At 58.7% G+C, this 111,733-nt stretch carries 108 protein-coding genes, 1 tRNA gene and 1 riboswitch (2 of these 110 only partly in view); of the genes, 51 read left to right on the plus strand and 58 right to left on the minus strand.

Annotated elements, in window-relative coordinates; genetic code table 11:
* Positions 1–546: the 5' portion of a peptidase C15 gene (locus tag FIV03_RS17400; RefSeq protein ID WP_152510436.1), read on the minus strand. Its footprint begins 66 nt before the window's first position; 546 of the gene's 612 nt are visible here — the first part of the coding sequence; the start codon lies at positions 544–546; its stop codon lies beyond the left edge, outside the window.
* Positions 543–1,541, minus strand: coding sequence for a methylmalonyl Co-A mutase-associated GTPase MeaB (gene meaB, locus FIV03_RS17405; RefSeq protein ID WP_152510437.1), 999 nt, complete (start codon positions 1,539–1,541; stop codon positions 543–545). Before meaB ends, FIV03_RS17400 begins: the two co-directional genes overlap by 4 nt.
* 176 nt (positions 1,542–1,717) lie before the next feature.
* Between meaB and FIV03_RS17410 the strand changes: the two genes are divergently transcribed.
* On the plus strand, positions 1,718–2,755 hold the full coding sequence (locus FIV03_RS17410) for a phytanoyl-CoA dioxygenase family protein (protein ID WP_152510438.1): 1,038 nt from the start codon (positions 1,718–1,720) through the stop codon (positions 2,753–2,755).
* Between the two features lie 220 nt (positions 2,756–2,975).
* On the opposite strand, the gene FIV03_RS17415 is transcribed toward FIV03_RS17410, so the two are convergent.
* From FIV03_RS17415 to FIV03_RS17440, 6 genes are all read right to left on the minus strand, one after another.
* On the minus strand, positions 2,976–3,566 hold the full coding sequence (locus FIV03_RS17415) for a DUF1131 family protein (RefSeq protein ID WP_023000961.1): 591 nt from the start codon (positions 3,564–3,566) through the stop codon (positions 2,976–2,978).
* Between the two features lie 164 nt (positions 3,567–3,730).
* Positions 3,731–4,312, minus strand: coding sequence for a TIGR00730 family Rossman fold protein (locus FIV03_RS17420; protein WP_152510439.1), 582 nt, complete (start codon positions 4,310–4,312; stop codon positions 3,731–3,733).
* A 103-nt stretch (positions 4,313–4,415) separates the two neighbouring features.
* Positions 4,416–5,804: a dipeptidase gene (locus tag FIV03_RS17425; RefSeq protein ID WP_152510440.1), complete on the minus strand. Its 1,389-nt coding sequence runs from the start codon at positions 5,802–5,804 to the stop codon at positions 4,416–4,418.
* A gap of 149 nt (positions 5,805–5,953) precedes the next feature.
* The gene (locus FIV03_RS17430) at positions 5,954–7,846 is read right to left on the minus strand and encodes a mechanosensitive ion channel family protein (protein WP_209009692.1); all 1,893 of its coding nucleotides are present in this window, start codon (positions 7,844–7,846) and stop codon (positions 5,954–5,956) included.
* Between the two features lie 135 nt (positions 7,847–7,981).
* On the minus strand, positions 7,982–8,929 hold the full coding sequence (locus FIV03_RS17435; RefSeq protein ID WP_152510442.1) for a cation transporter: 948 nt from the start codon (positions 8,927–8,929) through the stop codon (positions 7,982–7,984).
* 8 nt (positions 8,930–8,937) lie between these two features.
* A complete protein-coding gene (locus FIV03_RS17440; RefSeq protein WP_152510443.1) occupies positions 8,938–10,497 on the minus strand; it encodes a helicase HerA-like domain-containing protein in 1,560 nt (519 codons plus the stop codon).
* Positions 10,498–10,717: 220 nt separating this feature from the next.
* Between FIV03_RS17440 and FIV03_RS17445 the strand changes: the two genes are divergently transcribed.
* Both FIV03_RS17445 and FIV03_RS17450 read left to right on the plus strand, forming a co-directional pair.
* Positions 10,718–11,110 (plus strand): DUF2780 domain-containing protein, encoded by a 393-nt coding sequence (locus FIV03_RS17445; protein WP_055656631.1) that lies wholly within the window; start codon positions 10,718–10,720, stop codon positions 11,108–11,110.
* Positions 11,111–11,154: 44 nt separating this feature from the next.
* Positions 11,155–11,562: a DUF4332 domain-containing protein gene (locus FIV03_RS17450; protein WP_023000968.1), complete on the plus strand. Its 408-nt coding sequence runs from the start codon at positions 11,155–11,157 to the stop codon at positions 11,560–11,562.
* A 213-nt stretch (positions 11,563–11,775) separates the two neighbouring features.
* Here FIV03_RS17450 and FIV03_RS31900 read toward each other — a convergent pair whose 3' ends face one another.
* Positions 11,776–12,477, minus strand: coding sequence for a helix-turn-helix domain-containing protein (locus tag FIV03_RS31900; RefSeq protein ID WP_006939443.1), 702 nt, complete (start codon positions 12,475–12,477; stop codon positions 11,776–11,778).
* Positions 12,478–12,986: 509 nt separating this feature from the next.
* On the opposite strand from FIV03_RS31900, the gene FIV03_RS17460 reads away from it, so the two are divergent.
* Positions 12,987–14,999, plus strand: a complete 2,013-nt coding sequence (locus tag FIV03_RS17460; RefSeq protein ID WP_152510444.1) for a methylmalonyl-CoA mutase subunit beta — start codon at positions 12,987–12,989, stop codon at positions 14,997–14,999.
* Entirely contained in the window at positions 14,996–17,161 is a 2,166-nt protein-coding gene (scpA, locus tag FIV03_RS17465; RefSeq protein ID WP_152510445.1) for a methylmalonyl-CoA mutase, read from the plus strand. The genes FIV03_RS17460 and scpA overlap by 4 nt, the downstream gene beginning before the upstream one ends.
* 18 nt (positions 17,162–17,179) lie before the next feature.
* Here the strand turns inward: scpA and FIV03_RS17470 are convergent, their stop codons facing one another.
* Positions 17,180–17,449, minus strand: coding sequence for a hypothetical protein (locus FIV03_RS17470; RefSeq protein WP_077292599.1), 270 nt, complete (start codon positions 17,447–17,449; stop codon positions 17,180–17,182).
* Positions 17,450–17,651: 202 nt separating this feature from the next.
* Here FIV03_RS17470 and FIV03_RS17475 point away from each other — a divergent pair, with 202 nt between their 5' ends.
* Positions 17,652–18,038, plus strand: a complete 387-nt coding sequence (locus FIV03_RS17475; RefSeq protein WP_152510446.1) for a YkvA family protein — start codon at positions 17,652–17,654, stop codon at positions 18,036–18,038.
* Here the strand turns inward: FIV03_RS17475 and FIV03_RS17480 are convergent.
* Together FIV03_RS17480 and FIV03_RS17485 are read right to left on the minus strand one after the other, a co-directional pair.
* Positions 18,035–18,256, minus strand: coding sequence for a helix-turn-helix transcriptional regulator (locus FIV03_RS17480; protein ID WP_023000973.1), 222 nt, complete (start codon positions 18,254–18,256; stop codon positions 18,035–18,037). The two genes, FIV03_RS17475 and FIV03_RS17480, sit on opposite strands and share 4 nt — an antisense overlap.
* Before the next feature lie 346 nt (positions 18,257–18,602).
* Positions 18,603–19,184: a hypothetical protein gene (locus FIV03_RS17485; RefSeq protein ID WP_023000974.1), complete on the minus strand. Its 582-nt coding sequence runs from the start codon at positions 19,182–19,184 to the stop codon at positions 18,603–18,605.
* A gap of 180 nt (positions 19,185–19,364) precedes the next feature.
* On the opposite strand from FIV03_RS17485, the gene FIV03_RS17490 reads away from it, so the two are divergent.
* Positions 19,365–20,120 carry an outer membrane beta-barrel protein gene (locus FIV03_RS17490; RefSeq protein WP_152510447.1) on the plus strand — a complete coding sequence of 252 codons (756 nt, stop codon included), beginning with the start codon at positions 19,365–19,367 and terminating at the stop codon, positions 20,118–20,120.
* 108 nt (positions 20,121–20,228) lie between these two features.
* On the opposite strand, the gene FIV03_RS17495 is transcribed toward FIV03_RS17490, so the two are convergent.
* The 5 genes from FIV03_RS17495 to FIV03_RS17515 form a co-directional block, all read right to left on the minus strand.
* Positions 20,229–21,584 carry a TRAP transporter large permease subunit gene (locus FIV03_RS17495; protein WP_152510448.1) on the minus strand — a complete coding sequence of 452 codons (1,356 nt, stop codon included), beginning with the start codon at positions 21,582–21,584 and terminating at the stop codon, positions 20,229–20,231.
* A gap of 3 nt (positions 21,585–21,587) precedes the next feature.
* Positions 21,588–22,922: a TRAP transporter small permease subunit gene (locus tag FIV03_RS17500; protein ID WP_152510449.1), complete on the minus strand. Its 1,335-nt coding sequence runs from the start codon at positions 22,920–22,922 to the stop codon at positions 21,588–21,590.
* A gap of 96 nt (positions 22,923–23,018) precedes the next feature.
* Entirely contained in the window at positions 23,019–24,125 is a 1,107-nt protein-coding gene (gene dctP, locus FIV03_RS17505; RefSeq protein WP_023000978.1) for a TRAP transporter substrate-binding protein DctP, read from the minus strand.
* A 322-nt stretch (positions 24,126–24,447) separates the two neighbouring features.
* Positions 24,448–25,110, minus strand: coding sequence for a haloacid dehalogenase type II (locus tag FIV03_RS17510; protein WP_023000980.1), 663 nt, complete (start codon positions 25,108–25,110; stop codon positions 24,448–24,450).
* A 121-nt stretch (positions 25,111–25,231) separates the two neighbouring features.
* Complete coding sequence (locus tag FIV03_RS17515) at positions 25,232–25,666, minus strand: VOC family protein (protein ID WP_152510450.1); 435 nt, start codon at positions 25,664–25,666, stop codon at positions 25,232–25,234.
* A gap of 313 nt (positions 25,667–25,979) precedes the next feature.
* Between FIV03_RS17515 and FIV03_RS17520 the strand changes: the two genes are divergently transcribed.
* Positions 25,980–26,837 (plus strand): branched-chain amino acid aminotransferase, encoded by an 858-nt coding sequence (locus FIV03_RS17520; protein WP_055656627.1) that lies wholly within the window; start codon positions 25,980–25,982, stop codon positions 26,835–26,837.
* A 10-nt stretch (positions 26,838–26,847) separates the two neighbouring features.
* Here FIV03_RS17520 and FIV03_RS17525 read toward each other — a convergent pair whose 3' ends face one another.
* The gene (locus FIV03_RS17525; RefSeq protein ID WP_152510451.1) at positions 26,848–28,026 is read right to left on the minus strand and encodes a YbfB/YjiJ family MFS transporter; all 1,179 of its coding nucleotides are present in this window, start codon (positions 28,024–28,026) and stop codon (positions 26,848–26,850) included.
* A 797-nt stretch (positions 28,027–28,823) separates the two neighbouring features.
* Between FIV03_RS17525 and FIV03_RS17530 the strand changes: the two genes are divergently transcribed.
* The 4 genes from FIV03_RS17530 to FIV03_RS17545 all read left to right on the plus strand — a co-directional run bounded on the left by FIV03_RS17530 (position 28,824) and on the right by FIV03_RS17545 (position 31,684).
* Entirely contained in the window at positions 28,824–29,426 is a 603-nt protein-coding gene (locus FIV03_RS17530; protein WP_023000984.1) for a superoxide dismutase, read from the plus strand.
* A gap of 206 nt (positions 29,427–29,632) precedes the next feature.
* Positions 29,633–30,088 (plus strand): cytochrome c, encoded by a 456-nt coding sequence (locus tag FIV03_RS17535; RefSeq protein WP_152507621.1) that lies wholly within the window; start codon positions 29,633–29,635, stop codon positions 30,086–30,088.
* A 143-nt stretch (positions 30,089–30,231) separates the two neighbouring features.
* Entirely contained in the window at positions 30,232–31,164 is a 933-nt protein-coding gene (locus FIV03_RS17540; protein WP_152510452.1) for a cytochrome c, read from the plus strand.
* A gap of 28 nt (positions 31,165–31,192) precedes the next feature.
* Complete coding sequence (locus tag FIV03_RS17545; RefSeq protein WP_152510453.1) at positions 31,193–31,684, plus strand: GNAT family N-acetyltransferase; 492 nt, start codon at positions 31,193–31,195, stop codon at positions 31,682–31,684.
* 195 nt (positions 31,685–31,879) lie between these two features.
* Here FIV03_RS17545 and FIV03_RS17550 read toward each other — a convergent pair whose 3' ends face one another.
* From FIV03_RS17550 to FIV03_RS17560, 3 genes are read right to left on the minus strand one after another with little or no spacing between them, the layout of a single operon-like run.
* Entirely contained in the window at positions 31,880–32,254 is a 375-nt protein-coding gene (locus FIV03_RS17550; protein WP_152510454.1) for a RidA family protein, read from the minus strand.
* A 17-nt stretch (positions 32,255–32,271) separates the two neighbouring features.
* On the minus strand, positions 32,272–32,490 hold the full coding sequence (locus FIV03_RS17555; protein WP_023000989.1) for a DUF2798 domain-containing protein: 219 nt from the start codon (positions 32,488–32,490) through the stop codon (positions 32,272–32,274).
* A gap of 6 nt (positions 32,491–32,496) precedes the next feature.
* A complete protein-coding gene (locus FIV03_RS17560; RefSeq protein WP_023000990.1) occupies positions 32,497–32,805 on the minus strand; it encodes a putative quinol monooxygenase in 309 nt (102 codons plus the stop codon).
* Positions 32,806–32,904: 99 nt separating this feature from the next.
* Here FIV03_RS17560 and FIV03_RS17565 point away from each other — a divergent pair, with 99 nt between their 5' ends.
* On the plus strand, positions 32,905–33,831 hold the full coding sequence (locus FIV03_RS17565; RefSeq protein WP_152510455.1) for a LysR family transcriptional regulator: 927 nt from the start codon (positions 32,905–32,907) through the stop codon (positions 33,829–33,831).
* A 4-nt stretch (positions 33,832–33,835) separates the two neighbouring features.
* Here FIV03_RS17565 and FIV03_RS17570 read toward each other — a convergent pair whose 3' ends face one another.
* Both FIV03_RS17570 and FIV03_RS17575 read right to left on the minus strand, forming a co-directional pair.
* The gene (locus FIV03_RS17570) at positions 33,836–34,234 is read right to left on the minus strand and encodes a hypothetical protein (protein WP_023000992.1); all 399 of its coding nucleotides are present in this window, start codon (positions 34,232–34,234) and stop codon (positions 33,836–33,838) included.
* 204 nt (positions 34,235–34,438) lie between these two features.
* Positions 34,439–36,523, minus strand: coding sequence for a S9 family peptidase (locus tag FIV03_RS17575; protein ID WP_152510456.1), 2,085 nt, complete (start codon positions 36,521–36,523; stop codon positions 34,439–34,441).
* A 143-nt stretch (positions 36,524–36,666) separates the two neighbouring features.
* A riboswitch (cobalamin riboswitch) is annotated at positions 36,667–36,880 on the plus strand.
* Between the two features lie 106 nt (positions 36,881–36,986).
* On the opposite strand from FIV03_RS17575, the gene FIV03_RS17580 reads away from it, so the two are divergent.
* From FIV03_RS17580 to FIV03_RS17605, 6 genes are all read left to right on the plus strand, one after another.
* Positions 36,987–37,265, plus strand: coding sequence for a hypothetical protein (locus FIV03_RS17580; protein WP_152510457.1), 279 nt, complete (start codon positions 36,987–36,989; stop codon positions 37,263–37,265).
* Positions 37,255–37,659: a DUF1636 family protein gene (locus FIV03_RS17585; RefSeq protein WP_152510458.1), complete on the plus strand. Its 405-nt coding sequence runs from the start codon at positions 37,255–37,257 to the stop codon at positions 37,657–37,659. Before FIV03_RS17580 ends, FIV03_RS17585 begins: the two co-directional genes overlap by 11 nt.
* Positions 37,656–38,429 (plus strand): ABC transporter ATP-binding protein, encoded by a 774-nt coding sequence (locus FIV03_RS17590; RefSeq protein ID WP_152510459.1) that lies wholly within the window; start codon positions 37,656–37,658, stop codon positions 38,427–38,429. The genes FIV03_RS17585 and FIV03_RS17590 overlap by 4 nt, the downstream gene beginning before the upstream one ends.
* Positions 38,430–38,446: 17 nt before the next feature.
* Complete coding sequence (locus tag FIV03_RS17595) at positions 38,447–39,382, plus strand: ABC transporter substrate-binding protein (protein ID WP_152510460.1); 936 nt, start codon at positions 38,447–38,449, stop codon at positions 39,380–39,382.
* 53 nt (positions 39,383–39,435) lie between these two features.
* Positions 39,436–40,497 (plus strand): iron ABC transporter permease, encoded by a 1,062-nt coding sequence (locus FIV03_RS17600; protein ID WP_152510461.1) that lies wholly within the window; start codon positions 39,436–39,438, stop codon positions 40,495–40,497.
* 153 nt (positions 40,498–40,650) lie between these two features.
* Positions 40,651–41,241, plus strand: a complete 591-nt coding sequence (locus tag FIV03_RS17605) for a hypothetical protein (protein ID WP_023000998.1) — start codon at positions 40,651–40,653, stop codon at positions 41,239–41,241.
* A 35-nt stretch (positions 41,242–41,276) separates the two neighbouring features.
* Here the strand turns inward: FIV03_RS17605 and FIV03_RS17610 are convergent, their stop codons facing one another.
* Positions 41,277–42,512, minus strand: coding sequence for an MFS transporter (locus tag FIV03_RS17610; protein WP_023000999.1), 1,236 nt, complete (start codon positions 42,510–42,512; stop codon positions 41,277–41,279).
* A 151-nt stretch (positions 42,513–42,663) separates the two neighbouring features.
* A complete protein-coding gene (locus FIV03_RS17615; protein WP_152510462.1) occupies positions 42,664–43,521 on the minus strand; it encodes an SDR family oxidoreductase in 858 nt (285 codons plus the stop codon).
* Positions 43,522–43,661: 140 nt separating this feature from the next.
* Between FIV03_RS17615 and FIV03_RS17620 the strand changes: the two genes are divergently transcribed.
* Positions 43,662–44,096: a helix-turn-helix domain-containing protein gene (locus tag FIV03_RS17620; protein ID WP_152510463.1), complete on the plus strand. Its 435-nt coding sequence runs from the start codon at positions 43,662–43,664 to the stop codon at positions 44,094–44,096.
* 44 nt (positions 44,097–44,140) lie between these two features.
* On the opposite strand, the gene FIV03_RS17625 is transcribed toward FIV03_RS17620, so the two are convergent.
* The 3 genes from FIV03_RS17625 to FIV03_RS17635 form a co-directional block, all read right to left on the minus strand.
* Positions 44,141–44,899, minus strand: coding sequence for a transporter substrate-binding domain-containing protein (locus FIV03_RS17625; RefSeq protein WP_209009693.1), 759 nt, complete (start codon positions 44,897–44,899; stop codon positions 44,141–44,143).
* Positions 44,900–45,054: 155 nt separating this feature from the next.
* A complete protein-coding gene (gene msrB, locus FIV03_RS17630) occupies positions 45,055–45,504 on the minus strand; it encodes a peptide-methionine (R)-S-oxide reductase MsrB (RefSeq protein WP_152510464.1) in 450 nt (149 codons plus the stop codon).
* Between the two features lie 166 nt (positions 45,505–45,670).
* Positions 45,671–46,648, minus strand: a complete 978-nt coding sequence (locus tag FIV03_RS17635; protein ID WP_152510465.1) for a diguanylate cyclase — start codon at positions 46,646–46,648, stop codon at positions 45,671–45,673.
* 417 nt (positions 46,649–47,065) lie between these two features.
* On the opposite strand from FIV03_RS17635, the gene FIV03_RS17640 reads away from it, so the two are divergent.
* The 8 genes from FIV03_RS17640 (at position 47,066) to FIV03_RS17675 (ending at position 53,747) form a co-directional block, all read left to right on the plus strand.
* Positions 47,066–49,456, plus strand: a complete 2,391-nt coding sequence (locus FIV03_RS17640; RefSeq protein WP_152510466.1) for a putative monovalent cation/H+ antiporter subunit A — start codon at positions 47,066–47,068, stop codon at positions 49,454–49,456.
* A complete protein-coding gene (locus tag FIV03_RS17645; protein WP_152510467.1) occupies positions 49,456–49,875 on the plus strand; it encodes a Na(+)/H(+) antiporter subunit B in 420 nt (139 codons plus the stop codon). The genes FIV03_RS17640 and FIV03_RS17645 overlap by 1 nt, the downstream gene beginning before the upstream one ends.
* Positions 49,875–50,252 carry a Na+/H+ antiporter subunit C gene (locus FIV03_RS17650; RefSeq protein ID WP_023001007.1) on the plus strand — a complete coding sequence of 126 codons (378 nt, stop codon included), beginning with the start codon at positions 49,875–49,877 and terminating at the stop codon, positions 50,250–50,252. The genes FIV03_RS17645 and FIV03_RS17650 overlap by 1 nt, the downstream gene beginning before the upstream one ends.
* Before the next feature lie 5 nt (positions 50,253–50,257).
* A complete protein-coding gene (locus FIV03_RS17655; RefSeq protein ID WP_152510468.1) occupies positions 50,258–51,847 on the plus strand; it encodes a Na+/H+ antiporter subunit D in 1,590 nt (529 codons plus the stop codon).
* The gene (locus tag FIV03_RS17660; RefSeq protein WP_152510469.1) at positions 51,844–52,320 is read left to right on the plus strand and encodes a Na+/H+ antiporter subunit E; all 477 of its coding nucleotides are present in this window, start codon (positions 51,844–51,846) and stop codon (positions 52,318–52,320) included. The genes FIV03_RS17655 and FIV03_RS17660 overlap by 4 nt, the downstream gene beginning before the upstream one ends.
* Positions 52,317–52,673, plus strand: coding sequence for a cation:proton antiporter (locus FIV03_RS17665; RefSeq protein ID WP_152510470.1), 357 nt, complete (start codon positions 52,317–52,319; stop codon positions 52,671–52,673). Before FIV03_RS17660 ends, FIV03_RS17665 begins: the two co-directional genes overlap by 4 nt.
* A complete protein-coding gene (gene mnhG / locus FIV03_RS17670) occupies positions 52,670–53,014 on the plus strand; it encodes a monovalent cation/H(+) antiporter subunit G (RefSeq protein ID WP_152510471.1) in 345 nt (114 codons plus the stop codon). The genes FIV03_RS17665 and mnhG overlap by 4 nt, the downstream gene beginning before the upstream one ends.
* Before the next feature lie 316 nt (positions 53,015–53,330).
* Complete coding sequence (locus FIV03_RS17675) at positions 53,331–53,747, plus strand: MucR family transcriptional regulator (protein ID WP_006939826.1); 417 nt, start codon at positions 53,331–53,333, stop codon at positions 53,745–53,747.
* A 153-nt stretch (positions 53,748–53,900) separates the two neighbouring features.
* Here FIV03_RS17675 and FIV03_RS17680 read toward each other — a convergent pair whose 3' ends face one another.
* Together FIV03_RS17680 and FIV03_RS17685 are read right to left on the minus strand one after the other, a co-directional pair.
* Positions 53,901–54,332 carry a SufE family protein gene (locus tag FIV03_RS17680; RefSeq protein ID WP_023001012.1) on the minus strand — a complete coding sequence of 144 codons (432 nt, stop codon included), beginning with the start codon at positions 54,330–54,332 and terminating at the stop codon, positions 53,901–53,903.
* 255 nt (positions 54,333–54,587) lie between these two features.
* Positions 54,588–55,139, minus strand: coding sequence for a DUF5330 domain-containing protein (locus FIV03_RS17685; RefSeq protein ID WP_152510472.1), 552 nt, complete (start codon positions 55,137–55,139; stop codon positions 54,588–54,590).
* A 297-nt stretch (positions 55,140–55,436) separates the two neighbouring features.
* On the opposite strand from FIV03_RS17685, the gene FIV03_RS17690 reads away from it, so the two are divergent.
* From FIV03_RS17690 to FIV03_RS17700, 3 genes are all read left to right on the plus strand, one after another.
* Positions 55,437–57,137 (plus strand): HAMP domain-containing histidine kinase, encoded by a 1,701-nt coding sequence (locus tag FIV03_RS17690; RefSeq protein WP_152510473.1) that lies wholly within the window; start codon positions 55,437–55,439, stop codon positions 57,135–57,137.
* Between the two features lie 71 nt (positions 57,138–57,208).
* Positions 57,209–57,934: a peptidoglycan-binding domain-containing protein gene (locus tag FIV03_RS17695; protein ID WP_209009694.1), complete on the plus strand. Its 726-nt coding sequence runs from the start codon at positions 57,209–57,211 to the stop codon at positions 57,932–57,934.
* A gap of 101 nt (positions 57,935–58,035) precedes the next feature.
* Positions 58,036–58,407, plus strand: a complete 372-nt coding sequence (locus FIV03_RS17700; RefSeq protein ID WP_152510475.1) for a DUF1491 family protein — start codon at positions 58,036–58,038, stop codon at positions 58,405–58,407.
* A gap of 67 nt (positions 58,408–58,474) precedes the next feature.
* On the opposite strand, the gene FIV03_RS17705 is transcribed toward FIV03_RS17700, so the two are convergent.
* Positions 58,475–59,632, minus strand: coding sequence for a DUF2336 domain-containing protein (locus tag FIV03_RS17705; RefSeq protein WP_152510476.1), 1,158 nt, complete (start codon positions 59,630–59,632; stop codon positions 58,475–58,477).
* A gap of 192 nt (positions 59,633–59,824) precedes the next feature.
* On the opposite strand from FIV03_RS17705, the gene FIV03_RS17710 reads away from it, so the two are divergent.
* The 3 genes from FIV03_RS17710 (at position 59,825) to FIV03_RS17720 (ending at position 63,192) form a co-directional block, all read left to right on the plus strand.
* Positions 59,825–60,034: a hypothetical protein gene (locus FIV03_RS17710; protein WP_031269292.1), complete on the plus strand. Its 210-nt coding sequence runs from the start codon at positions 59,825–59,827 to the stop codon at positions 60,032–60,034.
* A gap of 62 nt (positions 60,035–60,096) precedes the next feature.
* Positions 60,097–60,960: a hypothetical protein gene (locus tag FIV03_RS17715; RefSeq protein ID WP_152510477.1), complete on the plus strand. Its 864-nt coding sequence runs from the start codon at positions 60,097–60,099 to the stop codon at positions 60,958–60,960.
* 549 nt (positions 60,961–61,509) lie between these two features.
* On the plus strand, positions 61,510–63,192 hold the full coding sequence (locus tag FIV03_RS17720) for a tetratricopeptide repeat-containing sulfotransferase family protein (RefSeq protein WP_173013878.1): 1,683 nt from the start codon (positions 61,510–61,512) through the stop codon (positions 63,190–63,192).
* Positions 63,193–63,256: 64 nt separating this feature from the next.
* Here the strand turns inward: FIV03_RS17720 and FIV03_RS17725 are convergent, their stop codons facing one another.
* From FIV03_RS17725 to FIV03_RS17735, 3 genes are read right to left on the minus strand one after another with little or no spacing between them, the layout of a single operon-like run.
* On the minus strand, positions 63,257–63,820 hold the full coding sequence (locus FIV03_RS17725; RefSeq protein WP_023001021.1) for an N- anchored protein: 564 nt from the start codon (positions 63,818–63,820) through the stop codon (positions 63,257–63,259).
* A complete protein-coding gene (locus FIV03_RS17730) occupies positions 63,817–64,497 on the minus strand; it encodes a DUF1214 domain-containing protein (protein WP_152510479.1) in 681 nt (226 codons plus the stop codon). Before FIV03_RS17730 ends, FIV03_RS17725 begins: the two co-directional genes overlap by 4 nt.
* Positions 64,494–66,665 (minus strand): PBP1A family penicillin-binding protein, encoded by a 2,172-nt coding sequence (locus FIV03_RS17735; RefSeq protein WP_209010076.1) that lies wholly within the window; start codon positions 66,663–66,665, stop codon positions 64,494–64,496. Before FIV03_RS17735 ends, FIV03_RS17730 begins: the two co-directional genes overlap by 4 nt.
* Positions 66,666–66,927: 262 nt before the next feature.
* Here FIV03_RS17735 and FIV03_RS17740 point away from each other — a divergent pair, with 262 nt between their 5' ends.
* Entirely contained in the window at positions 66,928–67,413 is a 486-nt protein-coding gene (locus FIV03_RS17740) for a YcgN family cysteine cluster protein (RefSeq protein ID WP_152510481.1), read from the plus strand.
* 49 nt (positions 67,414–67,462) lie between these two features.
* On the opposite strand, the gene FIV03_RS17745 is transcribed toward FIV03_RS17740, so the two are convergent.
* Positions 67,463–68,086, minus strand: a complete 624-nt coding sequence (locus FIV03_RS17745; protein ID WP_152510482.1) for a TetR/AcrR family transcriptional regulator — start codon at positions 68,084–68,086, stop codon at positions 67,463–67,465.
* Positions 68,087–68,203: 117 nt separating this feature from the next.
* Between FIV03_RS17745 and FIV03_RS17750 the strand changes: the two genes are divergently transcribed.
* Complete coding sequence (locus FIV03_RS17750) at positions 68,204–68,785, plus strand: NAD(P)H-dependent oxidoreductase (protein ID WP_152510483.1); 582 nt, start codon at positions 68,204–68,206, stop codon at positions 68,783–68,785.
* A gap of 72 nt (positions 68,786–68,857) precedes the next feature.
* Here the strand turns inward: FIV03_RS17750 and FIV03_RS17755 are convergent, their stop codons facing one another.
* From FIV03_RS17755 to FIV03_RS17770, 4 genes are all read right to left on the minus strand, one after another.
* A complete protein-coding gene (locus FIV03_RS17755) occupies positions 68,858–70,345 on the minus strand; it encodes a transporter substrate-binding domain-containing protein (RefSeq protein WP_152510484.1) in 1,488 nt (495 codons plus the stop codon).
* Between the two features lie 88 nt (positions 70,346–70,433).
* A complete protein-coding gene (locus FIV03_RS17760; RefSeq protein WP_152510485.1) occupies positions 70,434–70,952 on the minus strand; it encodes a DUF3833 family protein in 519 nt (172 codons plus the stop codon).
* Positions 70,953–71,020: 68 nt separating this feature from the next.
* Positions 71,021–72,031, minus strand: a complete 1,011-nt coding sequence (locus FIV03_RS17765; RefSeq protein WP_189640135.1) for a P1 family peptidase — start codon at positions 72,029–72,031, stop codon at positions 71,021–71,023.
* Between the two features lie 48 nt (positions 72,032–72,079).
* A complete protein-coding gene (locus FIV03_RS17770; protein ID WP_023001030.1) occupies positions 72,080–72,607 on the minus strand; it encodes a flavin reductase in 528 nt (175 codons plus the stop codon).
* A gap of 323 nt (positions 72,608–72,930) precedes the next feature.
* Here FIV03_RS17770 and FIV03_RS17775 point away from each other — a divergent pair, with 323 nt between their 5' ends.
* Entirely contained in the window at positions 72,931–74,034 is a 1,104-nt protein-coding gene (locus FIV03_RS17775) for a branched-chain amino acid ABC transporter substrate-binding protein (protein ID WP_152510486.1), read from the plus strand.
* 77 nt (positions 74,035–74,111) lie between these two features.
* Here the strand turns inward: FIV03_RS17775 and FIV03_RS17780 are convergent, their stop codons facing one another.
* On the minus strand, positions 74,112–74,726 hold the full coding sequence (locus tag FIV03_RS17780; RefSeq protein WP_152506291.1) for a YceI family protein: 615 nt from the start codon (positions 74,724–74,726) through the stop codon (positions 74,112–74,114).
* A gap of 352 nt (positions 74,727–75,078) precedes the next feature.
* Here FIV03_RS17780 and FIV03_RS17785 point away from each other — a divergent pair, with 352 nt between their 5' ends.
* The gene (locus tag FIV03_RS17785; protein WP_209010077.1) at positions 75,079–75,558 is read left to right on the plus strand and encodes a L,D-transpeptidase; all 480 of its coding nucleotides are present in this window, start codon (positions 75,079–75,081) and stop codon (positions 75,556–75,558) included.
* Positions 75,559–75,609: 51 nt separating this feature from the next.
* Here FIV03_RS17785 and FIV03_RS17790 read toward each other — a convergent pair whose 3' ends face one another.
* The 3 genes from FIV03_RS17790 to FIV03_RS17800 all read right to left on the minus strand — a co-directional run bounded on the left by FIV03_RS17790 (position 75,610) and on the right by FIV03_RS17800 (position 79,043).
* Positions 75,610–76,485 carry a hypothetical protein gene (locus FIV03_RS17790; protein WP_152510487.1) on the minus strand — a complete coding sequence of 292 codons (876 nt, stop codon included), beginning with the start codon at positions 76,483–76,485 and terminating at the stop codon, positions 75,610–75,612.
* Positions 76,486–76,845: 360 nt separating this feature from the next.
* Positions 76,846–78,060 carry a VWA domain-containing protein gene (locus tag FIV03_RS17795; RefSeq protein ID WP_152510488.1) on the minus strand — a complete coding sequence of 405 codons (1,215 nt, stop codon included), beginning with the start codon at positions 78,058–78,060 and terminating at the stop codon, positions 76,846–76,848.
* Positions 78,061–78,110: 50 nt separating this feature from the next.
* Entirely contained in the window at positions 78,111–79,043 is a 933-nt protein-coding gene (locus FIV03_RS17800; protein ID WP_023001036.1) for a MoxR family ATPase, read from the minus strand.
* 163 nt (positions 79,044–79,206) lie between these two features.
* On the opposite strand from FIV03_RS17800, the gene FIV03_RS17805 reads away from it, so the two are divergent.
* Together FIV03_RS17805 and FIV03_RS17810 are read left to right on the plus strand one after the other, a co-directional pair.
* Positions 79,207–79,554, plus strand: coding sequence for a cytochrome c (locus tag FIV03_RS17805; protein WP_152506295.1), 348 nt, complete (start codon positions 79,207–79,209; stop codon positions 79,552–79,554).
* A gap of 147 nt (positions 79,555–79,701) precedes the next feature.
* Positions 79,702–79,974, plus strand: a complete 273-nt coding sequence (locus tag FIV03_RS17810; RefSeq protein WP_031269297.1) for a Usg family protein — start codon at positions 79,702–79,704, stop codon at positions 79,972–79,974.
* Between the two features lie 17 nt (positions 79,975–79,991).
* Here FIV03_RS17810 and FIV03_RS17815 read toward each other — a convergent pair whose 3' ends face one another.
* Both FIV03_RS17815 and FIV03_RS17820 read right to left on the minus strand, forming a co-directional pair.
* The gene (locus tag FIV03_RS17815; RefSeq protein WP_152510489.1) at positions 79,992–80,801 is read right to left on the minus strand and encodes a methyltransferase; all 810 of its coding nucleotides are present in this window, start codon (positions 80,799–80,801) and stop codon (positions 79,992–79,994) included.
* A gap of 1 nt (position 80,802) precedes the next feature.
* Complete coding sequence (locus tag FIV03_RS17820; protein ID WP_055654874.1) at positions 80,803–81,039, minus strand: DUF2007 domain-containing protein; 237 nt, start codon at positions 81,037–81,039, stop codon at positions 80,803–80,805.
* 255 nt (positions 81,040–81,294) lie between these two features.
* On the opposite strand from FIV03_RS17820, the gene FIV03_RS17825 reads away from it, so the two are divergent.
* Positions 81,295–82,230, plus strand: coding sequence for a polyprenyl synthetase family protein (locus FIV03_RS17825; protein WP_205838387.1), 936 nt, complete (start codon positions 81,295–81,297; stop codon positions 82,228–82,230).
* 97 nt (positions 82,231–82,327) lie between these two features.
* Here FIV03_RS17825 and FIV03_RS17830 read toward each other — a convergent pair whose 3' ends face one another.
* Together FIV03_RS17830 and FIV03_RS17835 are read right to left on the minus strand one after the other, a co-directional pair.
* Positions 82,328–83,209 (minus strand): 4-(cytidine 5'-diphospho)-2-C-methyl-D-erythritol kinase, encoded by an 882-nt coding sequence (locus tag FIV03_RS17830; protein ID WP_209009695.1) that lies wholly within the window; start codon positions 83,207–83,209, stop codon positions 82,328–82,330.
* Positions 83,210–83,221: 12 nt separating this feature from the next.
* A complete protein-coding gene (locus FIV03_RS17835; RefSeq protein ID WP_077292633.1) occupies positions 83,222–85,009 on the minus strand; it encodes a tetratricopeptide repeat protein in 1,788 nt (595 codons plus the stop codon).
* A 326-nt stretch (positions 85,010–85,335) separates the two neighbouring features.
* Here FIV03_RS17835 and ppdK point away from each other — a divergent pair, with 326 nt between their 5' ends.
* Together ppdK and FIV03_RS17845 are read left to right on the plus strand one after the other, a co-directional pair.
* Positions 85,336–88,008: a pyruvate, phosphate dikinase gene (gene ppdK / locus FIV03_RS17840; protein ID WP_152510491.1), complete on the plus strand. Its 2,673-nt coding sequence runs from the start codon at positions 85,336–85,338 to the stop codon at positions 88,006–88,008.
* A 41-nt stretch (positions 88,009–88,049) separates the two neighbouring features.
* Positions 88,050–89,006 carry a methylmalonyl Co-A mutase-associated GTPase MeaB gene (locus FIV03_RS17845; protein ID WP_152510492.1) on the plus strand — a complete coding sequence of 319 codons (957 nt, stop codon included), beginning with the start codon at positions 88,050–88,052 and terminating at the stop codon, positions 89,004–89,006.
* Positions 89,007–89,082: 76 nt separating this feature from the next.
* Here the strand turns inward: FIV03_RS17845 and FIV03_RS17850 are convergent, their stop codons facing one another.
* The 3 genes from FIV03_RS17850 to map form a co-directional block, all read right to left on the minus strand.
* A complete protein-coding gene (locus FIV03_RS17850) occupies positions 89,083–91,362 on the minus strand; it encodes a bifunctional diguanylate cyclase/phosphodiesterase (RefSeq protein WP_152510493.1) in 2,280 nt (759 codons plus the stop codon).
* A 172-nt stretch (positions 91,363–91,534) separates the two neighbouring features.
* Entirely contained in the window at positions 91,535–92,248 is a 714-nt protein-coding gene (radC, locus tag FIV03_RS17855) for a DNA repair protein RadC (protein ID WP_152510494.1), read from the minus strand.
* Positions 92,249–92,314: 66 nt separating this feature from the next.
* On the minus strand, positions 92,315–93,145 hold the full coding sequence (map, locus tag FIV03_RS17860; RefSeq protein ID WP_152510495.1) for a type I methionyl aminopeptidase: 831 nt from the start codon (positions 93,143–93,145) through the stop codon (positions 92,315–92,317).
* A 220-nt stretch (positions 93,146–93,365) separates the two neighbouring features.
* Between map and FIV03_RS17865 the strand changes: the two genes are divergently transcribed.
* Positions 93,366–93,451: transfer RNA gene (locus FIV03_RS17865), tRNA-Leu, on the plus strand.
* Positions 93,452–93,813: 362 nt separating this feature from the next.
* On the plus strand, positions 93,814–94,989 hold the full coding sequence (locus FIV03_RS17870) for an alpha-D-ribose 1-methylphosphonate 5-triphosphate diphosphatase (protein ID WP_152510496.1): 1,176 nt from the start codon (positions 93,814–93,816) through the stop codon (positions 94,987–94,989).
* A 218-nt stretch (positions 94,990–95,207) separates the two neighbouring features.
* Here FIV03_RS17870 and phnE (FIV03_RS17875) read toward each other — a convergent pair whose 3' ends face one another.
* From phnE (FIV03_RS17875) to phnC (FIV03_RS17890), 4 genes are all read right to left on the minus strand, one after another.
* Positions 95,208–96,065, minus strand: coding sequence for a phosphonate ABC transporter, permease protein PhnE (gene phnE / locus FIV03_RS17875; RefSeq protein WP_152510497.1), 858 nt, complete (start codon positions 96,063–96,065; stop codon positions 95,208–95,210).
* 2 nt (positions 96,066–96,067) lie between these two features.
* Entirely contained in the window at positions 96,068–96,982 is a 915-nt protein-coding gene (phnE, locus tag FIV03_RS17880; protein WP_152510498.1) for a phosphonate ABC transporter, permease protein PhnE, read from the minus strand.
* A gap of 168 nt (positions 96,983–97,150) precedes the next feature.
* Positions 97,151–98,062 (minus strand): phosphonate ABC transporter substrate-binding protein, encoded by a 912-nt coding sequence (gene phnD / locus FIV03_RS17885; RefSeq protein ID WP_152510499.1) that lies wholly within the window; start codon positions 98,060–98,062, stop codon positions 97,151–97,153.
* Positions 98,063–98,151: 89 nt separating this feature from the next.
* A complete protein-coding gene (phnC, locus tag FIV03_RS17890) occupies positions 98,152–98,973 on the minus strand; it encodes a phosphonate ABC transporter ATP-binding protein (RefSeq protein ID WP_152510500.1) in 822 nt (273 codons plus the stop codon).
* Between the two features lie 298 nt (positions 98,974–99,271).
* Between phnC (FIV03_RS17890) and FIV03_RS17895 the strand changes: the two genes are divergently transcribed.
* From FIV03_RS17895 to FIV03_RS17910, 4 genes are all read left to right on the plus strand, one after another.
* The gene (locus FIV03_RS17895; RefSeq protein WP_152506341.1) at positions 99,272–100,144 is read left to right on the plus strand and encodes a PhnD/SsuA/transferrin family substrate-binding protein; all 873 of its coding nucleotides are present in this window, start codon (positions 99,272–99,274) and stop codon (positions 100,142–100,144) included.
* Positions 100,145–100,206: 62 nt separating this feature from the next.
* On the plus strand, positions 100,207–100,959 hold the full coding sequence (gene phnC, locus FIV03_RS17900; protein WP_209009696.1) for a phosphonate ABC transporter ATP-binding protein: 753 nt from the start codon (positions 100,207–100,209) through the stop codon (positions 100,957–100,959).
* A complete protein-coding gene (gene phnE / locus FIV03_RS17905; RefSeq protein ID WP_152510502.1) occupies positions 100,952–101,785 on the plus strand; it encodes a phosphonate ABC transporter, permease protein PhnE in 834 nt (277 codons plus the stop codon). Before phnC (FIV03_RS17900) ends, phnE (FIV03_RS17905) begins: the two co-directional genes overlap by 8 nt.
* Complete coding sequence (locus FIV03_RS17910) at positions 101,782–102,456, plus strand: class I SAM-dependent methyltransferase (protein WP_152510503.1); 675 nt, start codon at positions 101,782–101,784, stop codon at positions 102,454–102,456. The genes phnE (FIV03_RS17905) and FIV03_RS17910 overlap by 4 nt, the downstream gene beginning before the upstream one ends.
* Before the next feature lie 24 nt (positions 102,457–102,480).
* Here the strand turns inward: FIV03_RS17910 and FIV03_RS17915 are convergent, their stop codons facing one another.
* Genes FIV03_RS17915 through FIV03_RS17925 form a run of 3 tightly spaced genes read right to left on the minus strand, consistent with a single transcriptional unit; the run spans position 102,481 to position 107,188 of the window.
* Positions 102,481–103,653 carry an osmoprotectant NAGGN system M42 family peptidase gene (locus FIV03_RS17915; RefSeq protein WP_152510504.1) on the minus strand — a complete coding sequence of 391 codons (1,173 nt, stop codon included), beginning with the start codon at positions 103,651–103,653 and terminating at the stop codon, positions 102,481–102,483.
* Positions 103,650–105,431 (minus strand): N-acetylglutaminylglutamine synthetase, encoded by a 1,782-nt coding sequence (gene ngg / locus FIV03_RS17920; RefSeq protein ID WP_152510505.1) that lies wholly within the window; start codon positions 105,429–105,431, stop codon positions 103,650–103,652. The genes FIV03_RS17915 and ngg overlap by 4 nt, the downstream gene beginning before the upstream one ends.
* Positions 105,432–105,433: 2 nt before the next feature.
* The gene (locus FIV03_RS17925; protein ID WP_353622174.1) at positions 105,434–107,188 is read right to left on the minus strand and encodes an N-acetylglutaminylglutamine amidotransferase; all 1,755 of its coding nucleotides are present in this window, start codon (positions 107,186–107,188) and stop codon (positions 105,434–105,436) included.
* Here FIV03_RS17925 and FIV03_RS17930 point away from each other — a divergent pair.
* Positions 107,069–107,770 (plus strand): MarR family transcriptional regulator, encoded by a 702-nt coding sequence (locus FIV03_RS17930; protein ID WP_353622175.1) that lies wholly within the window; start codon positions 107,069–107,071, stop codon positions 107,768–107,770. The genes FIV03_RS17925 and FIV03_RS17930 overlap by 120 nt on opposite strands.
* A 15-nt stretch (positions 107,771–107,785) precedes the next feature.
* Here FIV03_RS17930 and FIV03_RS17935 read toward each other — a convergent pair whose 3' ends face one another.
* The gene (locus FIV03_RS17935) at positions 107,786–109,927 is read right to left on the minus strand and encodes an EAL domain-containing protein (RefSeq protein WP_152511971.1); all 2,142 of its coding nucleotides are present in this window, start codon (positions 109,925–109,927) and stop codon (positions 107,786–107,788) included.
* Positions 109,928–110,380: 453 nt separating this feature from the next.
* On the opposite strand from FIV03_RS17935, the gene FIV03_RS17940 reads away from it, so the two are divergent.
* Positions 110,381–111,733: the 5' portion of a TrkH family potassium uptake protein gene (locus tag FIV03_RS17940; protein ID WP_023001064.1), read on the plus strand. 72 nt of this gene lie beyond the right edge of the window; the window shows 1,353 of its 1,425 coding nt (coding positions 1–1,353); its start codon is at positions 110,381–110,383; its stop codon lies beyond the right edge, outside the window.

Consider the following 111,733-nt stretch of genomic DNA (forward strand, 5'->3'; position numbering starts at 1 on the left):
CGGTCTCGTGTCGCGCGGACCTTTCGGCAAAGCCGGAACGTGAACGAAGATGCTGGCAATGCCCGAGCCGATGGAATCCCACAAGGTGGCATTGCAGAGATAGGTTCCGGCGTTGGTGGAAAGCTGTGCGGGCGCACCTGCGGCAAGCGCAGCATCGCGCAGGGCCCTGGCAGGCAGGGTTGAGCTTCGCGCGCGCTCTTGAGAGATTGCCAGTTCCGGCTTGACCGGTGCTTTGCCCAATGCATCCGGACGCACGCGTACGGCCTTGTTGACGGCTCTTGTTTCAATATTGATCGTTCGCCGGGTCCCGTCGACGCCGAAGTGCACGATGGCGTCCGGCGAAAGGGTGGTGCGGAGCCGGTCTGTGACATCTTCACGCCCTGCCCAGGTTGTCGGCAGGACATGGAAGACGAAGTCGACACCTGACTGATGCGCGCCCATGCGTTTGGCGAGCCGTCTCATGAGGCGCTCCGTCGGATTGACGGGTGCCCCCGGGAACGGTGAAAAACCGGTCACCAGAACGGTCTTGCGTCCTGAAGTGTTCATTCGCCAAGCCCCATCAAGGTCGCTAATTCGTCTACCGCGAGCGAGACAGCGGTCTTGCCGCCGCGCACTTCCTCTTCCAGGGATTTGAGGCGGTCGGCGGTTCGCGTGTTCGATGTCAGGGCTTCCATCATGCGCTGCTGAAGCATGTCCCACATCCAGGCGACTTGTTGTCCGCTGCGTTTTTGATGCCATTCACCGCTGGCCTGCATGCGCTCGCGAAACACCGTGATCTGCTCCCACAGGTGATCCAGCCCTTCGTTGGCGAGGCCAGACACCGTGATGACAGGCGGTGTCCATGTGGGCGACTTGGGAGCAAGAATATGCAGCGCTGCGCGATAGTCCGAGGCAGCGGTACGGGCACGGGTAGCGCCGTCGCCGTCGGCCTTGTTGACGGCGATCATGTCGGCGATCTCAAGAACGCCCTTCTTGATGCCCTGAAGCTCGTCACCGGCGCCAGGCAGCATCAGGACCAGGAAGAAGTCGACCATGTCGGCAACCGTGGTTTCCGATTGCCCGATGCCGACGGTTTCAACCAGGATCACGTCGTACCCGGCGGCCTCGCACAACAGCATGGTCTCGCGCGTCTTCGCGGCAACCCCGCCAAGCGTGCCGGCGGAAGGCGAAGGGCGGATGAAGGCCTTCGGATCCACCGCAAGCTGGGCCATTCGTGTCTTGTCACCCAGGATCGACCCACCGGTACGGGTGGATGACGGATCGACCGCCAGAACGGCGACCTTGTGCCCGGCGGCAGTCAGGTTGGATCCCAGCGTGTCGATAGTCGTGGACTTGCCGACACCTGGCACGCCGGTGATGCCGACCCTGAGGGCCTTGCCTGTGAGAGGCAGCAGTTCCTGGATCAGATGCTGGGCAAGGCGGCGATGCTCGTGCTTGCGCGATTCCACGAGCGTGATGGCGCGGGCAAGCGCAGCGCGCTGTCCGGCTTTCAGACCGTCCGCCAGCTTCGCGGGGTCGAGATTTCGTGCCGTTGTCATCATGCCTCAAGGTGTTAGCGCAGGATTCGGCAAAGGTCACTGCCGCCAAAGGGTGAAGACGCTTTCGCGATGGGTTCTGACGGCGCAAAACAGCGCCGAAATGGATGGAAACATTGAAACCCGCAGGCAAAAACGTGTTAGATACACGCCACTTCGATGAAATTCATTTTTGGTGCTGCATGACACCCTTGTCCTATCTGAAAGCCCCGTTCTGGGTTCTGGGTCTCGCCGGAACCGACAAGTCTCCGCGCAAGAATCCGCTTCTGGGAAGCGAGAGGCTGAATACCTGGGGCCTGCACAAGAAAAGAGTGCAGCTTGCTGCCGATCTTGCAGCCCGCAGACGCGCGAAGCTGGCCCATCTGGTTGAACGGGACCAGCAGGCTTTCTTCGATGAGAACGGCTATTTCCTGGTCAAGAACTTCCTGCCGGAAGAAACTTTCCGCCAGCTCAAGGAAGAAGTGTTCAACCAGCCGTTCGAATCGCGGGAGATGCGCCAGGGGCAGGCGGTGACGCGGATGACATTGCTGCCGCCGGAGGTGTTGCGCAAAAACGCTGCGTTGGCTCAGGCGGTGCGTGATCCGCGTGCGATCAACATGATCCGCTATGCCGCCTCGCAGGGTGGACAGCCTCTCAATTTCATTCAGACGGTCCTGGTAGAACCGTTGAAGGTGAAGAAAAAAGATCCGCAGTCCGATGCTCACGCCGATACGTTCCACGCGACGTCCAAGGCCTGGCTGTTCCTGCAGGACGTCGGTGAGGACGACGGGCCCTTCTTCTTCGTGCCGGGTTCACACAAACTCACGAAGGAGCGGCTGGAATGGGAGTATGAATGCTCCCTGAGCGCAGCCAAGGACCTGAGGTCCCACCATGCCAGCGGGTCTTTCCGGATCAAGGCGGATGAGCTTGCCTCCCTTGGCCTGCCGCAACCCAAGAAGATGGCGGTGCCGGAAAACACGTTGATCGTGGCCGATACCTTTGCCTTTCACGGCCGTACGCCGTCCGACAAACCGACAGTCCGTTCGGAAATCCACTGGCACATGCGCCGCAATCCGTTCCTGCCGTGGACCGGCGGCGACCTCAAATCCATGCCGGGTTTGAAGGATCGCGGCATGCCGGTTTTGATGGATCTTGCGGATGTGGCTGAAAAGACGCTGAAGCAGCGCAACGTGTGGCGCAAGGTGGGCGAAGTCATGGTGCGCTCGCAGCCGCACGTGTGAGGGCTGAGGTGTCTTCTGATTTCTTCGTTTCAAAGATCCGATAGTCAATTGTTCCCATCAAACCTCATCCTGAGGAGGACCATCAGGTCCGTCTCGAAGGATGCGACACTTGCTCAAGAGTGTGCCGCCCATCCTTCGAGACAGCGCTTTCGCGCTTCCTCAGGATGAGGGGGAAATTGGGGGTGTTCTGTCGGAATGAACCTGGCCGGCCGCGTAACCGTCAGCTCTTCGGTGTCCAGAGAATCCGCTGGAGCTGTGCATCGAACAGGTCGTTTTCGGCCGGAAGGCGGTCGAACGGGCCGTCGTAGCCCGGGATCGCGTAGACCAGTTCCACATTCGGATGACCATCGGAATGGCAGATCGCCATGCCACGCCACAGGTTCTGGCCGACGCGGCAGTCGGCGCGTGAGGAGCCGATTTCGGAAAAGGTCATGCCGATCCGTTCGCCGTTCGGGCCCTGCAGGTGGTGTGTCACACCGTGGACGGTGCGGACCTTGCCGTTCTGACCCTTGAACACCTGCAGCACCTGAAAGCCGTCACTGTTGAAAGCTGCAAGCGCCCACTCGGTGGAGTTTTCGTTGGCGGTTTGAATGCCTTCGGTGGTGAAGCCGGGCAGGGCTGCCTCAATGGCTTTCTGGCCGTATTGGGTTTCACCGGTAATGCCGCCGACATGATCTTCAGCGATTTGCACCAGCGTGATGTTGGATGTCCGCACCAGGCGCCCGGATGTGCCGTCCAGATCCGCCGTCGGTGCGCAGGCCGCTCCCGTAAGTGCGAAAAGGCAGGCAAAACCGATAGCAGTTAGACGCATGATGATACTCGGGCTGATTGGGCTGCGCCGAATTGCGCAGAAGCGATACGGGATTTACCAAGTAACGTCTTGTTTGCAAAGAGAGCGATGCCCCCTGTGGACAGTTCCCGAAGCTTGCAGGCAACTGCCGCAGGGGCATCAAGGCTTGCGTTTCAGCGTACTGGTCAGGTCTCGTCCCGATTGATCCATTTGGGTGCGGAAGGGGGCGTATAGTTTTCGAACTGGCGGATCATATCCAGCGGAGAACTGGCGATCTGCGCCATGTCGCGCATCACCTCTTTGGTGAAACCCTGGTCTGTCTGGTGATCGAGGAAGGCGATCAGGTGATCGTAATAGCCTTCGGCATTGAGGAAACCGCAGGGCTTCTTGTGATAACCGAGCTGGCCCCAGGTCCAGACTTCGAAAATTTCTTCGAGCGTACCAACGCCGCCCGGAAGGGCTATGAAGGCGTCGGACAAGTCTGCCATCATCGCCTTGCGCTCATGCATGGAATCCACGAGATGCAGTTCGCTCAATCCTTCGTGGCCGATTTCCTTGTCCTGAAGAGATCGCGGCAGCACACCGATCACCTTGCCGCCGGCTTCAAGTGCCGCGTCGGCAACGGTGCCCATCAGGCCGACCTTGGCGCCGCCATAGACAAGCGTGTAGCCCTCTTCGGCGATGACGCGTCCCGTTTCGCGCGCAATATCCGCATATGCCTCGAGAGCGCCGTAGCTGGAGCCACAAAAGACGCAAATGGATTTCATGTCTGTTCTCCGGTCGCTGAGGTGGCAGGCTCTGCCCTCAGGCATGTTGATCGTGTTCGATCCATGACACGCGGGCCCGTGGGCCCGCGTGTCATCTTCAAGGTCAGTCTTTGGCCAACTCGTCCAGAACCCGGGCCCAGGAACGGATGCCCTTGTGGAAGCTGGTCAGGTTGTATTTTTCGTTCGGCGAATGGATCTGGTCATCTTCCAGACCAAAGCCGATCATCAGGGAATCCATACCCAGCATGCGCTTGAAATCACCCACGATCGGGATCGAACCGCCCATGCCGGTCAGCGCAGCATCCTTGCCCCATTCCGCCTTGAGGGCTGTCTTGCCCTTTTCCAGCGCAGGCATCGCAAAGTCGAGCCTGAGGGCAGGGCTGCCTTCCTTGGCAATGAAATCCACCGTGCAGTCTGCCGGGATCTTCGAGCGCACGTAGGCGCGGAAAGCTTCCTGGACCTTGTCCGGGTCCTGATCGCCGACAAGGCGGAAGGTGAACTTGGCATGTGCTTCGGCCGGGATCACCGTCTTGGAACCGGCACCCTGGTAACCGCCCCACATTCCGTTCACTTCAACGGTCGGGCGGGTCCAGAGGTGTTCAAGCGGCATGCGGTCCTTTTCACCGCGCGGATATTTCAGGCCGACATCTCCGAGGAATTCCTCGACCGAGAAACCGAGTTCGTCCCACATCTTGGTGACTTCTTCCGGCATGTCGATGACGCCGTCGTAGAAGCCGGGCAGGGTCACCTTGCCGTTTTCATCGTGCAGGCCGGCAATGATCGAGGCGACGATGTGGTTCGGGTTTTGAGCCGAGCCACCATAGGAGCCGGAATGCAGGTCGCGGCTGGCTGCCTTGACGATGATCTCGTCGCCGACCATGCCGCGCAGCATGATGGAAATAGCCGGTGTTTCAGCGTCCCACATGCCGGTGTCGCACACGAGCGCGAGATCGCAGGACAGTTCGTCCTTGTTGGCTTCCAGGAACGGATGAAGCGACGGAGAACCAGACTCTTCCTCACCTTCGAACAGGATCGACACGTCGATCGGCAGGTCGCCGGTTTCTTCGAGATAGGCGCGGGCCGCTTCGACGAAGGTCATCAGCTGGCCCTTGTCGTCGGCGGAACCGCGAGCAACGATGATCTTGCTGCCGTCCGGCTTTGTCTCGATGGCCGGGTCGAACGGGTCGCGCTTCCACAGGTTCAGCGGATCGACCGGCTGAACGTCGTAGTGGCCGTAGAAAAGGACATGCGGTCCCGGCTTGCCGGACTTGCGATGACCGACAACCATCGGATGGCCGGTCGTGTCGCGTACCGATGCCTCAATGCCGATGTCGTTCAGTTCTCTTGCCAGCCATTCAGCTGCCTCACGGCACGGAGCCTTGAACGCAGGGTCGGTGGAAATGCTCTTGATCTTGAGGAGGTCGAACAGTCGGTCGAGGCTGTTGTCGAGATTGGCATCGATGCGCGCCAAGACCTTGTCGATGGAACTCATGACGGATCCTTGAATTTTTGAACAGATAGGAGCAGGCCCGATGGACTCGGGCAATGTGAGAAGGCCCTAACAGGCCATATCGGCGCGCGTTGCGCAATTGCTTATTCAGGAAGCAGAAGACGGCCGGCAAAGCGCCGGCCGCCGATCCATCAGGCGGCCTGGATCTCTTTCTCGCCGGTGGCAGGTGCTGCGTCACCGGCCGTCTGTTCGTCCTGCAGACCCTTGTCTTGCGACAGATAGACGGTCGAGGAAGGATAGGCGATTTCAGATCCGTTGGCCTCGACGATCTCCCTTATGCCGAAGAGCAGCTCTTCCTGGATTTCCTGAAACGCTGCGACCGTAGCCGCCTGCACATAGGCATAGACGTCGACCGTGACAGCGTAGTCGTCTAAACCGATCAGACGCACGCGAAGGGGATCTTCGATTACCTTTTCGTGGGCGAGGAGATAGTCGTGGATCGCTGCCAGAACGCGCTTCAGCGATGCCGGGCTCGTCTCATACCGCAGTTTGAGCTTGTGTCGGAAGTGAAACTGGTCGCGGTAGCTGTAGTTGATGATCTTTCGTTTGGCGAGATCGGCATTGGCAACGGTGATGAGTGTTCTGTCGAGCGCCCTGATACGGGTTGAACGGATGCCGATGGATTCCACGGTGCCCGCCAGATCGTCGAACTGGCAGAACTCGCCGACACGCACCATCCGGTCAGCATAAAGAATGATACCGCCGATCAGGTTTTCAATTGTCGGCTGGGCGGCAAGGGCAATTGCAAGACCACCCACGCCGAGACCTGCGATGACGCCGTAGATCGGAATACCGATCTGGGTTGCGCCATACCCGAGCACGATCAGCGCGATGGCAAGGGAGAAGACTCGGAAGCCGGTGCGCAGAAGGCTGACGTCTAGTCCGTCTCTTGCAGCCCCGGCACTGCTGGAAAACCAGACGTAGAACAGCTGCAGAAGCTGATAGACCATCCAGGCAGTCGCCGACCAGATGATGGCCGTCATCGACGTGCCGACTGCCACCAAAGGCATGCCTGTGATGTTGATCTGGTCTTCGCACACATAGCGGAAGAGACTTGCGGCAAGGATCACCACAACCGGATTGAGGATCGCGTGGACGATGCGGGTTCCTTCGTTCACGGAGACCGCACGCCACCTGCGCCAGCGGACGTAATATCCGAACACGACCGCGTAGAGAACGAGAAGTCCGCCAAGCGCCAGCCATTGCCAAAATGCCTGGTCGGCAAAATGATACTGGAGCAGGTCTGGCCCTGCTTCAATGACGTCATACCAGAGCGGTGCAATCAGGTTGCCGGGTGTGTAGATGTAGTATTCAAAGAGGTCTTCTCCGCGGTCCGCGGTGATGGGCAGAACCCGTACAACTGCATAGTCTTCGGGAATGCGCTCGACGGAGGATCTGGAAAACAGGTACTGCCCGCGCAGTTCCCCTTCATCCTGACGCAGCAGGTTGATGCTGGTGCCGGGAATGGTCCAATGGTCAGGCAATTCCGCCGTGTTGCCGGGCTTTCGCGAACTGCCTGCAGGCGAGCCGGGAATGTCTTCGAAAAGCGGCGCCGGGATCCTGTCCAGGATCTCCTGAAGCTGCAGTGCAATCTCGACGCTGGCATTTTCCCGGGAAGTCACGGGAATGCCGCTGAGGTCGAAAGTCTGCGCGGCTTTTGAAAGAAGCGCACGTACCAGAACCAGTTTTTCCTCTTCGCTGTCCGACAGGAACAACCGGTTGCTGTCATCATAAGTGTCCCGCACCGACATCCAGAGCGTGTTCACTTCGTTCATGATGTAGACGAAGCTTTCCAGTGTCGCACGCGGACTGGACGTGTCGGGTGGAGAAATCGGGTTGTCGCGCAGGTACTCCCGGGCGCGTGCCACCCGATTTTGATCCAGTGATCCTGCCCGTTCTTCCGTACTGGTGGGAGCAGTGCCGGGCTCCTGTGCACGGGCTATCGGCGCTCCGGCCAGGAGAACAGCAATCAGGGACAGCAGGAAAAGCAATTGCAGAGCCGAACCGAAGCGGCGCTGCTGCAAGCACTCAGCTTTGTATTGCGGTTGTGGCCGGTTTACTCGGTAACGCATGTTGCCCCGTCTGCCGTTGTTTCAATTGCAGCCTTAACGGGAAGGGGTAACTATCCTGTTACTCAGGGGAAAAACGGGGGTGGCGCATCACTCCTGAACCGGATTGGTGTAATCGCTTGCGGTGAGGACAATTTCCACCCTTGCAGGCCCGATGACATCTTCCAGCCGGGCGGAGAGAATGTCGCGGAACGCGTCTATGTCTTCGGCACGAACGGGTTTTTCAGGATCGAGATAGACCGCCACCCAATGCATGCGCCCTGCCTGAAGGACAGCTGCCCGATGCAGGCGATAGCCTTTTTCGCGGGCAAGGTCGCGGGCTGCCCGGGCGACCTTGGCATAGGTGCTGCTGGGGGCACTGACGCCGGCAAGGTCTGCCAGCGTCGTGCGGAAGGTCGAAAGCGGCTGCCAGATGATCGCCAGGATCAACACCAGAACGATGACCGCATCGCCGATCGGGACAAATGGTCCGAGAACCGTATCTTCCAGATAGGGCAGCGACAGAAGGGCTGCGCCCGATCCGACGCTGAGCGCGCCGTCGATGAGAGCGGCGCGGGCTTCGGTCTTCAGGATGGCGCTGCGCTTGCCGGTTTTCCGGTAGGCACGGTGAAAGTTGAATGCAAGGCCCAGGCAGATGCTGACGATGACGACTGCGTAGACCGCGATCGGACCAAACACCAGTTCCGGGACAACGCCTCCGGAAAAGAAGGTCCAGATTTTCGAGATGGAGACAAAGGCTGCGAAGACCAGCACGCCAATGAGGATGAGGCTCCGGAAGGTGACATAGAGCACCTCGTCGAAATCGTGTCCCCAGGGTCTGGAGCGTGTCGGTGGCAGGCCTACCCTTGCCCCGATTCGAGCGGCCGCAATGGCGGAGATGAAATTGACGGCCGAATACAGCCCGTCCACCAGCATGGCGTCGGACCGGGATGCCCAGGCGGTCACAAGGCCGGCAGCGGCCATGAACAGGTTGGCCCATTTGCCGATGACAAGCGCCTTGCGCTCGGTCTCCAGATTTTGGGCCGCGGTTGCCGGCATCGCTTTGTCTAGTTGCCTCTTTTCAACGAACCGAGCAGGCCCCGAACCAGCGCACGGCCGAGCGAGGAGCCGAGACTTCTGGCTGCGGACTTGAGCCCGGCTTCCAGGGCCGTGTCACGCTGGCCACGGCGGTTGCTGCGCCGTTCCCGGCTTTCCTGACGCGGCCTGTCATCGCGTCCGAAGTCGGGCAACTGGAAACCGGATCGCGAGCGCCGTGGCTCGCCATGTTTCCTGGCGTAGCTGTCTTCCTTTTCCTGGCGCCGCTGTTCCTGTCTCTGCGCTTCTTGCGCGCGTCCCATCAGGACTTCGTATGCCGACGTCCGGTCGCGGGTGCGCTCGTAAGTGCCAAAGACGGGGCTGGACTGGATCAAGGCCCGCCGTTCGGCCTGGGTGACGGGACCGAGCCGGGAGCAGGGTGGACGGATCAGCGTGCGCTGAACAACGGAGGGAATGCCTTTGCCTTCCAGGGTCGAGACCAGTGCTTCGCCGACACCGAGTTCCGTGATGACCCGTTCGGTGTTGAGATCCGGGTTGGGACGGAACGTTTCCGCAGCGGCCCTGACAGCCTTCTGGTCGCGCGGCGTGAAGGCGCGCAGGGCGTGCTGAATGCGGTTGCCGAGCTGGGAAAGCACGGTCTCCGGTACGTCCAGCGGGTTCTGGGTAACAAAATAGACGCCGACACCCTTGGAACGTATCAGCCGGACTACCTGTTCCACCTTCTCGATAAGTGCCTTGGGAGCATCGGAAAACAGAAGGTGGGCTTCGTCGAAGAAGAACACCAGCTTCGGCTTTTCCGGATCACCGACTTCGGGCAGTTCCTCAAAGAGTTCCGACAGCATCCAGAGCAGGAAGACGCCATAGAGCCGGGGAGCGGACATGAGCTTGTCGGCGGCGAGGATGTTGACGACGCCCCGGCCGTCCGGCGCGGTGCGGATGAAGTCACGAATGTCGAGGGCCGGTTCGCCGAAGAAATTTTCACCACCCTGGCGCTCCAGCACCAGGAGCCTGCGCTGAATGGCCCCGACGGACGCCTTGGAAACGTTGCCGTAGATCGTGGAAAGCTCGGAGGCACGTTCTGCCACGTGGGCAAGCATTGCCCTGAGGTCTTTCAGATCCAGCAGCAGCAGGCCTTCATCGTCGGCCAGTTCGAACAGGACGTTCAGTACACCTTCCTGCGTATCGTTGAGTTCCAGCAGTCGGGCAAGGAGCAGGGGCCCGATCTCGGAAACGGTGGTGCGGATCGGATGGCCTTGTTCGCCGAGCAGGTCCCAGAACACCGCGGGGAAGGCTTCATAGGTGTACTCGTCGGCGATCCCGACATCGCTGGCGCGTTTTTCAAGAAAGTCCTTGGAAACGCCCGCGGTTGCAAGTCCGGACAGGTCGCCTTTGATATCGGCGCAGAACACGGGAACACCGGCCTTGGAAAAGCCTTCGGCAAGGATCTGCAGTGAGACGGTCTTGCCGGTGCCTGTTGCTCCGGCAATCAAGCCATGGCGGTTTGCGAGCTTGAGCGTGAGGGTTTCTTCCCTGGTGCTGGCACCGATGAAAATACTGTCTTTTACCGTCACGATTACCCCCGAATCCCTGCATCTTACCGCAGCCTAGAGCCTTTCACGGCCAGATTGAAACTTTCTGTTGCCAGGCGGCATTGGACGAGCCTGCGGGCTGCATGCGGCATAGTCGAGCAGAAAAGACATTGCCCATCGACGCGGGCACCTCGAGACTTGTATAGAGAAGCCAAACGGACGCCGGATGACAGGGCGTCAGTCATTTGATCAGGAGATTTTCATGGACGAGCTCATCCAGCGGATCATGGCGGCAGCAGGCATCGAGGAAGATGTCGCCAAGAACGCCATCGGCATCATTCTGGGCTTCTTGAACAAGGAAGGTCCGGAAGACAAGATGCAGCTCATCTTCGATGCTTTGCCTGGAGCGAAGGATCTTGTCGATGCGCGTGCGGAAGCCGGTTCCGGCGGCGGGTTCTTGAGCGGTCTTGGAAGCATGATGGGCGGTGGCATGGGGGCCATGGCGGCACTCAATGAATTGACAAATGCGGGCCTCGACATGGATGGCGTGCAAAGTGTTGTCAAAGAACTCGTGTCCTATGCTAAGGAAAAAGCAGGGGACGATGTTGTGAATGAAGTGGTTTCACAAATTCCGGGACTGAGCCAGATCGTCTGACTGTCCCAGGTTCGGTTGCCGGTTGATTAGGGAGTTCTGAGCGCATGTCTTATTCCATCGATGAAATCGAAGGTATCGGCCCAACCTATGCTGCAAAGCTGGGTGAAGTCGGCATCAAGACAACGGAAGCTTATCTGGAGCGTGCGAAGGACCCGAAAGGTCGCAAGGCGCTGGAAGAAGAAACCGGCATCGACGGCAAGCGGATCCTGAAATGGGCCAACATGGCGGATCTGATGCGCATCAGCGGCGTTGGTGAGGAATATTCCGAACTCCTGGAAGCTGCCGGCGTCGACACGGTGAAGGAACTGAAGCATCGCAATGCCGCCAACCTGGCGGAGAAGATGCAGGAAGTGAACGAAGCCAAGAAGCTCGTTCGCCAGGTGCCGAGTGAAAGCCAGGTTACCAAATGGGTCGATCAGGCCAAGGAATTGCCGCCGATGATGACCTACTGAGGTCGGCAAGCCGAAAATTGAAATGACAAAAAAGGCGTGCGGAAAGCGCGCCTTTTCCTTTTGGCGATTGGCATTTTGACGTTGTTGCCCGGCGTGCGTGCCTGGCGGGGTCTCCTCTGACGCATGTTGTTTTGCAGCCGCGCCAGAACAAAAAAGGCGCACCGAAGTGCGCCTGTTGTTAGCCCCTGGAAGCTGTTGGCTCTAGAAGCAGCGTTACACGCTGATCTGGCCGTAACGAAGCGCTTCGACCACGGTGTGGGTCTTGTTGGAAGCGTTCAGCTTGACACTGGCATTCTGCAGGTGAGCGTGGACGGTCCGCTGGGAGATGTCGAGCACGTCTGCAATTTCTCCGGCGGTCTTGCCATAGGCCGTCAGTTCCAGAACCTTGCGCTCACGGGTCGACAATGCGCCCGGTCGCTGTCCGGAAATCACGCCGAGTTCGCGCAGGCGCGAGAAGGCGGCAGCTGCAAGAGCTTCCAGGTTGGAAAGATCGTATTTGTTGACCTGAAGAGCAGGGCCGCTTGCAAACACGAATGCCTGGAAAGGATAGAGTTCCGTTACCGGGATGACGAGAACCTGACTTCCTTCCCCGGCTGACGCCAGAAGGTCGGAATGTTCCATATCACCGGCGGAGATTGTCCAGACGCGAGCCCGGTTGGAGCCGAGGCCAAGCATCAAGGCGCTGTCATTTGCAGAAAGCGAAGTGCTTTCAATTCCGTCGTTGCGTTGATCGGGCCACCGGAACCGTTGAACGAGGTTGTCGATCGGGCGGTTCGGCATCGGCAGGCCGGTAATGAGGATATGCGTCGCCCCCATGCGGCGAAGGTTCGATTCCAAAATATCGAGAACATGATGGGCGGCATTTGCTTCCGAGATTGCTCTCAGCTTGCTCTTCAATTCCGTTTGATCAAGCATTGTGCACATCCTTTGCGGCTTGGGTGGCCGCGTCTTTGCGGGCGTCCGTACGCGAGCCGGAACATCCGCTGATGGGTGAAATCCGTTCCCGCCGAACCTATTCAGGTAAGTGTCGGATCCGGACGCCGCGCATTTCTTATGAGGGTAGAATTTCCCATGCGTCAGCAGCTATACGCTACAATACAATTGATGATCGTACCAATAGGGAAAACTGGCAAATTTAGCTTATTCCGCCAAAAAATTGACAAGTTGGCGCCTAGAAGAGGCCAAATTGTCTTTCTGAGAAGTGTTTAACGTCTTCGTAAGTGTAAGTCGAAAAACGCAATTTGTAGATAAATTGTTATTTCACACGTCTAATTAATTCTACGAGCGAATCGCAAGTCGGAACTGGCTCCCGGTTTCATCTGATTCATCTGTCCGAGACCTTGTGATCTTCAAATCCTTACCCATTCTGCTGAGTTGCCAAGCTTCGGGACCAGGGACTAAAACGGGGCCAGGGAGTACGTGCGATGCCGAACAGCTTTACTGGACCTGAAAGTTTTTATTCTGCCGACGCGGAGGCCTGGTGGGCTGCCGTCGACAAGGCCCTGAAGGGGAGTACCCGGCAGAAGCTTTACGGGAAAACCGAAGACGGATTGGATATCGCGCCGCTTTATGAGCGCAGAACAGACAGTCCGGCGCGCGCCCTGCGGGCTGCCGCAGGTGACTGGTCCGTGGTTCAGCGGATCGACATTCCCGATCCTGCCGCCGCAAACGCACAAATTCTGGAAGATCTGGAGGGTGGCGCGAGCGGCCTTGACCTGGTTTTCCGCGGTGCTGCCGCATCATACGGCGACGGCATTCGGGTCGACGATCTATCCGGTGTCGACCGCCTCCTGAAAGACGTCGAACTGGATCTGATTGACCTGCGCTTTGAGGCGGGGCGGGAAAATGTCGAGATTTTCGCCTCCCTTCTGGCACTGCTCGAAAAGCGCAAGATCGATCCTGCAAGTGTTCACCTGACGGCCGGGATCGATCCCTATGGCTGGGTGGCAGTCAATGGCGTCGCACTTGCCGACATGGAAAACGCCTACAGGCATTTCCGCGATCTGGTGGTCGCAGCGCAAGATTTTGGCAGCCCGGCACGGGTAATGAAGGCCGATGGCCGCATATGGCACGAAGCGGGCGCAACGCCTGCGCAGGAGCTTGCGCTTGTTCTGGCTTCCGCCACAGCTCACATGCGCTTGCTGGAAGGCACGAGACTGGCGCCCGAACAATGGGCTGACAGAATTTCCTTCAGCCTGATCGCGGAAGCCGACCAGATCGGAACCATTGCCAAGGCCCGCGCGATCCGCTCGCTCTGGGCGTCGGTACTGGACGGTGCAGGACTGCCGCAAGCAACTCTGCCGCTCCACATGTCGACTTCCTACAGAATGCTGACCCGCCGGGATCCCTGGGTCAATCTTCTGCGCAATACGGTGGCAACCTTTGCAGCCGGTGTTGGTGGTGCAGACAGTGTCTGTGTCCTGCCGCATACGCTGGCTGTCGGTTTGCCCGACGGCTTTGCCCGCAGGCTGGCGCGCAATACGCAGTCTATCCTTCTGGAAGAAAGCAACCTCGCGAAAGTGACCGATCCGGCCGCGGGCTCTGGCGCCATTGAAGAACGGACGGATACAGTTTGCGAGGCCGCCTGGTGCCTCTTCCAGGAAATCGAGGCGGCCGGCGGCCTGTTCGAGGCGGTGCGCACGGGTCTCGTGCATGATCGCATCGGGGCTGCCAGGACCGGTCTTGCCAAGAACATCGCCACCAGAAAGCGTCCTATCACCGGCGTAAGCGAGTTCCCAGACCTTGCTGAGAAGCCTGTCGCGGTGCTGAAATCGAGCAAAGAAGATCTTGCAGGCGTGAGCGCACCGCGTGAAGACCTGCCGGAACCGGGAGACGGAGAGCGCTTTGCGACCTTGCGCAAGCTGGCCCTTCAGGGCGTGCCCCTGAACGAGCTGGGCATGCGGCTTGACCTTCTGCCGCGCGACTATTCCCTTCCGAAGCTGGAAACGGCCCGGATAGCGGAGCCCTTCGAGCAGCTTCGTAGCAGGTCAGAAGCCTTAGAGCAGGTCGCGTCGACAACACCAGCGGTATTCCTGGCGTCTCTCGGCAGCCTCGCCCAGTTCTCGGCCAGAGCCACCTGGACGGCAAACGCCTTTGCGGCGGGTGGGTTGAAACCCGTCGGACCGGCTGTTTATGGTTTTCTTGAAGATCTTGTTGAGGCCTTCCGGCAAAGCGGGGCGATGCTTGCCTGTCTCGTCTCCACGGACGATGTTTACGAGGCGCAGGCGGAAGAGGCAGCTCATGCCCTCAAAACGGCAGGGGTGGATTACCTCTACCTTGCAGGACGCCCGGGAGACCGGGAAGATGCCTATCGCAAAGCCGGTGTGGACGCTTTCGTCTTTGCCGGGTGCGACCTGCTTGCACTCTTGAAGGATGCATTTGACCGGCTGGAGACCCAACAAGGGGTCGAGCCGAAAGATCTGGAGGTCCAATCATGAGCAGGATCCCGAATTTCGCTGACAAGCCGTTCCGGAAAATCGTGAAGGCTGCGGACGCCGGCTCGCAGGAGAGCTGGCAAACGCCGGAAGACATCGTTGTGCCGCCTGTCTATGGGGCGAAGGATCTTGATGGACTGAAACATCTGGATACCTGGCCGGGCCTGCCGCCGTTTCTGCGCGGTCCTTACCCGACGATGTATGTCCAGCAGCCCTGGACAGTGCGCCAGTATGCCGGGTTTTCAACGGCCGAAGATTCAAACGCCTTTTATCGGCGTAACCTTGCCGCCGGTCAGAAGGGCCTTTCGGTGGCTTTCGACCTTGCCACGCACCGCGGGTACGATAGCGATCATCCGCGTGTTTCGGGTGATGTCGGCATGGCAGGGGTTGCGATCGATTCCATCTATGACATGCGTACGCTCTTTTCCGGCATTCCGCTGGACAAGATGAGCGTCTCCATGACCATGAACGGCGCAGTGCTGCCGGTGCTGGCGCTTTACATCGTGGCGGCGGAAGAGCAGGGCGTTGCCCAGAAGGATCTCTCGGGCACCATTCAGAACGATATTCTGAAGGAGTTCATGGTCCGCAACACCTATATCTATCCGCCCAAGCACTCCATGCGGATCATCTCGGACATCTTCAAATACACGTCCCAGAACATGCCGCGCTTCAATTCGATCTCCATTTCCGGCTACCACATGCAGGAAGCGGGGGCGACGGCGGATCTGGAGCTGGCCTATACGATCGCCGACGGCATCGAATATGCCCGCGCCGGTGTCGCCGCCGGCATGGATATCGACCAGTTCGCACCGCGGCTGTCCTTCTTCTGGGCGATCGGCATGAACTTCTTCATGGAAGTTGCCAAGCTGCGTGCCGCGCGCCTGATCTGGGCGACCCTCATGGAAGAAAACTTCCAGCCGAAGAACCCGAAATCCCTGTCGCTGCGCACCCATTCGCAGACCTCCGGCTGGTCACTGACGGCACAGGACGTCTTCAACAACGTCATTCGAACCTGTGTGGAAGCCATGGCGGCAACGCAGGGGCATACGCAGTCGCTGCACACGAATGCGCTGGACGAGGCGCTGGCTCTGCCGACCGACTTCTCCGCACGTATCGCCCGCAACACGCAGCTGTTTCTGCAGCAGGAAAGCGGCACGACGCAGGTGATCGACCCCTGGGGCGGTTCCTATTACGTCGAGAAGCTGACGGCAGACCTTGCGGAGAAGGCCATGGCGCACATCCGCGAAGTGGAAGAGCTTGGCGGCATGGCGAAGGCCATCGAGAAGGGCATTCCGAAGCTGCGGATCGAGGAAGCGGCCGCCAAGACACAGGCGCGCATTGACAGCGGTGCGCAAACCGTGGTCGGCGTCAACAAGTTCAAGCCGGAAAGCGAACAGGCGATCGACGTCCTGAAGGTCGACAACGCCCAGGTGCGCGCCGCCCAGATCGACAAGCTCAAGCGCCTGCGAGAAGAGCGCAACGAGGCCGAGACCCAGGCCGCCCTGGAAGCGTTGACCCAATGTGCCGCATCCGGTGACGGCAATCTGCTGGATCTTTCGGTCAAGGCCGCACGGGCCAAGGCGACCGTGGGAGAAATCTCCCTGGCAATGGAGAAGGTGTTCGACCGGCACAAGGCCGAGATCAAGTCGATTGCCGGTGTCTACAAACGGGAGGCCGGAGCCATGTCCGGAACCATCGAGAAAGTCCAGAAGCTGGTGGAAGCCTTTGAAGACAACGATGGTCGCCGACCGCGTATCCTGGTCGCCAAGATGGGCCAGGACGGACACGACCGCGGTCAGAAGGTGATTGCTTCGGCGTTCGCCGATCTCGGTTTCGACGTTGATATCGGGCCCTTGTTCCAGACGCCGGAAGAAGCTGCCCGCCAGGCGGTCGAAAACGATGTTCACGTGGTCGGCGTGTCATCGCTGGCGGCGGGCCATCTGACACTGGTGCCGGCTCTGAGGCGGGCGCTGGCGGAAGAAGGCAGGGAAGACATCATGATCGTCGTTGGCGGTGTCGTGCCTCCGCAGGATTATGACGAACTCTACAAGTCCGGGGCGGCGGCGATCTTCCCACCGGGAACCGTGATTGCGGAAGCGGCCATCGGGTTGATCGGCAAACTCAACGAGCAATTGGGATATGGCTCCGCTGAAGCAGCTGAATAGGGCCCGTGTCGGCAGTTGTCAGGTATCCTGGAACTTGCTCACCGGGACCGGTGGTTCCAGGTACATGCCGAAGAGGTAAGGACCCATGCGCCAACGGATTTCCGTAAAGACCCGGGTCAGTTCCTTGTCGTCGTCGATCAGCACCCGGTCCGGCACCGGCAGGTCCGGGTCCTGAACGACGATGCCAATGTCGCCGTTCTCAAGGTCGTAAAGCGTACATTCGCTCAGGTGCGTGCTGTCCAGATTGAGCAGCTTGCCTGATCGCAGCCGCGCTCTTGTTGCAGGCACCGGCCGGCCTTCAAGGGGGGAATTTGATCGCGTCATGGCTGAAGACCGCTCGCTCCGTCGGACCTGTTGAAATTACGGAGGATGTTCTAGGCAGCGTAGCTTGCGCAGGACTGGAAGGCGTTCCGGAGCGGATGGCCTTCCGGTCGACACCACCCAGGGCCTGCCGTGTCGCAAGGGCTGTTTCCAATTCACGCGGGCTGACATGCTGAGGAACACCATCAAGACCTGGGCAAAGCGCATCAAGCGAGATCTCCATGCCCTTTATCTGGCTGGAAGGGATCCGAGGGTACCCTGGTATGTGAAGGCCCTGGCCATCGCGATTGCGGCCTACGCTCTGTCACCCATCGACCTGATACCGGATTTCATTCCGGTGATCGGATATCTCGACGATCTGCTTCTTGTGCCGCTCGGCATCTACCTGGTGGTGAAGCTCATTCCGCCGCAGGTGATGGAGGACTGCCGGGTGGAAGCTGACAGGAGATCGGAAAAGCTGCCTGCCAGCAAAATCGCGGCAGTACTGGTTCTACTGATCTGGATCGGTGCGGCCTTGGCTGCACTTCTGTGGTTCCGGCGGCTTGTTTCTGTCTAATCTTCCGGAGTTTTTTCAGGCTCGTAAATCAGAATGTCGCCGGGTTGGCAGTCGAGCACGTCGCAGATCTTTTCCAGGGTCTCGAAACGGACACCTTTCACCTTGCCGGACTTGAGCAGCGAAACGTTCTGCTCGGTTATGCCAATGCGTTCGGCAAGCTCCTTGGACCGCATCTTCCTGCGGGCGAGCATTACGTCCAGTTCAATGATGATGGGCATGAAGGGACCCCCGGCGCTGTCGCTTGCTTATTTTTCGATTTTCTTCTGCGAGCTGGACGGCCTTACGGAAGAGAGAGATGAGCAAGGCATGAGTGTCCCGAGAATCATGCCTGATATTTCACTGCCATCAGCCACGGCGTCAACAATCCTTTGTTCTTGTGAAAGCTTCCGGCGTACAAACGCGACTGGCCGTGGATGACCGGGAGCCTTGTTGCTTGCAAAGGCTGAGAGAAGGTGCGGGGGCTGAAGACATCTGCCCACCTCGGTGCCACCGTGCATGAGGCCGAGTTGCCGGGGGCAGGCAACGCCATTGATGTTCAGCATTCGCAACGCTCCATGGTCCACCTCAAATGAACTGCTGGTTCTCGTCTGCAATAAGAGCAGCCTCGCGAAGGATCCAGCCGAACAGCAACATCAAGGCACCAAGGACGAGAAAGAAGATCTCGCCACCGTCCAGACTGATGTCGACGGTGCGCTGGCCCGGGGGAAAGTCATAGGTCAGGAGGACCGAGCCGATCGGATCGCTGATCAGGTCGAAGACCGCGAACACGATAAGCCAGATGCCGAAGGAAAACACGTTTGCAAGCGTCTTCGGCGAGAAGAACTCCATCTTCTGAAACCGCTTGAAGACCTGGCGGATGTTCCAGCCCACCGCCAGCAGCAGACTGAAGGCAATGGCTGCCAGTATGGATATTCCGATGCGCTGCACCTGCGGAATGTCACCCAGCATGCGTTCGGTATCGGCGACATCAAATGTTTCTTGCGCACCGATCATCAACTCGTTCGGCAAGGCGATACCGATCGTGACGACCACGCCCAGACCCAGCAGGATCAACAGGATGATGGTGACGGCCCATTTCATGAATGCGGATACACGCCGGATCCGCGTCAGTCGCTTCTCCCGTTCCGCCCATTCAAGTTCGCTCATCGGTTACTCCGCATCATGTCATTGCGGCATCGTATCTAGTTCATCTGTCGGGAAAACACAAACTCAAAAACATTGCTATTGACAAAAAAATTATTGCAATCAATTTTTAAATTATCGTTTTACATTAATTTTTTAAATTTGTGAGGCGATGAGATTGTCATACATGAAGTGAGATCACTGATGGTAAGTTCCTTTGCCAATTATGTTTTTCGTGCGCCGCCGGCCATCGGGCGCGGTCGCTCCAGGCAACGCCCCGGTGTGATCAGGCGTGTTCTGCGGAGCCACTGGCTGTTGGAGCCGCTGGTTCTGTGCGCCGTTCTTGGTGTGCTTGTCGTTGGGGCGAGTGCCGCCGATCTGGAGACTTTTGACGCTCCTGTCTATTCGCAAGCGCCTCAGTCGCTCTGGGCTGGGCCTTATCTCGGCTTTGAGGCAGGTGTTTCGCAGACCGTGACAGACGTCAAATCAGGCGGTCGATCGAAGGATTTTTCACGGGTCGACGCAGCGTTCGGTCTATTCGGCGGTTACAACTGGGAAGTCTCCCGCTTCGTCCTGGGTGTGGAAGGCGGTGCGGCCTATCTCGGCGGCCGTGAAAAAGGCAACCATCCGACGCTGGGCACCATCGAGACAGGATCCAAGTGGACGATCAATGCCAAGGCCCGGGTCGGCGTGCCGATCAACAACGTCATGCCTTATCTCAGCCTCGGTATTGCCGCGACAGAACATAGCCTCAAGGCGAACGGGACGGAGAGAAACTCCGTTTCGGTTGGTCCGGTGATCGGCGGGGGTGTCGAGGTTGCGGTAACGGATGCGTGGCATCTCAGGGCGGACTACTCGATGACCGGGATCCTGGACGAGAAGGCCAGATATGGCGGTGTGAAAGTAGATCGGACGGCCGGTAACCACCGGCTCATGATCGGGCTCTCCCGTTCGTTCTGATCTGTTTCCTGACAAGCCAACCCTGTCGGACTGATGTGTCCGGCAGCATGGAACGGCTGCGCTTTTCCCACTGAGCGCAGCCGTTTCCCTTTGTCTATGTGAGCTCTGCTATCCGTAGACCAGGTTCGGCAACCAGGTGATCAGTCCGGGGAACAGCATGCACAATGCCAGTCCAAGCACCTGAAGTGCCAGGAAAGGCAGGGCGGACTTGAAGATGTCTGTCATCGGAATGTCCGCCGGTGCAACGCCTCGCAGGTAGAAGAGCGCGTAGCCGAACGGTGGTGACAGGAAGCTCATCTGCATGTTCACCAGATAGAGAACACCGAACCACAGCACAAGATCGTCCGGGCTGTCGAGCCCGAAGGAGGCTGCTCCGAGCGCCTTGATGATCGGCACGAAGATCGGCACGCACAGGAGCAGGATACCGACCCAGTCCAGGAACATGCCCAGGACGACAAGCACTATCTGCATGATGATCAGAATGCCCCATGGGCCGAGGCCGGTGGCTTCCAGTGCGCCCTGCACGAACTGCTGACCGCCTTCCAGTACATAGAGACCAACGAAAATGGTCGCCCCGAACATGATCCAGATCACCATGGCCGAAGCCTTTAGGGTGGTCAGGGAGGCTTCGCGCAGTGTCTGCCAATCGAGATTGCGGTGGATGGCGGCCACGACGATGGCGCCGAAGGTGCCGATGCCGGCAGCTTCCACCGGAGTTGCGACGCCGGTGAAGATCACGCCCAGCACGATCACGATCAGCGCGATCGGAGCGGACATGTTCGACAGCAGCCGGACCTTTTCCTTGAACGGAATACGCTCTTCCTCCGGGATCGGCGGGCCTTTACTGGGATCGATCATGCAGCTGACGATCACATAAAGGATGTAGAGCCCGGACAGCAGCAGGCCGGGAATGACCGCGCCGATGAAGAGCTCACCAACGGACTGCTCGGCCACGACAGCGTAGATGATCGCCAGGATGGAAGGCGGGATCAGGATGCCAAGCGTTCCGCCGGCCATGATCGAGCCCATGGCGATCTTCGGATCATAGTTTCGCTTCAGCATGGCGGGCAGGGCGATGATGCCCATCGTGACCACAGCCGCCCCGATGACACCCACCATGGCTGCCAGTACGGTGGAGGCGATGATGGTGGCAGCCGCCAGGCCGCCCTTCACGCCGCCAAGCACCTTGTAGATGACATCGAACATGTCGTTGATGATGCCGGCCCGTTCCAGCATCGATGCCATGAATATGAACAGCGGGATTGCCGATAGCTGGTAGTTTGTCATCAGCGGAAAGATGCGCGACGGCACGATGTTGAGCGCCCGCTCGTCACCCAGGACGAACAGGAACACACAGGCGAGCCCTCCCGTAACGAAGGCCAGCGGCAGCCCTGCCATCAAGAGGACCAGCAGCGAGCCGAACATGATGAGTGTCAGCCACTCGATTCCGATTTCAAGTCCCATGGATCAAGCCCTGCCCATCACTGCGCGGATGTCCTGCGCGAATTTGGAAATTCCCTGGAGCACCAGCAGCAACCCGCCGAGCACCATGACCCACTTCATTGGCCAGAGCGGCACTTCCCATTCGTTGAAGCTGATTTCGCCCCAGCGGATGTTCGGATCGGTCCACTGGGCAAGGTTCCAGCTTGCAACGACATCGCTGAAGCCGATTTCACCGCGCGCCCAGTCAGAAACCAGCGAGTTGCCGGAGGGAACCGCGATGGCATCGAACGCGAAGATCCACGAGGTCACCAGCAGGGTGCCGGCGAAGATGAAGAAGAAGACGGATGTCAGCAGATCGACAATTGCCTTGCGGCGCGGCGAGAGCGGCGCATAGAAGACATCGACCCGTACGTGGGATTCCGTCAGCATGGCGTAGGACCCGGCGATCAGGTACTGCATGCCGAACATGAGGTACATCGCCTCGTGAGCCCAGTTGGTCGGGCTGCCGAAGACGTAGCGGCTCATGACCTCGAAGTAATAGACAAGAACGGCGATCACCGCCCAGTAGCTGACAAACTCGCCACAGTAGAGCGAGAGCCGGTCAATCCAGCCGGTCCAGCCGGACGAGATGTGATCCGCATCGTCCTTGCGCTCGGCTTCTTCCAGCTCCTTGAGCTTCTTTTCCGCCTCGCTGAGTTCCGGATCCGGTGGCAGGTTCTCGTTTGCTTTGGAAACCAGCCGGGGCAGGAGGAGTGCGTCGACCGCCACACCTGCAAGCAGGAGCCAGAAGGCGTACTTGGCAACATTGCCCCAGAAATCGAGGGTTTCGCGAGCTGTTGCGGCAGCCGGGCGGGCGGTCTCCAGAGTTGCCTCGGCCTCGGCAACCCGGGTCTTGCCCTGTTCGACACGTTGTTCGGCGCGCTGGACATCCCGTTCCGCGCGGCGCTTGGCAAAGCTGCCTTCTTCGGCCTGCGCTTCCGCCTCGGCGAGCTTTTGGCGCAAGGCAGGAAGATCGGCCTCTGCGGTTTTCACTCTTTCGCCTTCGCGCTCGAGCGTCCGCTCCGCCTGTCGCACTGCGTTGGCCATGTCCGAGACGACCGCGCGCGCATCCTGACTTTGTGCGTTGGCGTAGAGGATCAGCACGAACACCGGGATATAGACCAGCCCGATCAGGCTTTTCAGGTAAAGACGATGCAGGCCCAGGATGCCGCCGGTGACAAGGATGAAATAGCCGAGCACCAGCGAGTAGCGCCGTTCAGTCGGCTTAGGCCGCTTGGCAAGGGCAGCGGCGATCAGCGGAAAGATGATCAGCCCCAGCCAATAGGCCCAATGCGGCAGGGTAAAGTCCAGATGAGGCATGCCTCTCCCTTCCCCAGGGGAAACAAGCCCCTGTTGAGTTGAACAGGACCCGCGTGGCTGGCCGCGCGGGTCCGTTTCCCGAGACGTCGTCTGGGATCAGAGGTCGAGTTCGAGGCCTTCGACCTGCTCCGGCGTGACGTAGCCGAGCGAACCGGACATCATGTAGTCGAGCTGAATCTTGAAGAGGCGCGCACTGTCCTTGTCCCGGTTCGCATAGTTGAACCAGATCGGAACGGCGACTTCGGTCATCAGTTCGACATCGTCCTGGCTGAGCCGGGTGATTTCGGTGCCGTCGGCCTCGAACTTCGCCCAGGCTTCCTGGTCTGCCTTCTGGATGGCTGCATGGTGCATGTCGGAATAGACGTGTGTTTCCATCTCGACGAACTGCTGCATCTGCGGGCTGAGCGCATTCCAGGCATCCATGCCGACGGTGATGTCCATCAGGTCGACCGGCTGATACAGCGACATGAAGCCCGGAGGGCCCATGGAGATGTATTTGGTGACCTGGCTGAAGCCGAGGGCATAGTTGACCGCCGGACCGACATAATCGGCGACGTCGATGGTGCCTTTTTCAAGTGCGGGGAAGATTTCCGATCCCGGAAGCACCGTCGTTTCCGCGCCGATCTCGGTGAAGACTTCGGCGACCATACCGCCGGGCAGGCGCATCTTGCGGCCGCGGAAGTCATCGATGGAGCGGATCGGCACCTTGGAGTGGATGATGTTGGGGCCGTGATGCACCGGTCCGACAAACATCATGTTCTGTGCCGCGTAGAGTTCACGGGCGATTTCGAGACCGCCAAGGGAATAGTAGAACACGTCCCATTCGTGCGGGTTGCGCATACCGAGCGGATAACTCGTCAGGAAGGTGGCCGCGGGGATGATGCCCTGCGCATAGATCGTGAACGGGTTGACCGCGTCCAGAACGCCGTTCTTGACGGCGTCGAACAGCTGGAAATCGCCCACGACGTCGTTGGCGCCGAATGGCTGGAAGGCGAGCTCCCCGCCTGTCTTTTCGGCAATGGTCGCGCACCAGTCCTTGAAGATCTGCAAACCGGCACCGCCTGGCCAGGACGTCTGGATTTTCCAGGTCGTCGTCTGACCTTGTGCCGAAGCGATATGCGGCGCAGCGAGTGTCGCTGCTCCGACCGTGCCGGCACCTGCGAGCGTCCGCAGGGCCTGCCTGCGTGTCGTAAGTTGTTTCATGGTATCCTCCCAAATAGGTCTGGGAGCAAATGAGCGCTCGCGCGGGGAGTGTTTCAACGCCCCTTCTTCTTCGCGGAGACAAACCAGCTGTTTGTGTTCTTAAGCAGTTGTTTTGTAACTGGTTCGGGATGACCTCGAGGAAGTCTGTCGCTCTTCTTTTCCTCCCAACCACGGGAAGGATATTACACTTACAGAATCCTGCAACCTTGCCGGACGCTCAAAACATCTTTTCCTTTTTGGAAAAAATGGCCGGAACTGTTTTGAAAATAGAGAAGCTCTAAACTGACGCTGTCTCATCTTCCTTAAGGGAAGACGTGTCAGGTCAGCCGAGTGTGGCGAGCCCTGTCAGATCTGCCAGAACCGCTTTTGGAGAAAGATCCGGATATTCGTCAGGCATGCCCATCCGGTTCATCCACACGGTACGGAAACCGAATGCGGTAGCGCCGGCAATATCCCAACGGTTTGACGACTGGAAGGAAACTTCTTCCGGATAGATCCGGAAATGGGTCGTGACCATTTCATAGACCTGCGGGTCGGTCTTGAAGGTTCGAAGCGCGTCGACGGAAAAGATCTCGTCGAAAAGCTCCGTCAATCCGGCGGCCTTGGCGGCAGCTTCGAGCATGGCCGGAGACCCGTTGGACAGGATTGCGATTTTAGCGCCGGTCGCCTTGAGGTTGGTCAGCACCTGCGGCACTTCCGGGTAACAATCAAGTTCCCAATAGGCGCTGAGAAGATCTTCGCGCAACGACTTGTCAGCAGAAGGCACCAGGGCGAATGCGGTGTCCAGGCCTTGCTGGGTCAGTTCCCAGAAGTCCAGATACTTGCCCATGAGGGCACGCACCCAGGAATATTCAAGCTGCTTTTCCCGCCAGAGCGACGACAGTCTCTGGGCATCCGGTCCAAGCTTCTCCGCATGTTTGCGGACGGCGGCATGAACATCGAACAAGGTTCCATACGCATCGAACACATAAGCTGCATGCGCCATCTTCAAGACCTCCAAGCCCTTTCACGAAACCGCGGAAGAGAACAGCCTGCGGCCTCCTGCGTCAAGCGCAGCTATCTGCAACAAAGGTCGCAGGCAGGACTTATACAGCAATTGTGCCCCGCTATTGGACTGGGGGCAGGGTGATTGCGCCATCCTCTTCCACCGGCCAGAACGGGTTATAGGCAATCTCGAGCAGGTGACCGCCGGGGACTTCCACGTAAGAGGAATACCCGCCCCAGAAGGCTTTCTGGGGTTCCTTGACTGATCGGGCGCCCGCGGCAAGCGCTTTCAGGAAGCTTGTGTCCACCTCGGCTTCCGACCTGCCGTTCCAGGCGAGCGTCACCGCACCAGTGGGGCGGTCGGTGACAGAGCGTCCGATTTCCTCTTCCAGGGAGGCGCGGCCATAGAGGGCAAATACACTGCCGGGAACCTGGAAAAAGACCACTTCGGGACCTGGTGAGGAATGAACCTGCCATCCCAGGCCGTCTTCGAAGAAGCGGCGTGCCTCGGCAACGTCTTCGACCACGAGCGTCGTCACGGAAATGCGCTGTTCCATCCTGAACTCCCAAAATTGCTACAAGAACATATAGTGAACTTTGTGTGGCGAGAGTCAATGGTCAGAGGGCGGGGTCGGGGTTTCCAAGCCAGGGCCGGTGATGGGATCCGCATCTTGTCATTGCACGATCCGACTTGAAAAATTGATGTCGCTCAAGTGGGTGTTTTGGTGATTTTTATCCTGATATCATCGTATCTTGCGAAGAATGACAGCAACTTTCCTCAATTTCGCGGTAAGCTATTGACCTGCCGTGATGAGCGGTGTTGTTTCGGCGGACAGACTGCACAACCGCAGCGCAGAAAAGGGAAGAGACATGAGCGGATGGAGTGACACCTGGACCTGGATCGACGGGACTTGGCACGAGGGCAATCCGCCGATCATGGGCCCGCGCACTCATGCTTCCTGGCTCGGTTCCAGCGTTTTTGACGGCGCCCGCTTCTTTGAAGGTGTGATGCCGGACATCGATCTCCACTGCAAACGCGTCAACGACAGTGCCGTAGCGCTGGGCATGAAGCCGACCATGAAGGTTGGTGAAATGGTCGAGCTCACCAAGGAAGGCTGCGCCAAATTCGGTGGTGACCAGCAGATCTACGTCAAGCCCATGTACTGGGTCGAAAGTGACGGACCCGGGGTGATCGTGGGCGATCCGGACAGCACGCGGTTCTGCCTGTGCCTGTTCGATGCGCCGATGGCACCCAAGGATGCGGCGATGAGCATCACGCTGTCTCCATTCCGCCGTCCGACTGTTGAATGCATGCCTGTCAACGCCAAGGCCGGCTGCCTTTATCCCAACAATGCGAGAGCGATGCTGGAGGCCAAGGGGCGCGGCTTCGACAACGCCGTCGTTCGCGACATGCTGGGCAATGTCGCTGAACTGACGTCGGCCAACATCTTCATGGCCAAGGAAGGCAAGGTGCACACGCCGGTTCCCAACGGCACCTTCCTGAACGGCATTACCCGTCAGCGCGTCATTCAGCTGCTGCGGTCCGTTGGCTATGACGTTTTCGAGCGCACCATGGACTATGGCGAATTCCTGGAAGCCGACGAGATCTTCTCGACGGGGAACTACAGCAAGGTAACGCCGGTCAAGCGGATCGAGGAACGCGACCTGCAGCCTGGTCCGATCGCGGCTCGCGCAAGAGAACTCTACTGGGAATTCTCCCACGCCTGAGTGGGGAGTTTCATCTGACGACCAGTGCCGCGGCTACCACAAGCGCCGCGGCGGCTGCCAGGGATGAGGCAGTAAAGGACCCGGTCAGATGATGCATCTGGCCGGCAACCCAGGGCCCGGCCATCTGCCCGACGCCAAAGCTTGCCGTCAGTACCGCAAGCATCTGACGGATTGCAGCCGGTCCGTCCCGGCTGACTTCGCGCCGTGCCTCCATCAGGCCAAGGGCGGTGATACCCATGAAGGTTGCCCCGAGGAGCGCTGCGCCGAAAAGGAAGAGCACAGGTGCTGTGCTCACCGCCGTCAAGGCAACCCCTGCCGCTTCCAGCACGCAGGCAAGAGCGAAGCCCTTTCGAGTGCCCATGCGCGCGGCAATCCTGTTCCAGACGTAAATCGAAGGCGCAGCGCACAGCCCAACTGTCAACCAGACGAAGGCTTCGGTTGATTGAAGCGCCGGATTGGCGCGAGCGATCGTATTGACGAAGGTCGCGGTGATGACATAGCCGAAACCGAACAGGCCGTAGGCCAGGATCAGGCGGATGCGGCTGGCAGAGCCAAACGGAGATGCCGTGGCTTCGTCGCGGGAGCTTTGCGCAGGTGTGGTGACTGGCTGGGGAGACGGCTCGGACGGCACCAGAAATGCAGCCACCAGAAGAAAACAAAGCGTGGCAGCGCCACTGGCCAGCCAGAGCCCACGCCAGTCTGCCCCCAGATGCGCCAGAAGGGCGACCAGAAAAGCGGAAAAGGCAATGCCGCAGCCAACCCCGGCAAAGTGGAGAGCGCTCAAGCCACCGCGACCGGCTGCCGTCAGCCGCTCCAGGATCAGGCTGGTTGAAAAAACCAGCGCAAAGGCACTTGCGACCCCGCTGGCGAAGCGGATCAACAGAAACAGAGACAGGGAAGTGGTCAGCGCCATGGCGGCACTGGTCAGGGCGCTGGCAAGAAGACCGCCGAGAAACCACAGCCGCGGATTACCGGGCAGCGACCTTGAGGCGCCGGCAAGAGCTCCGGCCAGATATCCGAGAAAATTCGCGGACGCGATCAGGCCGGCATCATCAGGCGGCAACTGCAGGCCGTCGGTCATGAAGGGCAGGATCGGGGTGTAGACGAACCGGCCGATGCCCATCGCGGCAGCAAGGGCGAGCAGACCGCCGAAAGCCAATGCGGCAGGAGAGCGCGAGATGGGTGACATGGGGTTCCGGTCGTGAGGCGATATGTGAAAACTGACAAGCAGTCGTTGCTATCTTGCACGATCGCTCTGCTTTGTCATTTCAAGGAACGCGTTGAAGTAGGGTTGGTGCAGGGCAGGGTGAAGGCGATCAGTTTCCTGTCCGGACAACAGCGGCGACAAGACGAGTATTGGTGCGTATTGGCTTTCGCAGGGCATTGTTTCGCACCGACTGGACCTTGGAACCGGGAAACCGGGTCATGCAGGCCTTATTGATACCGTCGCAATGAACCATGCTCCACCGTAGCAACTGTTCGGGTAGCCGCAGGTCTTGTCGTTACACCATGAAATCCAGTTGTTGTAGCATTCGTCAAGAGTACTGCTGTTTCTGGAACTGACCTGAGAGGCGATAGTGGTGGCAAGGATAATATTTCTTGAGAAAATAGGCGGTATTTTCTATTTGTTATTTAATAATGGCTAGATTTAAAATCGGTAATTATCTAAATCATTTGTATATTCTTATATAATTCTATCTTTTTAAAGTGTTTTTGTTAAAAATAACGGCGCTTTTCTTTCGAAAATTACTGATCACATTCCCGTGAGTGGCGCAACTGCAGCCGTGTGGACGCGTTCCCCTCGTGGGAAGTGTCAACGGCAGATCGTACGTCCTAAAATAAAAAGAAAAAATTTCTTTATTTTGGGGATCGGCGCTTGCCGTGACGGCCCAGCAATCCTATTTTGCCGCTCGACGCGGCCGTTCCTGCATTCCTTCATGAAGCAGGAATGTCGCCGCCGGTCACCGACCTTTTAAGGAGTTTGTCATGTCTTTCGAATTGCCTGACCTGCCGTATGCATATGACGCGCTGGCCCCTTACATGTCTGCTGAAACTCTCGAGTTTCACCATGACAAGCACCACCAGGCCTATGTCACCAAAGGCAACGAGCTGCTCGCCGGCAGCGGCCTGGAAGGCAAATCCCTGGAAGAAATCGTGAAGGAAAGCTTCGGCAAGAACGCTCCGCTGTTCAACAACGCCGGTCAGCACTACAACCACATTCACTTCTGGAAGTGGATGAAAAAAGACGGTGGCGGCAGCTCGCTTCCGGGTGCACTGGCTTCCGCTATCGACAGTGATCTTGGTGGTTTCGACAAGTTCCGCGCCGACTTCATCGCCGCCGGTGTTGGCCAGTTCGGCTCCGGCTGGGCCTGGCTCGCAGTCAAGGACGGCAAGCTGGAAATCATGAAGACCCCGAACGGTGAAAACCCGCTGGTACACGGTGCAGCGCCGATTCTCGGCTGTGATGTGTGGGAACATTCCTATTACATCGACTACCGCAATGCGCGCCCGAAGTACCTCGAAGCTTTCATCGACAGCATGGTCAACTGGGACTACGTGCTGGAAATGTACGAAGCTGCAACGAAGTAATTCGGGAACCACCCCGTTTTATGAAGCCCCGGCCTGAAAAGGCCGGGGTTTTTTGTTTGGCTGTTTCGTCAGCGTTGACGCTGTGTTCACCGAACATGGCGCACTTCACGCGACCGTGATTTTCAGACCGAGCGGTACATGGGCTGTACTCGCACTGGTGAATCATTGCCGAAGGCAATTTCCACGAGAGGGAGAGAACGATGCGAATGATCAAATCGGCTGTTGTATTGGGTCTTGCGGCCGGGATTGGCCTTGCCGGTTCCATTGCTCAGGCGTCTGACGATCCGATTGCGACCCGGCAGGCCATCATGTCGTCGGTCGGCGCGGCTGCCGGGCTCGGTGGTGGCCTGATGAAAGGGGAGATCGCCTATTCTCCTGCTGCCGGTAAGGCTGCCATCGCAACGATGAATGCAGCAGCCCTGACATTCGGAGACTATTTCCCTGCTGGCTCCGATCAGGGTGAAACCGGAGCCGCTGCGGCCATTTGGGAAGATCCGGACGGATTTTCCGCTGAGCTGGCCAAGTTTGCGGACGCGACTGCAAAAGCCTTCGAAGCATCGGGCAAGGACGGTCCTGCGGATGTCGAGGCTTTCAAGGCTGCGATGGGCCCCGTGTTCGGCTCTTGCAAATCGTGCCACGAAACTTACCGTAAGAAAAACTGACCGGCGGCATTCCGGGGTCTACCGCACACAGACTGCAACAGGCAGGCTCCAGACTGTGAGACAGATCAGCGGCTTTTCACCCTGCCCGGGTTGAAGAGCCGCTGTTTTGGCGTTTCGGTGCCAGGAAGACCCAGGGAGACCTCATGAAAAAGGCTGTCATCGTCCTCGTCGTTCTTGCGGTTGTTGCGGCAGGTGCGGGTTGGTTCCTGTCCGCGCCGACGAAGCTGAGCGAAGCCCAGCTTGCCGCCATTGCCCAAGGGGATGCGTCGCAAGGGGAACTTGTATTCTGGGCCGGCGGTTGCACGTCCTGCCATGCGGCCAAGGATGCTGCAGGAGACGACAAGCTGAAGCTTGGCGGAGGCCTTCGCCTGGAGACGCCGTTCGGCGTGTTTGTTGCCCCGAACATTTCGTCCAGTACGACAGACGGTATCGGAGCCTGGTCGCTTGCTGATTTCGCCAATGCCATGACGCATGGCACATCGCCGGACGGGCGAAACTATTACCCGGCGTTCCCTTATACTTCCTATGCCCGTATGTCTGGCGAAGACATCGGCAATCTATTTGCCTTCATGAAAACGCTGCCATCCGTCAACGGCAAGACGCCACCTCATGAGCTCGGTTTTCCGTTCAATATCCGTCGTGGATTGGGGCTTTGGAAACGGCTGTTCCTGGATCCGTCACCCGTCATAGCCGCCCCTTCAGGCGGCAACGAAGTCGACGCTGCCCTTTGGGACCGCGGGCGGTATCTGGTGGAAGGGCCCGGTCACTGCGGTGAATGCCACACGGCTCGAAATTTTGCAGGGGGACTGGATCTGGCGAAATGGCTCGGTGGCGCGCCGGCTCCCACAGGAGAAGGCCGTATCCCGGACATTACGCCGGTGGATGGTGGTTTCGGCAGTTGGAGCGCAAGCGATATTGCCTATTATCTGGAAAGCGGCTTCACGCCTGAATACGATTCCGTCGGTGGTGAAATGGTGCATGTTCAGGAAAACATGGCCAAGCTTCCTGCCAGTGATCGTGAAGCGATCGCCGCCTACCTGAAAGCCATCCCGCCCGTTGCGCCGACAGCCAACTGACGACACCACGCGGACATTTTGTCATTCCATGATTCAATCGCAGCAAATTTCGATCGTACCCGTTTCAACCGAAAACGACCTGGCGCCGATCCGGCACCTGTTTCGGGCCTATGTCGACTGGCTCGGCATCGACCTTTCCTACCAGGGCTTCGAAGAAGAGCTTGCAGGTCTGCCGGGGAAATACGCGCCGCCGTCCGGGGCGCTTTTCCTGGCGAAGGATGAGGAAGGCTCGGTTCTCGGTTGTGTTGGCCTGCGGGCGTTCGGAAAAGACGGCGCGTGTGAAATGAAGCGGCTCTACGTCCTGCCGGACGGACGCGGCAAAGGTGTGGGTGGTGCGCTGGTGGAGGCTGTAATCGCAGCGGCGGTTGCCGCCGGCTACCGGGAGATGCTGCTGGACACGCTGCCAAGCATGACGGGCGCCATCAAGCTCTATAAAGCCGCGGGGTTTGAGCAAGTTGGCGCCTATTACGATACGCCGATCCTGGAGACGGTTTTCTTCAAAAAGCAACTGAACGGGTGAACAACTGACGCTTTCAAACAAAACCACCTGCGAGCAGGTGGTCAAGTTTCGCTTTTTATTATTGGGTCGTTTTGCCCGTGCACAGTTATTCGAGAAGTTGGAACACGTATCTCCATCAAGTTGTAGAGCCGGTCCATTGCTATTCAACTAAGGGATAATACGTATTTCTCAATCCGGTTGCAAGTCGTTCATCGATCAGGTTGCAATGATCGCTTCAACTTCGACCCTCAACTGTGGGTGAAACAGAGCGGCAACACAGACCAGCGAGCTAGCAGGAACCTCATTTTCATAGAGTTCTGCAAGGGCTGACCGGATTTCCGGCAAGTCGGTCATGTCGGTGACGAACACGGTTACTTTCACCAGATCTTTCAGTGATCTTCCATAGTGGGCGGCGATCGTGTGCAGCTGAGCGAACACCGCCCTGGTTTGCGGGCCGGCCGAATCGGCCTGTGCAGGTGTGCCGAAAGCTGTGAAACCGGATGTATAGACCGTCTGTCCATGCCGAACGGCGTGGGTATAGGGGCCTGCCGGCAGGCCCAGTTCCTCGAAATTCTGTCGGGCAGGAGGCATCGTTTTTCCTTTGCTGATTACGGCAGGCGGGCTGAAAGGAACAGCGTTGCCTTTTGCACGGGCGGGCCGAGAAAGAAGGCGATGACGGCAGCAGCGGGCCAGGCCAGACGAAAGGCATTCATCCATTGCCAGAAGAACCTGTCGCTCCAGCCGAGGTTCAGGAATGTGACCCAGCACGACATCAAGAGCGACAGACCCAGTGACATCAGCAACGTCGCGATCAATCGGTTCTTCATGACTGACTACCTTTTGATCGCTTCGCTGGTGCCGATTTCGCCCAGTTCTTCAATGTAGCTGACCTGTGTCAGGTTCTGCGCGAGATAGGCCTTGGTGTGCGGCATTTCGAAATGGGCGGCCAGGGCGTCCTTGTCAGTCCAGCTTTCCCACAGGGTGAACTTGTCGGGATCCTGCAGGTTCTGCCGGATTTCAAAGAAATTGCAGCCGGGTTCGTGTTGGGTTTCAGCCACAAGTCGGCGCAGTTCCGTCTCTGCCCTGGTCCGCTCCGCACCCTGTTGCAGTTCGATACCAGCGCTGATGAAGTAATTGCCCATGAGTGTCTCCGTTGCGTTTAAGAACGAAGACAGATTTATTGATTTCTCTAATCTCAATCTATATCGAATAATGAGAGTTTAAATTTTGAAAATGAAATCATGCTCGACGACATTGCCTTGTTTGTTCACATCGCGCGTAATCGAAGCCTGGCAAAGGCAGCCGCGCATCTCGGATTGCCTGCGGCAACGGTGACCCGGCGCCTGGCGAAGCTAGAGGAAACCATAGGCACTCAGCTGGTCTTTCGCTCCGCGCGGAAGTTCAATCTGACGGTGGCGGGTGAGGCGTATTTCGAGGCCTTTGCCGACCTGGTTCAAAACGCTGAGACGACATTGGACGGGTTAAGCACTGATCTGCACGGTCTTCGGGGAGCGTTGAAGGTGGCGGCGCCCACCAATATTTCCATCGGCATCCTGCAGCCCATGTGGTCGGATTTTCTCAAGACCTTTCCGGAGATCCAGCTGACGCTGACGCTCAGCAACGAGAACAAGGATCTACTGGAACACAGGGTCGATATTGCCCTTCGGGCCGGACCCCAAACCGATGAGCGGCTTTACCAGAAGCGTCTCGGGGTGGTGGCAACGGTTCTCGTGGCGGCGCCTGCATATCTTGAACAGGCCGGCGCCCCGGATCGACCGGACCAGATCGGCCGGCACAAGGTGGTGCGGGTGTCCACGCTTCCGCAATGGCAACTGACAAATCGGGAAACGGGCTGCCGCGAAACCGTGCCTGTCGATGCGCGTGTCGTTGTCGATGACATCAGTCTTGCCCGGCAGCTGGCCGGCGATGGTCACGGGCTCGCTCTGTTGCCTGTGAGCGAGATTTCCGATGACCTGATTTCAGGCCGCCTCACACCTGTGCTCGCAGACTGGCAAGGGCAGCAACGGGATATCTTTGCGGTATGGCCCACCGGGCGGCTGCTCAATGCCCGGGCGCGCTGCCTGCTTGATTACATGGAACCGTTCATGGCAGCGCTTCCCGTATTTCAGGGGACTGTCGTCCAGCGTGATCCTGCAAGATCCGCTTGATGTCCTACGCTGTGTAGGGATTGCAGCGGATGTAGCGCGGCTGATCGATGTAACTGGACATGACCGCAAGCCATGCGTTGCATTCGCCTTGAGTCTTGAAGCAACCGGCCTGGGAGATGATGTATTTCTGGCTAAAATTGAAGACCTTGCCACCGGCAATGCCTTTCCAGCCGCTGCCGGTAAAGGTGCGGCAGTCATAAGCTGTGTTGTAGGTGCTGGGGATGTCCTGCCGGTTCTTGGTGAAAGTGGGGGAGAACAGCAGCGTTTCCACCACATTGCCGCCGGTCGTGTCGTAGGACTGACATGCGGCAAGGCTCAGCGTGGCGGCCATGACCGGAACCAGGCGCAACCCCTTTTTCAGCCCATCAGCAAGGCGGTGCGGAAGTGTGCGGTAGCAGGTCATCACGGGCTCCAGTGAACAGCGTCGGTACGGTCCAGGACCGTTCAATTGATTGATTTGCAACAACTCTCACATGAGCCGAAGACTTGGTCAAAATCAAGTCACGTTCGCTCGGGTGGTACCCGCACAAGCGTGTGAAAGTAATTTAGGTTCCTGGGCGTGCGAACTGCTCCGCACGCCCGGATAATCTTCGGGTCTGACGAAGTGTCAGGCCTTGTCGGTCACCAAAAGGGCAAAGGCCTGGGTCTCTGCGACTTCCTTCAGCCGGTCGAAACGGCCGGAAGCGCCGCCATGGCCGGCTTCCATGTTGGTTTTCAGCATCAGCAGCTTGTCGCCAGTGCCGGTTGCCCGCAGCTTGGCGACCCATTTGGCCGGTTCCCAGTAGGTTACGCGCGGATCGGTCAATCCGCCTACCGCAAGGATGGCCGGATAGTCCTTTGCCTCAACGTTGTCATAGGGCGAGTAGGACGCGATGTAATCGTAGGCTGCCTTGTCCGTGATGGGGTTGCCCCATTCCGGCCATTCCGGCGGCGTGAGCGGCAGCGTGTCGTCCAGCATGGTCGACAGAACGTCGACAAACGGAACTTCGGCAATGATGCCGCCGAATTTTTCCGGTGCCAGGTTGGCAATCGCACCCATCAGCATGCCGCCAGCCGAGCCGCCCTGAGCGACGATGCGATCGTGCGAGGTGAAGTTTTCCGCAACAAGATGGTCTGCTGCGGCTATGAAGTCGGTGAAGGTATTCTTCTTGTTCTCGCGCCGCCCATCCTTGTACCAGTGGAAGCCCTTGTCCTTGCCGCCGCGAATATGGGCGATGGCGTAGACGAACCCCCGGTCGACCAGCGACAGGCAGTTGGTGTTGAAGCTTGCGGGAATGGTGATGCCGTAGGAGCCATAGCCGTAAAGCAGCAGAGGTGCGGAGCCGTCGAGCCTGGTGTCCTTGCGGTAGAGCACAGACACCGGCACGGTCTCGCCGTCGGCTGCGGGAGCCATCAACCGGCGGGTGACATAGTCGTCCGCATCATGGCCGGAAGGCACTTCCTGTTCCTTGCGCAGAACACGTTCGCGGGTCTCGACATTGTAGTCGAAGGTCTGCGATGGCGTTGTCATCGAGGAATAGGTGAAGCGGATCGTGCTCGTGTCGAACTCGTAGCCGCCGCCAAGGCCGAGTGAATAGGCCTCCTCGTCGAAGGCGATGGAGTGCTCGATGTTGTCTGCAAGCCGGCGGATCACGATGCGCGGCAGGCCGTCTTCGCGTTCCAGCCGCGTCATGAAGGACTTGTAGACGCAGTGCGACAGGATCAGGCATCCTGCCTTGTGAGGCACAAGATCGGACCAGTTTTCGCGGCCGGGATTGCCTTTCGGCGCAGTGACGATCTTGAAGTCCTCGGCGCCGCCTGCGTTTGTCAGGATGTAGAGTGTGTCGCCGTGATCGTCGATGGAATACTCGATACCGGTCTCGCGCTCTGCGACAAGCACCGGTTCGGCGGTCGGGTCGGTGGCCGGGATCATCCAGACTTCGGATGTCTCGTGATCATGAATGTCGATGACGATGGTGTCGCCGGACTGGGTCTTGCCGACGCCCATGAAGAAGCCGGCATCCTTTTCCTCGTAGACGAGAACGTCGCTCGCAGGGTCGGAACCGACTTCGTGACGGAAGAGTTTCGAGGGCCGGTGGTTGGCGTCGAGGCGAACGTAGAACACATAGCGGCTGTCTTCCGAGAAGACGCCGCCGCCGCCCGTATCCTCGATGGCGTAGTCAAAATCCTTGGCAGACTGGGCGTCGCGCAGCCTCAGTGAATAATATTCCGAGCCCTTGTCGTCATAAGCCCAGGCGATGAGCTTGTGATCCGTCGACTGGCTAACGCCGCCGATCCGGAAATATGCCGTTCCTTCGGCTTCCTTGTCGCCATGGAGAAGAACCGTTTCCGCGCCGCCGTCACGCGGGGTGCGAAAGAAAACCGGTTGCTGGCCGCCGGTTTCATACTTGAGGCCGTAAGCGAAGGGGCCGTCGGGAGCAGGAACCGAGCTGTCGTCTTCCTTGATGCGGCCGCGCATTTCCGCGAAAAGCTTCTCCTGCAGAGCCTTCGTCGGTGCCATCTGCGCTTCGTGATAGGCATTCTCCGCTTCCAGATAGCTGCGGATGTCGGCATCCAGCACGGACGGGTCTTTCATGACCTCCTGCCAGTTGTCCGCCCTCAGCCAGGCGAAATCGTCCTGGCGGGTAATGCCGTGGGTCTCAAGGGTGAGGGGGCGCGCTGCGGCGCGCGGGGGAAGGGCATCCTGTTTCATGGATCGGAGGTAAGATTTTTGAGCCTTGAAGGCAAGGGTCAATACTGCCGAGGCGGCAGGGTGTTTCCGCCTCCTGGCCATCCTGCCGTGCTTTCAGACAAGAGCGGCGACCTGCAAAAGTCTTTGACATTTTTCAGGCGTTCGCGCACTTAGGAAGAGATGGTTCCCGACTCCGAACTCCGGACCGGGATTAAAAGGGAACACGGTGCGACGAGCCCGAAAGGCTGCAAATCCGTGACTGCCCCCGCAACTGTGAGCGGTGAGCAAACCTGAAAGCGCCACTGGGGAGACCCCGGGAAGGATCAGGCAAGCAATGACCCGCAAGTCAGGAGACCTGCCATTTCACCTTAAACCTTAACCCGGGCGGGGTGCCCCGGAGGAGTGAGTGACATGGCCAATCGGCACCTGCCGGCAAAGTTGCACATTCGGTTCCTGACTGCCCCGCGAAATCGCGGAGGGCGATATGAACCGGAAATTTTCTGCTGAATTCTCAAGACTTGCCAACCTCCTGACCGAGGCTGATCCACTGGCGGCGCGCGCAGTGCGCGCGATGGTTCCTGATGGGCTGCAAAAATCTGTTGTCAGCAAGAATGTTGGTAATGTAATAACATTACATGATGAATGTGCCAAACCTACCCGATCCGGCCGTGCCAAGTGCAACCAGGAAAGCAATGCCTTTGCTTTTCCGCAGCCTCCTGTCGGTTCACTGGCAGAAGCCGTGGAGGCGCGTCATGAGCAATGATCCGCACAAGATATTCGTCTGCACGACCTGTCGTCACAATGGGCAGGCTTGCCATCCCGGATATGGGCTGATCTGCAAGCTGAAGAGCGCAATGGCACAGGCAGTGCCTGTCGTTGGAGACGAGTTCGAAATCAGCGGAACAGCCGACATGGAGAGCTGTTCGAGACCTTGCACGCTGGCATTCAAGGCCACCGACAAGGCGATCTACCTCTTTGGGGACATTGAGGACGATACGGACATCGACGACCTGGTCGACTACGCCAATCGGTATCGCCAGATTGAAAATGGATGCGAGGTGACCGAGGAAAGACACGGCAAGCGCTGGAGCGCATCGCAAGGCCGGCTTCCGGCAGCGATGATCGTTTCGGAAGCTGACGGGACGGCGTTCTCATGACTGGGGTCGATCTGTTTGTTCGCGAGGTCAGCTGGAAGACGGGGCAGGGCAAAACCATTCTGCATCCGCTCAGCTTCGATCTGCCTGCCGGTGAGGTTCTTGGAATTGCCGGCGCCAATGGTGCCGGCAAATCCACCCTGTTGCGGCTGCTCTATCGCTTCCTGAAACCGAAAACGGGCGAAATCCTTCTGGATGGCACGGATCTCTGGCACATCAGTGCCAGGGAGGCCGCCAAAACGATCGCCGCCGTGCTTCAGGAGCAGCCGACCGACTTTGCCTTGTCCGTGCGCGAGATCGTCACACTCGGCCGGCGTCCCCATGCAACCGGTATTGCCGGCGCAGGCAAGCGGGACGCCGAGATCGTCGATGACTGTCTCGTGAAAATGGATCTGCTGTCCTATGCACAAAGAGCCTTCGGCACATTGTCCGGGGGGGAAAGGCAGCGGGTGATGGTGGCCCGGGCGCTGGCGCAAGAACCAAAGCTTCTGGTGCTGGATGAGCCGACCAACCATCTGGACATTCGTCATCAGCTCGAGATCGTCGAGCTGATTGCCGATCTGGACATTACCATTGTCACCAGCCTGCACGACCTCAACCTGGCAAGCCGTGTCTGCGACAAGGTCTTGCTGTTGCATGAGGGCCGACTGGTTGCCCAGGGAATGCCGGAGACGGTGCTGACCCCCGGCAACATTGAGCAAGCCTATTCGGTACAGGTCCGACTGGAGCAACTGTCTGCCAGCCGCGAGCGCTACCTGACCTTCCATCTTTGAATTTCTGGAGACTTAATATGAAAAAAATTGCCCTGGGCCTCGCGCTCGCCTTTCTGTCTGTTCCGGCATTTGCGCAGACGAGCGTGGACAGCTGCAACCGCACGGTGACCTTCGACACGCCGCCAAAAGCAGCCGTTTCGAATGACGTCAATCTGACCGAGATGATGCTGGTACTTGGCCTGCGCGACCGCATGGTTGGTTATACCGGCATTTCAGGCTGGAAGACGCTGGACGCGGAGATGCGTGAGGGCATTGCCGAACTTCCGGAACTCGCGTCGAAATATCCGAGCAAGGAAGTGCTGATCGGAGCCGACGCCGATTTCTTCTTCGCCGGCTGGAACTACGGCATGAAGGTGGGCGGTGAAGTGACGCCTGAAACGCTGGAGCCGTTCGGCATCAAGGTCTACGAGCTGACCGAATCCTGCATTCATATCGGCGACAAGCCGAAGGCGTCTCTGCACGATCTTTATAACGACCTCCTCAACCTCGGAAAGATCTTCGGTGTTGAAGACACCGCCCACGATCTTGTTGCGGCCTACAAGCTGGAGCTGGACCGGATCGCGGCAACGGTGCCTGCTGGTGAAGAGCCGCTGCGGGTCTTTGTCTACGACAGCGGCGAAGACAAGCCCTTCACCGCCGGACGATATGCCATGCCAACAGCGCTTATCGAGGCAGCCGGCGGCGTCAACGTGATGGACGATTTTGAAAAGAGCTGGGCGACCGTCGACTGGGAAACCGTGGTGGAAAAAGACCCGGACATGGTCGTGATCGTCAACTACGGCGAAGTGACGGCTGACCAGAAACGCGACTTCATGAAACACAATCCCGCTCTGGCCAACATTGCAGCCGTCAAGAACGACCGGTTTGTCGTGCTGGACTATGTCGAGGCAACCCCGGGACCGCGGAACCTCAAGGCCATCGGAAAGCTCACCGAAGCGTTCTGGGGAGAGTGAGCCTTGCAAAAGATGCTTCGAACTGCCGTTGCAGGCAGAAACGATGGGCCCGCATGAGCGTGCTCACGGACAAAAGCGCTGGCCTGCGCCGGTTGCGGGGGAATGGGGTATTGCTTCTGGCCGGCGTGCTGGTGCTGGCTATTTCCATTGTAGCTGCCATCGGTGCGGGTGCGGTGGCGATCCCGGGCGGCACTGTCTTCAAGATCCTGGCCAATGGTGTGATGCCGGATCTGTTCGCGATTGACTGGACCAAGGGTCGGGAGGCTATCGTCTGGGAGATCCGGTTTCCGCGGGCGCTGTTGGCCGGGTTTGTCGGTGCAGGTCTGGCCGTTGTCGGCGCGGCCCTGCAATCCGTCACGCGCAATCCACTGGCCGATCCGCATCTGCTCGGCATTTCGTCCGGTGCAGCGGCTGGCGCCATTCTTGCGCTGCTGCATACAGGCCTGTTTCTGGGATTGATGACCGTTCCGCTGATGGCATTCGCCGGTGCGTTGGCGGCAACTTTTCTTGTGCTCGGGGTGACACGGTTTGCATCTGCAACCAGTGCCGACCGGCTGGTGCTGGCCGGTGTGGCCGTGTCCTTCATCATCATGGCGATCGCCAATATCCTGATTTTCCTGGGCGATCCGAGGGCAACGCATACGGTTGTCTTCTGGATGCTGGGTGGTCTCGGTCTTGCCCAGTGGGCTCAACTACCGTTTCCGCTTGGCATTCTGCTGCTGGTGGCGCCGTATTTTCTGCTGCGGTCTGCCGATCTCAATGCGATGACCATCGGCGATGAAACAGCGTCGACACTCGGCATTCCGGTTGCCCGGTTCCGTCTCACGGTATTTGTGCTGGGAGCTCTGATCACCGGTGTGATGGTCGCCTTTTCAGGCATCATCGGCTTTGTCGGGCTGATGGTGCCGCATATTGCCCGCTTTCTTGTAGGGGGCAATTATAGCCGGGTTCTGCCGGCATCGATGATGCTTGGCGCAATCTTCCTGATATGGGCGGATATCATCGCACGAACGCTTCTGTCCCCCGAGGATATGCCGATCGGCATTGTCACCGGGTTGATTGGCGGCATTTTCTTCGTGCTCCTCCTGCGCTCCCGCACGGGTCAGGCACACTAGAACCTCGCATGGACCGCTTCCGGCCGTTCAACCGGGCCTGGTTGAACGGCCGCTGGTCAGAGCGAGCCTCAAGGTTGGTTGTGGCGGATCTCGACGGTTTCCATCAGGCAGCATTCGTATAGTGTTGCTCTATCGAGACCAAAACGGACCCACATGGACAAACTTCCCACCAATCTTGCGGAATTCACCCACATCCGGATCATCATCGGCATGGTGATCGGGCTGGGTGTTGCGCGGCTGCTCAATGGCCTCGCGCGGTATGTTCAGCATCCCCAACGCGAAGAGATCTACAGCGTGCACCTTGGGTGGTCGTTGTTCATGCTTTTGTCCGTCGTTCACTTCTGGTGGTTCGAATTCGCACTTGGCCGCATTCAGGTCTGGACGTTCGAAAGCTATCTGTTCGTAATCGCCTTTGCCGCACTCTACTTTTTTATTACCGCCGTGCTTTATCCGGACAAGATGGGCGAATACGCCAGCTACAAGGATTATTTCCACGCCAGGCAGACCTGGATCTACGGCTTGCTTGCCCTAATGTTCGTGCTCGACATCGTGGACTCGCGGCTGAAGGGGATCGATTATTTCAACGATCTTGGAACCGCGTATCTGGTGCGTCAGATCGTGATGATCGTGCTGGTGCTGGCCGCGACGAGGATCCGCAAGTCCGCTTATCACATCGGTCTTGTCAGCGTTGTCCTGCTGTCGCAGATCTGGTTGATCACCAGCAACTTCAGCGTCCTGAAGTAACTGGCGTCCTCTGGCCGTTCATCGGAACCACAGCTTCAAGCGGCTGCGCCCGTCGGCCTCATCTTGCCGCGCATGAAGATGAAGATCATCACCGCCATGTTGAGGAAGTTCCAGGCGATACCGTTCAGGAACGCGGCCTGGTAGGAGCCTGTGAGGTCGTAGATCCAGCCGGACAGCCAGCCCCCGAGGGCCATGCCGAGAATGGTTGCCATGATCACCAGGCCGACACGCTGTCCAGCTTCGCGGGCCGGCAGGTATTCTCGCACGATCACGGCATAGCTGGGCACGATGCCGCCCTGCGACAGACCGAAGATGAGGGACACGAGATAGAGCGAAGCCAGGCCGTTGAAGGGAATGAACAGGAACAGCGCTGCGCATTGCAGCACGGAACCGATCAGCAGGGTCATGACACCGCCGATCTTGTCGGCGATATATCCGGATGCCAGCCGGCTGATCACACCGGCACCGGTCATCAGCGCGATCATGTCCGCTCCGGGGGCGACGCCATAACCGAGATCGACGCAATAGGCGACGATGTGAACCTGTGGCATCGACATGGCGACGCAGCATGCAAGACCGGCGACCACGAGAAGAGCCTGCAGAACCGCGGGTGGCAGGCCGGTGTCCTGGCGACCGAAACGGGCCGTGGCCGCACCGGTGCTCAGGGATGTGTCCGGAGGAGGCCGGCGCAGCAAAAGCGCCAGCGGCACCATGGCGACAAGGCAGATGACGCCGATGAGGATATAGGTCTGGCGCCAGTCGGACGTCGCAAGGCTCCACTGGATCAGCGATGGCCAGAGCACACCGGCAAGATAGTTTCCGCAGGCGGCGCAGGCGACGGCAAAACCGCGCCGTTTCAGGAACCAGTGGGAGATATCGGCGATCAGCGGGCCGAATGTGGCCGCGGTGCCCAGACCGATCAGCAGGCCCTGCGCCAGAGAGAAGCTCCAGACATCCGGCGCAAAGGCGGCCAGAACGAAGCCGGCGCCGAGTGAAAGTGCAGAGCCGATGACGGGTATGACAATGCCGTAGCGGTCGACGACGCGGCCAAGCAGGTAGTTGCCCGCGGCAAAGCCGAACATCGTCGCGGTGTAGGGCAGGGACGCTCCGGCACGATCGATCCCGAAATCCGTCTGGACGGCAGGCAGAACGATGACAACCGCCCACATGCCTGCACCACCAAGGGTGCTCAGCAAAATCGAAATCGCCAACCGGAACCAGGCGTAAGGCCCGTCCTGGACGTATGGATCGGATGCGTTGGCAAGGGACATGATCGGGTACCGGGAAAGTGCAGGACCATCTGCCTAACAGGTTCGCCGATGGGGAACCAACAAATATCCTTGAACCAACCGACCACAAATTCAAATGATTGCACGAAGGCGGAGGGGCCGCCTTCGTGCCGGAGCAGGCAATTAGCGGACGTCAGGCGTTCGCTTTGAGGCTTTCGGAGATGAAATCACTCAACGAGCGTGTCGGATGACCGATCAGGTCCTCCAGGGCCGTGGAAGTCGTGAAGAGCTCGCCTTGAGACGCGCCTCTGTCGGAATCAGCAAGGACATTTGCAAAACCTTCCGGCAGACCTGCCTGGACCAGGATGCCGGCATAGGTTGCTTCTGGCAGATTGTTGAACGGTATCTCACGGCCGGCCTGGCTGGAGAGTTCCGCTGCCAGGTCGGCAAGACTGAACGCAGGTGATCCACCAAGTTCCAGTGCTCGCGTGCTCAGGTCGCTGCCGGCAACGGTGCGGGCTGCGGCTTCTGCGTAATCTTCGCGTCCAGCGGCGGAAAACTTGCCATCACCGCTTGCGCCCGCAACGGCGCCATGGGCAAGGGCAGCCGCTACAGTGCCGCCGAAATTCTCGACGTACCAGCCGTTGCGCAGCACGGCATGGGCAATGCCGCTTTCGCGCAGCATCCGTTCCGTTTCGGCATGTTCCACACCCAGCTGGAGGCTGGACTGCGGAACGTTGAGAAGGCTGGTGTAGACGATGAAACGGACGCCGGCTGCCTTGGCTGCGTCGATGACGGCCTTGTGCTGCGGCGCGCGCTTGCCGACCTCCGATCCGGAGATCAGCAGAAGACGCTCAACACCTTCCAACGCAGCCGGCAGGGTGGCGCTATCATCGTAATCTGCCTTCACCACCGAAACCTGGTCCGTGGCAAGATCGCCGGCTTTTTCCGGTGAGCGGACAAGCGCGCGAACTGGCTCGACGGTGAGGCCGGCAAGATGTTTGAGGACGAGACGGCCCAGCTGACCATTGGCACCCGTGACTGCGATCATTGTGTTTCTCCTTGAAGGTTGATCGTTCGAAAATGCATCGGATGCTGCCCATGTAGACGGATCACTTACTTTTTGTTAGTACGTACAAAAAGGTTAGTTTTGAGATTTATTGGATCTCGGACAAAAAACTGGAAAACAGGATGAGCGATACGGCAGAAATAACCCCCAAGTGCGTGCTGAACAGCGGCGCGCCCTTGTCCGAATTGATGCAGCAGGGGGAACTGCTCAACCAGAATTGTCCATCACGCGAAATCCTGCGGCATCTGACGAGCCGTTGGGGCGTGTTGGTGCTGATTGCGCTTCTGGATAAAGATCAGCGGTTTTCGGAACTTCGTCGCACCGTCGGCGGCGTCAGTGAAAAGATGCTGGCGCAAACGCTGCAGACTTTGGAGGCCGACGGGTTCGTCAACCGCTATTCCCACCCGGTGGTGCCACCGCATGTCGATTACAGCCTGTCCCCGATCGGCCGGGAGGCTGCAGAGAAAGTGCGAGAATTCGCTGACTGGATCGAGATCAATATCGCCAGGATCCTGTCCGCCAAATCCGGCCATGAGGAGGCCGTGGCAGCGGAGTAAGGATTTGAGGCGTTGTTCCGGCTATTGAGCGCGGAGATGAACCGTCAGTGAGTATAGCGGTCGACGATCTGCCAGTATCTCGGATCGCGCCACACCCTGGAGACGGCAGCCGACAGCCGGCCTCTGATCTGCGGATCGAGATCCTTGTTGGCCGCCAGCCACTGGATGCCGTGGGTAACCGGAGCGCCGATGACGAGACTTCCCGGGTCGTATCCCTGTTGGCGGAACATGTAGCTCGCCCGAACAGACATGGTGTACCAGGCATCGATCCTGCCGGTCTTGAGCATGACGCTCATCTGTTCGGCTGATGGTATTTCCTCAACGTTGCGAACTCCAAACCGCTGCAGGATCTGGCTGCGCTGGCTGCCCAGATGCACCCCGATGACCTTGCCGCTCTCAATAGCCTTTTCAAAGGTATCCAACGGCTGATCGAGCGTTACGAATGCGCTTTCCGTATAAAGCAGGGGGGCGATGTACTGGAATTTCTCACTGCGGTTCCTGGAATAGGCAGCAGTAAAGAGAAGTGAACCGGGTGTGTTTTCAGCCAGGAGCTGCGCGCGCCTCCAGGGGGCGAAGCGGATCTTGATATCGAGGCCGGCCTCTTCTGCAACGAGCTCCATGAGCTCGACTGCAATGCCCTTCTCCTGCTCATTGATGGAGAGAGGGGGCAGAAATCCGGTGAATGCGACAAGCTCTTCTGCAGCGGCTGGTGAAGGCAGGACCGGCTGGCCGGCAAGTCCCAAGCCTAGGCCGAAAACCAGTGCGCGCACGCAGGTGCAAGCAAAACTCCGTAGTACAGACAAGTCCCACCCCGATGTTCTTGAAGTTTGTGATGCTATTATTATCAGGGGTGTGTAACTGAAATCTAAAACTGGAAACTGTTCTTGAAACGGGCTTTTAATGCATGCATTAAATCTGCCCGCCTCGAAGCTGTAGCCGAGGCGGGCAGATAAACGGTCTATTCCGACTTGGCGGGTGGCCGGCCGCCGTGAACGAAATTCATTGCATGGCCATTGAGGCAATAGCGCAAGCCTGTCGGAGGTGGCCCGTCCGGGAAGACGTGACCCAAATGCGCGTCGCAGCTGCTGCAACGGATTTCAGTTCGGATCATCCCATGGGACTGGTCTTCAAGTTCCCGGATAGCTTCCGGGTCTACTGCCTCGAAAAAGCTGGGCCAGCCGCAGCCGGAATCGAATTTTGTATCCGACATGAACAGCGGCGTTTCACAGCACACGCAATCGTAACGGCCGATGAGCTTGTTGTCCCAGTAGGGACCGGTGAAAGGGCGCTCGGTGCCGGATTGGCGGGTCACATAGAACTGCTCGGGCGTAAGCTGCTCCATCCATTCGGCGGTGGTCTTCCTGATGGGGGGAGATGCTTTTTCGTGGCGGGTGGTTTCGTCGCTCATTCGGCATTCCTTATTTGATGTTTTTCCCAGAAATAGGGGCGTGCACAGGTTGCTGCAAGCCGGAGCAGATAACGGTTTCGTCAATCGTCACCTGCGGAGCCAGGCCGTGTTTTATCCGTTCATGGATTGGAAGGTGCTCTTGATTGTCGCCGTGAATGGTCCGGGGCTAGCGAGCCAGGTGGCTTAAGGACGTCTTCACCCGGTTACCACCTTCCTGCCTCGCCTGAAAAACGCAGTTTTCGGCAGCAGCGAGGAGGAATTCCGAGCTTTCCGAGACGCCCGTCTGTTCAACGACCGCGCAAGCCGCACCGACTGAGGCCGTCATGATGCCATTGCCGGCAGTATTTTCGGGGTTGGGAATGCCAAGGTCCTGAATGGCCAAGTGCAGATATGCGCTGATTGTCTCGGCGCCCATTTCATGAGTTCTTGGAAGGAGGAGAGAAAATTCCGCCGTTGCCGTTCGTGCGGCGATATCCGCCGGACGGCGCGCGGTCTCCTTCAGGGTATCGGCGACCCTGGTCAGGCAATCCTCGGCAGCGCTCGGTCCGAACCTCTCCACAAGAGCTTCGAAACGGTCGAGAGACACCTTGATCAGACTGGTGTGGGTCTTTTCACGCAAGGCGATTGCCCATTCCCGTTTCAGGCCATCCTCGAAGGCACGGCGGTTGAGAAGTCCGGTGAGCGGATCCGTCTGGGTTGCCGCATCCAGCAGGCTTTCCAGCTCCTTGCGTTTGGAAATGCTGCGGAAATAGACCGCAAATGCGTAAGGCTTGCCGGCGGCATCTTCCAGAAGATGCGTGGTCACCTCCGCCCAGACCATCGGGCCGAAGGCGGAACGGAGCTGAAGATCGGCATGGGGAAGGGGGGCGTCGGCATCGCCGCTTCCGGAAAGGATCCGGTGCAGCAGGTCCGCATCGGTATTCGGGTTGGCCAGATAGACCAGGTCGCTCAGGTGATCGACCAGTTTGTCAGCACTCCATCCGAACATGCGCTCGGTTGCCGGAGAGATGAAAGCGGGCGTGCCGTCCAGTCCGATCAGAACAATGGCTTCATTGCCAAGTTTGACGAGCGTTTCAAAGTCGATGTTGGACGGGCGGAGTAGATCCGTTCCCGAAGGCGTATCCCTATTGCTACCCAACACCATCGTCTGTGCCTCGCTCGAATTCCGTGGCAACGCATTCCCGAATTGAAACTGAACGGTATTCACGCTTTGAAATCAAGTGGCAAGCTGCCTTTCTTGGGTGCAGACGGAGGTGGTTTGACCCGAGTGTGAATGTTGTCGGGTGTATTGCGGGCGCGGATACCTCAAGTTTCGGCGGTGATACGTTTTCAGCACAGAATAAATCTGTGAGATCCCCAATTGTCAGTCCTGCCCCTGACAAAAGCGCTCATGTGACGCGGGTGAATTTACCGAAAATCGACAGACATACGCTTGAACACGTAAATTCAACTGCCTAAGACATGTCATAACCCATCGGGACCGTTATTATCCGGCGGATCGGGGCTGATTCGAGCAGGCCCGTTTCCGTCGTTTCTTTAAAAACCGTGACGAAAGATCAGCATGACGCCAGCCTTGATCGACGACACCACTCTCTATGCCGTCCTCGCGCCCTTTGCTGCGGCTGTGGTTGCGCCTTTTCTGACCCGCTGGTTCAAGCACAACGCAGCCTGGCTGCTTGCTATCGTGCCGGCCTTGATCTTCCTGCATTTCACAGGGTTCGTCGAACCCGTGTCAAAAGGGGAAAGCTTCGTTGCGGCGAAGGCCTGGGCGCCCAGCTATGGTGTGAACTTTTCCGTCTATGTCGACGGATTGTCGACGTTGTTCGCCTTGCTGATATCAGGCATCGGAACGTTCATCATCCTGTATGCCGGCGGCTATCTCAAAGGCCACCCGCAACAGGGCCGGTTCTTCTCGTTCCTGTTGATGTTCATGGGGTCGATGCTCGGCCTCGTGCTCGGCAACAACCTGATTTCCCTGTTTATCTTCTGGGAACTGACGTCGATCACGTCCTTCCTGCTGATCGGCTTCGATCACCTGCGCGCCGCGTCCCGCCGGGCCGCGCTGCAGGCGCTCGTGGTCACGGGCGGCGGCGGCCTGGCCCTGCTGGCCGGTTTCATCCTGATTATCTCCGCCACGGGCGAAATCGAGATGTCGGTGCTGCTGGCCTCGCCGGACATCATCAAGGATACCACGCTCTACGTGCCTATCTTCCTGCTGGTTCTGGGCGGTGCCTTCACCAAGTCGGCACAGTTTCCGTTCCATTTCTGGCTTCCCAACGCCATGGAAGCGCCGACACCTGTTTCCGCCTATCTGCATTCGGCAACCATGGTGAAGGCCGGTGTCTACCTGTTGATGCGCATGCATCCGCTGCTGGGTGGAACAGAACTCTGGACAACGGTCCTGCCGCTCTTCGGCGGCATAACACTGCTGGTGGGCACGATCCTGGCGGTGCGCCAGACCGACCTGAAGCTGATGCTTGCCTACACCACCGTGGCATCGCTCGGGCTTCTTGTCATGTTGACCGGGACCAGCCAGGAAAAGGCGCTCGAAGGCGCTGTCCTTTATCTTCTCGCGCACTCCCTGTTCAAGGGCGCGCTCTTCATGGTCGCCGGCACGATCGATCACGAAGCCGGTACGCGTGACATCACGAAGCTGGGCGGCTTGCGTTCGGCCATGCCGATCACGTTTGCAGCTGCCTGTCTCGCGGCGCTTTCCATGGCCGGCCTGCCGCCTTTCATCGGCTTCATCGCCAAGGAAGTGCTCTACTATGGAACCTGGGGCTGGCTGGAACTCGGTCTGCCGATCACCATCACTGCTGTCATCGGCAATGCCTTGATGCTGGTGATTGCGGCCGCGGTTGCCATCAAGCCCTTCCTCGGTCCGAAAGTGGAAAAACTGAAACATGCGCACGAGGGACCGGTTCTGCTGTTTGCCGGTCCGGTGTTCCTGTCTGTGACCGGCCTCGGGCTGGCCCTGATTGCGCATACCACTGGAGAACTGTTCGTCGGACCGACCCTGTCTTCGCTTCTCGGCAAGACGACGCAAATCGAACTGCACCTGTTGCCGACGTCGATCAACGCGCCGCTGCTGCTGTCGCTGGTCACCATTGGCCTCGGCATTGCACTGTTTACCCAGATCGACCGACTGCGCGGGCTGATCGGTTCCGTCCTGACTACGATCGGATGGGGACCGGACAAGGGGTTCGACCAGTTCGTGGCCGGTATTGTCGGATTGTCCTGGCGGATCACCCGCCTGCTGCAGTCCGGCAAGATGCAGACCTACATGGTGCTGACCTTCATCTTCACGGGCGCTGCCGTGTTGTTGCCGGGCTTCCTGACGGACAGCCTGCCGGCAATGCCGAAGATGCCCGACTATCGATTCTATGAATGGGGCATCCTGCTGATCGCCTTCTTCGGTCTGATTGCAGTGCTCGTCGCCAACACCCGCCTGACAGCCATCGTGTCTCTCGGCATCCAGGGCTTTGCGGTCGCGCTGATCTTCATGATGTTCGGCGCACCGGATCTGTCCTTCACCCAGTTCATGGTGGAGACGTTGTCGGTCGTCATCCTTGCTCTGGTCATGACCAGACTGAACCTGTCGCCCAGTGACCACCGGCATGGTCTTGCCGCGATTGTCACCGGGATCGTCGCGATCGGTGTCGGTCTCGGCCTGACGCTGACGCTGCTTGCAATCACGCAGCAGCCCTTCGACAGCCGTTTGTCCGACTTCTTTGCCCAGTTCAGCCGCTCCATTGCCCATGGCCGGAATATCGTCAACGTGATCATCGTCGACTTCCGCGGCTTTGATACGCTGGGTGAAATCGCCGTGGTGGTTCTGGCCGGGCTTTGTGTTCTGGCGCTCATCCGGGTGCGGACGAAGCCTGAAAAACCGATCGAGAAACCGAAGACGGTCGCACCGCCCACACCGGCCCAGACAGGGGAGGCTCACTGATGCGTACGATCATCTTCCGCACCATTGCGCCCTATCTGTCCGCGCTGATGGTCCTGTTTTCGATCTTCGTGCTGCTGCGCGGCCATAACGAGCCGGGTGGTGGATTTATCGGCGGACTGATTGCCGCATCGGCATTGGCGATTTTTGGTATCGCCTGCGGAGTTGCTTCCGTTCGCCGCGCCATCGTGTTCCACCCGATGGGGGTGTCCGGTTTCGGACTGTTCCTGGCGGCTCTGGCAGGCATCCCGTCGATATTCAAGGCGCAGGCCTTCATGACCAGCCAGTGGCTGGAAGTGCATGTTTTCGGCGTGGAGATCGTATTGTCGACGCCGTTGTTCTTCGACATTGGCGTTTACCTGGTGGTGGTGGGTGCCATCGGCTCCATCGCACTGGCGCTTGAAGAAAGGGAGGCCGACTGATGGAAACCGGCGTTGTCATCCTGATTGGCCTGTTCTTCACCGTGGCCGTCTACCTGATGCTGTCCAAGCAGCTTGTACGCATTCTTCTGGGTATCGCCATTCTGGGCAATGCCGTGAACATGCTCATCTTCACCAACGGGCGCCTGACGCGCGAGGTTCCGCCCCTCATTCCGGAACATCTCTATGCTCCGGAAACCGCAACGGCCAATCCGCTGCCGCAGGCGCTGGTGCTGACGGCAATCGTCATTTCCTTCTCGTTCTTTGCGTTCCTGCTGGTGCTGGCCTTCCGGGCCTACCAGGAACTTGGCACCGATGAAGTCAACGAAATGCGCATCGCCGAACCCGAACACGACCAAACTCCGCCGCAAGGGTACTAAGCTACATGGCCGGTTCTTCCGTTTCCGTCGATCTTTCCCAGGCCATGGTCACTACGCCGGTTGCGGCAGGTGACTGGCTGGTGGTCGCACCTTCGCTGATCACAATCCTGGGCGGTGCGCTGTGCCTGATGCTGCGCAAGAACACCGATCTGCAGCCGAAAGTCGGCATCGGTTTTCTGGCGCTGCTGGTGCTGGCTAACCTTGCTCTGCTGATCCGGGTGCTCGATCATGGTGTTATCACCATGGTGATGGGCAACTGGCTGCCGCCGTTCGGCATTGCCTTCACAGTGGATACGCTTGGTGTCACGCTGTCACTGATCGGCTCAATCGTAGCCTTCTGTGCGGGTGTTTTCGGCGCTGCCACCGTTGACAGTACTGGACGCAGATATGGTTTTTATCCATTCCTGCTTCTGCTGATGACGGGGGTTTGCGGCGCGTTCCTGACCGGGGATGTGTTCAACCTCTATGTCTGGTTCGAAGTTCTGCTGATTTCGTCCTACGGACTTCTGGTCCTCGGCAACGACAGGATCCAGCTTGACGGCGCGGTCAAATACGGTGTCCTGAACCTGATCGGCACGAACCTTTTCCTGATCGCGACAGGTCTGCTTTACGGAATTTTCGGCACGCTTAACATGGCGGACCTCGCCATGAAGGTTGCCGCCCTGGAAAATCCGGCTTCCGGCACACTGGCAACGGTTGCCGCGCTCTATTTCCTTGCCTTTGCCATGAAAGCGGCCGCGTTCCCCGTCAATTTCTGGCTGCCTGCGTCCTACCATACGCCCAATGTGGTGGTGTCGGCGGTATTTGCGGGCCTTCTGACCAAGGTCGGTGTTTATGCGCTGATCCGCATCTTTGTCCTGATCCTGCCGGCCTCTCGCGGCTATATGGCCGATTTGATCGCGCTGGTTGCCATCGCCACCCTGATGACAGGGGCGATCGGAGCTCTGGCGCAGAGTGAAGTGCGGCGGCTGCTCGGCTATGTGGTCATTGCCGGTATCGGGGCGATGCTCGCCGGTGTTGCCGTTGGTTCGACACTGGCAGTCTCGGGTGCCATTTTCTACGCGGTCCATTCGATCATTGTCATGACGGCGCTTTATATGGCAGCTGGCATCATGAACATGATGGGCGGTTCCTACGACCTGAGGCAGCTGGGCGGGCTCTATCAAAAGAGTGCGGCGTTCGCAGCCGTGTTCCTGGTACTTGGTTTTGCTGTTTCGGGTCTGCCACCATTCTCCGGTTTCTGGCCCAAGGTCATTCTTGTGGATGCGGCCTTCGCAGACGGCCGGTCCTGGCTGGGGGCTGCCATTCTTGTCAGCGGGTTCCTGACAACCATGGCGATGGGTCGGGTCTGGATCTTCGCCTTCTGGCGCGGTGGACCTGAAGGCACTACAGACGGGCAGGCCGTTGCCGTAACGGGCGAGGGCGGGGCGCAACTTTCTGGAGCCGCAGTCTGGTTGCCACTCGGCATTCTGACTGCGCTTGTTGTCTATTTCGGTCTGCAGCCGGAATGGATGCTGGAGCTTTCAACGCGAGGGGCAAGCGGCATTGTTGAACCGCTCGGTTACCTGCGTTCAGTCTTTGGAGGCCAGGGATGACCAGTCTCTTTCTCATCAATATTCTTCTGATGCTGGCTTGGGGAGCTGTCACAGGCAGCTTCTCCGAAGCCAATCTGGCCTTCGGCTTCGTGCTCAGTTTCGGCGCGCTTTACCTGATCCGGGAACAGGTCGGTACTGCCGCCTATTTCCAGCGGGTCTCCAAGGGCTTCGGTCTGGCTGTGCTCTTCGTCTATGAGCTGGTGCTGTCGGCCTGGCGGGTTGCGATCATCGTGCTCAAGCCGAAGATCAAGTTGCAGCCGGGCATCATCGCGTTTCCTCTGACAGTGGACAGGGATTTTGAAATCACGATGCTGGCCAACCTGATCACCCTGACGCCGGGCACATTGTCCGTTGATGTCTCCGACGACCGAAAGACGCTTTATGTGCACTGTATCGACGTGCCCGACCCGCAAGCCACGATCGACGACATCAAGAACGGTTTTGAACGCAAGATCCTGGAGGTGTTCAGATGACACCGCTTGAGACCTTTTCTTCCGGTTTCCTGGAAATCAGCGTCAAGATCGCACTGGCTCTGCTGACGATTTCCTTCATCATCATCGTCGTACGGACGGTCAAGGGACCGAGCCTTCCGGACCGTGTTGTCGCCCTGGACATGCTGGTTGCGGTGGGGATCGGCTTTATCGCGGCCATCGGCGTTTCCACCGGCTTTTATCTTTATATCGACATTGCGATTACGCTCGGCCTCGTCGGTTTCCTGGCAACCGTCGCTTTGGCCCGCTTCGTCCTGAACCGCGGCGTTGCCGGCGACAAGACGATCATGGACGAAGTCGAAGAGAGCATCGAGCGCAGGGAGGCGGAACAATGAATGCTGCCGTTGAAATCATCACCGGTATCATGCTGGTCGTCGGAGCTTCCTTCGCACTGGTCGCATCGATCGGTATCATCCGTCTGAAAGATGTTTACATGCGAATGCATGCGGCCTCCAAGGCGGGTACTCTGGGCTCGGGCTTGATGCTGCTTGCGCTGGCAGTTCATGCTGGTGATCTGGCCGTTGTCACACGGGCAATCGCCGGAGTCGTATTCTTCCTGCTCACCGCCCCAATTTCGGCTCATTTGTTGGCAAAAGCTGCATACGCAGCCGGCTACCGTCCCTGTGCCGATACCAAGGAAGATGCCCTTGCAAAAACTGTCCGGCCGAAAAGCTGAGGCATGGTGTGCGGCAATGGTCCTGAAAGACAGATTTCCTGACAATACTATCGGTTCATTGTCGAATTAGGTGCGTTAGGTATAGCCAATATTTGTACAATTTGATTTTTATTGCTTCTGATCGATTTTTATTTGAATTACGGGGTTGTCGTTCAACGAAAGCGGCGATATAAGGCTGTGACGATTGCCTGCAAAGTAGAATCGTTTTTGATTTCTGAGCCCGCAAGTAACTGAATTTCTAGTTCCGCTTTCGGCAGACATTTTTTGCAGGTAAACCACAAAGCTAATTTTGAAATCAGTAGAGAACGGGTGAAATATGACTGACAGTCCGGTGGATGCGAATCTGATTGATCTTACGGCAGACATCGTCTCAGCCTATGTGAGCAACAACACCGTTGCGTCAACAGATCTGCCAGGCCTGATCAACGAAGTTTACGGTGCGCTGCAGAGAACTGCCAGCACTTCCACCGAGCCGGAGCCGGAGCCGCTGAAGCCCGCCGTGCCGGTGAAGAAGTCGGTCATGCCGGACTACATCATCTGCCTGGAAGACGGCAAGAAGTTCAAGTCGCTGAAGCGCCACCTGCGCACGCACTACAACATGACCCCGGAAGAGTACCGCGAGAAGTGGGACCTGGGTGCCGATTACCCGATGGTTGCACCGAATTATGCGGCTGCCCGTTCGGAACTGGCCAAGAAGATGGGCCTCGGCCAGCAGCGCAAGCGCTCCAAGTAAATCTCACGGCCTTGGCCGAGAACAAAAGAGCTGCCCATGGGCAGCTCTTTTTTTGTTTTGTGATGGAGATCTTCAGTTGATTGCGGAGGGCGCTCGGTGTGAGCGCAACTGAAGCACTTGCCGAAAGAGCAGAGTGAGCAAAGTGGAGGGTTCTCAGGCTGCTGCCAGAGCTCCTTGCGCGTCGCTGCGGATGCGCCCGACCATCGATTTGAGACCGTTGGAGCGCTGCGGCGTCAGGTGCTCCTGCAGGCCCAGTTTGGCAAAAATACCTTCGACGTCGGTGTCAAGAATGTCCTGCGCGGTCTTGCCGCTGAACAAAGAGGTGACGATTGCCACGAGCCCTTGCACGATAAGCGCATCGCTGTCGCCCCGGAAGCTGAGCACAGGTGTGCCGTCGCCTGTCTTGTCTATGGAGGTGATCAGCCAGACCTGCGACACACAACCGCGCACCTTGTTGGCATCGGTCTTTTCGGCGTCGGCGAGATCAGGCATCTCCTTGCCAAGGTCGATGAGGTATTTGTAGCGGTCTTCCCAGTCGTCGAGAAAATCAAACGTCTCAAGGATTTCGCTCAAGGTTGTGGTCATGGCACCGGTCTTTGAAGGTCTTGTCCGCCTTCATATAACTCGTGAGCGGCAAAGTGCAAATGCCGGCAGGTGCGAGAGAGGGGGAATAAAGATACGCCGCAGATGAAATGGGCAGCTTTCCATCTGCGGCGCAGCGGAACAATCCGCTGAAGTGAAGCCGTCTTTGCGTTGCTGCCGTGCAGCAGCGCTCCAGCGGGGGCGCAATCGGCCGTTTTCAGATCCAGGAGGTCGTAGGATCTTGAACGACCAGTGTGCTCAGGTCTTTTGGCCTGAGCGTGGTTTGGGCCGTGGCACCGGCCCAAGCACTGCCTCTTTGGAAGAGACGTTATCAAAGACCGGCTGCCAAGATGGTGTGCCGGCGAAAACCTGAGGTTCCTGGCCTGAAGGCTGGCCGGATGTCGTGCCAGCACTCTGTACGGGCGTTGAGCCGGTCACCAGCTGTTCGCTTCCCGATTTCTCGGCAATCTGGGTGTCGAGAAACTCATAGACAATCCGGGCGCCGTCGCGTGCGCGGCTGCCGATTGCCGTCAGTGCATCGCCTCCCGTTTCGCAGGCCTGCGGATTGCGTCCGCAAAAGCCGCCGATGTCCGACATCGTTGCCTGTGCCGCCAGGAAGGCCGACACCGGATCGATGTTTTCCGTCGAAGTGTCTTCCTGATCTGACCCGAGGGGAATCAGGACGAGCACCAAGGTGAGCCAAAAGGCCGTCCTCAAGAGAAAGAACATGTCGCTACCCATAGTCTGTTCTGTCTTGCGTGCCTTTGTGCCGTTGGCACGCTTGTTATGAAGGCACATTACCAGCGACATGAGAATCCCCGGTTGAGCGGGAAAAGCCAATTTTCATAAAATAAATCAGGTATTTAAATCGTATTTTCTGAAATATTGATTCAAATTTTAGCTAATTCCGGTCAAGATATTGAGGCCAATGGGTTTTTCGGAAAAAAACGCAATTTGGATTCATCCTTTATCGTTCCTTAAGTGCTGCAACCGACAATGGCCGTACAAAAGGTGCGAGCGGATGTTTCCGCGATTGTTGTGTGGTAGAGTAGATTGCGTAACCTTCTGAAAAACATGCAAAATATCTGGGGGCTTTGGGTGGCTCGCGTGGATGGAATGATTCATCCCGAAGCTGCTTCCGATCCTTTTCTTGCACCGTTGCATCGTTCGTTTCTGCTCAGCTGTTTCGTCAGCGGCGCTGCGGCTCTGGTGGTACTGCCACTGCATCTGGCGCTGGCCGGACCGCCTCAGGCAGCCACTCTTCTCGCGCTCGCCTGGATGCTGAGCCAATGGCCTCTGGCGCTTTATCTGTCCCAGTCGGGGGCGCTGTCCAAGGCTGCCGGTCTTTCTGCTTCCATGTTCGCGGTGTTTGTTGCCGGCGTCTGCGCGGTTACAGGCGGCGCGCTGTCCTTTGCGTTGGCTTGGCTGCTTGTGCCGCCGATGGAGGCAGCGCTCGCAGCAAGCCGGCGGACGGCACTCGCAGTGACGGGGCTTTGCGGCGCCCTGGTCCTTGCCCTGATGTTTCTTCCGCTGCCCGTCCTTCCGGCTTCCGGATTTCCAGGGCTGGCGACGCCGTTTGCGACCCTGGCGGCTCTGCTTTATGTCGGTTTGCTGTCGCTCCGCATCGCGCTTGACCGGTCTCTTGCGCAAAAAGTTGTGAGGGCAACGGAGGAAAGACGCCTCCAGATCAGTCAGAGTGTCTCCGACATCTATTGTGAACTCGGGCCTGACGGTGGCCTCAAGGTCATTGGCGGCCCGGTGAAGGATGTGCTGGGGCACCTGCCGGTGGAAAGCGGGGAGGACTGGCTGTTTCCGCGCCTTCACGTTGCAGACCGGCCGCTTTATCTGACCTGTCTTTCCGAAGCCCGTTTGAGTGGCGCCACAAGAACCTTCGAGGCACGTTTGAGGGTTGGCGCAAATCGTCCGGGTGAAGCAGGGCAGGCCGACTACCGGCGTCTGGAAGTGCAGCTGCGTGCCGGCCGGCAGAACAGTCTGGCTTCTGCAAACGGTGCGGCACTTCTGCTGACGCTTCGTCCTCTTGAACCCATCGAGCCGTCGGCAGGCAAGACCGCGGGATCCGCTACAGACGGAAGCGCACGCGCGGACCGAATTTCGCGGGACATGCTTGAAACGGCGGGTGTTGAAGCTTCGCAGGCGCTGTCGGACATTCTGGCGCAATCCGAACGGCTTGAGCGCCTTGGGCGTGATTCCTCCGATCCTGTGCTTAAGTTGGCGGTGCAGTCCCTGCGCCAAAACGGCGAACGGGGCCTGGCCTCGCTCACAGCGGCTTTGGAACTGGTTCCGACTGACAGCTCTCCCGGCGAACCGGAAATTACCGGCGTTGATGTGGAAACCTGTCTCGTTCAATGCGTGGACATGGTCGCAAGGGTGGCCGAGCGTCGCGGTGTTGCTCTGGAAATGGAAACCGGCCAGGACAGTCCGCTGGTTGCTGCCGACAGAAAATTGCTGCGGCAGGCGCTGTGTTTCCTGTTGGTGGATATGGTGGAAACTTCCGAGCCTGGCGCCGTGTTGAGCATGGGTGTCAATCTCGGTGCAGGCAACGCCGACTATGTGTTTTCGGTGAAGAACCGTCAGTCCAGCCTTTGCTGGAGCGCCGAGGCCGCGGCAACCGTGCTGGGCGTTTCAAGGGCCCTTCTGGAGCGCATGGGCGGCAGCCTCACTGTTCAGACCATTCTGGGGCAGGGGGAAAGCGTGACTGTGACCCTGCCGCTTCGGACGCAAGCGCAGCAGAGCGCCGGTCGGACCGGCGAGGTACTCCGTGTCGAGCAATTGGCAAGATCGGCATAGGCGCAATGGCAAGAGCAAAGAAAACGACAAAGCAGACCAAGGCGCAGCAAGCAAAGTCGTCGGAATCCCTGATGGCGAAGGCCGGTCATATGGCGCTCGACAATCCTGTCGCAGCGGGTGGTACCGTGGTGATGGGGCTGACGGCATGCCTGATCGTGGCCAATGCGATCGGCCTGCAGCCTGGCCGGCATCCGGCGCCCCTGTTCACGACACGAGATCGACCGGACGCCATGCAGCTGCCGGAACCGGATGGCAGAAGTCCCGGGCTTCAGGTGCAGGAGATTTCCACCCTGGTGCTCGATCTGCAGATTTCCCTGCGCAAGATCGGCCTGTACGAAGGCCCTCTGGACGGACTGAACGGCCCGGCGACCGAACGTGCCATCCGTGGTTTTGAACGTCACGCCGGACAGATCGAGACCGGAGAGGCAACGGAAGCCCTGCTTGCTCTTGTGCTGATGCAGGGAGAAAGCCCCGTAACCTCCGTGAATGGTCCCGTGCCGCGTCCGAAGCCCGGGTTCTCGGGCACGACAAGACAAGACAGCGCTGAAGTTCTTGATGCCGGTACAGACGACAGTGCCGATGCCGGTGTAGATTCCGACCCGAAGTTGATGAAGATCCAACAGGCATTGTCCGAACTCGGCTACGGTCCACTGAAGGCGGACGGCGTGATGGGAGCCAACACCACCGCTGCCATCAGGCGGTTTGAATTTGACAGGGGTCTGCCATTGACGGGTGAACCCGGCACCAAGGTCATCGAGCGCCTGGAAATGGTCAGTGGCCGGTCGCTGTCCGGCTAGAGTACCGGACGGCGAGTTGCCGCGTGAGCGCAACTGTCGTAGAGCTGGGCCTTCCTTCTCCACCTTCGGGAGTGCCGGCGGGGTCGGCAGAGGCGGTCAGCATGCGGGTTACATCTGAGTTTTTTGTCAGTGCATTAGTCCGGCGCGTCTTCGGCGATGGCGGCTTTGCTGCTGTTTCCAGGAAAGGGGCTCCCGAAGCCGGTGCGGTCTTTATCTGTGTGGACCGCCTTGACGGTAGCTTCGACTTCTATGGCCCGGCGCCGCAAGCCATGTTCAGCAGTCTGCCACAGGGGCGCTTGTTCGAAAGTGTCTTCGAACGGGCGGACAGGGAAACGATAGACGCGCGGCTGGCAAGCGAAGCGCGAATGGATCCGGACTATTGGCTGGTGGACATCGAAGCACGCGACGGCAGGATTGACCTGCCCTTGGTGCAGGATGAGCCGAAGCCCGACACAAACCTCTTCCGCTTTTAGTGCAGATTTAAATATGGGCGTTCAGCCCTCCCGCAACACCCGCAACACAGTGCTTGAGCGGGTGTTCTCAGGAACGGTTCGACTTGCGAGTGGTTTCGGCTTGAGCGAAACCAAACTTCTGTCCGTCCGTTGTCGCCGCATCGCGGCGCGAACCATCCTGATATTGCGAGCCAAGCTGTGCAGATACGGGCTGAGTGACCTGGTCATGCAGGATCCACTGTCCGACCAGTACCTCGGCAGCGCCCTGGCTGAGCGTGCGATGGAGGCGCAGCAGGCCGCGCAGTCTTTCCAGTGACAGGTTTTCACCCAGCATGCGGATCATCACGGTCGTGACTTCGGATGCCGACATACCAAGCGCTTTCAACGCAACGGTCAGACCTTCGGCCTGATCGTCATGCATCAGCAGATCGCAAGTGGTCTGTGGCAGTCCGAGCCCCTGGCCCAGCAGATCCGCAAAGCGGGACCGATGCTGGAAAAGGGCTTCGCTCACCAGTGCGTCCCGCAATTTCAGGCGCGCGGTGTCCGTGCGTCTGTCGGTTGCGGAACCTGGGGTTTGTGCCTGTTTGACCAGGCTGGTCATCTCCGCCGCGGCGATAGCTTTCGATTTGAGCGGAGCTGGTAAATGCAGGAATTGTCCCATAAGTCCATCCGGGTTTAATGCGTCCTGACCTGCCAATTCTAAACCAAGAGTGGCAACGATGTCACTACGACAACTGAGTTTTGCCTGGTGAGCTTGTGTCAGGGTGACGTCTTCCCGGTCGAGAAGGATACGGATTACAGGGGCTCCGGCATGTTCGCACAATGTCGTGATCACCGATTCGCGCAAGGATGGCCGGTTGGCGACCGCTTTTCGAAGGGAATCCGGGCCGGCCTCCGCAACCTTCAATAGGAGATCCACAGAAAGCCTAGGACTGTAACGAAGGGCCGGATAGGCCGTCAGTTCGTCTTGGTCGGATGCGAGCTGCGTCAGGAGGTCGTCGGGAATTTCCGGATGCGCGGCCAGCAGATTTGAGATCCGGCGTCTGTCCGGCAGTGAGGTTTTAGGCAGGAAGTTTGACGCCAACTCCAGAAAAATGCGTTTTTCTTCAACATCATGCCGAGTGCGTCCGGCAAACAGCTCACTTGCGGCCAGAAGCACACCACGATCATCGCCCTTTGTGGACGCGGATTTGTCCGGAGAAGCGGAATTCGGCAAAGGCTGACTGAAATGTTGGGTTTGGCGCATGACACCCGTCTACAAAATACGAAAGACCGGACCACCGGAGGAACTTGCTTCGTTCAAATTGCAGGAAAAGCGTTAGCATGCTGTTAACCCTGACAGCTTCTTAATGAAGAGCAGGAAGTAATGCGTCGCCCGTTTGACCGTTCCCCGCCGGTAATACGCCGTCAGGGGAGATCGGAACCGAAGGAGGAGACGATGGGCACCTTGTTGGACTTTACATCAGCTCAACGCCCCGCAGCACGTGTGGGCTATCGTTCCAATCAGCGCCGTATGGCAAGCCGAGAGACCTTTGGAGAAGTTATCCTCTTCCCAGGTGTCCGGTACGAGCGCCATGACCTTGATCTTGCCGCACGAATCGCGACCATCGGAAAAGCGGCCGGACCTGCTGGCTCCGACAAGGACTGACGGTCCAAGCCTCTCCAGCCGCGCAGGAGAAGTTTCTTTTTAGCGGCCTGGAGAAGCGCCCGATGGGCAAAGGCAAAGCGGAACAATCCGCCACCGCATCCCTCGCGGAGAGCGGTCGCAGATCAGGGCAGGGCGGCATTGCCGTGGCTGCCGTGCTGATTGCCGTCAGCCTCACTGCCTGTACGCGCCCGACAGGGGATTTTGATCGTGCCAGGCCATCCGTCATTCATGACAGGGTGATGCCGGCCGCGGGCGACGAAGCAGCACGCCTGCGCGGTGATCCGGTTTCCAAGTTCAACTACACGAACGACGAAAAGCTGATGCGCAACCGCGGCTGGACGCTGATCCGTCCGCCATGGACCAAGGACTGGATCGGCGGGACCATGGTTGAGCTGTCGCGCACACGCGTTCTTCCGGAAGTTGAGGGGCGTGTACCGCCCGATCTCTATCTGATCTATCTGCGCTCGGACAAATTCCAGTCTTCCGATGCCCGCTACGACAAGATTGCCGCTGACGCATCCGGCGATGCGGAGCTTGTCATGCCTTTTTGCGAAGTGGCCTTGCGTGTGAAGGCCGCGGATGACGAGCGGCTGCGAGTTCTGCAGAACAAGCCGGTGAAGTCCGAAGAAACCTATGAAGGGGCGAAGGCACGCGTCTGGGAAAACCGGGTGATGATCAAATGGGTCGGTCAGGCGCTGCGGTATCGGATCATCGCCTACAAGAAGGCGCTCGACGGACTGGAGATCGAAACGCCGACCCGCGATCGCGTCTGGAAGGTCAATAACGCCATTCGGGAACTGGAAGGTCAGGTTCGCATTGCCGAAGCCGGTTGCGATCCGGACAAGCGTTATGGGGACGACAAGCCTGTTCGCAGGTCCCGGATCTATACCGGGTGGGGAACTGAACGCGCTCCGGTCGTGAAATAGCACGCTTCCGATTTTCAGGCCCGAATTCTGACATTTTATTGAGTGCTATATTCTGCCCACGTCAGATCTACTGATGCGCGGATACATTTTCGGCTGTAAAGGCGGTACTGCTTTTCCACAGGCTGGAGGCACGGTCGTTCAAGGTCTGACAAAACATCTTTGAGAAGACTTCTGCACGGGTTCTTTTGCAAGAAACCAACGAGAATATATTTCGTAAGCTAAGCGTATTCAAAATTTTTAAACGATACCGCTCGGTATTATTTTTTTACCAAACCACGACAGTCAAAATCTCGTTTTACTTGTTCTGCTTCACTTTTTGTCAAATTGACTTGCCTTAAGGGCATGCGCGCATAAGTTTTGTTTATTGCAATGCAAAAAAATGTGAACACTGAAAAAAGAGACGTGATCGCAAGCTCTTAGCCTAATTTTGGTCGTTTTTCCGGCAAAAGGATGTCTTTGAAGGGGTTTTGTGGCTTGCCGTTCTTCAGGCGTCGAACTAAACCGTTTAGTTTACAGAGTAGTCACTCCCGGGAACCTGAAGGTGGTCGAATGAGTCCGAACATCACGCTTCTCGTCAAAGAAGCGCTCTCCCATCAACATGCCGGACGCATTGGATTCGCGCTCAGCATGTTTGAGGAGATACTGAAGCTCGACCCCAAGAATCCGCAGGCAAATTTTTCGCTGGGCATTGCTGCTTACCAGAACGGTGACGTTGGGCTTGCTATCGAGATGCTGCGGAAGGCTGAGCGCAAGGCCGGCAAGCACCCGCAGGTGCATCAGTTGCTCGGTCTGGCCCTCATGAACGCTGGCGATCTGGCCGGCGCGCTGAAGTCGCTGAAGAAAGCCGTGGCCCTTGCGCCCAAAGCCGCTGATTTCCATGCCCATCTCGGTGACCTCTACACGCTCAAGCGTCAGCCGGTGCTGGCGCGACAGAGCTTTCAGCGTGCATTGGCGATCGATCCGGAAAATGGTTATGCCCTTGTCGGCATGGGCCAGCTCGATATCACTGTCGGCCAGATCGACGAGGCTGTCGCCTGGTTCGAAAAAGCCATCGCATTGGGCAAGGAACTGCCCTCGGCCCTTCACTGCCTGACGATGGCACGCACCTACAGGGAAGAACCGGCTGAACTTGCCAAGATCGATGACCTGTTGAAACAGGCAAGCGCATTGCCTGCTCCGGAGCACGCTCACCTGCATTGGGCGGCCGGCAAGATCCACTACGACCTGGGAGACACTGCGCGTGCTGCGCAGCATTACCGCTCCGCCCGCCGGTTGCGTTACCAGTCGTTCGATCAGCAAGCCCATGAAGAGCGCATCGCGTTCATGAAGGAAGTATTCAACGAGACATTTTTCGCCGAACGGACGGAATTTGAGGATCCCTCGGAGCGGCCGGTGTTCATTTTCGGCATGCCGCGATCAGGCACGACCCTGGCCGAGCAGATCGTGAGCCGGCACTCGCGCATCGCCAGCGGTGCGGAAATTCCGTATTTCCGCCTGCTGCAGCAGGACCTGGGATTGCGGGGGGCGCCAAGTGCTGCCCTTGAAAACCGGCTGAAGAGCCTTGGGCCGCGTGAGTTCAAGCAGTTTGCACGGCAGTACCTTGCAGAACTGAGTGCAATCGACCGGCGGGCAGATCGTGTCACCGACAAGATGCCGCACAATTTCGAAGTGCTCTGGCTTATGAGCCTTCTGTTTCCGAAAGCGGCTTTCATCCATTGCGTTCGCTGTCCTGCGGACACATGCGTTTCGCTCCTGTCGCATTCGCTTTCGCCCGCGCATAACTACGCCATGACACAGAAGTCACTGGGCAGTTATTTCGTTGCCTACGACGGTCTGATGAAACATTGGGAAAAGGTTCTGCCGGTTCGCATCCACACGCTTTCCTACGAAGACCTGGTTCATAACCAGGAAAAGGAAAGCAAGGCGCTGCTGGCGTGCACAGGCATGGACTGGGAAGAACAATGCCTGGAGTTCTATAACGGCGACAGTCCCGTGACGACGTTCTCCAATCTCCAGGTGCGGAAGCCGATGTTCAGATCATCGATCGGCCGCTGGAAGCGTCACAAGGACCTTCTGGGAGACCTGTTCGAGGCGCTCGGTCCGTTGTCACCGCTCAATGAGGCAGCACCGGTCGGCAATAGTTCCAACTACGGTCAGCAACAAACGCTTGCAACCGGTATGCCTGACAACGACATTTCTCACCTGCGGAACGCGGTTTCTCCGATATCGTGACCAGTTGCGGCGTCGGGGCGTGACAGCGTCCCGGCCTGACCGTTTTTCACGATTGCAGGGTATCTTAGCGAATGGAACCGCAGCTTGCGGCCCTGAGAGCTCGGTCGATGCTGTCCGCCCGGGTCGGGTGGGGCACATAGGCCCGCAACAACGCAAAACCGCTTAGTGGTTCTTCCGTTTCGATGACGATGAGATCTTCCAGGTTTTCCGGTGGGTTCTCCCGCAGGATCGACAGCTGTTCCGTGGTCAGCACCAGCATTGAGAGGCGCTCGGCACCCGCGGTGCGGTTGTTGAGACTGTAGACGGCCTCTCCAGCCGCGTTGAACAGTCCTATGGACCAGAAGGGCACCGGAATGCTGGCGTCGAAGAGAACCGGCCCGTCAGCGAGCTGAAACCGGCAGGCAGCGTGCTTCATGGCCGGATCGAGATCGGGCAGGGCTTCTTCTCCGGGGTGGACATCCGGCAGCAGATTGAACTGCCGGTCCGGTCCGTGGTTACCGATGTTGTCATAGGCACTGTGCAGAACGTTCTGGGGGATGCTCAGCACCACCAGGATGTGGATGATGGCAGCAAGACACAGCGTGGCCAGCAGGCCAACCGACAGGGAAAAACGTGAAGAAAGGGTCATGGGCAGCCCAACCTGTCGATGGTGGGCATGCTGACGCCATCAAGGGCTGCACCGGTGGTGACCGGAGCGTCATAGACCCTGAGCACGAAGCGCAGACCGTCGGCGGCCCTTGCATCGCTCGCCAGGGGCAACCAGTTGCCGGAGTGGGGGCGGGTGGCGGCGACGATCTCGAATGTGCCGTCCGCGTTTCGCAGCAAGGCGTCACTTGCAAGGTTCACCCGGCCAGACATCGTCTTGACCAGGCGGCCGTGGCCATCGACCGCGGTCATGGTCCAGAGCCGTGCAGACGGGGTCTGGCCTGCGATACGGTATTCACATGTCGGATCAAGCTGGTGGCCGTTGCTGTCTTCGCGCGCGACCAGAGCAAGCCCTTCGCCCGATGCCAGGGGAATGACGGCGCCTCTTGTGTAGATCGCCACGGAATAGGGATCGGCTTCGGAGGTGCCGGCTTTCGGATAGGCGTGCCACGGACCGATGGTGACCGCATTGAGCGGCTGTTCCCTCTCGATGATCAGATAGGCGGAGCTTATGCCGAGCAAGGAGGCCAGAACGACGACAAGCGTCACCGTGGCGAGCGTGCGAAAAGGATTTCCCCGATGCGAGCGGATGGCACGGGGAAGCCTTTCGTCATACCAGTCTGCCTCGCCATGTGCGGGCCGGAATCCTGTATCGCTCATTGCACCGCCGCGACATCGGTGTTGGCAGCCCCTTGAGCGGGGGCGGCATCGGCGCTCTTTTGTTCAAGCAGCAGGCGCAGGTCCTGGCCGATCTGCAGGAGAAGATCCTGGGTGCGCCGTTTCAGGACCCGTGGCTGCGCAGTGTCGCTGGTGTCAGTAGCCAGCCTTGCCGGTGCGGTTCGGGCCAAACGCGGCAAGCTTTCCGGATCGACACCGGGCATCCGGGCAAGCTCGATACCATTGTGGGCAAAGGCGTTGTATTTCTGCCAGGCCATGGCGGGAAGGCTGCCGCCGGTGACACGCCGCGTGGAGGTAAAATCGTCGTTGCCGAACCAGACGGCCGTGGCAAAGTTGCCGGTGTAGCCGACAAACCACGCGTCGCGGTAGGCGTTGGTGGTTCCGGTCTTTCCGGCAGCGACGACGCCGTCGATCTGCGCCCGGCGGGCCGTGCCAGCCTCAACCACATTGACCAGGATCTCGTTCATTTCCTGAACTTTCTCCTCCGGCAGGACGCGAACTGCAGGCGGGTCATCGCGTTCACGCCGGTAGAGAACCTTGCCGGCGCTGTTCTTGATCTCCAGAACCGCATAGGCCGCTGCCTTGGTTCCGCCATTGGCGAAAACGGAATAGGCCGAAGCCATGTCGATGACGGAGACTTCGGATGAGCCGATAGGCAGCGATACGGAGTTTTCCAGTTCGTGGGTCAGGCCCATGCGATACGCCGTATCGATAATTTTTTGCCGGCCGAAATCCAGGGACAGGATCACCGGTATGGTGTTGATGGATTTGGTGAGCGCGGTTTTCAGCGTGACAGCGCCCCGGTAGCTTCTGGAATAGTTCTTGGGCGACCAGTTACCGATCCAGACCGGACGGTCGGAGACCACGCTGTCCGAGGTATAGCCGTTCATGAAAGCCGTCATGTAGACGAATGGCTTGAACGAGGACCCCGGCTGGCGCAGCGCGTTGACGGCGCGATTGAACTGGCTTTCGCCATAGGAACTGCCGCCGACCATGGCAACGACGGCCCCGTCCGGGATCATCGAAACCATCGCCGCTTCACGAGCGTCACGCAAATTTCCGTTTTCCCGAAGCACGGTTTCCACTGCCAGATCCGCCTGGCGCTGCAGCGCCGGGTCCAGTGTGGTGCGTACGGTCACGATGCGGTCGCGGGCGAGTGCAGGATACCGGCGTGCAAGTTTCTTGACCTCTTCAAGTGCCCAGTCGAGGAAGTATTCCGGCAACTGTTCCTGAGACCTGTCGACAGCCAGTGCCGGGTTACGGCGTGCACCGATCACCTGGCCTTCGGTCAGGAAACTGGCCTGTACCATGTTGGACAGGACTTCGTTGGCACGCGCACGGGCTGCAGGCAGGTTGATGTGCGGGGCGTATTTGGTCGGTGCCTTGTAGAGACCCGCCAGCATAGCACTTTCGGCAAGTGTCAGCTCACGCACATTCTTGTTGAAATAGAATTCGGAAGCTGCCGTTACCCCGAAGACGCCGCCGCCCATGTAGGCGCGGTCGAGATAGAGCTTCAGGATTTCCTGCTTGGAAAGGTTCGCTTCCAGCCACAGCGCCAGATAGGCTTCCTTGATCTTGCGGCTGAGGCTGCGCTCGTTGGTCAGGAAGAGGTTTTTGGCCAGCTGCTGGGTGAGCGTCGAACCGCCCTGGACAACACCGCCTGCGCGTGCGTTCTCGACCATGGCACGGAAGGTGCCGACAAAATCAATTCCGAAGTGGCTGAAGAAACGGCGATCTTCAGTCGCGAGCGTCGCCTTTATCAGGGAGTCGGGAATTTCCTCAAGCGGTACGCTGTCGTTGAGAACGATACCGCGCCGGCCGATTTCCTTGCCGAAGCGATCCAGGAAGGTCACCGCGAAATCGTCCGTGGTCTTCCAGTCGGCATAGCGCGTTGCCTCGAAGGCAGGCTGGGCGAAGGCCAGCACCACGATGAAACCGGCAAGACCGTAAGTCAGACCGTCGGACGAAAGCTCGGCAAGAACGCGCCAGATTCCCTTGGCCCGGAACCGCCGCAAGAAGGCGTCATAGCCTTCGAATATCCGGCGGATAGCTGTTCCGCTCTTCCACAGGGCCGTGTCGATAAGGGCATCGATCGCCAGGAAAAAGCGGCGAATACGATTGCGCTTTTTCGGCGGCTTCTGCTCCGGCATATTGCCGGTTTCGACATCATCTGATTGCGGTTTGTCCGTCACGCGAACAAGGTCTCCGGATCAAAAAGGACCGGCCCAAGCTAGCCGTTTTTCGGGGTCGTGCAAACTGGTTGCCAGCGTGCCCCTTTCATTGGAACAGTTTACCTAAGTTTCTTGCAATTTCATTGAGGAAAAACGGCCCGTTTTTTCGCCCGGGTTGCCCGGCAGCCTGTAGCATGATAGGCGCCGATTGTTCCGGCCCAAGAAAGGCACACAAGACTTCATGATTGTGGACGATACCTCACGCGAGCTTCCGTTCTGGAAAACCCGCACACTGGAAGACATGACGCAGGCCCAGTGGGAATCGCTTTGCGACGGCTGCGCACGCTGCTGTCTCAACAAGCTCGAGGACTGGGACACCGGCGAAATCGTCTGGACGGATGTTGCCTGCACGCTGCTTGATGGCACCAGCTGCCGCTGCAAGGATTACCACAGCAGGGCAACCATCGTGCCGGACTGCATTCAGCTCACACCGGGTGAAGTGAGGACACTGACCTGGCTGCCGCCAACCTGTGCCTATCGGCTGGTGCGGGAAGGCAAGGACCTCTACTGGTGGCATCCTTTGGTGTCGGGAGATCCCGAAACGGTTCATCTGGCGGGCATTTCCGTTCGCGGACGGACGATCCCCGAAGACGGCATGGCTCTGGAAGATTACGAGAACCACGTCGTGTTCTGGCCAGGGGAAATGCCGGAAGATCAGCAGGGTTGAGCTCACCCTGCCAAGCAGGATGCGGTCACACACTTCGAGCCGGCTTTGATCACTCTCTTTGTCTGATCAGGAAAGCCTCGACATGGCGGCGGAGCCGATGTTCCAGTTCCGCCCTGTCAGTCAGTTGATGGCTTTTGACCAGGATGGCTCCATGGATCATGAAGGCAATCAGGCCATCGACCATTTCCTTGGGTGACCGATCCTGTCTCAGGTCCGGCTTCAGGCTGGCCTCCTGTTGCCAGAACGTCAGGAACTTCTCCAGTTCCGCATCGAGGGCGTCCAGTGTTTCGACAAATTCAGCAGCGCAATTGGGTTTGGTCACGCCGATATTGTCCAGGAACAGCCGCAGGATTGTCGGGCTGTCGGTGATGACGTCGATCAGCGCCATCATGCGCCGGGTCAGCAGTCCGACAGGGTCGGACAATTGGTCGGGTTCTGCTGCTTCGTCGGACGTTGCTGCACGCAGGGCATTCAGCCGGTCCAGCAGCACGTAGGACAAAAGGCCGTCCATATCGCCGAAATGCGAGAACACGGTCCCCTTTGCGACACCTGCCTCCTGCGCAACCGCTTCCGCGGTGACCAGGTCCAATCCGTGTTTTTGACTGAGATCGCGTGCGGCAGCCAGTACCCGTGCCCTTGTGGCAATGCTCCGCTGTTGTGGTTTGCGTGTCATGATTTTCCGTTAAAGTGACCGTGGTCAAAAAATATCTTGACGGATGTGATGCGGAATGTCAAAAAATGACCACGGTCAATTTTGGCGTTCGACGCCTGCAAGCTCACAAGGTTGGACATGACAAGAATACTGGTATTGGAAGGACACCCGGCCAAGGACACGTTTTGCGGCGCCCTCGCGGCGGAATATGCAAATCATGCACAAAAGGGTGGAAACGAAGTGCGGGTCAGGCATCTGGCCGACCTGAACTTCGATGCGGATTTCGGAGTGTCATCCTTCAAGGATGCGAAGCCTCTGGAGCCTGACCTCGAAGCACTGTGGCAGGATATCCTGTGGTGTGAACATTTCGTGCTGACACACCCTTTGTGGTGGGGCGGTCTGCCGGGCAGGTTGAAGGGGTTGTTCGACCGGATCCTGCTGCCGGGCATGTCCTTTCAATACGTGAAAGGCAAACCTCTGCCTGAGAAACTGCTCAAGGGCCGCACCGCGCAGGTTCTGGTGACTTCCGACACGCCGGGATGGTACTTTACCTGGATTTATGGTGCCGGTGCCAAAAAGCAGACCGAGAAGCAGATCCTTGATTTCTGCGGCCTGAAGCCAAAGGGCTACCATATGTTCTCGCCGATCCGCGGATCGAGCGACGAGGCAAAGCGGAAGATGCTGGCGCGGGCCGCTGCCCTTGGTCGCAAGGCTGCCTGAAGCGTTTGCATCAGTCATGGTGGACGTTCAAACAGCTTTCGTTGAACGTCCTCATGTTGCCCGCGAGAGATCCTAATTTCCGGCTGCCGCTTTCTCGGCGGCTTCTGTTTGCCGACGCTGCTGTTCGTTGAAGAACACGACGTAATACTGGTAGATGTTGCCGACGTAATCGACAGGTTCCCGGCCGATTTCGGAAGCCACGATCCACTCGACGTTGTCAAACCACTTGTCCGGGTCAAAACCCTGTTGCTTTGCTTTTTCGCGCAGTTTGGCAAACCGGCTGGGGCCGGCGTTGTAGGCTGCAAGCGCAAAGAAGGTCTGGTTGGCATCCCGTGTCTGAAGACCGGCAAAATACTGGTTGGCAAGGTAACGAAGATATTTGACGCCTGCCTGAACGTTCTTGTCCGGATCTGCATCAATTCCGCTGATGTTGATCGGGTCGCCCCTGGCCGTAGCCGGCTTGATCTGCATCAGTCCAACGGCGCCCGCGCGGCTGTGCGCTTTCTGGTCGAAACGCGATTCCTGAAAGCTTTGCGCGGCGATCAACAGCCAGTCGATTTCATACTCGTCGCCGTATTTCTGAAAAATGGTTTGGAGACTGGCGAGATCGTTCTTGTAGTCCGCGCTGCGCATGTCCCGGAGGTAGTCGGCCTCTTTCAGATATCGCTTCAGGATGATGTTGCCGAGCAGGGTGCCTTTTGTCACGGTGGCGGCGAAGGCATCGACTTCCTTCAGAAGTTCCGGCGCATTGTTGCGAACGGCTATGGCAATCTCCCCATCCGTGCGCACGGCTGCCGAGGGATGCATCTTCAGGCCGTCCAGAACTTCCAGCCAGAGTTCGGCTTTGTGCTGGTCCACGATCACCATGGAAATGGCGCCGGCTGACACCATTTCCAGAAGATCCTCGTCTTCCATGTGCTCGTCAGCGGTCACAATGTCGACCGGCTTGGCACCATTTTGGCCGAGCGTGTCGTTAAGTGCCTTGAGGCTCTGATAATAGGAAGACGAAGCCCGGACATGAACGGTCTGACCTGACAGGGCTTCAGGTGAGGGAAGGTCGGCAACCCCTGTGGCGGTCACCGGTACTTCGTGCACATCCTTCAGCAAAGGGGACGAAAAGGCGACCAGATCTTCCCGTTCGCGGGTAATGGTCAGATTGCCGATCGCGATGTCGCCCTTGCCCGCGGCAAGATCAGAAAACAAGTGGTCTCTCGGGGTCGGAACAAGTACGAGCTTTGCATCCTTCGCCTTCTTCTCGTGTATCTTGTCCAGGTATTTGTCGAACTCGGTCATGAGATCAACCGAGCTGCCGCGCTGAACACCCTTGTCGATGAAATATCCGGTCTTTGAAAACGGGATCAGGACCCGAATGTAGCCACGCTTGAGCAAGGCGTCGAAGTCGCCGTCGAAAGGTTCAAGCAGTTTGTTTTCAAGCGTTTCGGCAAGGCCCGTGCCCATGGCGCTTGCCAAGGTGGACTGGCTTGCAAGGCCCGCTACCACAAGAGCCATTGAAAACATCAAGTTCAGAAGATGTGGCAGGAAGTGCCGGATCGGTATCATGAAGCCCCCACGGACAATTTCATCCGCAGAGTAAAGGCTTGAAATCACTCCCGATCAAGCGCCAAGTCGTCCCTGAGCCCTGGAAGCTCTATCTTTTAAATGTCAACGAAACCGTACCCACTGTAATCCCGGCCTTCAGGACCTTGGCGGTGTTCCTGACCGTGTTTCTGTCGACCTGTGTCAGCGTGTCGTCAAAACGAAGCAGCAATGGCCCGTTCTCAGTCTCCAGGCGCGCGACGTAGGAGAAACGAAGGTCTCCGTTTTCATCCGTACGAACGTTTGCCGGACCCAGAACGTCGGCTCTCTGGCCGATGTATCGGTCTTCGGCAACCTTCTGGAAGAACCAGGTCTTGGTATCACGTTCGCCGTCTTCGTAGACGAAATCCTCGCGAAGCCGGAGCGTAAAGGTCTTGCTGTTCCAGGTTCCTGTCAGCGTGACGGTGAATGGGCGGTAGACACCGGCAATCCTGCTTTCAAAAACGCCCTTGCCCACCGTTTTTCCGCGGAAGAATTCTTCCAGCACCAAGGATTTGGCGTCGGCCGGAACAGAAGCGCAGACACCTGTGACGAACATGGCGAGAAGCAGAAAACGGTGAACGCGGGTCATGGTGGGCAGAACCTCCTTCAGGAAAATCTGCCCAGCTTACGCAGGTCGGCACACGTCGGATCTGGTAACTAGCTTCCGAACCGCTCTCGCCACGTTGGGACCGGATCGTCAGTTGCCGGGGACGCATTATAGACGCCGCGGGCGATGGCACGTGCCAGGCACGAAGCGGCTGCCGCACCGAGTTGAACCATGTCTTCCAGTCCGTTTTCCATCCGGCGCTGGCCCGTGGAGAGGGCGAAGACGAGATCGCCATCAAGCGGTGTGTGGGCCGGCCAGAGAGCTCGCGCCAGCCCGTCATGAGCCATCACCGCGAGGCGTTTCGCTTCGCCCTTGGTCAGGATGGCATCGGTCGCAACAGCCGCGATCGTGGTGTTGGCACCGGCCTTGAGGCCATCAAGTTTGGTGCGGACCGTGATGCTGTCTGGCGGTAGCGGATGCGCCATTCCCAGGCCACCGAACTCATCGCCGATTTCAAAGGGCGCCGCCCAGAAGTGAGCGCTGTCCCCCACGGTTGCCCGCCCAAGCGCGTTCACCGCGACAATGGCGCCGACCGTGATGCCGTTTTCCAGTACATGGGAGGCAGACCCGAGGCCGCCTTTCAGATTTGCGGTGGTGGCCCCGGTGCCGGCACCGATGGAACCGAGGGAAAAATCATGGCCGATTGCATCAAGTGCAGACCGGCCGAGATCCCGGTAAGGTGCAGCCTGTCCCCAGCTCTTGTCGCCGCCGTTCAGGAGGTCGAACAGGATGGCGGTGGGAACGATCGGAACGCGGACCGGGCCGACCTGGAACCCGTAACCCAGTTCGGCAAGGCGTCCCTGGACACCTGCACCGGCATCCAGACCAAAGGCGGACCCACCAGCCAGCACGATGGCGTCGATCTTCTCGACGGTCTGCTCCGGCTCCAAGAGCGCGATTTCGCGGGTGCCAGGTGCACCGCCGTGAATGGCCACCGAGGTGACCGCGGGTTCGTCCGGTACGAGCACGGTCGCCCCGGATTTCAGTTCAAGATCGGAAGCATTGCCGACCTTGAGGCCCGGGACATCGGTGATCAGGTTGCGTAAACCGGCCATGGGCAGACGGTCCTCGATTAAAGGTGGACGATAAGGAGTGTGATCGGCTGCGTGTCAGGTGTCGAGGCTTTTGTAGCCCCGGCGGACATAGAGAAGGGATTTGCCGGGATCGGTCATCCGAAGGTCGGTCACGGTGCCGACGATGATCGAATGCGTCCCCATTTCGGTGACTGAATAGACTTCGCAATCGACGCTGAGACGTGCGCTGTCGAGGGCGGGGCAGCCTGTGGCCAGACTGGTCCAGTCGCCTTTCTCGAACCGTTGCGGCATGTCCAGCTTGTCTCGCCCGGCAAAGGTGTCGGAAATTTCCTCGTGATCGTCGCTGAGAGTGTTGAGGCAGAAGCAGCGGTTCTCGAGAACCGCGCCATGGATGCGCGTTTTCCTGTTCAGGCAGATCAAAATGCTGGCGGGCTCGTCGCTGACAGAACAGGCAGCCGAAACAGTTGCACCCATGCGGCCGCCGGGGCCGTCAGTGGTCACCACGTGGACGGCAGCTGCAATCCGGCTCATGGCTTCCCTAAAAATGGCGGTCTCCAGAGGAAGCCTGTCCTGGTCTTCGGATTCTGAAGAGGTTGGGGACATCAAGTCGGCTCCTGGGCGGCTCAGCGGGAATCATTCGTCTGTCGGACGCGGACGGGAGTTTAGGCGGCCACGGAAAGGATGCCTAGACCATGCTGTGCCCGACATGAGGCAGACGGGTTTTTCTGATATTTCAAGGTCAACACCTTATGAATGCGCGTCGGAAGGTCTCGTAAACCCATCCAACCGAAGTCTTGGGCCGGAAAGCTCATGAATTCATATGGGGCAGGTGTTCCGCATTTGCCACCTAAGCCACAAGTGCGGATTGAGCTGCGGACCGGGCCGCGCTAGGGGTAGGGGGGGATCACCGGATCTTGGGGAGACGAATGACCTTTCAGCAGTTTCTGGCCAGTGCTGGCCTCCTGGCTTACAGCGCCGTTGCGACACCTGCTGTCGCCGACATCCGGATCGCTGTTGCCGGGCCGATGAAGGGGCAGTTTGCTGCTTTCGGTGAAGAAATGCGTATCGGCGCGGAAAAGGCAATTGCCGACCTCAATGCGGCTGGCGGGGTCAATGGCGAGACACTGGTGCTGGAAACCGTCGACGATGGCTGTGATGCGGACCAGGCTGTGGCCGTGGCCAACCAGTTGATCGGCAGAGACGTTGTCTTTGTTGCCGGCCATCTTTGTTTCAGCAGCTCTATTGCAGCCTCTGAAGTCTATGCCGGAGCAGGGATCGTTCAGATGTCACCGGCAACGACCTTGCCGAAATTCACCGATGAGCGGCAAGGCGAAGGCATTTTTCGTCTCGCCCCGAGGGATGACCGGCAGGCGGACGTGGCCGGCAGGTTGCTGGTGAATGAATTCGGCGACAAACGAATTGCAATTCTGCATGACAAGACAGCCTACGGCAAAGGTCTTGCCGACGCGGTCAAGGCGGTCGTGAACGAGCTGGGAACCAGCGAGAGCATGGCGCTGGGGTTTGACGCAGGCGGTGACGATTTCCGCAGCCTCGTGTCGCAACTGAAGCTTCAGGCTGTCGATGTTGTTTACCTGGGCGGTTATCACCCGGAAGCGGGGCTGATAAAGCTGGAGATGGACCGTCAGCGGTTGGGCGCGGTGCTGGTGGCCGGTGATGCACTGATGACGGAGGATTTTTGGTCCGTAACAGGTGAGGCGGGGAATGGAACCTTGCTGACCTATCCGGAGATTCCCCGGAATCGCCCCGAAGCGCAGGAACTGGTTGCTGATCTGGAAGCAGCGGGAGGTTCCGCGGATCGCTTCACATTGACGACCTATGCCGCAATTCAGGCCTGGGCACAGGCTGTCGAGGTCGCTGGTGGTACGGCGTTGCAAGGCGTGGCGACTGCTCTTCAGGAAGGAACCTTCGACACGGTGCTCGGAGATGTAACTTTCGACGGCAACGGCGACAGCAATCTACCGGACTACATTGTCTATGAGTGGCGCAATAGTGTGCCAGAAGCCCGCTAGATCTGCCCCATAATGCAAGAGCACGCGGCCCTTGCAGGCACGCGTGCTTCTCAGGAATAAAAGGCAAATGGTGTAGGTCAGCTACGTTTTCCGGTGCCTCTGATCTCGAGATTGACCTTGTCGGCGTAGATCGGCAAACCGGCATCCATGCCATAGAGACTGCGGAAAAACCCGCCTGACACTTCGAACCCGACCTGACCGTTTGCCTTGCTGTCGGTAATCTTCACCGAAAGCTTGGTGCGTTTCTGCTTTCCGCGAAGGTTCAAGACGCCTTCGACTTCCGCCGTGTTCTGGCCGGTAATATGAACCCGGGTGCTCTGGAATGTGGCCACCGGGTGGTTGGCGACATCGAACATGGCAGAACTCTTCAGGAAACCTGTAACCTTGTCGTTGTTAGTGTGAACACTTCTCAGGTCGACCTTTACGACGACACGGCTCTTCTCCGGGCGGTTTTGATCAAGTGTCATCTTGCCGGATACGGTCTTGAATTCACCCGTTACAGGACCGCGTCCAAGGACCCGGACAGAAAAGCCGGTGGCCAGTTGAGCCGGTGACAGCAGGTAGGTGCCAGTCAGGGATCCGGCGAATGAAGGCAAAGGTGCCGCGGCAAGTGCGACAAGACAGGCGAAGGTTGCGACGGTTTTTCGAAAGGGGCGTTTGAAGCCGCGTGTCGTGGCAGATGTTTGGGTCATTCGACAGGTCCTTGAACAAGATCAACGATGCAACTGGTGCGGCCATGTTCCGCAAGTTTTTCAACTCAGGCTCTCTCTCCGAGCCGTGGACGCACTATCTCATGAGGCTCCGTCAGACGCGGTGACGCCTGTCACAGGCAAAGATGCAGTTGTTCGACCGGTATTCGCTCACCCCCAGATACCAGTTGGCTGGTCGTATTGTCTCTTCACGTCGGAGTGCTGATTAACCTTTTGGTAAGAAATTAGGCCTGTCCCGGTTCTTTCAAGGGAAGGGGCAAGGTAATCTCGGCGCAACTGCACGGAGTTTGTAATGCGTCTGGTCTCCTTGTTCCGCGTTTTCATACCTTTGGTGATGCTTGTTGCAATCAGTGTCGCGCCGAAGTCTGCCAATGCCGCCGAAGTGGTGGGCTTTTCCGATGCCCGCTTTCGCGCTGGAACAATCGTCATCAAGAATTCCGAAAAACGGCTTTATCTGGTGCTCGGCGCCAACAGGGCGATCCGCTACAAGGTTGCAGTCGGCAAACGGCAAAAATCCTGGACCGGACAGGCATTCATAACGGCTAAATATGTGAAGCCCGACTGGGCGCCGTCGGACGAAGTCCGTCGAGACTTTCCGCATTTGCCAACGGTCATTCGCGGTGGTGCGCCCAACAACCCGATGGGTGTTGCCGCGATGACGCTGTCTAACGGAAACTACGCCATTCACGGTACCAATCGGCCTGGCTCCATCGGGCGCGCGGTTTCTTATGGCTGCATCCGGATGGCCAACCACGACATCGAGGACCTGTTTCAAAGGGTAACGGTTCGCACACCTGTGGTGGCATTGCCCTGAACCAGCCGAGTGCACTCGTTGGCTAGCCGGTAACTGGCGAGGAGATCAGTCTTACCTGTCCCGCTTGCGGCTGCGTCCGGACGACGGTTCCGACCAGGCATTTTCGGGAGGTTTCTTCCGGTCCAGATAGGTTCCCAGCATCAGGACGACACCCAGCAGCAGGCAGCTTGTTCCCGCGAAGAACAGCTCGAACGGGGCCTGCTCGGAGGGGGAAATCTGCATTTTATGAAGCACGACCGTGCCGATGATCATGGGCAGCAGGTAAAGAGCAAGCGCGGTGAACTGACGGTGGAAATTTGATCTGCCCGGTTGCATCACACTCTGGAAAGGAGCCTGATTGCGCATCTGGACCAAAAGGTCTACCGACACCAGCCACATGCCGAATTGCGTGATCATCGACAGTTCGTTCCCCCACAGAAAGAACGCATAGACTGTTTCCGCAAAGCCGAACGACAATACGGCCAGGCAGACAGACACCAGAAGCAGCCTGACGACCGTATGCCGTTCCTGGGAAAGCTCGAAACTGAAGCAGCAAAACAGGAACAGAGCCGTTTCAATCGAGAATCGGCCGTACATATTGACCGATTCCAGTGAATGGGACAGCCAGCTGTCGGCAAATAGCGTGATCTGATCCGGAAACAGGCCCTCGGCAATACGAAGGCCCGACAGCAGGATCATCAGGCAGCACAAGGTACCCCTGAGCCAGACCGAGCGCGCCCATTGCTGGCGAAAGAAGATAGCTCCGGCCAGAATGAGAAAACCAAGTGCTGTGATTGGATGAGTAGACGGTTTTGGGCCGGAAAAGGGATCGCCGGAAGAAAGATAGACGTTGTGTCCGAGACCAAACAGGATGACGAGCAGAAGCGAACAGCCAATCACTTGATGGTAGACTGTTTTGTCGAGATCCTGATTATTGTTCCTGGTCATAACGCGGTAGCAAATTCAAGAAGTAACGGTTGTTTCACACCACAAAAGTGTAGCGCAGTTTAATCGCGGTTTCGAGGCCAAGTTCATGCGGCAGCGCACACCCTGCCGCAGAGGCAGCATGTCGCATTTAGTTTCATGAAATTGAATATATGGTGGATCCGAGGCCTGTAAACGACCTCTCAAATGACCCTGTCAACTTCCAGTGCCCCAACACGAAGCTGGCAGGGTCTCTTTGTTAGTGCCGTCATTTTGAGGCAGAAAATCACCTGCTTCCAACCTGCATGAAACCAGGCCAGTCAGGCGCCCTCATCCAGACTTTTGAATGTCAATTGGACACGTCTGAGCAATGGGCTACCAACGTTACGGTTTCAGCCAACGCTTCGGATTGGCACTGCTGTCGCGACCACCTGAACCTGTCAACGCAGCGACAAGATCGGCAACCGCGTCGAGCGAATGAACCGCCCTGAATTCGTCCACATTCGGCAGCATGGCGCGGATACCCTTTGCCTTTGCTTCGAAACCTTCGAAGCGCAGCAGGGGATTAAGCCAGATTAGACGACGGCAAGAGCGGTGCAGCCGGTCCATTTCCCGCTCAAGATCCTCGTCCGTATCGCGCTCCAAACCGTCGGTGATCAGCAGTACGGTCGGCTGTCCCGAAAGGACGCGGCGAGACCAATGCCGGTTGAAATCATGCAGCGCAGAGGCGATGCGGGTGCCACCCGACCAGTCCTCGACACCTGACGAGCAAGCTTCCAGGGCCTCGTCAGGATCCTTCATGCGCAATTGTCTCGTGACGTTCGTCAAACGGGTGCCAAACAGGAATGTGTGTACATCCCGCCGTTCCACGGTCAGACCATGCAGGAAATGCAGCAGAAGCCTGGAATACTGGCTCATGCTTCCGGAGATATCGCAAAGGGCGACAAGCGGTGGCCGCTTTTCCGCCGGTTTGCGGAATTTAAGATCAATTATGTCGCCACCGGCCCGCATGGAGGCGCGCAAGGTACGGCGTGGATCGACTTTTCCTCTGGACGACGGCTTGAGGCGACGAAGCCTGATCTTGTCCAACGGCATTGTCATAGCCCTTAGCGCCAGCTTGGCCTCGGTAATTTCATCCGACGTCATCTGGGCGAAGTCCTTGGTCTGCAGCAATTCCTTGCCGGAGACGGTGAACTTTGCATCGATCTCGATCTGGGGAACGGTTTCCTCGGCGACCCGCTCCTGCGCTGCCTGAAACGCCTGCGAGACCCGTGTCTGGCCGGCTTTCGGTTTTTCAGGCTCACCTCTGGGCGGGGCGACCGGCGACAGGATCGCCAGCATCTTCTCGATCAATCCACGGCTTTGCCAGTAGATCCGGAAAGCCTCGTCGAACAGCACCTTCTGTTCGCGTTTGCGCACGAAGACCGCATGCAGTGTCCAGTAGAGGTCCTCACGGTTTTCGATGCCTGAGACTTCCACGGCCGCGACCGCATCCACCACGGAGGCGGGGCCGACGGGAACGCCCGCCTTGCGCAGCGTGCGCGCGAAATAGACGATGTTGTCCGTGATCCGCGATCGCAACTCAGGAGAGGTTGTCATTGCAGCCTCCCGGATGAGTGCGATGGGCCCGTTGTACTCTTGTCACCTGTTCAAACCGCCGGCATGGATTGCTGGTGCGGAGCGTCCTTGCGGATGTCGTCGATCATCTGGCGCACTTTCGAGCCACGGACGCGTTCGATGTCGTCCTGGTATTTCAACAGAACGCCAAGCGTGTCGGATGCCATGTCCGGATCGAGCGCCATTTCGTTGAGTTCGGAAAGAGCTGTTGCCCAATCCAGCGTTTCGGCGACACCCGGCTGTTTGAAGAGATCCTCGTCGGCGCGCAGCTTCTGCACGAAGGCGACCACTTCGCTTGCAAGGCGCTGGGCGGCGCCGGGAACCTTGCGGCGGACAATCTCCAGTTCACGCTCGGCATCGGGGTAGTCGACCCAGTGGTAGAGACAGCGGCGTTTCAGGGCATCGTGAATTTCACGCGTGCGGTTGGTGGTGATGATGACGATGGGCGGCTCTGCCGCCTTCACGGTGCCGAGTTCGGGAATGGTCACCTGGTTATCCGCCAGAACTTCCAGCAGGAAAGCCTCGAACGCTTCATCCGCCCGGTCGAGTTCGTCGATCAAAAACACCGGCGCGCCTGCCAGCGAAGGTTCGAGCGCCTGCAGCACGGGGCGCTTGATCAGGAAGCGTTCGTCGAAAATCGATTTGGAAAGCTCGGAGTGGTCAGTGTCACCGGCTGCTTCCGCGACGCGGATTTCGACCATCTGAGCGGGGTAGTTCCACTCATAGACCGCGGAGGCGACGTCGAGGCCTTCGTAGCATTGCAGGCGGATCAGGTCTCTTCCGAGTGTCGACGACAGGACCTTGGCAATTTCCGTCTTGCCGACACCGGCTTCGCCTTCCAGAAACAGGGGGCGTTTCATCTTCAGGGCCAGATGCAGAACGGTGGCAAGCGACCGGTCGGCCACGTAGCCCGCCTGATCCATCAGGGCGAGAGTGTCGTCAATGGAAGCCGGCAGCTGGTTCATGTTTCCTCCGGTGAACGGGTGCTGATCCCGGTTATATAGAGATACAGGCGTCGAGAACATTGGTGTTGAAGGCACATTTTCCGTGGCCACCGTGTTCCCCCTAATGGGTTTCTGTTTCCGAACCTTCTATAAAAGCGAAACTGATTCAAGGGAGGGAAGTAGAGTGTCGCGCAGCAAGCCGTTTTTTGGTGTCGCCGTCATCCTGTTTGCAACATCGTCTGCCCTGGCTTCTGACGGAGCTTATCCGACGGATCCGGTGAGCGTTGCGACCGGCCGGGAGCTGGCGGAAATCCATTGTGCTACCTGCCATGCAGTCGGCAGGGACGACCAGAGTGCACAGGCTGGTGCGCCTGCCTTTCGTGATCTTTCCAGCCGGTATCCGCTGGAAAGCCTGGAAGAACCATTGGCGGAAGGCATCGTGACGGCACATGACAACATGCCGGAATTCGCGCTGGAACCGGATGACATCGACGCCTTTCTGGGGTATCTGACCACCATTCAAGTGAAATGATGCTCCTTGCGGCCCAAGGCTCTTGTTGTTAGCAGTGCCTGTAGAGTGCTGCTAAATTGCTGTTTTTAAACAGCAAATATCCAAAAGTCGGGTTTGGTTAACCAGATTTCCGTGACAATCTTTCTTTGCACAGAAGAAAGGATTGGCATGAAAACCAGCTCCGACTTTGAAAAGCGCCTTCTCGGCTATGGACTGATGACGGCGGAAATCCTCTACCGTCTGCCTGATCATCCGAAGTTGCTGCAGAGTTTCCTGTGGCAAACGGAAGATCTGGCGCCGAAATTTCCCGAACTGACCAGGTTTCTCGTGTTCTGGGAACGGGAGATAGAAGGTCGCATCCACTCCGTTCGCGTTGCGCATCAGACCCTGATCTCGCCGGTTGATTTCCGCTACGCGGACGGAGAAATCGTGGTGCACTGAGATAGGCGGGACAGGAATCAGCGCGCGCTGAGGCCAAGTCCTTCGCCATCACGCATGACGGCTTTTGACTGAGGGGTGAATTCGGATCCGTCCCCCTCATGCAATACGAACCCCGGCATCAGCCGCAAGGGGGCCTTGCTGGCGCGAATGGCGCGCAGCAGAACACGTGTTGCTGCCGCTTCCGGTCTTGGACGAAGCGGAATGACTTCGATTGCGCCGAACCGGCCCTTGAGAACGCTCAACAGTTCCTGCAGACCGTCGGCCCGAAAGATGACGGTCAGGCTGCCGCCTTCCTTGACAATATCCGTTGCTGTTTTCGCCCACGGCTCCAGTCCCCGGTCATCGAGCATATGCGCGCCGGCACGAGCACTGTTGGGCGATGCCCGGAAACGGTCCGCCTCATAGTAGGGCGGGTTCATGATGGCATGGTCCGCCATTGCGGGGGTAAGACCGGCTGCGTGGCGCGCACTTCCCTTGGCCGTAATATCAGCCTCCAGAAGGGAAACACGGGCGGAAAACGCGCCATTGGCGGGGTCTTCAAGGCCGCGACGGGCAAGGGCAAGCACGGTCTCGTCTATATCGACCAGCGTTACCCGAATATCCGGCAAGCGCGCCGCGGCGCAAAACCCGGCGGTGCCGACACCTGCGCCAAGGTCGATGACATGCCCCCGGGTACCATCGGGCAGGGCCGCCGCCAGATAGACCGCGTCGAGGCCCGCCCTGTGCCGGCCACGCTTGGGCTGATGCACATAGACCTTGCCGCCCAGAAAGGCGTCATGGGTCGTTTCCTGAGATGTGCATTCGGTGCTGTCCGTCGGCGAAGTCATGTCAGGCCCGGCCGCTTTCCGGACGCAGTTCATGTTCCAGACCGGCGTCTCGCACCAGCTTGCGCGCCATCTGGATCTGGTCTGAATCGACAAGAATGCGGCGCGGGATCATGGCCAGCGAACCTTCCAGAATGCTCATGTTGCCGTCTGCGACAAAATGTTTGATGCCGGCATCTTCAAGAATCGATTCCAGAAAGGAAATCAGGACGGGATCGTTTGTTCTGACTAGTTCTTCCATAAGATTCCCGGCGTTAGCGGTCCATGTCCTGCGGTCGAACGGAAAGCCCCATCCGACCGGTTTACAGCAAAACCAGCTGATTGCGGCATTTCAACAGTTTGTCAATGGATTGGCGGCTTGCCCCGAAGGCGTTCGCAACATATTGTCCGCACAAATATTCAGGGAGTGCCATTAGTGGCCGTTGTTGCAACTTATACAGACGATCAGCCGCGCCGTCCGAGCATTCAGCCGCTCGTTGATCTGGTGTCCGGCGGCATGGGCGAGGTCAACGATCTGATCCTGTCGAAGGCAGGATCGAATGTTGAATTGATCCCGGAAATCGCCAAGCACCTGATTTCCTCCGGCGGCAAGCGGCTCCGGCCGATGCTGACGCTGGCCTGTGCCGAGATGTTCGGCTACCAGGGCGATGGTCATGTCACGCTGGCGGCCAGCGTGGAATTCATGCATACCGCCACGCTGCTGCATGACGATGTCGTGGACGAAAGCGACATGCGTCGGGGCAAGCTTGCAGCGCGCAAGCTCTGGGGCAACCAGGCAAGTGTTCTTGTCGGGGACTATCTGCTTGGACAGGCCTTCAAGATGATGGTCGATGTCGGTTCGCTGGAAGCGCTGCGCATCCTCTCCACGGCATCCGCAGTCATTGCGGAAGGCGAAGTGCTGCAGCTTGGCGCTGCAAAGAACATCGCCACGACCGAAGCAGACTATCTGCGGGTGATCGAGGCCAAGACCGCCGCTCTGTTTGCCGCTGCTGCCGAAGTCGGCCCCGTGATTGCCGGGCAGTCAGTCGAAATGAAGCGGGCCGCGCGGACCTACGGCATGGAACTCGGCTATGCGTTCCAGCTAGTTGACGACGCTCTCGACTATGGTGGCTCTTCCGCAGATCTCGGCAAGGATGTCGGCGACGATTTCCGCGAAGGCAAGATCACATTGCCGGTGGTGCTGGCCGTTGCCCGTGGCACTGATGCAGATCGCGACTTCTGGCGACGCTGCCTGGAAGGCGAGGAAATCCAGGACGGTGATCTGGAACAGGCCATCGAGCTTCTGAAGAAATACGACGCCTTGTCTGAAACGGTCGAGCGGGCGAAGGACTACGGCAACAAGGCTCTTGCTGCACTGGACACGTTGCCGTCCGGTGCGCACAGCGATGCCCTGGGTGATGCTGTTGCCTTCTGCATCTCGCGTGTGAGCTAACGCTTACAAGTCTCTGTTTTTCAGATGAAATCGAAAAGCCGCCATTTTCGAAATGGCGGCTTTTTCTTTGTTTTCTACAAGCCAAGTCCGTGTTTTGTCAGGAGAGCGGCCCGGAGGCGATCCACCAGTCTGGGTGGCTGCTACGCAATGCACGCTCGACGTCCATGGCGGCATTCAACTCACACAGGCCGAAGCAGGTCGCACCGGATCCGGACATCCTTGCAAGGTCGATGCGGGAATCGGCTTCCAGCTCGGACAGAACCTGACCGATTTCAGGACACAGATCCTTGGCCGGGTCCTGCAGATCGTTGCGGCAGCTTGCCAGATAGGCGACCAGCGAGGCCAGCGTTTCAAACTTTTCCGGCATGAGATCCATGGGAGCGTTGTCCCGCTGCTCCATGGACTTGAAGACTTCCGGAGTGGATACGCCGACCCTCGGGTTTACAAGCACGATACCGCAAGCCGGAAGGTCCGGACCGGCACTCAGGTCGCCGCCGATGCCGCGCATGATCTGGGGTTCCGGAAACAGGCAAACCGGCACATCCGCCCCAAGCGTCAGCGCCAGCGCGTGCAGATCTTCCTCGGCAAGATAGATACCGGTGAAGTCTTCCAGGAGGCGCAAGGTGGTTGCTGCATCGCTGGAGCCGCCGCCGATGCCGGAAGCGACAGGCAGGCGTTTGGTGAGTGTCAGACGAACCTGTGGAACATCAATACCGGCCTTTTCGGCGAAGCTGCGCACGGCCTTCAGGATGAGGTTGTCGTCGACCGGGCCCGTCAGGTCTCGCGCAAACGGGCCTTCGACTTGCAGGTCGAGCTCACCGGCAGCTTCTATCGCCAGCCTGTCGCCGATCTGGGGGAAGACCACGAGCGAATCCAGCAGATGATAGCCGTCCGGCTGCCGACCTGTAATATGCAGTGCCAGATTCACCTTGGCCCGGGCCAGCTCCACCCGGGGGGAAGACTTTGAGGCTAGGGCCATGGGTGTGTCCGGTTAGCCGCCGTTTTTGCCGGTCTCGGCTTTGGCGGCATCCGTTCCCGGAACCTCCTTCAGGCCTTCGGCAATCTTTTCCAGAATTTTCGGCAATTCCTCTGCGTCCGGTCCAAGATCGCGGGCGTGGTTCCACTGGAACCTTGCCTCGTTGCGACGACCGACCATCCAGTAGGCATCGCCCAGGTGATCATTGATGACCGGATCCGCCGGGCGAAGCTCGATAGCCCGCTCCAGTTCCTTCACCGCTTCTTCGTAGCGGCCAAGACGGAAATAAACCCAGCCAAGGCTGTCGACGATGTATCCGTCTGTTGGGCGCAGTTCGACGGCTTTCTTGATCATGCCCAGGGCTTCATCCAGCTTCAGGCCCTGGTCGACCAGGGAATAGCCGAGATAGTTGAGCACGAGCGGCTGATCTTCGTTGAGTTCAAGTGCCTTGCGGAAGTCGGCTTCGGCAAGTTCCCATTTCCCCAGTCTTTCCCGGGCGATACCGCGGAAATAAAGCATCAGCCAATGCTGACTTTGCAGTTCGGAAATGGTGTCGATGCCCTTGGTGTAGGTCGCCTCGGCGTCCTCATAGATTTCGTGCGCACGCAGGATGTTGCCAAGTGCGATCACGGCTTCAAGATCCGAGGGATCCTGCTTGATCAGCTCTTCCAGATGGCTGCGGGCTTCGTCAACCATCTCCAGGGCATTGTAGTTCATGCCGACCTGGATTTCGGCTTCGCGCTTCAGCACGCTGTCATCGGGGACCATCATCAGGGCTTCGATGGCCCGTTCCGGCTGCTCCATCCGCTCAAAGACACTGCCGAGAGCAATGGCTGCAAATTCAGCCTTCGGATCGAGGTAGAGCGCAAGCTGCAGATAGGAGGTGGAAAGCTCTTCACCGCCATCGCGGCCGATTACGGCACCAAGGCCATAGAGGATTTCCGCCATGCCGGCTGCCGGATCAGTAACGAGCGGCGGAATGATCTCACCGCTGCTGATAGCCTCGCGGGTCTGGTCAAGCTTGGGGTGACCGCGGAACTGGGCATCGTATTGATCGAGCGCATCAAGTGCTTCCTTCTGGCGTCCGTTGGCGGCCAGAAGGCGGGTGTAGGCATCCACGACGCGCAAGGCACCCTGGTCGATGGCATAGGCGCTCTCGGCGGCTTCCAGGGCTTCCTGGTTACGCCCTGCGGCAAACAGCAGATGTGCCTTGTGGGTGGACTTGAACACTTCGAACCAGTCCGGTCCCTCAAGTCCATCAATCATCGCGACGGCTTCGTCGATCTTGCCGCTGCCATAAAGCGTCCAGGCGCGGGAGATGCCGATGGAAAGCTGCGCGAGCGGGCCGTTCCGGCCCCGTTCAAGTTCTTCGTTGGCCTTTTCATATCGGCCGTCCAGCATCTCCTGCGCACCGAGCGTCAGCTGCGCGAGGAAATTCTGCAGACCGGCGCTTTCCAGCTCCTTGGAGTAGACAACGGCCTGTTCGACATCGCCATTGGCCAACTTCAGGAGGAAGGTGCGTTCGAGCAACATCGTATTGCTCGGGTCGGCGGCAAGGGTTTCTTCGTAAAACGCCGCTGCCTGGGCGTAGTCTTTCTGGAAACCGGCGAGGCGGCCGGAAAGGTAGCTGCCGGACAGTGTGAACGGCAGATCGGACGGTGTGCCAAGAGTTTCCGGTTCGGTGCTCGTTTCGGCAAGTGCGGTAGCGGGAAGAAGCGCGAGCACGCTGACCAGCGCAAGCAGTTTCCGGCGGAGAGGACTGCGATCCCTGGTCGAAACGGCACCGGTCGGATTTGTCATCATTGTTCGCACTTCTGTCCCTGAATCTGGTGGGTTTACTGCTTATTACCTTTGACAATGGCGTCTTTAAGGCTGACCGGCAAGGCGCCCGGGATAACTTTCTGCGGGTTTAAATCCTTTTGATTTTGCTCAACGTCGGAAATGCTAAGACTTACGACCAATCATAACCGGTTTCGCTGAAAAAGGGCTTGAAGACAAGCAGTTGCCGTAGCAGGAATGTGCGGTGCAAAAAGATCTGGTGCCGGTGCGGCCCGATTGCTGCCGGAATGATAATGCGAGTTGGCTGCGTGCGAGACGCCGCAGACCGAACTAGGCGAGGAGAGTATCAGATGACCAAGTGGGTCTACAGTTTCGGCAATGGTGCTGCAGAAGGTGCAGCGGATATGCGTAATCTTCTCGGTGGGAAGGGCGCAAACCTGGCCGAAATGAGCAGCCTGGGTCTGCCCGTTCCACCGGGTTTCACCATCACCACGGAAGTCTGCACCTGGTACTACGAGCATGACAAATCCTATCCGGACGCTCTGACAGCACAGGTTGCTGAAGCGCTGGACAAGGTCGGTGAGGCGACCAACCGAAAGTTTGGTGACCCGGAACGGCCGCTGCTGGTTTCTGTACGCTCCGGTGCCCGTGTTTCCATGCCTGGCATGATGGATACCGTCCTGAACCTCGGCCTTAACGACCAGACAGTCGAAGCGATCGCGCAAGAGGCGGGAGACAGGCGTTTCGCCTACGACAGCTACCGCCGCTTCATCCAGATGTATTCCGACGTGGTGCTGGGCCTCGACCACCATGAATTTGAAGAAATTCTGGAAGAGTACAAGGAACGCAACGAACTGACGCTCGATACCGAGATCGATGCGGATGCCTGGCTGGGCATCATCGAGAAGTTCAAGGCGCTGGTGGAAGAAGAACTGGAAAAGCCGTTCCCGCAGGATCCGCAGGAACAGCTCTGGGGCGCGATTGGCGCGGTCTTCAGTTCCTGGATGGTGCCGCGTGCCGTGACGTATCGCCGCCTGCACGATCTGCCGTCCTCCTGGGGCACTGCCGTCAACGTTCAGGCCATGGTGTTCGGCAACATGGGCGAGAGCTCCGCGACCGGCGTAGCCTTTACCCGGAACCCTTCCACTGGTGAAAACGCCCTTTATGGCGAGTTCCTGGTAAATGCACAGGGCGAGGACGTGGTTGCGGGCATCCGGACGCCGCAGGATATCACCGAGAAGGCCCGCATCGGGGCCGGGTCTTCCAGCCCGTCGCTGGAAGCGCTGATGCCGGAGGCATTTGCCGAATTCCAGACCTATTGTGCCAAGCTGGAAGCCCATTACAGGGACATGCAGGACCTGGAGTTCACGATCGAGAAGGGCAAGCTCTGGATGCTGCAGACCCGGTCGGGCAAGCGCACCGCCAAGGCGGCGCTGAAGATCGCGGTCGACATGGTTGCCGAAGGGCTGCTGGGTGAGGAAGAGGCCATTGGCCGCGTGGAGCCTGCTGCGCTCGACCAGCTCCTGCACCCGACAATTGATCCGAAAGCAAAGCGCGATGTGATCACGACCGGCCTGCCGGCGTCTCCCGGCGCTGCATCCGGTGCCATCGTCTTTTCCTCCGACGAGGCGGAAAAAGCCAAGGCGGAAGGGCGCAAGGTCATTCTTGTTCGCGTGGAAACCAGTCCGGAAGACATCCATGGCATGCATGCGGCCGAGGGTATTCTGACCAGCCGCGGCGGCATGACAAGCCACGCAGCCGTGGTGGCGCGCGGTATGGGCAAGCCATGTGTCGCCGGGGCTGGGATGCTGCGGATCGACTATCGCAACGGTGTGATCAATGCTGCCGGACGGCAGCTGAAGGAAGGTGACATCATCACCATCGATGGCGCCACCGGGCAGGTTCTGGTTGGTGAGGTCGAGATGCTTCAGCCGACACTCTCCGGCGATTTCGGCACGCTGATGGGCTGGGCCGACAAGGTGCGCCGCATGCGCGTGCGCACCAACGCGGAAACGCCGCAAGACGCCAAGGTTGCGCGGGAGTTCGGCGCTGAAGGTATTGGCCTTTGCCGCACCGAGCACATGTTCTTTGAAGGCGAGCGTATCATTGCCGTGCGCGAGATGATCCTGGCCGAGACCGAAGCCGGGCGCCGGACAGCACTTGCAAAACTCCTACCGATGCAGCGGCAGGACTTTACCGATCTCTTCGAGATCATGCACGGCCTGCCGGTAACGATCCGTCTGCTGGATCCGCCACTGCACGAATTCCTGCCGAAATCGGAAGAGGAGCTGGCGGACGTCGCAAAAGCCATGGGTGCCGATCCGGAGTTGCTGCGTGATCGGGCGCTGGCACTGGAAGAATTCAACCCGATGCTCGGCCATCGCGGCTGCCGTCTGCTGGTTTCCTATCCGGAAATCGCCGAAATGCAGGCCCGGGCCATCTTCGAGGCGGCTGTCGAGGCTGCCAAGGTAACCGGCGCACCGGTGGTTCCGGAAATCATGGTTCCGCTGGTTGGCCTCAAGGGAGAACTCGACCTCGTTCGCCAGAGCATCGAGGCCATGGCAAAAGCCGTGATGAGCGAAACCGGAGCGGAACTGACATATCAGATCGGCACCATGGTGGAACTGCCGCGCGCCGCCCTGAAAGCGGCGGAAATCGCACAGTCTGCCGAGTTCTTCTCCTTCGGTACCAACGACCTGACGCAGACCACCTTCGGTATCTCGCGTGATGATGCGGCTTCCTTCCTTGGGACCTATCAGACGCGCGGCCTGCTGGAGCAGGATCCGTTCGTCTCTCTCGATCAGGAAGGCGTGGGTGAGCTTATCAAGATCGGCGTTGAACGCGGCCGGTCGACCCGTCCCGACATCAAGCTTGGCATTTGCGGGGAGCATGGCGGTGATCCGGCCTCGATCTCCTTCTGCGAAGGCGTCGGTCTGGACTATGTCTCGTGCTCGCCGTTCCGCGTGCCGATTGCCCGCCTGGCGGCAGCGCAGGCAGCCTTGAAGTTCAAGTCCGGAAGCTGAATGAGGCGGGGAAGGCCCGTCGAGACGACAGGGAGTGCGGTGTGAGCGATGCCTACCCCAAGCTGGACGCCTTGCGTGCGGGCGGCAAGAGGCAGCTTTCACGTGTGCTCAGCCGGCTGGAAAGCCATGCGGAGGATGCAGAAACCGCGGCTTTTCTGGATTCTGCCGCCGGTGAAGCCTCCGCGAAAGTGCTGGGCCTCACCGGTCCGCCCGGCGTTGGCAAATCAAGTCTGACGGATGCTCTCATCAAGGCATGCCGGGCCGCGGGGCAGACCGTGGCGGTGCTGGCCATCGATCCGTCTTCCGCGGTGACCGGTGGCGCCCTTCTGGGTGACCGAACCCGCCTGAAAACCGATCCATCCGACGATGGCGTCTTCGTCCGCTCCATGGCGGCGCGAGATCGCCTCGGGGGCCTCTCCGATCATGCGGTTGCGGCGATTGCCGTTCTTCGCTGCGTGTGCGACTGCGTGATCGTTGAAACCGTTGGTATCGGACAATCGGAAGGTGACCTGAAGCAGGCTGTCGACACGGTTGTTCTGTGTATCCAGCCCGGATCGGGCGACAGTCTGCAGTTCATGAAGGCCGGCATCATGGAGCTGCCGGATATCGTGGCTGTCACCAAGGCAGATATGGGGGTGCTCGCCCGTCGGGCTGCCTCGGATGTCGCGGGTGCCCTGTCATTGAGCGATGCCGACAGCACTGCAGGGTGGAAGGTGCCTGTGTGCGAAGTCTCCGCGCAAACCCTCAGCGGTGTTGATGATCTGGTGGACCACTGGACGCGCCACCATGCGCACATCGCGTCCGGTGAAGCCTTGCACCGTCAGCGCAAAGCGCAGCATGTTGCCTGGTTCAAGGATATGGTGCGTACGGAATTCGGTCACGCTGGCCTGAAGCTGGCTGCCGGAGCAGGGCAGGACTGGCTGACATTGGCCGAGACAGCGCCCTTTGCGAGCTTTCACGGGTTTGCCGCCAGGCTCCGTCCGTTGCTGGGTCTTTGAGCTTGGCAACGATCCAAGGTGGTTCCGGACAAATTCGAAGACCCGGCTGGCAGGCATTTGCCCGTACGAAGTGTCGTCAAGCTTCCGCCGCGCGTATCTGGTAGCTCAGGTCTGTGCCGAAACCGGGCGTACCAATGCGGTGAAATTCGTCCAGGAACGCGGTCAGGGCGGTGTCTGTCAGCGGCCGGGAAATGTAGTAGCCCTGCATTCGGTTGCAGTCGTGTGCCTGCAGGAAACGGATCTGTTCCAGCGTCTCGATGCCTTCGGCAACAATGGTCATGCCGAGCGCTTTGCCGAGCTGGATGATCGATACCAGAATGGCCTCGGCTTCGGCGTTGCCGTTCATGTCGGAAACGAAATCCCGGTCGATCTTGAGCGTGTCGAAAGGGAACCGGCGCAGGTAGCTGAGGCTGGAATAACCTGAACCGAAGTCATCGAGCGCAACCTTCACGCCCAGGTTCTTCAGCCTGCGCAGGGCCTTCAGCACCGAATCGTTGCGGCCCGCGAAAACACTTTCGGTGACTTCAATTTCCAGGCGCTGTGGCGGCAGGTTGTTGGCGGCAAGGATCGCCATCACCTTTTCGACGAACCGCGGGTGCTTGAACTGGTTTGGCGAAACGTTGACCGAAACGGTGATGCCGGGCCATTCGTGCGCCTTGGCGCAGGCCTTGTTGAGCACCCAGATGCCCAGTTCGTTGATCAGACCGGTTTCCTCGGCCACCGGAATGAACTGCGCCGGGGAAATGACGGTGCCGTCTTCCTTGGTCCAGCGGGCAAGAGCTTCAACGCTGACGATCCGCTTGGCCGATGTGTCGGACTGCGGTTGGTAGGCAAGTGTCAGTTCGTCGTTCTTGAGTGCCAGCCGAAGTTCGCGGGACAGCCGGTCCTTGGACTGGACGTGATGTTCCATGTTCGGTTCGAAGAAGGAACGGCGGTTCCGGCCATTTGCCTTGGCATCATAAAGCGCGATATCGGCCTTGCGCAGCAGCTCGTCCGGATCGTTGCCGTCGCGCGGGGCAATGGCAGCGCCCATCGAGAGGCTGGCGTGAAGCTCACGGCGCCCGATCATGATCGGACGGCCGATTTCGTCCTGCACCTGGTCGAGGATGTATTCCAGCCAGACATCGTCTTCGCAGTTCTTGATGACCATCGCGAATTCGTCGCCGCTGATGCGCGCAACGATCCCGGATTCGGGAATGACGCGCTGCAGTCTCTGGGCAACGGCAGTGATCACCTTGTCACCGGCGGAATGGCCAAGCGTATCGTTGATGTCCTTGAAATGGTCGAGGTCGATGTAGACGACGGCCGTGTTCGTTCCCTTGGCAACGCTTTCGTCCAGCGTGTCCGTCAAAAGTGCATGGAACCGTGCGCGGTTCGGCAGGCCGGACAGGGCATCATGACGTGAGGAGTGGACTGCCTTGGCTTCGCTGCGTGCAAGACGTTTGGTCATCTGGCGGGTGAAGATGGTCACGGCAATGACCACGGCCGCAATCATGAACGCCGCCAAGGCCAGGAACGGATTGATCCGGCGTATCATCTGGCTGCCGGGCTCGGTTGTCTGCCAGGCGATCAGGCCGACATCCTGTCCAAGCGGGGACTTCAGTTGAAACCTGCCGACGCCATCGCGCTGGGTCTGGTTGTTGGCGAGAACAAACCCGTCAAGGCGAGACATTTCCGAGATTTCTGTCAGCTTTTCACCCCGCAAGGGTACCAGACTTACCAGCACTGACGGCGGGAAACGGACCCGGGAGATCGACTGGATCTGCGGCATGATGGCGGCGGCACTGAAGAGATACGGTTCGCCTGCCAGGGAGACGAGGCCGGTTTCGGCAATCGACCGGCGCGCGTCGCTGCTTTGCGGAATGAAACTGTAGAGCCCGGATGGTGTGCGGCGGAAGGAAATGATGTAGCGGGCGCGCACCTTGGCAATGGCCGGCTTCAGTTCCTGAAGCAGCTCCTGCGTCATCCACTGGTTGGTGTGGTTCTGGGCGTAGACATATTGCACGCCGTAATCGCGATTGATCAGGATCGACTTGGAAAAACCGTGGTTCTGGAACAGCCAGTGCATCAGGTTGTTGTAGATCCAGCCTTCATCCGGGTTGATCTGGTTGACCCGGTGATAGGCTTCGTCCCAGATCACGACGCCGTTCTGCTGCTTGACCATGTAATTCTGGGTCAGCTGCAATGCGCCGGAAATGAGCTTGTTCTGGGATTCGACAGCGGTTTCGTCCGACAGGCGGGCAGACCAGTGCAACAGGCCGAAAATACCGACAACGGATATCATGACGATTACGACCATCGGAATAATGATCGCGTTTGCTATCTGGCCGCCGGAGTTTTTAGACGAATTGTACATATACGAGCCCGATTTCTTTGGCCCGAGTATTGTCGATCTGGGTTAAGGAATGCCGCAAATTCTAAGTAAATTAAGGGTAAAGTCTCAAAATTCCCGATCCGGTTTTGCAAACAGTCTTAAAGAGCTTAGCTGTACGGGCTCCAAGACTTTGCCTGTCCGTTGCTCGAGCAGCTCAAATCAGCTGTAAGCTGCGGAAGCTGACGTTTGTACGCAGACCAACGATGATGTGGTCATGCACCTCGATCCCGAGTGGGCCGGCAATGTCGACGATTTTCTTGGTCATCTGTATGTCGGCGCGCGATGGGGTCGGATCGCCCGACGGGTGATTGTGGACAAGGATCAGGGCCGTTGCCGAAAGCTCCAGGGCACGCCGGATCACTTCGCGTGGATATACCGGGGTGTGATCGACCGTGCCCGTCTGCTGAACTTCATCTGCGATAAGCGCATTCTTCTTGTCGAGAAACAGGATCCTGAACTGCTCTACCGGGGCAAGCCCCATGGAAACCTGCAGGTAGTCCATGACCTTCTGCCAGCTGTCGAGCACCTGCCGTTTTTCCAGCCCGGCCTTGTGAAAGCGGATGACCGATGCATGCACCGCCTGAAGCGTATCTATGCTGATGTCGGACAGCCCCGGAATTTCCTTGAGCCGTTCCCTAGGGGCGGCAAGGGCTGCCGGGAAGGAACCGAAGCGCTGAAGCAGTGCTTTGGCGATCGGCTTGGTATCCTGGCGGGGCAGGGCGGAAAATAACAGGAATTCCAGGAGTTCATAATCGGCGAGACCTTGCTCGCCCGTTTTACGAAATCGTTCCCGCAGCCGCTGGCGGTGTCCCTTGTGGTCGCTGCCGGTTGAGGCCGGTGCTTCACTGGCGGTCGTCGTCTCTTTCATGAGCTCCTGCGTCAGCCGCTGTCAGATGACGGCGCATCGCCGGTAAACGGATCTCAGGCCGAACAATCAGTCCGTCTGCAGGCCCGGCTTGTGGATGCCTTTGGGGGACGTGGTGAAGATCTGGCAGCCTTCAGGCGTGATGCCGATGGAATGTTCGAACTGGGCGGACAGGGATCTGTCCCGCGTGACAGCCGTCCAGCCGTCGCTGAGAACCTTCACGTGTGGGCGGCCCAGATTGACCATCGGTTCGATGGTGAAGATCATGCCCGGCTTCAGTTCAACACCTTCGCCAGGACGCCCGTAATGCAGGATGTTGGGGGTGTCGTGGAACAGAAGGCCAAGTCCGTGCCCGCAGAAATCGCGCACGACCGAACAGCGTTCAGCCTCGACAAAGGTCTGGATGGCAGCACCGATATCTCCGGTGGTGTTGCCCGGCTTGGCAGCCTCGATACCGCGCATCAGCGATTCATAGGTCACATCGATCAGGCGCTCGGCAGCGCGCTTCAACTGGCCGACCGGATACATGCGGCTGGAATCGCCGTGCCATCCGTCCAAAATGAAGGTCACGTCGATGTTGACGATGTCGCCCTCGCGCAGGGACTTGTCGTTGGGAATGCCGTGACAGACGACATGGTTGATCGACGTACAGGAGGACTTGGTGTAGCCGCGATAGTTCAGCGTCGCCGGAATGGCGTTGTGATCCATGCCGTACTGGTAGACGAAGTCGTCGATTTCCTGGGTGGTCGTGCCCGGTTTGACGATGTCGGCCAGCTCGTCCAGACAGGCAGCTGTCAGCTGTCCGGCGCGCATCATGCCTTCAAAATCTTCAGGGCCGTACAAACGTACCTGACCCGTGTTTTTCAAAGGGGCTTCCGAAGCGTCGATATAGCTGACCATGGGGTTTACCGTGTCTCACAATTATCCGGTGCCATTCTAAGCCCACAAGGCCCCGTTCGGCACCAATTATCCGTTACCTGTTCTCATACCGCCCAAAGCGCCTATTTTCCAGCTTCTGTTCCCGCAAAATCAGGCTGACGTGGAAACTTCCCGCCTATGCGCTGAAAAGCGGCAGTGCCTTCTTGCGCTTTTCGGGCAGGAGAGCTAGGGGAAGGGAAAAGCGGGCGTGGTGGAATTGGTAGACACAAGGGACTTAAAATCCCTCGGCCCTAGGCTGTACGGGTTCGAGTCCCGTCGCCCGCACCATGGTTTGTGGCGCTACCGGCCTTTGGCCCGCTTGAGCGGCGGCCTGGTTCGAGGTTCCCTTTCGCACCTGTCCTTCTTCCCTGTGCTCTTGCCTTTCCAGCCGGTTGAGCGCAGATTTTGTGTCCGACCCTGCTAATCCATCTCTTCGCCTGCAATCTGCAGATTTTTCCGGATTGTCACGGATCCGTTGAACGACTGTCACAATTAGCGCCCGAAAGAGCGCTAGATCATCGGTCGATCAACCGGAAACGCGTTTGCTTCCGGCCCCAGTTCACCGCCGCTCTCGCGGTGTCATATCTCATTGCGGTCCGCTACCGGGCCATCCTTGAATTCGTTCGACCTGCTCGCCGGAAGGAGTTTCCATGACTTATGCCGACAATCGCGTGCCCTCCGGCAGTGCCCTGACAGTTCTGAAAAACGCCCGGCTGGTGCTCGCCGATGAAGTCGTCAGTGGTCACATTGCCTTTTCCGAAAGCGGGATCGTCTCGGTGGACCAGGGCAGCGCGCCGCAAGCCGGGGTCGATCTCGAGGGTGATTACCTGCTGCCGGGGCTGGTCGACATTCACACCGACCACTTCGAAAAGCATGTCTTTCCGCGTGCACATGTGCGCTGGGATCCGCTCAGAGCGGCGATGGCCCATGATGCTCAGATCATCGGCAGCGGCATCACCACCGTGTTCGACAGCCTCTGCGTGGGGGCGACGATCAAGAACCCGGAACGCCGCGAAATCCTGGCCCCGATGATCGACGCCCTGGAAACGCTTCAGTCCGGAGGCATGCTCAAATCGGAACATCTGGTGCACCTGCGCTGCGAGATTACAGATGGCGAGACGACGCGTCTGACGGAAGAAAACATCGGCAAGGACATCGTGCGCATGGTGTCGGTGATGGAACACCTGCCGGGCCGGCGCCAGAGCAAGGACGTCGAGGCCTATATTCACCGCCGCATGGCCGACACGGGCGAAACACGTGCCGTTGCCGAGCGTGAGACGCAGGAACTGTTGAACTTCTCCGACGAAATCAGCTCGAAGGTCCGTCCGGCTGTGGTCGCGCTGGCGCATGCTCACAAGCTGCCGCTGCTCAGTCACGACGATACGGAACTCGAGCACATCGACGAAGCCCTCGGCGAGGGCATCAGCGTTTCGGAGTTTCCGTGCACACTGGAGGCAGCCCGCAAGGCCAAGAGCCACGCAATGCACGTCGTCGGTGGTGCGCCTAACGTCATTCGCGGCGGATCCCAGTCGGGCAATATCGCGGTCAGCGCGCTGTTGGCGGAAGATCTCGTCGACATCCTGGCTTCGGACTACGTCCCGCGCTCGCTGCTCGACTGCGCGTTTCTTGTGGGGCTGGACGATGCGTTCCACGCCGACCTTCCGCGAGCTATCCGGATGGTTTCGAAAACGCCTGCCGAGGTTGCCGGACTGTCAGACAGAGGCGAGATCGCAGAAGGTAAACGCGCCGACCTGCTTCACGTTGGCGTCCTCAACGGACATCCCTTCATCAAGCAGGCCTGGCGGAACGGACAGCGGGTGCTCTGATCATTCGACTGTTCGATGGGCGTTGCTTTTTTGGGGACCGATCGTGTGGTGAGGTCACGGCCTGGATGCCATGGTCAAGCCATGGCATCCATGCCGTTTCCGAGGTGAGTATGAGGCGCTGATCAGGATTTTCCGAGGTCTTGCTGATTGGGAGGCATGCAGCGGAAAAAGGAAACTCGGCGGGAGGAGAAAAACGCTGCTTCTTCCCCAGGTGAAAATCACTTTCGCCCCGGTTCCCCGCCGATGATCCGCCGCCGCAGGAAGCCGGAGAAGCCGTCGATCAGGTAGACCATGAAGATGATCAGGAAAATGATCGTCCAGGCTTCCGGCCAGCGGTAGGCGTGGATGCGGTCGGCGAGGAGGAAGCCGATGCCTCCGGCGCCGACAATGCCCAGGATGGTGCCGGTGCGGGTGTTGGATTCGAAATTGTAGAGGATGATCGACAGGATCACCGGCAGGGCCTGCGGCAGAACCGCAAAGCGGATTGTCTGCAGGCTGCCGCCGCCGGAAGCGCGCACGCCTTCAACCGGCTTTTGACTGGTGTTCTCTATGGCTTCCGAAAAGAGCTTCGAAAACGTGCCGACTTCGGAAACCGCGATGGCCAGAATGCCTGCCAGCGGCCCGAGGCCGAAGGCGCGGATGAAGACGAGCGCGAGGATCAGCTGTTCGATCGCCCGCAGGGCGTCGAAACCGCGCCTGACACCAAGCCGGAGCCAGGACAGTGGCAGGATGTTCTTGGCGCCCAGGAATGCCAGTGGAAACGCAACCAGGGCTCCCAGAAGCGTGCCCATGAACGCCATGGCGACAGTTTCTCCCAGGCCCTTCAGAACTTCCTGCCATTCCGCCCAACTTGTCCAGATGTGGGGTGGAAACATGAAGGCGAGCACATCGCCAAAGCGGGTCGCCCCGTGAAGAAGTTTTTCAGGCGCAAAGCCGAAATCCCACAGGCACCAGCCGGTCAAAAGAAGGAAAGCCGACCAACCGGCGAGACGGATCAGGCGCGTCCGGAGCGGTGTTGAAAAGGCGCCTGGAACGAGCGTTCTGGCGCGGGCGATATCTGGAGATTGCGCGGTCATGGTCAGATGCCTTTTCCGGTCAGGCCGATGATGCGATGACGCACCTTTTCGCTCAGCATGTCGATGACGATCACGGTGAGGAAGACGATCAGGAACAAGGCCGAAAGATCGGTGTATTCCTGCAAGGACATTGCCACGCGGATCTCCTGGCCCAGACCACCTGCGCCGACGAAGCCGATGATGGAGGAGGACCGAACGTTGATCTCGAACCGCAGCAGCGTGTAGCTGATGATGTTCGGGACAACCTGGGGCACGATGCCGTAGCGGATCTGGTCGAACCAGGTGCCACCCGACGCCTTGATGCCTTCGAGCGGGCGCATGTCGGCATTTTCGTTGGCTTCGGAATAGAGCTTGCCGAGAGCGCCGGTGGCATGAAGACCGATGGCGAGAACACCGGCCAGCGGGCCGACACCAAAACAGAAAACGAAAATGAGTGCCCAGACGAGATCCGGAACCGTCCGGATGATTTCCAGGAACCGGCGGGTGACGTTCAGAACCAGCCAGTTGGGGGAGAGGTTCCGTGACGCCGGGAAACTGAGAAGAAATGCACCGACGATGCCAAGCAATGTCGCCATATAGGCAATCAGGATCGTTTCCAGGAGCAGCCAGAGCCAGACCTTCCAGCGCCAGAACCAACCGGCAAGATCCGCCCCGAGTGTCTCGCGGTGAAGCTCCGGCAGGGTCTTGTAGAGATACTCTCCAAGCCGTGGCAAACCTGCCCAGATCTTCCACATGGACACGCGGTCGCCATCGGGCAGGGTGACGTCGGTCATGTCGAAGAAACCGCCTAACCACGCTGTTGCGAAGAAGCAGAGTGCGAAGATCGCAGTCGAGACGAGGTTTACCCGGAGGGCTGACCGGCGGGCGGCAGCATAATCGATTTCAAACCGGTCAATGGCAGGGGAGAGCACTGTCATGCCTCTAGTTCCGATGATTTTGGGCAGGAAGCGCTGACGCAGCAGCTTTCTGCGCCACAAGTTTTTCCTGGCGTCATCCCGGGAGACGCGAAGTGCCGCCCGGGATGACAATGGTCGGGTTGTCGGGAGATACCCGGATCAGCCGGTCTCCTCCCTCGCTCCGAAAAGTCAGCCGCCGCGGCGCTGTTTCTTCAGCCAGTCGCGCATTTCGACGATCCACTGGTAACGGTCGTGATCAACCTCGATCCACGCTTCCTGGGTGCTGTCTTCGCCGCCGGTCATTTCGATGAAGGCCAGAGTGTCCTTCTCCGGGATTTCCATGACCGCGGTGCGCATGGCATCGATCAGGCCCTTAGGCAGGTTGCTGCGGGCAGCCAGCGGACCGGAAGTGATTTCCGGTGACTTCCAGATGGTGCAGATCGCGTCCTTCTCGATCATGCCCTTGGTGACCATGCGCTGCGGAATGCCGTCTTCCTCGTTGGTGATGTAGGTAGCGGCAGCGTCATACTGCTTGTTGTAGACACCAAGCACACCGGTTTCATGGGCCCCGGAGAAGGGAATGGCTCCGAAATAGGTTTTCGGTTCATAGCCCTGTTTGCTGAGGTTGAAGTAAGGCACGGCATAACCGGACGTGCTGTCAGGATCGGCAAAAGCCAGTGTCTTGCCCTTCAGGTCCTCAAGGGTCTTGTAGCCGCTGTCGCAACGCACGGCGACGACCGAGAAATAACCGGTGGAACCGTCCTTCTGCAGGCGGGAGACAAGCGGAACCACACCGCCGTTGGTTTCGGTGTAGGCAGCGGCATAGGAAGACGAACCGAAGAAGGCGAATTCGATCTGGTCGGCCGCCATGGCCTGGATCACGCCGTCATAGGATCCGGCGGTGAAGATTTCGACATCGACGCCGAGTTCGTTCTCCAGGTACTTTTCGAAAGGTGTGTAACGGGCGATCCGGTCCTTTTCGTTTTCACCGGAAAGGATGCCGAACTTGACTGTCTTGTACTGGTCCTTCCAGCTGTCCGCCACGGCCGGGGAGGCTGCAAGAACGGCAGCGGAAACGGCTGCTGCAAAAATGGCCTTCATCTCAAGTCTCCTTTGGTGCCGGCAGATCCGGCGATTTGCGCGGCAAAGGCCGCTTCAAGAGCGAGAGCGGATGATCCGCTTCGCGAAGGTCAGGACCCGACAGCCTTCATCGGTGGCCGGGAAGTGGTTGTCGAAAGGGAGGTGGAGGTGACTGCTTCGTTGATGTCACCGGAAAGATCGTCGGTTCCGTAGATCTGCCGAACCCTCTCGCTGGTCAGGGTGTCCGGCGTGCCGTCGAACTGAACGCGTCCGTCCTTCATTGCGATGATCCGGTCGCAGTAGGCACGGGCGGTGTCGAGCGTGTGCAAGTTGACCAGCACCGTAAGACCGTCCGTCCGGTTGATTTCGCGCAAGGCGTCCATCACACGGCTGGCGTTGGCCGGATCGAGTGAAGCAATCGGTTCGTCGGCCAGCATGATGCGCGGGTTCTGCACCAGCGCCTTGGCGATGGCGACGCGCTGCTGCTGCCCGCCGGAAAGGGTTCCCGCTCGTTGCAGTGCCTGGGGCACAAGGTCCAGCCGGTCCAGGGCCTCGATAGCGCGGGCGCGGTCCTCGTCAGTAAAGGATCGCGTCATGGAACGCAGGAACCCTGTGTGGGCGATGCGGCCAACCATGACATTGGTCAGCACATCCATGCGCTCGACGAGATTGAACTGCTGAAAGATCATGGCGCAGGACGCGCGCCAAAGCCGCAGTTCGCGGCCCTTCAGGGCCGTGATGTTCTTTCCCTCGTTGAGGATCGTCCCCCGGCTGGGGTCGGCCAGCCGGTTGATCATGCGCAGGAACGTGGACTTGCCGGCACCGGACCGGCCGATCACGCCGACCATCTGTCCCTTGGGAATGGCAAGGGAGACACTGTCCACCGCGGTCAGGTCTCCAAAGACTTTAGATAATTGCTCAATGACCAGCATCGGGCCCTCCGAAAAACGGAGAGCGAACTAGCAGACATGTGCCGAGAACAGATGTCTATACGATTATACTTTTATGAAGTTTTACGACAGAGACATCGAGAAAATTTGCCGGAAAACAAATAAGATCAAGATTTGTCTGGAGGTTCGAAGACATAGAAAATTTCTGGTTCGTAGATCCGTCTTTCTCTGATGTAAATTTCGTAAAATTTACATAATACAGTCACGTTCCGCAGCGCGCTTGTCGTTACGCTTCTTTTGCCTTGCCGGCTTTGTTTCGGCTGTCTGAGGAGTTCCTGTCATGCGCTTTTTGAAATCAGCCGCACTCGCGGCTGCCGTTCTTGCCGTTTCCCTGTCTTCTTCCCTGGCCGACACGTTCAAACTGGCCGTTACCGATGTGGAGGGCCTGGAGCGGCTGCAGGTTGAATGGGGGCCGTTCAAGAACGCCCTTGAAAATGCAACAGACCACACCTTCGAGTTTTTCCCGGTTACCAGCCGGACCGCGGCGGCTGAAGCCTTGCGCGCCAAACGCGTCGACTTCGTCGTAACCGGCCCTGCCGAGTACATCGTGATCAACAAACTGACCGAAGCCCGTCCGCTTATCGGTCTTGGCCGCCCGGATTACTTCTGTGCCGTCGTCGTACGAGCCGACAGCGGTTTCACGCGGCCGGCCGACCTCAAGGGCAAGAAGGTAGCCTTTGGTGATATCGGTTCCACCTCGAACATGCTGTGCCCGATGCAGCTGATGGCCGATTATGGCGTCGATCCGGTCAAGGACATCGAGAAGCTGCATACTTCGCGGAACATTGCGCATGAAGCCTTGAAGAAGGGTGATGTTGCCGCCATCGGGATCAATCACAATTCGTGGATTGGCACCCGCAACAAGGATGACAGCGTCCCGAACGGCTTTTTCCGGGTGATCGCCCGTTCCGGCGATCTGCCGAACGACATGATCATGGCCGGAGCCCATGTCGATCCCGCGACAGCGCAGAGCCTGCGCCAGGCGATCCTCGACAACAAGAAGTCGATCATCGCCGCGATCCTGCAGCACGAGGAAAACGACAAGTATTCGGGCATGGATCTGGTGGCGATCGAAGATGGTGCCTACGACCTGGTGCGGTCCATGTACACCACCGCCGGTTTTCCGCAATACGACAAGTTCATCGGCGAATAATGGCGCAGCCTCTGCTCCAGTCCGCCGGCGCAATTGCGCCGGCGGTCCCAGCCCGACAGCCCGTGACGGAGACGCCGTGTGACCTGAAGGTCGAAGGCCTTTGCAAGACTTTCGGCAAGGACCGTAGCGTGCTGCGCGAAGTTTCCTTCTCCGTGGACCGTGAGGAAGCGGTTGCCTTGATCGGTTCAAACGGTGCCGGAAAATCGACCGCATTGCGCTGCGCGCTGCGCCTGATCGAGCCGGAAGCCGGTTCGGTTCTGTTGTTCGGTGAAGACATTTCGACGGCACGACAGCGCCAACTCAGGCGGGTTCGCGCCGAGGTCGGCTTTGTCTTTCAAAAGCACAACCTGGTGCCTCGTGTTTCGGCTTTGACCAACGTAATCCATGGCAACCTTGGCCGCACGGGTGGCATGCGCGGCTGGTCGCAGTTTCTGGCCAAAACGGCATTGCGTGACCGGGCTATGGCGTGCCTCGAAAGGGTCGGACTCGCGGAGCATGCATTGAAACGGGCAGACCAGCTCTCGGGCGGTCAGTCCCAGCGGGTTGCGATCGCCAGAGCCTTGATGCAGCAGCCCAGAATGATCGTCGCGGACGAACCCGTTGCCAGCCTTGACCCGGTTGCCGGCCAGGAGGTGATGGACCTCTTCCGCCAACTCACCAGGGAGGAGGGGATCACGCTCCTGTTCACCTCGCACAACGTGCAACAGGCGCTCGCCTACTCCGATCGGGTCCTTGCGATCCGGCAGGGGGAAGTCGTTCTGGACGAGAAGAGCAGCAACCTGAGTGTTGCGGATCTGGGGAGGCATTATGGCTGATCTCCTGACATTGAAACGCTCCCGCATGCCGGATCGGTTCGAACGCCCGGGTGCATTTCATTTTGTCGCCTATGTCGCGCTGCTGGCCTTCGTTGTCTGGTCGTTTCAGGGGGCCGGCTGGTCGTTTTCCGCGCTGGTTTCTGGCGGTCCGGCGCTGGTCGACTTCCTGTCGAGGGCGTGGCCGCCCTCACTGGAAAGGTTGCCGCAACTGTCAAAGGCGTTGCTGGAAACGTTTCAGATGGCGCTTGCGGGCACACTTATCGGCATCGTCCTCAGCCTGCCGTTGGCGATCCTGGCCGCGAAAGGCCTGACGCGGCCGTCGATGTTGTCCCGGGCTGTCTATACCTTTGCCCGCTTGCTGGTCGCCCTCTTCAGAACGGTGCCGGATCTGGTTTGGGCATTGGTCTTTGTCATTTCGGTCGGACTTGGCCCATTCGCGGGTACGCTTGCGATCGCCGTCGACACCATCGGTTTTTGCGGACGCTTCTTCGCTGAAGCCATGGAGGACGTGGAGAAAGGACCAACCGAGGCGCTAACAGCGGCCGGTGCAGGGCGTTTCGACACGATCTTCTGTGCGGTGGTACCTGCCGCGATGCCCTCCTTCATCACCACCTCGCTGTTCGCGCTTGAAAAGGCGACCCGGTCCTCAGTCGTGCTCGGTCTTGTCGGGGCAGGGGGCATCGGCATCGAACTCAAGGTGGCCATGGACTTTTTCGACTACCAGCTCGCGATGACCATCATCCTGATGATCTTCGTGCTGGTTCTTTGTGTTGAGCGGCTCGGCACAATCGCCCGCAGCCGGATACTGGAAGGATCGTCTCAATGAGCGACACACACACTCTGGAAAAAACCGATACCGCCCATCTCGCGTGGGACAAGCGCTGGCAGACAGAAGAAGGCCGAGCGGATTGGCTGCGTCCGGAGGCGGACGTTGCCGGTCTGATTGAAAAACTTCAGAAGCAGGGACCGGTAAAGGCCCTGGATCTGGGCTGCGGGGTCGGCCGACATGCGCTTTCCTTTGCCCGCGCCGGGTTCGAGACCCACGCGATGGATCTTTCCGAAGCCGGACTGGCCGAGCTGAAAAAGAGCGCGGCACTGGAAAGTATGGAGATCGCGACACATCTGGCGCCGATGACGTCGCTGCCCTTTGAGGACGACAGTTTCGACTATGTCCTGTCCTTCAACGTGATCTATCACGGTGATCCGTCGATCGTCCGTACAGCCATTTCCGAGATTGCCAGGGTGCTGAAACCTGGCGGGATCTACCAGGGAACCATGCTGTCAAAGCGCAACGCGAACTTCGGGATCGGGACGGAAATTGCCGCGGACACGTGGGTTCGTGAGGGCGACGACGACAAGGATCACCCGCATTTCTATTGCAATGCGGGTGAGCTGGTTTCGCTTTTCGACCGGTTTGAGCTGAGCTACCTGGAAGACAAGGTGCATACAAAGCCCGGGTCGTGGCACTGGCACATGATCGCGGAACTCAACCGCTGAACGAGCCGGTCTCAGCGGCGGGCGTTATTCGCCCGCCGGTTCCGGCAGCGGTTCGTCCGTCTCCGGATTGAGTGTCTGGTCGGCATCGGCGGTCGGCTGACGGGTAAAGCCCCTGAGGTCCGCAAACTCGCGGGCGTCCCGCTGGATTTCAACCGGGCTGAGAGCATAGCCGGTCGCCAGTTCGGCGAGCGAGCGCAGCGCGTGCATGTGAATGCGCTCATAGCCGTGGCTGGCATCAACACCAAATGTGATCAGCGCCGTGCGCACGTCCGCCCCCGCCTCGATGGCGGTTGCCGCATCCGAGCGATAGAAGCGGAAGACATCCTTCTGGAACTTGATGTCGTTGTCCCGGCAGAGTTGGACCATCTTGCGGGTGAGATGATAGTCGAACGGTCCGGTCTGGTCCGCCATGGCAATGGTGACCCCGAATTCGTCCGAATTCTGCCCAGGGGCAGTGGTGCCATTGTCGATGGCAACCAGCGACGCGATGTCTGGCGTCAGGATGGACTGGGCGCCATGGCCGGTTTCCTCTGCAATCGTGAACAGCCAGAACACGTCGACCGTCGGTTCGATGTCGGATTCCACCAGCGCCTTGATCGCCGCCAGCATCACCGCAACACCTGCCTTGTTGTCGAGGTGGCGGGAAACGATGAAGCCGTTTTCCAGGAACTCCGGCGCCGGGTCTATGGAAACAAAGTCGCCGACGTCGATACCAAGCCGGTGCAGGTCGTCTACCGACTTGGAATAGGCGTCTACGCGAAGTTCGACATAGGGCCAGCCGACCGGAAGTTCATCCACGCCAGTGTTGTAGGTGTGCCCCGAAGCCTTCAGCGGCAAGATGGTGCCGGTGTAGGCGCCGCTTTCGGAAAAGATCGTCGTGCGGGCTCCTTCCGCGAAGCGGGCGGACCAGTGGCCGATAGACACCAGCTCCAGTCGGCCGTTGTCTTTCAGCGATTTTACCTGAGCGCCAAGCGTATCGAGATGCGATACGAAGGCCCGCGCGGGACGGCGCGACTTGCCGGACACTCTCGCCCGAACACCGCCACGGCGGGTAATTTCGTAAAACACCCCCAGCGCCTCCAGTTCCTTGGAAACGTGACGGACAATTTCGTCCGTATAGCCCGTCGGGCTGGGGATTTTCAGAAGTTCCTTCAGTCGATCGCTCAAATAGGAAATATCGATATTCAGCAAGGTCATGTTCCGGCCCGGTTCAAGGTCGTCCTGACGGGTTGAGGCACCGACAGGGGAAACAGGAAGTCCACGAAGCGCTCTGCGGTTGGCTGAGGTTCGTGGTTGGCAAGCCCCGGCCGCTCGTTCGCCTCGATAAAGCGGTACTCCGGTTGTCGCGGGTCTTTGACCATCAAGTCAATGCCTGTCACCGGAATTTCAATTGCGCGCGCTGCCTTGATCGCGGCTTCGATCAGGGTGTGATGGGTTTCGCCAGTCACATCATGAATGGTGCCGCCGGTATGAAGGTTGGCCGTACGGCGGACCGGCAAGGTCTTGCCTTCGGGCAGGATATCTTCCAGCTGAAAGCCGTTGGCTGTGAGGCAGCGCAGAACCTCGTCGTCCACTTCGATCCTGGATTCCCCGCCTGTTGCCGCAGACCGGCGGCGAGACTGGATTTCGATCAGTTCTCCAATCGTCGCCTTGCCGTTTCCGGTGACCTCGGCCGGTTTGCGCAAGGCGGTCGCCACTACCTTGTAGTCGATCACTACAAGCCGCAGATCCTGACCGGTCACGAATTCCTCCACCAGAACATCGTTGGAGTAGGTCCGGGCAACATCGACCGCAGCCATGACGTCTTCGGTCGTTGTCAGTCCGATGGCGATGCCCTTGCCCTGTTCACCGCGCGCAGGCTTGACCACAACCGAACCGTGCTGGTCCAGAAACGCGGCGATCTCATCAGCGGATCCTGCCAGGATCTGGTCAGGCACGTTTACACCGGCCCTTTCGACGATCCGGCGCGTGGTGGCCTTGTCGTCGCAGATGGACATGGCGACGGCGCTGGTGAATTCGCTCAAGGATTCCCGGCAGGCGACCGAACGGCCCCCGTAGGACAGGCGGAAGAAGCCGCCTTCCGCGTCGATAATCTCCGCCTGGATACCGCGCCGCCGTGCCTCGTTCACGACAATGGTGGCGTAAGGGTTGAGCTTGTCTTCAACGGCAGGGCCGGCGAACAGGGCCTCGTTGATGGTGTTCTTGCGCTTGATGGTGAAATAGGGAACCCGCTCGAAGCCAAGTTTGTCGTAAAGGCCAATGGCAAGTTCGTTGTCGTGAAGCACCGACAGGTCCATATGCGGTGCGCCCTTGCCCTTGAAGACCTCCGCCATGCGCCGGACCAGGGCTTCCCCTATGCCCGGAAACCGGGCCTGCGGGGAAACCGCAAGGCACCAGAGCGAACTGCCGAGATCGGCATCATTGGTGGCCCGGCTGTGGTCGACGCCCATTGCCGTGCCGACGATGACCCCGGTCTCGTCTTCTTCCGCCACGAGTACCGTAATGGTGCGCGGATCGAGTTGCGACCAGAAAAACTCCGGCGGCACCGGCACCATGCCGCGGGTGAGATAAAGTTCGTTGATCGCCTCCGCATCACTGCGGGAAGACAAGCGCCGTACCGTAAAGCCCTTGCGACGATTGCGCGCCGGCCGGTAGGTCGCGAGGTCCAGGCGGAACGTATGCGAGGGGTCAAGGAACAGCTCCTGCGGGGCCGAGCCGACCAGCACATGCGGATCACGTACATAGAATGCGATGTCGCGTCTGTCCGGTCGCTCGTTGCGCAGAACCTCGACCAGTTTCTCGGTTTCGCCATAGGTGTTGGCAAACACCAGCCGTCCCCAGCCGCAATCGATGAACCGGTTCTTCTGGGCTTCCGTCTCGTCCAGCCGGTATTCCGGTTTGAGCCCATGCTGGCGCATGCGCTTCAAGCGGTGGTCAAACGCGCCTTTCGGTCGCGAAGGTTCATTTTCGGCCATGTTCAGACCTCCTGTGCCTGCAGCCACATTTCCAGAAGCGCAACCTGCCAAAGCTCTGAACCACGCAAAGGCGTGATGTATTTGGTCGGGTCGGCATACAGTTTCTGCAGGTAAACCTCGTTGAAGAGGCCTCGTTCCCTGGCGGCCTGACTGGAAAGCGTGTCGCGCACCATGTCGAGATAGTCACCCTGGATGTATTTCAGCGCAGGCACCGGGAAATAGCCCTTCGGACGGTCGATGACGGCGCTCGGAATGACCTTGCGCGCAGCTTCCTTCAGCACGCCCTTGCCTTCCTGTGCGAGCTTGAACTCGGCAGGAATGCGTCCGGCGAGCTCGACCAGTTCGTGATCGAGGAACGGAACGCGCGCCTCAAGGCCCCAGGCCATGGAGTGGTTGTCGACACGCTTGACGGGGTCATCCACCAACATGACGTTGGTATCGAGCCGCAGGGCCTTGTCGACCGGATCGGCAGCGCCGGAGCGGGCGAAATGCTCTTCGACGAAGGCAAGGCTTTCATCCCTGGCACAATGGTAGGCGGGGGAAACAGCCTCTGTCATCTGTGCTTCGGTCCGGTCAAAGAATGCCGTGGCATAATCGGAAACCGGACTGTTTGAGCCGCTGAGCTTCGGATACCAGTGGTAACCGGCAAAGACTTCGTCGGCCCCCTGGCCGGACTGGACCACGGTGATGTGCTTGGAAACCTCACGTGACAGCAGATAGAAGCCGATATTGTCATAGGAGACCATCGGCTCGGACATCGCCTTGATCGCTCCGGGCAGGTTTTCCTGAAGCTCGGAGGAGGGGATGAAGATCTGCTGATGATTTGTTCCGTAGTGTTCGGCAATCAGGTCCGAATACTGGAATTCGTCGCCCTTTTCGCCATGGGCCTCTTCAAAGCCGATGGAGAAGGTCGCAAGACCCTTCTGACCTTCCTCGGCCAGGAGGCCGACGATCAGGCTGGAATCGACACCGCCGGACAGGAGAACGCCGACAGGCACGTCGGCCACCATGCGGCGGCGAACGGCTGTGCGCAGGCTCTCCAGGACTTCGTCGCGCCAGTCGTCGGCGCTGCGGGCAAGATCTTCCGCGGTCTTTTCAAAACGCGGTTCCCAATAGGTGTGCTCGGAAGAGCTGCCATCAGCTTCAAGCGTCCGCACCGTGGCCGCGGGCAGCTTGCGCACGCCGTTCAGGATCGTGCGCGGCGCGGGAACGACAGCGTGCCAGCTCATGTAGTGATGCAGCGCCACCCGGTCGATCGACTTGTCGATGCCACCGCCTGCCAGAAGTGCAGGCAGGGAGGAGGCAAAGGCAAGACGCCCGTTCGCTTCGCTCAGGTAAAGCGGCTTGATGCCGAACCTGTCGCGGGCAAGGTGAATGCGGCCGCTGTCATGTTCGTGTATGGCGATGGCGAACATGCCATGGAACCTGGAAAAGCAATCCTTGCCCCACTCGGCCCAGGCCTTGAGGATGACCTCGGTGTCGCTGGTGGAGAAGAACGAATAGCCGCGGCCAATCAGGTCGGATCGCAGTTCCTGATAATTGTAGATGCAGCCGTTGAAGACCAGGGACAGGCCAAGCGCCATGTCGGTCATTGGCTGCGTACCACGTTCGCTTAGGTCAATAATCTTCAGGCGCCTGTGGCCAAAGGCGACCCGGCCGCGCTGCGTTACACCCATACCGTCGGGGCCGCGCGCCGCCATGGCGTCCGCCATCCGGCTGACCCGGACAACGTCTGCCTGACTGCCATTGAAAACCACTTCGCCGCAAATGCCGCACATATTGAAAAAAATCTCCGTTTTGTAACTGGACGTGCATTATATAGAGGTCTAATCATTAGAGTTCAAATTAATAGAGGTGTAATAATGCAGGCGATGCAGGCATCGCAAGTGGTCAAGGCTATCCGGAAGATCGTCCGGGCCATTGACTTGCGCTCCAGAGAAGTGTCCAGACTGACCGGGCTCACGATCCCGCAAATCGTTGTTTTGCAAGGGATTCGGGATCTGGGTGAGGTGACGACCAAAGCCCTTTCGGACAACGCTGACCTGAGTTCGGCGACCGTGGTAACCATTCTCGACAAGCTGGAAGAAAAGGGTCTTGTCGAGCGCTACAGATCCGTCTCGGACCGGCGAATCGTCCATGCCAAGCTGACGAAAAGTGGAAAAGAGGTGGCTTCAAACCTGCCTGGCCTTCTGCATGAAGAGTTCGTGCGAAAATTCGATGATTTGAATGCCGAGGACCGGACGCACCTCGTTTCTTCAATCGAGCAGATTGCCGAAATGATGAATGCGCACAAGCTGGATGCAGCTCCCATCCTGATGACGGGAAAGCTCTCGGGGTAAGACACCCGGGCAAGATCAGGCTCGTTTCTTGGAGGACCGGTCGTTGTCGCTTTTGATGCCGGACGCTTTCAAGGTCGCCCTGAAGCTCTGCAGCTGCGACTGAATGAGGTTTGCCGGCACGGCCGGGGAGCAATAATACCCCTGAAGACCGTCGCAGTGATGGGTCACTGTCAGCGCGAATTCTCCTGCAGTCTCGGCGCCTTCCGCTATCACACGCAAGCCCAGGCTGCGTCCAAGCCGAACGATCGCCTCAAACAGCTGTTCGCGTTGCGGGTGCGTATCCGCTCCGGAAATGAAGGCTCGGTCGATCTTCAGTTCCTGGAATGGCAGCCGGTGCAGATAATTCAGGGAAGAGTAACCCGAGCCGAAATCATCCAGGGAAAGCTGGACACCAATCTGCTGAAGTTCTGAAAGGATGTTCAGAACCAGTTGTTCCCTGGTGTCGACAAAGACGTTTTCCGTCACTTCAAGACACAGGTAGCTTGCAGGCAGGCCATGGTTGTTCAGGGTCTGGCGAACTGTGTCGGCAAAGTTTGATTGGCGGAATTGAAGCGGTGACACGTTGATGGAAACCTGACCGAATTCGAAACCGGCCTGACGCCACTCTGCAGCCTGCTTGCACGCCGATTCCAGAACGTATTGGCCAAGGTCCAGGATAAGCCCGGTCTTTTCCGCAATCGGAATGAACTCTCCCGGCGGGATAAGGCCGCGTTTTTCGTGTGGCCAGCGAAGCAGGGCTTCCAGGCCAATGAGACGGCCGTCGTCAGGGCAAACCTGGGGCTGATAATGCAATACGAGCTGGCGGGTCTGAAGTGCGGCCCGCAGCAGCGTTTCCGTGAGCATTTCACTCTGGACGCGGTCGTTCAGGGGCGGAGAGAAGAATTCATATCGTGCACCTGCGTTCCGCTTTGCTGCCCGCAAGGCAAGTCCTGCCATACGGTGAGCCGTTTCCGCGTCCTCTGCATCTTGCGGCAAAAGGGCTATGCCGATGCTTGGTTCCACACGGATTTCTCCTTCTTCCAGCTGGAAGGGTACGGACAACATGTCGATTGCCTGCACCGCGTAGTCTTCTGCAATCGCGCCCTTGCTGTCGAAGGGCAGGAGAATGCAGAAATCGTCTGCCGAAATTCGAGCAATCTGTGCGCTTGGGCCGAAGATATTTGCAAGACGTGCGTAGGCCTGTAACAGGACCCGGTTACCTACCTGCTGGCCGAAGGTGTCGTTCACCTTGGCAAAGCCATTGAAATCCAGATGGATCAGTGAGGCCGAATAGGTGCCGGACCTTGCCCGTTGCAAGGCTTCGCTCAGGTCCGAGAAATATCTGGCACGGTTGCCTGCGGTGGTCACGGGGTCCGTATAGGCAAGCTTGTGAAGCTTGTCCTGCAGATCGGTGACCCTCTCCAGACCATGCGCCAGATCACCGATCTCGTCCCGCCGGTCCGTGAAGGGAATGCGTTTTGGCTGTGTGCCGGTGGCCAGTTCATCCGCTGTCTTTGCCAGGCGGCGCAATGGCCGCAATTCGAAACGCAGAAACAATCCACCAACAAGAATGACAGCAAACAGGATGACAATGGCTGCTGAGGCCATGCGTGTCTTCAGTCGGTTTTCTGCCAATGTCAGGTCGTCTGTCCAGCCGACGTCAACAGCGATTGCACCGGCAAGCTTACCGCCGTCGGTGACAATCGGCGTCAGATAGGCGAGGCGGAACCTGCCCTGGACCGGAACATTGCCCGCAAATGGCTGGCCTGCAGAAAGACTGGCAAATGCGGGATGGCCTTCACTGATGGAAAAAGCCGGCGGGCGCTCACCCTTGGGATGGCTGAAGGTGGTGGCGAAGCGGTCGAAGGATCTGGTCTCGCTCGACCAGCTGAACAAATTGGCCGCGCCCTGATTGGTGTTGCCAATGGTTTCGATCAAGCCGTCCAGCTTTTCGCTTGGCTGGAGCAATTCTTTGGCGGAAGCTTCGGAAACGCGAATGACGATCGGCTCTCCACTATCGGCGAAAACCGGTTTGAAGCTTTCATTCGTGCCGTAATGCAGCATTGAAGCTGCGGCACGTGCGGCCCGGTCCAGCCTGATGGTGGCATTTTCCTGCGTGCTTCTGGACAAATCGAGATAGGCAAGCCCTGAGACCAGCCCGATGCTGCAAAGCACCATCGCCACAAGGGTGAGGCTGATCCTGAATACAAGCGAATGTAGTCCGAGCCGTTCTATTGCACCAAATCCTTGTCAATTTCACGTATAGGAAGCTGGATTGGCAATTAGCACGTAAAGGTAATTCTTATTCGCTACGAAATCCTGAACAAGGCTCAAGAACTTGGCGGTTTCCCGCGCTGTTCCTGCGTAGCGTGCCCGTGCACTGACGCCAACCAACTTCGCCTGGCGGTTCCAGAATTGGAAGGACAAGCTCTATTGGCGGTGTGAGACATGTCTTTTGTTGACCGAGACTTGGATGGTCATCCCCGTCATCTTCCGGGGAACGCGCGCCAAAGCCATTGGAAAATCGGCAGAAAGGCGTTAGGACGAGTGGTTGGTGCGGCAATTCGCGGAACGGCCGACCGACACAGCGTTTTTCGGGAAGACTGATAGTTGATTTCTCTCAGACCAGTTTTGAATGTTCTCGGATTTCTGTACGTCGGCCTGGCAACTGCCATGCTCATTCCCGCTATTGTGGACGTTGCCCAGAAAAATGCCGATTGGCAGGCCTTTGTCTTTTCCGCACTTCTGACCGGCATGATCGGCATGCTGTTGTCACTTGCCGTCGGCGGATCGCTGCGCGAGGGGTTGGACACGCGGCAGACCTTCGTTCTCACGACGCTTGCCTGGACGACCTTGCCGGCCTTCGGCGCGCTGCCGTTTCTGTGGCTTGGCATCGGCTATGCGGATGCGGTGTTCGAAGCGGTTTCCGGGTTCACCACCACAGGGTCCACCGTTCTGACCGGCATCGACAGTCTGCCGCCGGGCCTTCTGGTCTGGCGGTCGCTGATGCAGTGGATGGGCGGCGTCGGTATCATCGTTATGGCCATCGTGCTGCTGCCGTTTCTGAGGATCGGCGGTATGCAGCTTTTCCAGAGCGAGAACTCCGACCGGTCCGAGAAGATCGTCAGCCGGTCGGTTGAACTGATCCGGCTGATCGGCCTTGCCTACCTGTTCCTGACATTCCTGTGCATCGTTGCCTATCTGGTCACGGGGATTGAGCTGTTCGATGCCTTCAATCACGCCCTGACCACGATCGCGACGGGCGGCTTTTCCACCCATGATCAATCCTTCGGCTATTTTACCAATCCGGCCTCCGGTTGGGTTGCGATCGTTTTCATGATCATCGGTGCGTTGCCGTTCGTGCTGATCGTCCAGGCCTTGCGCGGTCATCCGCTGCAGCTCTGGCGAGATCCGCAGGTGAGGGCATTGCTGGGGTTTCTGGCTGTCGTGGCTTTGACGCTGACCGTCTATCTCGGCCTCAACATGCACTTTCCATTCGATGAGGCGCTGTTGAGGGCCACCTTCAACGTGGTTTCCATCGTGACTGGAACCGGTTATGCGCTGGGCGACTATTCGCAATGGGGCGCGCCGGTTGTCGGGATCGCGCTGCTGCTGATGTTCGTTGGCGGTTGTACCGGTTCAACGACCGGCGGCATCAAGATTTTCCGCTTCCTGGTGTTCTTCGGTACTGTCCGCGCGCACCTGCGCCGCATGGTGCGCCCGCACCGGATCATGTCGGAAGAATACGGCGGAACAAGACTGACGCCTGAACTGTCCTTCTCGGTTCTGGCCTTCCTTGTTGTCTACATGGGGTCGGTGGGCATCATCACCGTTGCCTTGTCCTTCTTCGATCTGGATCTGGTTACCGCCATCTCCGCCGCGGCAACATCCGTGGGCAACGTCGGTCCGGGCCTGGGGCCGGTCATCGGCCCGGCAGGGCATTTTGCTCCGCTGCCGGATGGCGCCAAGTGGCTGTTATCCTTT

The organism is Labrenzia sp. THAF187b (assembly GCF_009363375.1).
In the GTDB taxonomy this organism is placed as follows: domain Bacteria; phylum Pseudomonadota; class Alphaproteobacteria; order Rhizobiales; family Stappiaceae; genus Roseibium; species Roseibium algicola.

Bases quoted from the DNA above. Each gene is read 5' to 3' on its own strand.
- FIV03_RS17595 (WP_152510460.1), top strand. From the start codon at position 38,447: ATGAAAAAAATTGCCCTGGGCCTCGCGCTCGCCTTTCTGTCTGTTCCG.
- scpA (WP_152510445.1), top strand. From the start codon at position 14,996: ATGAGCAGGATCCCGAATTTCGCTGACAAGCCGTTCCGGAAAATCGTG.
- FIV03_RS17910 (WP_152510503.1), top strand. From the start codon at position 101,782: ATGAGCGACACACACACTCTGGAAAAAACCGATACCGCCCATCTCGCG.
- FIV03_RS17870 (WP_152510496.1), top strand. From the start codon at position 93,814: ATGACTTATGCCGACAATCGCGTGCCCTCCGGCAGTGCCCTGACAGTT.
- FIV03_RS17895 (WP_152506341.1), top strand. From the start codon at position 99,272: ATGCGCTTTTTGAAATCAGCCGCACTCGCGGCTGCCGTTCTTGCCGTT.
- phnE (WP_152510502.1), top strand. From the start codon at position 100,952: ATGGCTGATCTCCTGACATTGAAACGCTCCCGCATGCCGGATCGGTTC.
- FIV03_RS17590 (WP_152510459.1), top strand. From the start codon at position 37,656: ATGACTGGGGTCGATCTGTTTGTTCGCGAGGTCAGCTGGAAGACGGGG.
- FIV03_RS17695 (WP_209009694.1), top strand. From the start codon at position 57,209: ATGGCGAAGGCCGGTCATATGGCGCTCGACAATCCTGTCGCAGCGGGT.
- FIV03_RS17835 (WP_077292633.1), bottom strand. From the start codon at position 85,009: ATGATGACAAATCCGACCGGTGCCGTTTCGACCAGGGATCGCAGTCCT.
- FIV03_RS17770 (WP_023001030.1), bottom strand. From the start codon at position 72,607: ATGTCCCCAACCTCTTCAGAATCCGAAGACCAGGACAGGCTTCCTCTG.
- FIV03_RS31900 (WP_006939443.1), bottom strand. From the start codon at position 12,477: ATGCTTGATCAAACGGAATTGAAGAGCAAGCTGAGAGCAATCTCGGAA.
- FIV03_RS17755 (WP_152510484.1), bottom strand. From the start codon at position 70,345: ATGATACCGATCCGGCACTTCCTGCCACATCTTCTGAACTTGATGTTT.
- FIV03_RS17475 (WP_152510446.1), top strand. From the start codon at position 17,652: ATGCTGAGGAACACCATCAAGACCTGGGCAAAGCGCATCAAGCGAGAT.
- FIV03_RS17575 (WP_152510456.1), bottom strand. From the start codon at position 36,523: ATGAAACAGGATGCCCTTCCCCCGCGCGCCGCAGCGCGCCCCCTCACC.
- ppdK (WP_152510491.1), top strand. From the start codon at position 85,336: ATGACCAAGTGGGTCTACAGTTTCGGCAATGGTGCTGCAGAAGGTGCA.
- FIV03_RS17540 (WP_152510452.1), top strand. From the start codon at position 30,232: ATGAAAAAGGCTGTCATCGTCCTCGTCGTTCTTGCGGTTGTTGCGGCA.
- FIV03_RS17660 (WP_152510469.1), top strand. From the start codon at position 51,844: ATGACCAGTCTCTTTCTCATCAATATTCTTCTGATGCTGGCTTGGGGA.
- FIV03_RS17750 (WP_152510483.1), top strand. From the start codon at position 68,204: ATGACAAGAATACTGGTATTGGAAGGACACCCGGCCAAGGACACGTTT.
- FIV03_RS17560 (WP_023000990.1), bottom strand. From the start codon at position 32,805: ATGGGCAATTACTTCATCAGCGCTGGTATCGAACTGCAACAGGGTGCG.
- FIV03_RS17825 (WP_205838387.1), top strand. From the start codon at position 81,295: ATGGGCGAGGTCAACGATCTGATCCTGTCGAAGGCAGGATCGAATGTT.
- FIV03_RS17530 (WP_023000984.1), top strand. From the start codon at position 28,824: ATGTCTTTCGAATTGCCTGACCTGCCGTATGCATATGACGCGCTGGCC.
- FIV03_RS17500 (WP_152510449.1), bottom strand. From the start codon at position 22,922: ATGCCTCATCTGGACTTTACCCTGCCGCATTGGGCCTATTGGCTGGGG.
- FIV03_RS17480 (WP_023000973.1), bottom strand. From the start codon at position 18,256: ATGCCCATCATCATTGAACTGGACGTAATGCTCGCCCGCAGGAAGATG.
- FIV03_RS17485 (WP_023000974.1), bottom strand. From the start codon at position 19,184: ATGAGCGAACTTGAATGGGCGGAACGGGAGAAGCGACTGACGCGGATC.
- FIV03_RS17655 (WP_152510468.1), top strand. From the start codon at position 50,258: ATGGCCGGTTCTTCCGTTTCCGTCGATCTTTCCCAGGCCATGGTCACT.
- FIV03_RS17640 (WP_152510466.1), top strand. From the start codon at position 47,066: ATGACGCCAGCCTTGATCGACGACACCACTCTCTATGCCGTCCTCGCG.
- FIV03_RS17665 (WP_152510470.1), top strand. From the start codon at position 52,317: ATGACACCGCTTGAGACCTTTTCTTCCGGTTTCCTGGAAATCAGCGTC.
- FIV03_RS17720 (WP_173013878.1), top strand. From the start codon at position 61,510: ATGAGTCCGAACATCACGCTTCTCGTCAAAGAAGCGCTCTCCCATCAA.
- FIV03_RS17710 (WP_031269292.1), top strand. From the start codon at position 59,825: ATGGGCACCTTGTTGGACTTTACATCAGCTCAACGCCCCGCAGCACGT.
- msrB (WP_152510464.1), bottom strand. From the start codon at position 45,504: ATGAGCGACGAAACCACCCGCCACGAAAAAGCATCTCCCCCCATCAGG.
- FIV03_RS17700 (WP_152510475.1), top strand. From the start codon at position 58,036: ATGCGGGTTACATCTGAGTTTTTTGTCAGTGCATTAGTCCGGCGCGTC.
- ngg (WP_152510505.1), bottom strand. From the start codon at position 105,431: ATGGCCGAAAATGAACCTTCGCGACCGAAAGGCGCGTTTGACCACCGC.
- FIV03_RS17565 (WP_152510455.1), top strand. From the start codon at position 32,905: ATGCTCGACGACATTGCCTTGTTTGTTCACATCGCGCGTAATCGAAGC.
- FIV03_RS17515 (WP_152510450.1), bottom strand. From the start codon at position 25,666: ATGGAACAGCGCATTTCCGTGACGACGCTCGTGGTCGAAGACGTTGCC.
- FIV03_RS17810 (WP_031269297.1), top strand. From the start codon at position 79,702: ATGAAAACCAGCTCCGACTTTGAAAAGCGCCTTCTCGGCTATGGACTG.
- map (WP_152510495.1), bottom strand. From the start codon at position 93,145: ATGGTCAGCTATATCGACGCTTCGGAAGCCCCTTTGAAAAACACGGGT.
- FIV03_RS17790 (WP_152510487.1), bottom strand. From the start codon at position 76,485: ATGACCAGGAACAATAATCAGGATCTCGACAAAACAGTCTACCATCAA.
- FIV03_RS17520 (WP_055656627.1), top strand. From the start codon at position 25,980: ATGAGCGGATGGAGTGACACCTGGACCTGGATCGACGGGACTTGGCAC.
- FIV03_RS17445 (WP_055656631.1), top strand. From the start codon at position 10,718: ATGGACGAGCTCATCCAGCGGATCATGGCGGCAGCAGGCATCGAGGAA.
- phnD (WP_152510499.1), bottom strand. From the start codon at position 98,062: ATGAAGGCCATTTTTGCAGCAGCCGTTTCCGCTGCCGTTCTTGCAGCC.
- FIV03_RS17585 (WP_152510458.1), top strand. From the start codon at position 37,255: ATGAGCAATGATCCGCACAAGATATTCGTCTGCACGACCTGTCGTCAC.
- FIV03_RS17795 (WP_152510488.1), bottom strand. From the start codon at position 78,060: ATGACAACCTCTCCTGAGTTGCGATCGCGGATCACGGACAACATCGTC.
- FIV03_RS17760 (WP_152510485.1), bottom strand. From the start codon at position 70,952: ATGACCCGCGTTCACCGTTTTCTGCTTCTCGCCATGTTCGTCACAGGT.
- FIV03_RS17425 (WP_152510440.1), bottom strand. From the start codon at position 5,804: ATGAGTTCCATCGACAAGGTCTTGGCGCGCATCGATGCCAATCTCGAC.
- phnE (WP_152510497.1), bottom strand. From the start codon at position 96,065: ATGACCGCGCAATCTCCAGATATCGCCCGCGCCAGAACGCTCGTTCCA.
- phnC (WP_152510500.1), bottom strand. From the start codon at position 98,973: ATGCTGGTCATTGAGCAATTATCTAAAGTCTTTGGAGACCTGACCGCG.
- FIV03_RS17635 (WP_152510465.1), bottom strand. From the start codon at position 46,648: ATGGTGTTGGGTAGCAATAGGGATACGCCTTCGGGAACGGATCTACTC.
- FIV03_RS17830 (WP_209009695.1), bottom strand. From the start codon at position 83,209: ATGGCCCTAGCCTCAAAGTCTTCCCCCCGGGTGGAGCTGGCCCGGGCC.
- FIV03_RS17545 (WP_152510453.1), top strand. From the start codon at position 31,193: ATGATTCAATCGCAGCAAATTTCGATCGTACCCGTTTCAACCGAAAAC.
- FIV03_RS17800 (WP_023001036.1), bottom strand. From the start codon at position 79,043: ATGAACCAGCTGCCGGCTTCCATTGACGACACTCTCGCCCTGATGGAT.
- FIV03_RS17410 (WP_152510438.1), top strand. From the start codon at position 1,718: ATGACACCCTTGTCCTATCTGAAAGCCCCGTTCTGGGTTCTGGGTCTC.
- FIV03_RS17735 (WP_209010076.1), bottom strand. From the start codon at position 66,665: ATGCCGGAGCAGAAGCCGCCGAAAAAGCGCAATCGTATTCGCCGCTTT.
- FIV03_RS17495 (WP_152510448.1), bottom strand. From the start codon at position 21,584: ATGGGACTTGAAATCGGAATCGAGTGGCTGACACTCATCATGTTCGGC.
- FIV03_RS17775 (WP_152510486.1), top strand. From the start codon at position 72,931: ATGACCTTTCAGCAGTTTCTGGCCAGTGCTGGCCTCCTGGCTTACAGC.
- FIV03_RS17510 (WP_023000980.1), bottom strand. From the start codon at position 25,110: ATGGCGCATGCAGCTTATGTGTTCGATGCGTATGGAACCTTGTTCGAT.
- FIV03_RS17780 (WP_152506291.1), bottom strand. From the start codon at position 74,726: ATGACCCAAACATCTGCCACGACACGCGGCTTCAAACGCCCCTTTCGA.
- FIV03_RS17525 (WP_152510451.1), bottom strand. From the start codon at position 28,026: ATGTCACCCATCTCGCGCTCTCCTGCCGCATTGGCTTTCGGCGGTCTG.
- FIV03_RS17730 (WP_152510479.1), bottom strand. From the start codon at position 64,497: ATGAGCGATACAGGATTCCGGCCCGCACATGGCGAGGCAGACTGGTAT.
- FIV03_RS17620 (WP_152510463.1), top strand. From the start codon at position 43,662: ATGAGCGATACGGCAGAAATAACCCCCAAGTGCGTGCTGAACAGCGGC.
- FIV03_RS17740 (WP_152510481.1), top strand. From the start codon at position 66,928: ATGATTGTGGACGATACCTCACGCGAGCTTCCGTTCTGGAAAACCCGC.
- FIV03_RS17415 (WP_023000961.1), bottom strand. From the start codon at position 3,566: ATGCGTCTAACTGCTATCGGTTTTGCCTGCCTTTTCGCACTTACGGGA.
- FIV03_RS17745 (WP_152510482.1), bottom strand. From the start codon at position 68,086: ATGACACGCAAACCACAACAGCGGAGCATTGCCACAAGGGCACGGGTA.
- FIV03_RS17650 (WP_023001007.1), top strand. From the start codon at position 49,875: ATGGAAACCGGCGTTGTCATCCTGATTGGCCTGTTCTTCACCGTGGCC.
- phnE (WP_152510498.1), bottom strand. From the start codon at position 96,982: ATGACAGTGCTCTCCCCTGCCATTGACCGGTTTGAAATCGATTATGCT.
- FIV03_RS17580 (WP_152510457.1), top strand. From the start codon at position 36,987: ATGAACCGGAAATTTTCTGCTGAATTCTCAAGACTTGCCAACCTCCTG.
- FIV03_RS17535 (WP_152507621.1), top strand. From the start codon at position 29,633: ATGATCAAATCGGCTGTTGTATTGGGTCTTGCGGCCGGGATTGGCCTT.
- FIV03_RS17935 (WP_152511971.1), bottom strand. From the start codon at position 109,927: ATGGTGCTTTGCAGCATCGGGCTGGTCTCAGGGCTTGCCTATCTCGAT.
- FIV03_RS17705 (WP_152510476.1), bottom strand. From the start codon at position 59,632: ATGCGCCAAACCCAACATTTCAGTCAGCCTTTGCCGAATTCCGCTTCT.
- FIV03_RS17600 (WP_152510461.1), top strand. From the start codon at position 39,436: ATGAGCGTGCTCACGGACAAAAGCGCTGGCCTGCGCCGGTTGCGGGGG.
- FIV03_RS17820 (WP_055654874.1), bottom strand. From the start codon at position 81,039: ATGGAAGAACTAGTCAGAACAAACGATCCCGTCCTGATTTCCTTTCTG.
- radC (WP_152510494.1), bottom strand. From the start codon at position 92,248: ATGAAAGAGACGACGACCGCCAGTGAAGCACCGGCCTCAACCGGCAGC.
- meaB (WP_152510437.1), bottom strand. From the start codon at position 1,541: ATGATGACAACGGCACGAAATCTCGACCCCGCGAAGCTGGCGGACGGT.
- FIV03_RS17550 (WP_152510454.1), bottom strand. From the start codon at position 32,254: ATGCCTCCTGCCCGACAGAATTTCGAGGAACTGGGCCTGCCGGCAGGC.
- FIV03_RS17675 (WP_006939826.1), top strand. From the start codon at position 53,331: ATGACTGACAGTCCGGTGGATGCGAATCTGATTGATCTTACGGCAGAC.
- FIV03_RS17610 (WP_023000999.1), bottom strand. From the start codon at position 42,512: ATGTCCCTTGCCAACGCATCCGATCCATACGTCCAGGACGGGCCTTAC.
- FIV03_RS17460 (WP_152510444.1), top strand. From the start codon at position 12,987: ATGCCGAACAGCTTTACTGGACCTGAAAGTTTTTATTCTGCCGACGCG.
- FIV03_RS17605 (WP_023000998.1), top strand. From the start codon at position 40,651: ATGGACAAACTTCCCACCAATCTTGCGGAATTCACCCACATCCGGATC.
- mnhG (WP_152510471.1), top strand. From the start codon at position 52,670: ATGAATGCTGCCGTTGAAATCATCACCGGTATCATGCTGGTCGTCGGA.
- FIV03_RS17785 (WP_209010077.1), top strand. From the start codon at position 75,079: ATGCTTGTTGCAATCAGTGTCGCGCCGAAGTCTGCCAATGCCGCCGAA.
- FIV03_RS17915 (WP_152510504.1), bottom strand. From the start codon at position 103,653: ATGACCTTGCTGAATATCGATATTTCCTATTTGAGCGATCGACTGAAG.
- FIV03_RS17570 (WP_023000992.1), bottom strand. From the start codon at position 34,234: ATGACCTGCTACCGCACACTTCCGCACCGCCTTGCTGATGGGCTGAAA.
- FIV03_RS17715 (WP_152510477.1), top strand. From the start codon at position 60,097: ATGGGCAAAGGCAAAGCGGAACAATCCGCCACCGCATCCCTCGCGGAG.
- FIV03_RS17725 (WP_023001021.1), bottom strand. From the start codon at position 63,820: ATGACCCTTTCTTCACGTTTTTCCCTGTCGGTTGGCCTGCTGGCCACG.
- FIV03_RS17615 (WP_152510462.1), bottom strand. From the start codon at position 43,521: ATGATCGCAGTCACGGGTGCCAATGGTCAGCTGGGCCGTCTCGTCCTC.
- FIV03_RS17420 (WP_152510439.1), bottom strand. From the start codon at position 4,312: ATGAAATCCATTTGCGTCTTTTGTGGCTCCAGCTACGGCGCTCTCGAG.
- FIV03_RS17815 (WP_152510489.1), bottom strand. From the start codon at position 80,801: ATGACTTCGCCGACGGACAGCACCGAATGCACATCTCAGGAAACGACC.
- FIV03_RS17680 (WP_023001012.1), bottom strand. From the start codon at position 54,332: ATGACCACAACCTTGAGCGAAATCCTTGAGACGTTTGATTTTCTCGAC.
- dctP (WP_023000978.1), bottom strand. From the start codon at position 24,125: ATGAAACAACTTACGACACGCAGGCAGGCCCTGCGGACGCTCGCAGGT.
- FIV03_RS17645 (WP_152510467.1), top strand. From the start codon at position 49,456: ATGCGTACGATCATCTTCCGCACCATTGCGCCCTATCTGTCCGCGCTG.
- FIV03_RS17490 (WP_152510447.1), top strand. From the start codon at position 19,365: ATGGTAAGTTCCTTTGCCAATTATGTTTTTCGTGCGCCGCCGGCCATC.
- FIV03_RS17555 (WP_023000989.1), bottom strand. From the start codon at position 32,490: ATGAAGAACCGATTGATCGCGACGTTGCTGATGTCACTGGGTCTGTCG.
- FIV03_RS17685 (WP_152510472.1), bottom strand. From the start codon at position 55,139: ATGTCGCTGGTAATGTGCCTTCATAACAAGCGTGCCAACGGCACAAAG.
- FIV03_RS17435 (WP_152510442.1), bottom strand. From the start codon at position 8,929: ATGCCGGCAACCGCGGCCCAAAATCTGGAGACCGAGCGCAAGGCGCTT.
- FIV03_RS17450 (WP_023000968.1), top strand. From the start codon at position 11,155: ATGTCTTATTCCATCGATGAAATCGAAGGTATCGGCCCAACCTATGCT.
- FIV03_RS17850 (WP_152510493.1), bottom strand. From the start codon at position 91,362: ATGTACAATTCGTCTAAAAACTCCGGCGGCCAGATAGCAAACGCGATC.